92 protein-coding genes and 1 pseudogene are annotated in these 102,639 nt (G+C 69.8%); 42 read left to right on the forward strand and 51 right to left on the reverse strand.

Annotated elements, in window-relative coordinates:
- Positions 1-9: 9 nt before the first annotated feature.
- Both EAS64_RS19520 and EAS64_RS19525 read right to left on the reverse strand, forming a co-directional pair.
- On the reverse strand, positions 10-1,479 hold the full coding sequence (locus tag EAS64_RS19520; protein WP_246115751.1) for a pyridoxal phosphate-dependent decarboxylase family protein: 1,470 nt from the start codon (positions 1,477-1,479) through the stop codon (positions 10-12).
- 22 nt (positions 1,480-1,501) lie between these two features.
- Positions 1,502-2,506: a zinc-dependent alcohol dehydrogenase gene (locus EAS64_RS19525; protein WP_145854608.1), complete on the reverse strand. Its 1,005-nt coding sequence runs from the start codon at positions 2,504-2,506 to the stop codon at positions 1,502-1,504.
- A 276-nt stretch (positions 2,507-2,782) separates the two neighbouring features.
- On the opposite strand from EAS64_RS19525, the gene EAS64_RS19530 reads away from it, so the two are divergent.
- A complete protein-coding gene (locus EAS64_RS19530) occupies positions 2,783-3,775 on the forward strand; it encodes an isocitrate lyase/phosphoenolpyruvate mutase family protein (RefSeq protein ID WP_145854610.1) in 993 nt (330 codons plus the stop codon).
- A gap of 37 nt (positions 3,776-3,812) precedes the next feature.
- Here EAS64_RS19530 and EAS64_RS19535 read toward each other — a convergent pair whose 3' ends face one another.
- Both EAS64_RS19535 and EAS64_RS19540 read right to left on the reverse strand, forming a co-directional pair.
- Positions 3,813-4,760, reverse strand: coding sequence for an MBL fold metallo-hydrolase (locus tag EAS64_RS19535; RefSeq protein ID WP_145854612.1), 948 nt, complete (start codon positions 4,758-4,760; stop codon positions 3,813-3,815).
- Positions 4,761-4,857: 97 nt separating this feature from the next.
- Entirely contained in the window at positions 4,858-8,304 is a 3,447-nt protein-coding gene (locus tag EAS64_RS19540) for a proline dehydrogenase family protein (protein ID WP_187366026.1), read from the reverse strand.
- Positions 8,305-8,419: 115 nt separating this feature from the next.
- Here EAS64_RS19540 and EAS64_RS19545 point away from each other — a divergent pair, with 115 nt between their 5' ends.
- A complete protein-coding gene (locus EAS64_RS19545; RefSeq protein WP_145854613.1) occupies positions 8,420-9,349 on the forward strand; it encodes a LysR family transcriptional regulator in 930 nt (309 codons plus the stop codon).
- 16 nt (positions 9,350-9,365) lie between these two features.
- Here the strand turns inward: EAS64_RS19545 and EAS64_RS19550 are convergent, their stop codons facing one another.
- The gene (locus EAS64_RS19550) at positions 9,366-9,596 is read right to left on the reverse strand and encodes a GntR family transcriptional regulator (protein ID WP_145854615.1); all 231 of its coding nucleotides are present in this window, start codon (positions 9,594-9,596) and stop codon (positions 9,366-9,368) included.
- A 178-nt stretch (positions 9,597-9,774) separates the two neighbouring features.
- Here EAS64_RS19550 and EAS64_RS19555 point away from each other — a divergent pair, with 178 nt between their 5' ends.
- Complete coding sequence (locus EAS64_RS19555) at positions 9,775-12,249, forward strand: lysylphosphatidylglycerol synthase transmembrane domain-containing protein (RefSeq protein ID WP_145854617.1); 2,475 nt, start codon at positions 9,775-9,777, stop codon at positions 12,247-12,249.
- A 19-nt stretch (positions 12,250-12,268) separates the two neighbouring features.
- Here EAS64_RS19555 and EAS64_RS19560 read toward each other — a convergent pair whose 3' ends face one another.
- The 3 genes from EAS64_RS19560 to EAS64_RS19570 are packed head-to-tail and all read right to left on the reverse strand — an operon-like array spanning position 12,269 to position 13,554.
- On the reverse strand, positions 12,269-12,520 hold the full coding sequence (locus tag EAS64_RS19560; protein ID WP_145854619.1) for a DUF6510 family protein: 252 nt from the start codon (positions 12,518-12,520) through the stop codon (positions 12,269-12,271).
- 1 nt (position 12,521) lies between these two features.
- Complete coding sequence (locus EAS64_RS19565; RefSeq protein WP_145854622.1) at positions 12,522-13,214, reverse strand: cytidylate kinase-like family protein; 693 nt, start codon at positions 13,212-13,214, stop codon at positions 12,522-12,524.
- A gap of 16 nt (positions 13,215-13,230) precedes the next feature.
- Complete coding sequence (locus EAS64_RS19570) at positions 13,231-13,554, reverse strand: MFS transporter (protein ID WP_145854624.1); 324 nt, start codon at positions 13,552-13,554, stop codon at positions 13,231-13,233.
- On the opposite strand from EAS64_RS19570, the gene EAS64_RS19575 reads away from it, so the two are divergent.
- Positions 13,535-13,846, forward strand: a complete 312-nt coding sequence (locus EAS64_RS19575) for a hypothetical protein (RefSeq protein ID WP_145854626.1) — start codon at positions 13,535-13,537, stop codon at positions 13,844-13,846. The two genes, EAS64_RS19570 and EAS64_RS19575, sit on opposite strands and share 20 nt — an antisense overlap.
- Before the next feature lie 12 nt (positions 13,847-13,858).
- Here the strand turns inward: EAS64_RS19575 and EAS64_RS19580 are convergent, their stop codons facing one another.
- Both EAS64_RS19580 and EAS64_RS19585 read right to left on the reverse strand, forming a co-directional pair.
- Positions 13,859-14,503 carry a DNA-3-methyladenine glycosylase family protein gene (locus tag EAS64_RS19580; RefSeq protein ID WP_145854628.1) on the reverse strand — a complete coding sequence of 215 codons (645 nt, stop codon included), beginning with the start codon at positions 14,501-14,503 and terminating at the stop codon, positions 13,859-13,861.
- A gap of 40 nt (positions 14,504-14,543) precedes the next feature.
- Entirely contained in the window at positions 14,544-14,990 is a 447-nt protein-coding gene (locus EAS64_RS19585; protein ID WP_145854629.1) for a MarR family winged helix-turn-helix transcriptional regulator, read from the reverse strand.
- An 85-nt stretch (positions 14,991-15,075) separates the two neighbouring features.
- Between EAS64_RS19585 and EAS64_RS19590 the strand changes: the two genes are divergently transcribed.
- Complete coding sequence (locus EAS64_RS19590) at positions 15,076-15,549, forward strand: peroxiredoxin (protein ID WP_145854631.1); 474 nt, start codon at positions 15,076-15,078, stop codon at positions 15,547-15,549.
- Between the two features lie 27 nt (positions 15,550-15,576).
- Here the strand turns inward: EAS64_RS19590 and EAS64_RS19595 are convergent, their stop codons facing one another.
- Positions 15,577-16,638 (reverse strand): LLM class flavin-dependent oxidoreductase, encoded by a 1,062-nt coding sequence (locus EAS64_RS19595; protein WP_222849414.1) that lies wholly within the window; start codon positions 16,636-16,638, stop codon positions 15,577-15,579.
- Between the two features lie 20 nt (positions 16,639-16,658).
- The gene (locus tag EAS64_RS19600; RefSeq protein WP_145854633.1) at positions 16,659-17,237 is read right to left on the reverse strand and encodes an NADPH-dependent FMN reductase; all 579 of its coding nucleotides are present in this window, start codon (positions 17,235-17,237) and stop codon (positions 16,659-16,661) included.
- A gap of 101 nt (positions 17,238-17,338) precedes the next feature.
- Here EAS64_RS19600 and EAS64_RS19605 point away from each other — a divergent pair, with 101 nt between their 5' ends.
- Positions 17,339-17,950, forward strand: coding sequence for a TetR/AcrR family transcriptional regulator (locus tag EAS64_RS19605; RefSeq protein WP_145854635.1), 612 nt, complete (start codon positions 17,339-17,341; stop codon positions 17,948-17,950).
- A gap of 337 nt (positions 17,951-18,287) precedes the next feature.
- Positions 18,288-19,076, forward strand: coding sequence for an SDR family NAD(P)-dependent oxidoreductase (locus EAS64_RS19610; RefSeq protein ID WP_145854637.1), 789 nt, complete (start codon positions 18,288-18,290; stop codon positions 19,074-19,076).
- A gap of 48 nt (positions 19,077-19,124) precedes the next feature.
- Here EAS64_RS19610 and EAS64_RS19615 read toward each other — a convergent pair whose 3' ends face one another.
- Positions 19,125-19,382: a DUF7218 family protein gene (locus tag EAS64_RS19615; protein ID WP_145854639.1), complete on the reverse strand. Its 258-nt coding sequence runs from the start codon at positions 19,380-19,382 to the stop codon at positions 19,125-19,127.
- 172 nt (positions 19,383-19,554) lie between these two features.
- On the opposite strand from EAS64_RS19615, the gene EAS64_RS19620 reads away from it, so the two are divergent.
- Positions 19,555-21,093: an FAD-dependent monooxygenase gene (locus EAS64_RS19620; protein WP_187366027.1), complete on the forward strand. Its 1,539-nt coding sequence runs from the start codon at positions 19,555-19,557 to the stop codon at positions 21,091-21,093.
- A gap of 42 nt (positions 21,094-21,135) precedes the next feature.
- A complete protein-coding gene (locus EAS64_RS19625) occupies positions 21,136-22,419 on the forward strand; it encodes a SidA/IucD/PvdA family monooxygenase (RefSeq protein WP_145854642.1) in 1,284 nt (427 codons plus the stop codon).
- 33 nt (positions 22,420-22,452) lie between these two features.
- Here EAS64_RS19625 and nrfD read toward each other — a convergent pair whose 3' ends face one another.
- The 5 genes and pseudogenes from nrfD to EAS64_RS19655 form a co-directional block, all read right to left on the reverse strand.
- Positions 22,453-23,544 carry an NrfD/PsrC family molybdoenzyme membrane anchor subunit gene (gene nrfD / locus EAS64_RS19630; protein WP_145854644.1) on the reverse strand — a complete coding sequence of 364 codons (1,092 nt, stop codon included), beginning with the start codon at positions 23,542-23,544 and terminating at the stop codon, positions 22,453-22,455.
- The gene (locus tag EAS64_RS19635; protein ID WP_145854646.1) at positions 23,541-24,536 is read right to left on the reverse strand and encodes a 4Fe-4S dicluster domain-containing protein; all 996 of its coding nucleotides are present in this window, start codon (positions 24,534-24,536) and stop codon (positions 23,541-23,543) included. The genes nrfD and EAS64_RS19635 overlap by 4 nt, the downstream gene beginning before the upstream one ends.
- A pseudogene (gene fdnG / locus EAS64_RS19640) lies at positions 24,536-27,761 on the reverse strand (formate dehydrogenase-N subunit alpha). The gene EAS64_RS19635 and the pseudogene fdnG overlap by 1 nt, the downstream one beginning before the upstream one ends.
- Before the next feature lie 130 nt (positions 27,762-27,891).
- Positions 27,892-29,097, reverse strand: a complete 1,206-nt coding sequence (locus EAS64_RS19650; RefSeq protein WP_222849417.1) for a cytochrome d ubiquinol oxidase subunit II — start codon at positions 29,095-29,097, stop codon at positions 27,892-27,894.
- Complete coding sequence (locus EAS64_RS19655) at positions 29,097-30,491, reverse strand: cytochrome ubiquinol oxidase subunit I (RefSeq protein WP_145854651.1); 1,395 nt, start codon at positions 30,489-30,491, stop codon at positions 29,097-29,099. The genes EAS64_RS19650 and EAS64_RS19655 overlap by 1 nt, the downstream gene beginning before the upstream one ends.
- A 443-nt stretch (positions 30,492-30,934) precedes the next feature.
- On the opposite strand from EAS64_RS19655, the gene EAS64_RS19660 reads away from it, so the two are divergent.
- The gene (locus tag EAS64_RS19660; RefSeq protein WP_145854653.1) at positions 30,935-31,669 is read left to right on the forward strand and encodes a DNA-3-methyladenine glycosylase family protein; all 735 of its coding nucleotides are present in this window, start codon (positions 30,935-30,937) and stop codon (positions 31,667-31,669) included.
- Positions 31,666-32,676 carry an oxidoreductase gene (locus tag EAS64_RS19665; protein WP_222849418.1) on the forward strand — a complete coding sequence of 337 codons (1,011 nt, stop codon included), beginning with the start codon at positions 31,666-31,668 and terminating at the stop codon, positions 32,674-32,676. Before EAS64_RS19660 ends, EAS64_RS19665 begins: the two co-directional genes overlap by 4 nt.
- Here EAS64_RS19665 and EAS64_RS19670 read toward each other — a convergent pair.
- Positions 32,651-33,646 carry an AraC family transcriptional regulator gene (locus EAS64_RS19670; protein ID WP_145854655.1) on the reverse strand — a complete coding sequence of 332 codons (996 nt, stop codon included), beginning with the start codon at positions 33,644-33,646 and terminating at the stop codon, positions 32,651-32,653. The two genes, EAS64_RS19665 and EAS64_RS19670, sit on opposite strands and share 26 nt — an antisense overlap.
- Before the next feature lie 101 nt (positions 33,647-33,747).
- Here EAS64_RS19670 and EAS64_RS19675 point away from each other — a divergent pair, with 101 nt between their 5' ends.
- From EAS64_RS19675 to EAS64_RS19690, 4 genes are read left to right on the forward strand one after another with little or no spacing between them, the layout of a single operon-like run.
- Positions 33,748-34,665 (forward strand): carbohydrate ABC transporter permease, encoded by a 918-nt coding sequence (locus tag EAS64_RS19675; RefSeq protein WP_145854657.1) that lies wholly within the window; start codon positions 33,748-33,750, stop codon positions 34,663-34,665.
- A 52-nt stretch (positions 34,666-34,717) separates the two neighbouring features.
- The gene (locus EAS64_RS19680; RefSeq protein WP_145854659.1) at positions 34,718-36,253 is read left to right on the forward strand and encodes an ABC transporter substrate-binding protein; all 1,536 of its coding nucleotides are present in this window, start codon (positions 34,718-34,720) and stop codon (positions 36,251-36,253) included.
- A 17-nt stretch (positions 36,254-36,270) separates the two neighbouring features.
- Positions 36,271-37,176 carry a carbohydrate ABC transporter permease gene (locus tag EAS64_RS19685; protein ID WP_145854661.1) on the forward strand — a complete coding sequence of 302 codons (906 nt, stop codon included), beginning with the start codon at positions 36,271-36,273 and terminating at the stop codon, positions 37,174-37,176.
- Positions 37,173-39,941, forward strand: a complete 2,769-nt coding sequence (locus tag EAS64_RS19690; RefSeq protein ID WP_145854663.1) for an alpha-L-rhamnosidase — start codon at positions 37,173-37,175, stop codon at positions 39,939-39,941. The genes EAS64_RS19685 and EAS64_RS19690 overlap by 4 nt, the downstream gene beginning before the upstream one ends.
- Positions 39,942-40,280: 339 nt before the next feature.
- Here EAS64_RS19690 and EAS64_RS19695 read toward each other — a convergent pair whose 3' ends face one another.
- Positions 40,281-42,272 carry a primary-amine oxidase gene (locus EAS64_RS19695; protein ID WP_145854665.1) on the reverse strand — a complete coding sequence of 664 codons (1,992 nt, stop codon included), beginning with the start codon at positions 42,270-42,272 and terminating at the stop codon, positions 40,281-40,283.
- 168 nt (positions 42,273-42,440) lie between these two features.
- On the opposite strand from EAS64_RS19695, the gene EAS64_RS19700 reads away from it, so the two are divergent.
- Positions 42,441-43,166 (forward strand): dienelactone hydrolase family protein, encoded by a 726-nt coding sequence (locus EAS64_RS19700; RefSeq protein ID WP_145854667.1) that lies wholly within the window; start codon positions 42,441-42,443, stop codon positions 43,164-43,166.
- Between the two features lie 42 nt (positions 43,167-43,208).
- Here EAS64_RS19700 and EAS64_RS19705 read toward each other — a convergent pair whose 3' ends face one another.
- Positions 43,209-46,496 carry an ATP-binding protein gene (locus EAS64_RS19705; RefSeq protein WP_145854668.1) on the reverse strand — a complete coding sequence of 1,096 codons (3,288 nt, stop codon included), beginning with the start codon at positions 46,494-46,496 and terminating at the stop codon, positions 43,209-43,211.
- Between the two features lie 173 nt (positions 46,497-46,669).
- Here EAS64_RS19705 and EAS64_RS19710 point away from each other — a divergent pair, with 173 nt between their 5' ends.
- The 4 genes from EAS64_RS19710 (at position 46,670) to EAS64_RS19725 (ending at position 52,998) form a co-directional block, all read left to right on the forward strand.
- Positions 46,670-47,725: a class I SAM-dependent methyltransferase gene (locus tag EAS64_RS19710; protein WP_145854670.1), complete on the forward strand. Its 1,056-nt coding sequence runs from the start codon at positions 46,670-46,672 to the stop codon at positions 47,723-47,725.
- Positions 47,726-47,845: 120 nt separating this feature from the next.
- Positions 47,846-49,069, forward strand: coding sequence for a class I SAM-dependent methyltransferase (locus EAS64_RS19715; RefSeq protein ID WP_145854672.1), 1,224 nt, complete (start codon positions 47,846-47,848; stop codon positions 49,067-49,069).
- Positions 48,970-52,023, forward strand: a complete 3,054-nt coding sequence (locus tag EAS64_RS19720) for an ATP-binding protein (RefSeq protein WP_187366028.1) — start codon at positions 48,970-48,972, stop codon at positions 52,021-52,023. The genes EAS64_RS19715 and EAS64_RS19720 overlap by 100 nt, the downstream gene beginning before the upstream one ends.
- Positions 52,024-52,167: 144 nt before the next feature.
- Entirely contained in the window at positions 52,168-52,998 is an 831-nt protein-coding gene (locus tag EAS64_RS19725) for an SAM-dependent methyltransferase (protein WP_145854676.1), read from the forward strand.
- 29 nt (positions 52,999-53,027) lie between these two features.
- On the opposite strand, the gene EAS64_RS19730 is transcribed toward EAS64_RS19725, so the two are convergent.
- A complete protein-coding gene (locus EAS64_RS19730) occupies positions 53,028-54,440 on the reverse strand; it encodes a SpoIIE family protein phosphatase (RefSeq protein WP_145854678.1) in 1,413 nt (470 codons plus the stop codon).
- Between the two features lie 173 nt (positions 54,441-54,613).
- Between EAS64_RS19730 and EAS64_RS19735 the strand changes: the two genes are divergently transcribed.
- Positions 54,614-54,808 (forward strand): hypothetical protein, encoded by a 195-nt coding sequence (locus EAS64_RS19735; RefSeq protein ID WP_145854680.1) that lies wholly within the window; start codon positions 54,614-54,616, stop codon positions 54,806-54,808.
- A 123-nt stretch (positions 54,809-54,931) separates the two neighbouring features.
- On the opposite strand, the gene EAS64_RS19740 is transcribed toward EAS64_RS19735, so the two are convergent.
- From EAS64_RS19740 to EAS64_RS19760, 5 genes are all read right to left on the reverse strand, one after another.
- A complete protein-coding gene (locus EAS64_RS19740; RefSeq protein ID WP_145854682.1) occupies positions 54,932-55,636 on the reverse strand; it encodes a glycosyltransferase family 2 protein in 705 nt (234 codons plus the stop codon).
- Positions 55,633-56,241, reverse strand: coding sequence for an SAM-dependent methyltransferase (locus EAS64_RS19745; RefSeq protein WP_145854684.1), 609 nt, complete (start codon positions 56,239-56,241; stop codon positions 55,633-55,635). The genes EAS64_RS19740 and EAS64_RS19745 overlap by 4 nt, the downstream gene beginning before the upstream one ends.
- Before the next feature lie 37 nt (positions 56,242-56,278).
- On the reverse strand, positions 56,279-56,980 hold the full coding sequence (locus EAS64_RS19750; protein WP_246115752.1) for a PIG-L deacetylase family protein: 702 nt from the start codon (positions 56,978-56,980) through the stop codon (positions 56,279-56,281).
- Positions 56,974-57,966: an acyl-CoA dehydrogenase family protein gene (locus EAS64_RS19755; protein WP_222849419.1), complete on the reverse strand. Its 993-nt coding sequence runs from the start codon at positions 57,964-57,966 to the stop codon at positions 56,974-56,976. The genes EAS64_RS19750 and EAS64_RS19755 overlap by 7 nt, the downstream gene beginning before the upstream one ends.
- 314 nt (positions 57,967-58,280) lie before the next feature.
- Positions 58,281-59,180, reverse strand: a complete 900-nt coding sequence (locus tag EAS64_RS19760) for an AraC family transcriptional regulator (RefSeq protein WP_187366029.1) — start codon at positions 59,178-59,180, stop codon at positions 58,281-58,283.
- Between the two features lie 445 nt (positions 59,181-59,625).
- On the opposite strand from EAS64_RS19760, the gene EAS64_RS19765 reads away from it, so the two are divergent.
- Genes EAS64_RS19765 through EAS64_RS19775 form a run of 3 tightly spaced genes read left to right on the forward strand, consistent with a single transcriptional unit; the run spans position 59,626 to position 61,327 of the window.
- Positions 59,626-60,045: a phage holin family protein gene (locus EAS64_RS19765; RefSeq protein WP_145854688.1), complete on the forward strand. Its 420-nt coding sequence runs from the start codon at positions 59,626-59,628 to the stop codon at positions 60,043-60,045.
- Complete coding sequence (locus EAS64_RS19770) at positions 60,045-60,335, forward strand: DUF3618 domain-containing protein (protein ID WP_145854690.1); 291 nt, start codon at positions 60,045-60,047, stop codon at positions 60,333-60,335. The genes EAS64_RS19765 and EAS64_RS19770 overlap by 1 nt, the downstream gene beginning before the upstream one ends.
- Positions 60,332-61,327 (forward strand): YihY/virulence factor BrkB family protein, encoded by a 996-nt coding sequence (locus EAS64_RS19775; protein ID WP_145854692.1) that lies wholly within the window; start codon positions 60,332-60,334, stop codon positions 61,325-61,327. Before EAS64_RS19770 ends, EAS64_RS19775 begins: the two co-directional genes overlap by 4 nt.
- Before the next feature lie 129 nt (positions 61,328-61,456).
- On the opposite strand, the gene EAS64_RS19780 is transcribed toward EAS64_RS19775, so the two are convergent.
- Positions 61,457-63,886 (reverse strand): glycoside hydrolase family 2 TIM barrel-domain containing protein, encoded by a 2,430-nt coding sequence (locus EAS64_RS19780; protein ID WP_145854694.1) that lies wholly within the window; start codon positions 63,884-63,886, stop codon positions 61,457-61,459.
- Positions 63,887-63,986: 100 nt separating this feature from the next.
- Here EAS64_RS19780 and EAS64_RS19785 point away from each other — a divergent pair, with 100 nt between their 5' ends.
- Complete coding sequence (locus EAS64_RS19785; protein WP_145854696.1) at positions 63,987-64,961, forward strand: LacI family DNA-binding transcriptional regulator; 975 nt, start codon at positions 63,987-63,989, stop codon at positions 64,959-64,961.
- A gap of 58 nt (positions 64,962-65,019) precedes the next feature.
- Here EAS64_RS19785 and EAS64_RS19790 read toward each other — a convergent pair whose 3' ends face one another.
- Positions 65,020-65,376: a hypothetical protein gene (locus EAS64_RS19790; protein WP_145854698.1), complete on the reverse strand. Its 357-nt coding sequence runs from the start codon at positions 65,374-65,376 to the stop codon at positions 65,020-65,022.
- Positions 65,377-66,073: 697 nt separating this feature from the next.
- Here EAS64_RS19790 and EAS64_RS19795 point away from each other — a divergent pair.
- The gene (locus EAS64_RS19795; protein WP_187366030.1) at positions 66,074-67,510 is read left to right on the forward strand and encodes an ABC transporter substrate-binding protein; all 1,437 of its coding nucleotides are present in this window, start codon (positions 66,074-66,076) and stop codon (positions 67,508-67,510) included.
- 177 nt (positions 67,511-67,687) lie between these two features.
- Here EAS64_RS19795 and EAS64_RS19800 read toward each other — a convergent pair whose 3' ends face one another.
- The gene (locus tag EAS64_RS19800) at positions 67,688-68,212 is read right to left on the reverse strand and encodes a protease pro-enzyme activation domain-containing protein (RefSeq protein WP_145854702.1); all 525 of its coding nucleotides are present in this window, start codon (positions 68,210-68,212) and stop codon (positions 67,688-67,690) included.
- A gap of 309 nt (positions 68,213-68,521) precedes the next feature.
- Here EAS64_RS19800 and EAS64_RS19810 point away from each other — a divergent pair, with 309 nt between their 5' ends.
- Genes EAS64_RS19810 through EAS64_RS19820 form a run of 3 tightly spaced genes read left to right on the forward strand, consistent with a single transcriptional unit; the run spans position 68,522 to position 71,169 of the window.
- On the forward strand, positions 68,522-68,905 hold the full coding sequence (locus EAS64_RS19810; RefSeq protein ID WP_145854705.1) for a cupin domain-containing protein: 384 nt from the start codon (positions 68,522-68,524) through the stop codon (positions 68,903-68,905).
- Positions 68,902-69,327 carry a hypothetical protein gene (locus tag EAS64_RS19815; protein ID WP_145854707.1) on the forward strand — a complete coding sequence of 142 codons (426 nt, stop codon included), beginning with the start codon at positions 68,902-68,904 and terminating at the stop codon, positions 69,325-69,327. The genes EAS64_RS19810 and EAS64_RS19815 overlap by 4 nt, the downstream gene beginning before the upstream one ends.
- Positions 69,328-69,366: 39 nt before the next feature.
- Positions 69,367-71,169 (forward strand): hypothetical protein, encoded by a 1,803-nt coding sequence (locus EAS64_RS19820; protein WP_145854709.1) that lies wholly within the window; start codon positions 69,367-69,369, stop codon positions 71,167-71,169.
- Positions 71,170-71,188: 19 nt separating this feature from the next.
- Here EAS64_RS19820 and EAS64_RS19825 read toward each other — a convergent pair whose 3' ends face one another.
- Positions 71,189-71,653 carry a group II truncated hemoglobin gene (locus EAS64_RS19825; protein WP_145854711.1) on the reverse strand — a complete coding sequence of 155 codons (465 nt, stop codon included), beginning with the start codon at positions 71,651-71,653 and terminating at the stop codon, positions 71,189-71,191.
- A 149-nt stretch (positions 71,654-71,802) separates the two neighbouring features.
- Between EAS64_RS19825 and EAS64_RS19830 the strand changes: the two genes are divergently transcribed.
- Positions 71,803-72,597: a sulfite exporter TauE/SafE family protein gene (locus EAS64_RS19830; RefSeq protein ID WP_246115753.1), complete on the forward strand. Its 795-nt coding sequence runs from the start codon at positions 71,803-71,805 to the stop codon at positions 72,595-72,597.
- Positions 72,598-72,629: 32 nt separating this feature from the next.
- Here the strand turns inward: EAS64_RS19830 and EAS64_RS19835 are convergent, their stop codons facing one another.
- The gene (locus EAS64_RS19835) at positions 72,630-73,088 is read right to left on the reverse strand and encodes a HipA domain-containing protein (protein WP_145854713.1); all 459 of its coding nucleotides are present in this window, start codon (positions 73,086-73,088) and stop codon (positions 72,630-72,632) included.
- Positions 73,089-73,262: 174 nt separating this feature from the next.
- Here EAS64_RS19835 and EAS64_RS19840 point away from each other — a divergent pair, with 174 nt between their 5' ends.
- From EAS64_RS19840 to EAS64_RS19865, 6 genes are all read left to right on the forward strand, one after another.
- Positions 73,263-73,673, forward strand: coding sequence for a hypothetical protein (locus EAS64_RS19840; protein WP_187366031.1), 411 nt, complete (start codon positions 73,263-73,265; stop codon positions 73,671-73,673).
- Complete coding sequence (locus EAS64_RS19845) at positions 73,666-73,947, forward strand: hypothetical protein (protein WP_145854715.1); 282 nt, start codon at positions 73,666-73,668, stop codon at positions 73,945-73,947. The genes EAS64_RS19840 and EAS64_RS19845 overlap by 8 nt, the downstream gene beginning before the upstream one ends.
- Before the next feature lie 10 nt (positions 73,948-73,957).
- Complete coding sequence (locus EAS64_RS19850; RefSeq protein ID WP_222849420.1) at positions 73,958-74,611, forward strand: RNA polymerase sigma factor; 654 nt, start codon at positions 73,958-73,960, stop codon at positions 74,609-74,611.
- Positions 74,604-74,819: a hypothetical protein gene (locus EAS64_RS19855; RefSeq protein WP_145854716.1), complete on the forward strand. Its 216-nt coding sequence runs from the start codon at positions 74,604-74,606 to the stop codon at positions 74,817-74,819. The genes EAS64_RS19850 and EAS64_RS19855 overlap by 8 nt, the downstream gene beginning before the upstream one ends.
- Before the next feature lie 195 nt (positions 74,820-75,014).
- The gene (locus tag EAS64_RS19860; protein ID WP_145854718.1) at positions 75,015-75,506 is read left to right on the forward strand and encodes a peroxiredoxin family protein; all 492 of its coding nucleotides are present in this window, start codon (positions 75,015-75,017) and stop codon (positions 75,504-75,506) included.
- Positions 75,507-75,525: 19 nt separating this feature from the next.
- Positions 75,526-76,248 (forward strand): DsbA family protein, encoded by a 723-nt coding sequence (locus EAS64_RS19865; RefSeq protein ID WP_145854720.1) that lies wholly within the window; start codon positions 75,526-75,528, stop codon positions 76,246-76,248.
- 201 nt (positions 76,249-76,449) lie between these two features.
- On the opposite strand, the gene EAS64_RS19870 is transcribed toward EAS64_RS19865, so the two are convergent.
- Both EAS64_RS19870 and EAS64_RS19875 read right to left on the reverse strand, forming a co-directional pair.
- Entirely contained in the window at positions 76,450-77,454 is a 1,005-nt protein-coding gene (locus tag EAS64_RS19870) for an SGNH/GDSL hydrolase family protein (RefSeq protein WP_222849421.1), read from the reverse strand.
- Positions 77,455-77,568: 114 nt separating this feature from the next.
- Complete coding sequence (locus EAS64_RS19875) at positions 77,569-79,869, reverse strand: MMPL family transporter (protein WP_145854721.1); 2,301 nt, start codon at positions 79,867-79,869, stop codon at positions 77,569-77,571.
- 178 nt (positions 79,870-80,047) lie between these two features.
- Between EAS64_RS19875 and EAS64_RS19880 the strand changes: the two genes are divergently transcribed.
- Genes EAS64_RS19880 through EAS64_RS45960 form a run of 3 tightly spaced genes read left to right on the forward strand, consistent with a single transcriptional unit; the run spans position 80,048 to position 82,433 of the window.
- Entirely contained in the window at positions 80,048-81,235 is a 1,188-nt protein-coding gene (locus EAS64_RS19880; RefSeq protein WP_246115754.1) for a sensor histidine kinase, read from the forward strand.
- Positions 81,223-81,915 (forward strand): response regulator transcription factor, encoded by a 693-nt coding sequence (locus tag EAS64_RS19885; RefSeq protein ID WP_145854724.1) that lies wholly within the window; start codon positions 81,223-81,225, stop codon positions 81,913-81,915. Before EAS64_RS19880 ends, EAS64_RS19885 begins: the two co-directional genes overlap by 13 nt.
- Positions 81,912-82,433 (forward strand): TetR/AcrR family transcriptional regulator, encoded by a 522-nt coding sequence (locus EAS64_RS45960; protein WP_246115776.1) that lies wholly within the window; start codon positions 81,912-81,914, stop codon positions 82,431-82,433. The genes EAS64_RS19885 and EAS64_RS45960 overlap by 4 nt, the downstream gene beginning before the upstream one ends.
- A 649-nt stretch (positions 82,434-83,082) precedes the next feature.
- Here EAS64_RS45960 and EAS64_RS19895 read toward each other — a convergent pair.
- From EAS64_RS19895 to EAS64_RS19905, 3 genes are all read right to left on the reverse strand, one after another.
- The gene (locus EAS64_RS19895; protein WP_145854728.1) at positions 83,083-83,622 is read right to left on the reverse strand and encodes a type 1 periplasmic-binding domain-containing protein; all 540 of its coding nucleotides are present in this window, start codon (positions 83,620-83,622) and stop codon (positions 83,083-83,085) included.
- Between the two features lie 369 nt (positions 83,623-83,991).
- Entirely contained in the window at positions 83,992-86,778 is a 2,787-nt protein-coding gene (locus EAS64_RS19900; protein WP_145854729.1) for an AAA family ATPase, read from the reverse strand.
- On the reverse strand, positions 86,775-87,380 hold the full coding sequence (locus EAS64_RS19905; RefSeq protein ID WP_145854731.1) for a TetR/AcrR family transcriptional regulator: 606 nt from the start codon (positions 87,378-87,380) through the stop codon (positions 86,775-86,777). The genes EAS64_RS19900 and EAS64_RS19905 overlap by 4 nt, the downstream gene beginning before the upstream one ends.
- A 114-nt stretch (positions 87,381-87,494) precedes the next feature.
- On the opposite strand from EAS64_RS19905, the gene EAS64_RS19910 reads away from it, so the two are divergent.
- Positions 87,495-88,340, forward strand: coding sequence for an alpha/beta fold hydrolase (locus EAS64_RS19910; RefSeq protein ID WP_145854733.1), 846 nt, complete (start codon positions 87,495-87,497; stop codon positions 88,338-88,340).
- Between the two features lie 47 nt (positions 88,341-88,387).
- Here the strand turns inward: EAS64_RS19910 and EAS64_RS46765 are convergent, their stop codons facing one another.
- From EAS64_RS46765 to EAS64_RS19955, 10 genes are all read right to left on the reverse strand, one after another.
- Positions 88,388-88,519, reverse strand: coding sequence for a hypothetical protein (locus tag EAS64_RS46765; RefSeq protein ID WP_281283283.1), 132 nt, complete (start codon positions 88,517-88,519; stop codon positions 88,388-88,390).
- 77 nt (positions 88,520-88,596) lie between these two features.
- Positions 88,597-89,466, reverse strand: a complete 870-nt coding sequence (locus tag EAS64_RS19915; protein ID WP_145854734.1) for an alpha/beta fold hydrolase — start codon at positions 89,464-89,466, stop codon at positions 88,597-88,599.
- 210 nt (positions 89,467-89,676) lie between these two features.
- Positions 89,677-90,507: a DUF6064 family protein gene (locus EAS64_RS19925; RefSeq protein ID WP_145854736.1), complete on the reverse strand. Its 831-nt coding sequence runs from the start codon at positions 90,505-90,507 to the stop codon at positions 89,677-89,679.
- A 48-nt stretch (positions 90,508-90,555) separates the two neighbouring features.
- On the reverse strand, positions 90,556-90,942 hold the full coding sequence (locus tag EAS64_RS19930; protein ID WP_246115777.1) for a 2TM domain-containing protein: 387 nt from the start codon (positions 90,940-90,942) through the stop codon (positions 90,556-90,558).
- Positions 90,943-91,472: 530 nt separating this feature from the next.
- Entirely contained in the window at positions 91,473-92,345 is an 873-nt protein-coding gene (locus EAS64_RS19935) for an NAD(P)-dependent oxidoreductase (RefSeq protein WP_187366032.1), read from the reverse strand.
- 47 nt (positions 92,346-92,392) lie between these two features.
- Positions 92,393-93,040 (reverse strand): HD domain-containing protein, encoded by a 648-nt coding sequence (locus EAS64_RS19940; RefSeq protein ID WP_145854741.1) that lies wholly within the window; start codon positions 93,038-93,040, stop codon positions 92,393-92,395.
- A 70-nt stretch (positions 93,041-93,110) separates the two neighbouring features.
- The gene (locus tag EAS64_RS19945) at positions 93,111-94,568 is read right to left on the reverse strand and encodes a catalase (RefSeq protein ID WP_145854743.1); all 1,458 of its coding nucleotides are present in this window, start codon (positions 94,566-94,568) and stop codon (positions 93,111-93,113) included.
- A gap of 378 nt (positions 94,569-94,946) precedes the next feature.
- Positions 94,947-95,261, reverse strand: coding sequence for an NAD(P)-binding domain-containing protein (locus tag EAS64_RS44855; RefSeq protein WP_222849422.1), 315 nt, complete (start codon positions 95,259-95,261; stop codon positions 94,947-94,949).
- The gene (locus EAS64_RS44860) at positions 95,258-95,782 is read right to left on the reverse strand and encodes an NAD(P)-dependent oxidoreductase (RefSeq protein ID WP_222849423.1); all 525 of its coding nucleotides are present in this window, start codon (positions 95,780-95,782) and stop codon (positions 95,258-95,260) included. The genes EAS64_RS44855 and EAS64_RS44860 overlap by 4 nt, the downstream gene beginning before the upstream one ends.
- Positions 95,783-95,833: 51 nt before the next feature.
- On the reverse strand, positions 95,834-96,754 hold the full coding sequence (locus tag EAS64_RS19955; protein WP_145854745.1) for an SDR family NAD(P)-dependent oxidoreductase: 921 nt from the start codon (positions 96,752-96,754) through the stop codon (positions 95,834-95,836).
- 139 nt (positions 96,755-96,893) lie between these two features.
- On the opposite strand from EAS64_RS19955, the gene EAS64_RS19960 reads away from it, so the two are divergent.
- Positions 96,894-97,775, forward strand: coding sequence for a helix-turn-helix domain-containing protein (locus EAS64_RS19960; RefSeq protein WP_145854746.1), 882 nt, complete (start codon positions 96,894-96,896; stop codon positions 97,773-97,775).
- A gap of 657 nt (positions 97,776-98,432) precedes the next feature.
- Here the strand turns inward: EAS64_RS19960 and EAS64_RS19970 are convergent.
- A complete protein-coding gene (locus tag EAS64_RS19970; RefSeq protein WP_222849424.1) occupies positions 98,433-99,611 on the reverse strand; it encodes an ROK family transcriptional regulator in 1,179 nt (392 codons plus the stop codon).
- A 91-nt stretch (positions 99,612-99,702) separates the two neighbouring features.
- On the opposite strand from EAS64_RS19970, the gene EAS64_RS19975 reads away from it, so the two are divergent.
- Entirely contained in the window at positions 99,703-101,001 is a 1,299-nt protein-coding gene (locus tag EAS64_RS19975; protein ID WP_145854748.1) for a DUF1479 domain-containing protein, read from the forward strand.
- A gap of 213 nt (positions 101,002-101,214) precedes the next feature.
- Here the strand turns inward: EAS64_RS19975 and EAS64_RS19980 are convergent, their stop codons facing one another.
- The 3 genes from EAS64_RS19980 to EAS64_RS19990 are packed head-to-tail and all read right to left on the reverse strand — an operon-like array spanning position 101,215 to position 102,293.
- The gene (locus EAS64_RS19980) at positions 101,215-101,451 is read right to left on the reverse strand and encodes a HigA family addiction module antitoxin (protein ID WP_145854750.1); all 237 of its coding nucleotides are present in this window, start codon (positions 101,449-101,451) and stop codon (positions 101,215-101,217) included.
- The gene (locus EAS64_RS19985) at positions 101,448-101,816 is read right to left on the reverse strand and encodes a hypothetical protein (protein ID WP_222849426.1); all 369 of its coding nucleotides are present in this window, start codon (positions 101,814-101,816) and stop codon (positions 101,448-101,450) included. Before EAS64_RS19985 ends, EAS64_RS19980 begins: the two co-directional genes overlap by 4 nt.
- A gap of 60 nt (positions 101,817-101,876) precedes the next feature.
- Positions 101,877-102,293, reverse strand: a complete 417-nt coding sequence (locus EAS64_RS19990; RefSeq protein WP_222849427.1) for a hypothetical protein — start codon at positions 102,291-102,293, stop codon at positions 101,877-101,879.
- Between the last annotated feature and the right edge of the window lie 346 nt (positions 102,294-102,639).

The following is a 102,639-nucleotide window of genomic DNA, read 5'->3' on the forward strand; positions in this document are numbered from 1 at the left end:
GCAAGCCGTTCAGGTGCCGGCGAGCAAGTCAAGGACCTGCTGGTGCAGTGCGGGTACGTGCTCTTCGGTTTCTGGCTTCATCGCCACACTGCGCAGGATGCGCCCACTCGGCACGTCGGCCGTCACCCGATGCCCGCGGGCGGCCAGGCTGGCGCCGTCCACGGTGTAGGTGGCGACGAACAGCGACTGCGCGTCGGGCAGTCGCATGCCGGCGTTGAGTACGTGCGCGCTGGCGCGGTCGACCTCCGACAGGCTCCGCCGGGCGGGGAAGTAGCTCAGGATGTCCAGCTGCGGGCGCTGGAAGAGAGCGAGTTCATCGCTGGCGTCGATGAGGCCGGCCCACGCCAGGGCCGCGCGCCGGCCGGGGCGCAGCACGGCGCCAAGGCCATCGGGGGTCAGCGGCAGCAGCTGCAGGGTGAGCCACAGCGCGGCGGCCGCCGCGCCGGCGCGGGAGCATTCCAGGGATATCTCGCCCAGGTGCAGCTCATCGGACGTGAAGTAGGTGTAGGGCGAGTCATGCAGGTAGTGCCGGGCCACGCCGGGATCGCGGAAGAGCACCGCGCCGCAGCCGTAGGGCTGCAGGCCATGCTTGTGCGGGTCGATGACAACCGAGTCGCAGTCGGCGATCGCGGCGAACGGTTCCGCTGCCACCCCCGCAGGCGTGCCGTCTGCGATGAGCAGGAAGAAGCCGCCGTAGGCCGCGTCCACATGCACCCGGGCGCCGTAGCGGCGGCAGAGCACGACAATCTCGTGCACCGGGTCGACCGCGCCAAGCCCGGTGGTGCCGGCAGTGGCCACCACCGTGCCGATGCGCCCGGCGCGCAGCGTCTCTTCCAGCGCCTGCAGGTCCATGGTGCCGTCGGCGGCGGCGGGCACGGCCACTGACTCGACGCCAAGCACATGACACATGCGCCCGTGCGTGTAGTGCGCATCGGCACTGTGCGCGACCGCCTTGCCCGGGTGCAGCTCGCGGGCGACGAAGAGCGCTTCCAGGTTGGCGATGGTGCCGCTGCTCGTCAGGTGCCCCAGGTGCTCCGGGTAACCGAACATCGCGGCCAGTTGCGCCACGACCTCTTTCTCCATCCGGCCGGTGGCGGGCCCGCCGTCCAGCGCGTGGTTGTTGGGGTTGATCAGCATGGCGCTGACATAGCCGATCACCGCGGCAGGGTGCGGCGGCTTGAGCATCTGCCCGGCATAGCGGGGATGGAAGAACGGGTAGTTTTCCCGCAGCCGCTCGTGCAACGCGCCTGTGGCCCGCCGCAGCTGCTCAAGCGGCACGTCAAGGGATGGGTGCGGGGTGAAATCGCCGTACCCGGCCATCCAGCCGCCCATCGCCTCGACCGCCTGGTGCAGCTGCTCGGCGAGCTCGCCGTACCCTGCCGGGCCGGCGTGCAGCAGGCCGGCCCGCGCCGCGGCGCTTGCTGTCGCGTTGCCCTCGGCATCGGTGGTCCCGCCGGGGATGGCGGAGTCGCTGGCCACGTAGGCGCTCCCTTCAGGTCGGTTACAGCTGGGGCTCGATGATCACCTTAAGACCGGAGCGGCTCGCCGCCACGGCGAAGGCGTCCGCGGTGCCGGCGAGCGGCGCGCGCAGCGAGACCAGCCCGTCGAGGTCGACCGCGCCCCGGGCGGCCAGTGAGATCGCCCGCGGGTAGACCTCGTTCATCCGCCTGGTCATCGCGATGGAAAGGCCTTTGCGGCGGGCCAGGGACGCGCTGAAGGTGGTGGTGTCGTCATCCGGTATGCCCGCCAGGACCACTCGGCCGCCCGGCCGCACCGATTCCAGGGCGATCCGCACGCCGTCGTCGTTGCCTGCCACCTCGAAGGCGACGTCCACCCCGAGCCCGGACACCGGCTCGTCCGGGCTGAGCACGAGGTCCGCGCCGTAGCGGGCCGCTGCCTCGCGCCGGTGCGCGAGCGGTTCCACCGCGATCACCCTGGACGCCCCAGCGGCTCGCAGCAGCTGGATAAGCAGCAGCCCGATCGGCCCGCAGCCGGCCACCGACGCGGCCGCGCCCAGGTGGAAATGCCCCAGGTCCAGCGACCAGAGGGCCACCCCGAGCGGTTCAAGCAGGGCGCCCGCCGCGTCCGACACCGCATCAGGCAGCGGGTGCAGCAGCTGCGACGGCCAGGCCATGAACTGGCGCAGCATCCCGTCGGTGTCGCCGTGTCCGGCGAACCTGATGCGGTAGCAGAGGTTCCGGTAGCCGTCCCGGCAGGCACGGCAGGCCTCGCAGGCTATCGCGGGGTCGATAGCTACCCGCTGCCCGGCCCGCGGCCCGGACTCGATCACGCCGGCCCCCTCGTGCCCAAGCACGAGCGGGCCGGCCAGCCGGGCGTCGCCGATCGCTCCCTCGGTCCACCAGTGCAGGTCCGAGCCGCAGATCCCGACGGCCGTCACCCGGACGAGAGCCACCGGCTCTCCCGGTGCCTCATCCTTCCGCGCCGCGGGCGGCGCTTCCGCTCCGACCCGGATATCGCCCGTGCCGTGCAGGCGTGCGACAAGCACCGCTACCTCCACCCTCGGGCCTGGACAGCCCTACAGCCGAGGATAGGACCATCGTCGGCTCTCGCGGGCAGTGGCCTAGACCTTTGATCTAAACCAATTTTCACGAGTTTTCACTTCTAAAGAATGAAATCAGTCGTCGATCTGGAAAAAATGAAAGAAATTTACACGGCATGACCACGCCGAATCGCGCGCTCGCACCGCAGCATGGGTTCACGGCCAGCCGGGCAGGACGCCCGGCGTAACCAGGCCCGGCGTAACCAGGAAGGCGTGATCAGCATGAGTGCGATTGGCGAGCAGGCGGCGCTCTTGCAGCACGAATGGCAGACCGACCCCCGCTGGGCGGGGATCACGCGCGACTACAGCGCGCAGGACGTGATCCGGCTGCGCGGCTGCGTGGCCGGGGAGCACAGCGTTGCCCGGCGCGCCGCCAGCCGGCTCTGGGGCCTCCTGCACACCCAGGACACGGTGCGGGCGCTCGGCGCGGCAACCGGCAGCCATGCGGTGCAGCTGGCCAGGGCCGGGTCGCAGGCCATCTACCTGCCGGGCCAAGCCGGCAGACCAGGCGACGGCATCGTGCCCGCCGGGCGGCCGATGGTCCCGGTCGTGGCCGACGCCGAGACCGGCATCGGCGGCGCCCCGGACGCGTTCGAGCTGATGAAGGCGATGATCGAGGCAGGCGTGGCAGGCGTGCGCTTCGAGGACCACCTCGGCGGGACGGTCCTCGTCCCGACCGGGCAGCACATCGACACGCTGACCGCGGCCCGGCTCGCCGCCGACGTGCTCGGCGTCCCCTCGCTGGTGATCGCGCGGACCGGCGCTCGCACGGCGTCCCTGCTGACGTCAGACATCGACGAGCGTGACCATGAATTCCTGACCGGCGAGCGGACCGCGGAAGGGTTCTACCGGGTGGAGCCGGGCCTGTACGCGTGCGGCACGCGCGCGCTCGCGTTCGCGCCCTACGCCGACGTGCTGTGGCTGGAGACCCCGGAGCCGGACCTCGCGGCCGCCCGCGCGTTCGCCTGCGTCATCCACTCGCAGTACCCGGACAAGCTGCTCGCCTACAGCTGCTCGCCGTCGTTCAACTGGCGTGCGCAGCTGGACGACGCGTCGGCCGTAAGCTTCAGAAAGGAACTGGCCGCGCTGGGATACCGCTTCCAGGTCACCACCCCGGCCGGCTTCCGGGCCTCGGACGACGTGCGGGCCTACGGTCAGCCGTACGAGGCGGAGCTCGCCCTGGAGCCGTCCGGCTTCACCGCCACCCGGCCCTAGCCAGCTACGGGCATTCGCCGGCACACGCCGAGCCTGGTCATGCCAGGCACGTGAGTGGCTTGCCGCCGTTGTAGGTCACCATGTCCGCTAGCGCGTCCGGCACGTTGACCGGGCCGCCACGCGTGGTTCCGTCGAGTTCGGCGTAAGCACGGTGGAGGTTGCCGACGATGCGTTCCGCGTCCGGCCATCCGGCGAACCGGCCGAGGTCAGTGCCGCGTGCCGCCTCCAGCGGAGACGCGCCGGCCGCGCGGCCCCGGGCGGCGAGGTCAAGCACGAACCTCAGGTAGTCAAGCGTCGCCTCGATCGGGGCGGTGCCCTCGAACACGGGGCCGTGGCCCGGCACGACGGTGCGCGCCGCGAGTGGCAGGACCGCCTGCTCGAGCGCGTCAATGGCACCGGCCACCGACCCCATCAGCTGGAACGGCGTGCCGCCGTTGAACACCAGGTCGCCGCAGAACAGAACCGACTGTTCGGGGAGCCAGGCAAGCACGTCGTTGGTCGTGTGAGCCGCCGTGCCGACGTACCGCACGGTGATCCTCGTGTCCCCGGCGTGCAGTGCGATCTCGTCGGTGAACGTCAGAAAGGGCGGTTCGAGCGGCAGTTGTCCCCAGTCAGGGTTGTCCCAGAACGGAAGATCCCTGGCCGGGCCGAACGCGATCACCTCGGCGCGGGCCCGCTCATGCGCCACGATCGTGGCAGCGGGGAACAGCGCGTTGCCGAACGTGTGGTCGCCATGGTGATGGGTGTTCAGCACGGTACGCACGGGTGCCGTCGTTACCTGCCTGATCGCACCCAGGTACGCGAGTGTGCGCCGCTGCGTTGCGCAGGCGTCGATGCTGAAGACCCCCTGAGGCCCGGTCACGAACCCGGTGTTGTTGATCCACCATGTCCCGTCTGGCTGTACGTATGCGTACACGCCGCGGGCTACTTCAATGGTTTCCGGACGTCCTGGCGAGGTGATCTCGTGCCCGTGGCCGCTGCTCATCGGCCTTCCTCCTCGTGTTCAAGCCGAGTCCCTGATGGACATCGGTGCAATAAGGCATACACGGGCGATGCCGCCGAACGGCAGCTGTCAGGTGAGCTCAGTTATCTTGCGAACTTCCCCAGGGAAGGGCCTCGGCTAGGGGCGTTGGCGAGCCGAAGCGGTGGGCGGTGACAGCGACCGCCTGCTCGTGCAGGAAGGTCAGCATCTCGATGCGGCCCGCCTCGACCACGGGCTGCGGGTAGAGGGCGATGCCGGGGCGGCCACTGCTGGCCGCGGCGAACCCGGTGCGGTCGCCGCCGATGAGCCGGACCCGGGCGGGAGCGCCGACGCTGGTCAGGGTGGCCGCCCAGGCGGCCGCGTCCTGCGTCGCGTACGTTGCCCCGGCGTGGGTGACCAGGGCGACGACGGCAGGGGCGAGCGGGCTGGCCGAGGAGACCGTGACCTGGGCGCCGGCGGCGATGCCCGCGGCCAGGACGCGCAGCAGGGCCGCGGTGTCGTCGTTCTCGATGCGGATCGTCACAGGGACGGGCAGGTAGCGCAGCACGTTCTTCTCCGCCAGCAGGCCGCTGACGTCGCGGGCGACGCCGAACTCCGCGCGCCAGGCGACGGCGTCCGAGCCGGCGCCGCGGGCGACCAGGTCGGCGTTCTCGAGGCCGAGCGCATGGGCGCCATCGACGATCTCCTGCGCGGCCGTGGACGGGGTGCCGAGCCTGGCCGCCGGGGCGGGGGTCCAGTCGGAGAGGCCGATGAGGTAGTTCGGCCCCCCGGCCTTGGTGCCGGCGCCAACCGCGGACCTCTTCCAGCCGCCGAATGGCTGACGGCGCACGACCGCGCCGACGGTGCTGCGGTTCACGTACGCGTTGCCGGCCTCGACGGCGCCGAGCCACCTCTCCAGCTCGTCCCGCGCGAGTGAGTGCAGGCCCGCGGTGAGGCCGTATTCCGTCTCGTTCTGGATCTGGATGGCCTCCTCCAGGCTGCCGGCGGCGATCAGGCCGAGCACGGGGCCGAAGTACTCGGTGCGGTGGAATTCCGAGCCGCGCCTGACGCCGGTCTTGACACCCGGGGACCAAAGGCGGCCGCTGTCGTCGAGCGGCCTGGGTTTGACCAGCCAGGACTCACCGGGGGCGAGCTCGGTGAGTGCGCGCAGCAGCTTGCCGGAGGCAGGCTCGATGATCGGCCCGACCTGCACGGTGCTGTCGCTGGGGTAGCCGACCCGCAGCGAGGTGACCGCGTCGATGAGCTGGTCACGGAAGCGCCTTGACGAGGCGACCGAGCCAACCAGGATGCCGAGCGAGGCGGCCGAGCACTTCTGGCCGGCGTGGCCGAATGCGGAGTAGACAAGATCCTTCACCGCCAGGTCGAGGTCGGCGCTCGGGGTGATGACGATGGAGTTCTTGCCGGACGTCTCGGCGAGCAGCGGGAGGTCGGGGCGGAAGCCGCGGAACAGCTCGGCGGTTTCGAACGCGCCGGTGAGGATGAGACGGTCGATCCGCGGGCTGGCGATGAGCGCCCGGCCGACCTCATTCTCCGGGACGTGCACCAGGCGCAGTACGTCCTTCGGGACGCCCGCGGCCCAAAGCGACTCGACGAGCAGCGCGCCGCAGCGCCTGGCCTGCGGTGCGGGTTTGATCACGACGGCGGAGCCGGCGGCCAGGGCCGCGGCGACACCGCCGGCCGGGATGGCGACAGGGAAGTTCCACGGCGGGGTGACCAGGGTGAGCCCGACCGGGACGTGGACGGCACCGTCGACCGTGTCCAGGTCCTCTGCCAGATCGGCGTAGTAGTTCAGGAAGTCGATCGCCTCGGAGACCTCGGGGTCGGCCTGGTCGATCGTCTTGCCGGTCTCACTGGCCGCGACCTCGATAAAGCCGGCTCGGTGCCGCTCGAATTCCACGGCGGCGGCCCGCAGGACCGCGGCCCGCTCGGTGCCGGTCTTGCGAGCCCAGGCGGCGCCCGCGGCGGCGGTGTCCGCCAGCATCGGGTCTACCGCCGACGGGTCGGTCATCGTGTGATCGGCGACTAGCTGATCGCCGAGCGCTGATTTTTCCATGCGGGCGGTTATCTGGCGGGCCCAGTCGCGGTTGGCGGGCATCGACGGGTCGGTGTCCTGGGCGTTGCTGAAGCGCGCCGCGGGCGCCGCGGTCACCGGCTGCCGGCGATCCTGGGTTCGGTTGGGGACGGGGACGGCGTCGTCGACGTTTGCCAGGGCCTTGCGGAAGCGTTCGCTCTCACGGCGGTAGAGCGCGGCGTCCCGGTGGATGTCGAAGACCGCGGACATGAAGTTGTCCTGGCTCGCGCCCTCCTCAAGGCGCCGCACCAGGTAGGCGATGGCGGCATCGAAGTCCTCGGGGCGGACGACCGGGACGTAGAGCAGCAGCCCGCCGACGGTCTCCCGGACTGCTTCCGCCTGGCCCTCGGCCATGCCGAGCAGCATCTCGAACTCGACGCCGTCACGGACACCGCGGCGGCCGGCCAGCTCCCAGGCGTAGGCGATGTCGAAGAGGTTGTGGCCGGCGATGCCGAGCCGGATGTTGCCGGTCCGCTCTGGCGTGAGGGCGTAGCCGAGCACCCGCTTGTAGTTGGTGTCGGTGTCCTGCTTGCTGCTCCAGGTGGCCAGCGGCCAGCCGGACAGCGAGGACTGGACGCGCTCCATCGGCAGGTTGGCGCCCTTGACCAGGCGGACCTTGACGGGGGCGCCGCCGCGCGCGCGGCGGGCAGCGGCCCAGTCCTGCAGCCGCATCATCGCGCCGAGCGCATCGGGGAGGTATGCCTGCAGCACGATGCCGGCCTCGAGGCCTAGCAGCTCCTCGCGGTTGAGGATTTGGGTGAACACGTCGATGGTGATGTCGAGGTCGTGGTACTCCTCCATGTCCAGGTTGATGAACTTGCGCACGCCTGCCGCGCCCTGAGCGGCCGCGTACTGGTAGAGCGGGAGAAGCCGGCCGATGACGTCTCCGACGGCCTGGTCGTGTGCCCAGGGCGAGAATGGCCCGGCCACCGAGGAGACCTTGACCGACACGTAGTCCACGTCGTCGCGGGCCAGCAGCGTCCTGGTGCCCGCCAGGCGGCGGTCCGCCTCGGCCTCGCCGAGGACTGCCTCGCCGAGCAGGTTGACGTTGAGCCGCACACCGCGTTCGCGGATGCGGGCGATCGAGGCGCCCAGCCTGGCGTCGGTGGCGTCGATGAGCAGGTGGCCGACCATCCTGCGCAGCACCGCGCGAGCGACAGGGATGACCAGCCCGGGCACGAAACGGGAGAGCGCGGCGCCGCCCCGGAGCGCGAGCTTCTGGTACCAGGGCAGGAACTTCGGGGTGACGGGCACCAGTTCCCGCAGCGTCCGCGCGGCGACGCGCGCGTCCTCGGGCCGGATGACGCCGTCGACGAACCCGACGGTGAACGCCAGGCCATCGGGATCCTTGAGCACGCCGGCCAGGCGCGCGGCCGACGGCTGGACAGGCTTGGCGGCCGCGGCGGCGAGCCAGGCCGCGACCTGGGACTCCACGCTGGCGATGAAGGCGGGATCATGCGCAGACTGATCGGTCACTCAGGTTCCTTGTGAGACGTCTGACTGGTGCGTCCAGTGTCGGCCGTGCTTCGCTTCAAGAAAAGTGAATGTTTCCGATCAACATTCGTAAGCAAAGCCGATGTATCATCGCGTCATGCTCGATGTGCGACGCCTGCGGCTGCTCTATGAGCTCAGCCTGCGCGGCACGCTGGCCGAGGTTGCCGAGGCGCTGCATCAGAGCCCGTCCTCAGTCAGCCAGCAACTGACCCAGCTTGAGCGGGAGGCGGGGGTGACACTGCTGCGCAAGGTGGGCCGCCGCGTGCAGCTGACCCCGGCCGCCGAACGGCTGGCCGAGCATACGGGGATGATCCTGGATCGGCTCGAGCGAGCCGAGTGGGACCTGGCCGAGGCGGGCGAGGCCGCCGCGGGCACTGTTCGGGTCGCGGTGTTCCAGTCTGCCGCGCTCGCCTTCATGCCGCAGATGCTGGCCGACCTTGCCCAGCGTCACCCCCGGCTGCGGGTGACGATGTCGCAGCGCGAGCCGGAGGAGGCGCTCTACGAGACCTGGGTGCGCGAGTTCGACCTGGTGGTCGCCGAGCAATACCCGGGCCATGCCGCGCCCTGGTTGCACGATCTCGACCGCGACCTGCTGACGACGGATGCCTTGCGCCTGGCGGTGCCGCCCGAGGGCGCGATCTGGGACGGGATCCGCACGATCACGGACGCTGCGCACGTGCCCTGGGTGATGGAGCCGAAGGGAGCGGCGAGCCGGCACTGGGCCGAGCAGGTGTGCCGGTCGGCCGGCTTCGAGCCCGACGTCCGCTTCGAGACCGCCGACCTCGAGGCCCACGTCGCCCTCATCGAAGCCGGCAACGCGGTCGCCATCCTGCCCGGCCTGATGAGCGTACGCCGGCGGCCGAGGGTCCGAGTGGTCGACCTGCCCGGATCGCCGCGCCGGACCGTGTTCACGGCCACCCGCACGGCCCTCGTCGCCACACCGCGAATCCTCGCCTGCCGCGAGGCGCTCGCCGCGGCGGCGCACCCGGAGTCCGGTCTCCCGCACGAGGCAGACTACGACAATTGACCAGTCGATAGGTGTATCAAGTCCGGGGGTGGCGTACGACGTGCCCCTCGCCGGGAACGTTCTCGATCATGCCCTCGCCTTGCAGGATCTCCAAAGCCCGGGCCGCGACGCGGTGGGAGACCTGGTGGTGTTCCGCCACGTCATGGGCCGAGGGGACACGGCCGGTCAGGGTTCCCTGGGCGATCTCGTCTCGCAGCATCTTGGCTACTTGCTCATACGGCGGCATCGCCGAGTCTGGGTCGATCACAGGGGTCAGCTTTCACGTTGCGCGGACCATTGGCAAGTTAGTCGGGCTTCTCGCTGCCAGCCTCGGCACGGCGTCATCCGGGCGGAGCGCGACTGTCATAATTCCAGCGTAACGACCTGTGTTTTCATCACCCTGCGCGGGTGATCAGGGTAGTGCGTCTCCCGCGCATCATCGGGAGGTGAGCACTCCAGGCGTCCCCCAGGCCGCCGCCCCAGCGGCGCGGCTGAAGAGTCAATCCCGCCCGGGCCTGCTGCGCAGCTGGCGTTCGGCGGTGTTCGCCACGGCGGGCGACGGACAGCGGCGACGGCGCGGGACAGATGGGGTACGCCTGGCCTGCGCTGTGCTGGCACTGGTGTGCTGCCTGCTGATCATCCGCTTTGACTCCCGCGTTGACCGGGCCATCGTCCAGGTCATCCATCCACCGCCGTGGAGCATCACTTGGCTGGTGACGGTGGTCTACCAGGCTGGTTCGCTGGGCGTGGTCATCGTGCTTGTCGCACTGGCGCTGATTGCGCGCCGCTGGCTGATCGCGCGGGATATCGCGCTGAGCGCGGCGGTCGCGGCGGCGGTGAGCGGGATCTTGGTCGCGGTGCTTGGAAGTCGCGGCGGGCGGCCCGCCGGGGTCGTAATCGGCGGGTATGACCTGAGTTTTCCGGTGCTGCGGATCGCCTTGTTCATGGCGGTAGCAACGGCGGCCCTGCCGTACCTGGCGCGGGGCATGCAGCGGCTCGTCGAGATCTTCATCGCCTTGACCGCCCTGGCCACGGCTGTCGGAGGCCATGGGCTGCCGCTCAACGTCGGCGGCAGCCTGGTCATCGGCTGGGGGGCGGCGGTGGCGGTCCGGCTCGTCTTCGGCTCACCGCTCGGCCTGCCATCGGTCGACGATGTGCGGCTGCTGCTGCGCGAGATAGGCGTCAGTGCCAGCAACGTGCGTCCGGTGCCCCGGCAAGTCTGGGGAGTGGCGAGGTATCAGGCAACCGAGACACGCCCCGACGGTTCGCCCGGCGGGCGGCTCGGGATCGACGTCTATGGCCGGGATGCGGCGGACGCCAAGCTGCTCACCAAGGCGGGCCGGTTCCTGCTGTACCGGGATTCCGGGCCGACCTTCACGATTACCCGGCTGCAGCAGGTCGAACGCGAGGCCTACCTCACGCTGCGGGCCGGCCAGGCTGGTGCCGCCGTTCCCGAGCTGGTCGAGGCGGGAACCGCGGGACCGGCCAAGGACGCGCTGCTGGTCTACCGGCTGCCAGCGGGCCCGAGCCTGGCCGAGGCCGAGGCCGAGGCCACCAAGATCAGCGACGCCGGCCTCGATGACCTCTACCGGCAGCTGCTGATCCTGCGCCGGGCGCGGATCGCCCACGGTGCCGTCAGCGGCGACACGCTGCGGGCTCAACCAGCGGCTAACAGCATGATCCTGACTCAGTTCCGCAACGCCTCGTCGAGCGCGTCGCCGGATCAGCTCGACCGGGACGCGGCCAGCGTGATGGCCGCGACGGCACTGCTCGTCGGTGCCGAACGAGCCGCCGCCGCCGCGGCCCGGGGCCTGCCGCCGCAGATCCTCCAAGGCGCCCTTCGCCAGTTGCACGCGCCGGCGCTCGATCCCGCGCTCCGCCGGAACCTGCGGCGCAAGCGCGACCTGCTGCCAGACCTCAGGCAGCGCGCCGCCGAGGCCGCCTCGATCGAGCTGCCGACGCTGGTGGAGCCCCGCCGGGTTAGCTGGGCGACGCTGCTCATGGTCATCGGCACGCTCGTCGGCGGCTGGGTCCTGATCGGCGTGCTCCTCGACGTCTCGAAGTCGTTCGACACGGTGATCGGGGCCAGCTGGCTCTGGGTCATCATGGCGTTCCTCCTCGCGCAGCTCGCCTACGTCGCCTCGGCCGTGGAAAGCATCGGCAGCGTGGCCGGGCCACTGCCGTTCGGACGGGTGCTCGGCACCGAGATCGCCAACACGTTCAGCGCGCTGGCAGGCGGGACCGCGGCGGTCTTCGCGACCCGGGTTCGCTTCTACCAAAAGCAGGGCTACGACACGTCGACGGCGTTGAGCTCGGGCGCCATCATGACCACCGTCTCCTGGGTTACGACCCTGGTGCTCCTCCTGATCTCGCTGCCGTTTGCCTGGGGATCCATCCACCTCGACGCCGGCTCGCACCTGAGTGGAGACTCCAAGCTGGTATGGGTCATCCTGGCCGTCGTGGTGCTGGTCGCGCTGGCCGCCGGGCTGCTGCTCGCGGTGCCCAGGCTGCGGAGACTGGCCGCCGACAAGGCGCGCCCGAAACTGCACAGCATCCTGGGCAATTTCAGGGAGATAGCCCGGTCCCCTGGCAAGCTGACGCTCCTGGTTGGCGGCGCGGTCGCGCGGGAACTGCTGATAGCCATGTCGCTGTCTGTCTCGCTGCGCGCCTTCGATGACCATCTCCGGCTTCCTGTCGTGATCGTGGTCATCAGGCTTTCCGCGATGATCGGCGGCGCCTCTCCCTCCCCCGGCGGTATGGGCGTCGTAGAAGCGGGCCTGATCCTCGGCCTCACCGCGGCCGGCGTCGCCGAGGCCGATGCCACCGCCGCGGTCTTCATCCAGCGCCTGTTCACCGCCTACCTGCCGCCAATCTGGGGCTGGGTCACCCTCGTCTGGATGCGCAAACGCGACTATCTGTGAAAACCCTGGCGACGGCCTCCTATGCAGGTTGCCTGGTGTCAAATCCAAGGGTGTCGACGCAGTAGATGCCGCGGACCTGGGTGATGGCGATCAGTATCGCCGTGCAGCTGCGGCAGCGGGCTACCGCGCCGGGCAGGCGCGGGTAGACCACTGTCTCCGCGATTGCCGCCGACGCCTGGCAGGCCCGGCAGGTAATGATGACGCCTGTCATGTCCTCGCCGAAGATCTCCTCGAGCAGCCCGGCTAGGGCATTGCCGTCTAGCGTTTCCATGTCAGCGGGTTCCCTCCTGAAGCGCTTTGGCTTCTCCAGCTTGCTGAAGTACGGCGGGGAACGCCGCCAGCGACCGGAGGATGACCTCGACGACGGCGTCCAGGGGTATCGCGGTGGAGTCGATCACCAGGTGGTAGTGCCGAGGGTCGGCCGGATCGGCCCGGTAGAGGCGGCGGACGTAGGCGACGCGGGCCCGGTCGGCGGCGGCCATGCGCCTGCGCGCCTCATCGACCCCGATCGCCTCGATCGCGGCGACCTGCACGACCCGCAGCGACGCCGGCCCGTCGAGCCGGACGTGAAAGCCGCGCGACTTGCCGAGCGCCACCGCCGCGCCCCGGCCCAGGATCACCCCGGCGCCGTCGGCGGCCGCGCGGCGGATTCCTTCCTCGCAGTACCGGCGCAGGTGCTCTTCCTGATACCGGGAAGCCGGGGGTGACTGGGTGGGGCCCGCAGGCATCGCCTGGGTGAGCGAGGCGAGCAGCCGGTGCGCCGGCGTGAGGTCCGTCTCGGCCGCCGACAGCCGCTCGGTGCACGGGTCGGGTCCCGCCTTGGGGTGCGCGGTGCCGCCGGTGCTCGTCGTCGCCCGCTGCAGGAAGGGCACACCGAGCCGCTCCGCGAGCGCCGGGCCGACCACACTGCCGCCCGCGCCGTACGACGCCGACACGGTGACCAGCCGGGTCCGATCGGAACTCATCGTCACTCGTCTCCTTTCACGCCGCCGCGAACACCGCGGTCTCCGAGTCCGGCTGCTCAAGCACGCCGGGGCGTAGCACGAGCCCGCAGACGACCGCGGCGCCGGCGAAGATCCCGGCGGACACCCAGAACGTCACCGCGTAGCTGTGCACTGCCCTGCCGATGATCAGCATCCGTTTGCGGCCCACCAGGTCCGACATCCGCCCGCCGACGAGCAGCAGCCCGCCGAAGGCCAGCGAGTAGGCCGTCACCACCCACTGCCGGTTCGCGTTCGAGAACGCCAGGTCGCGCTGGGCCGTCGGCAGCGCGATATTCACCACGGTGGCGTCGAGCACCACCATCAGCTGCCCCCAGGCAGACGACGCTAAGGATCAGCCAGCGACGAGCGTCCGCGTCGCCCTCTCCGCGCGCGGGCGCCGCCGCTGCGACGGCGTCTCGGTCAGCGCGGACAAGATCAGCATTATCCCGAACGGGTGCGTGCTCCGCGTCCTGTGCCATGTGATAACCCCCCGTGACGGGAGGTACCCGGAAAACCACCATCTGATCACCGTGACGTGCAATCACCTCTGGCTGCGCGCCGCGGCGGTCACTCTGCGCAAAGTCCGCGAGCGCGTCATCCGCACCCTCGGGTAGCGCGATGGTGAATCAGCGGCCGCCCCTCAGTGAGGCCCACAGGTATACGCAACCGCGGGTGCGGTACGGCCGCCACGGTGCGGCGATCTCCTCCAGGGCCTTCGGTCGCGGCAGCTCGTCCAGCCGGTAAGCGAGCTGGGCTGCCTTGCGGATGCCGAGATCGCCGGCCAGCAGGACGTCGGGCCGGCCGAGGGAGAACATCAGGAACGCTCCGGCCGTCCATTCGCCGATTCCCGTCACGGACGTCAGCGACCGGAGCACCTCCTCGTCCTGCTGGGACGGCAGTTGGTCAAGATCGAGGTCGCCGCTCATGACCTGCTGAGCGAGTGCCCGCACCGCGCGATCCTTCGCGTGCGACAGTCCCACCGTGGTCCGCAGCTCAGGGCCCGCGCTCAGCAGCGCGTCGGGGGTCGGCACACGGTCACCGAAGTACCGGAGCAGCCGGCCGTAGATCGCGGCCGCGGCGGCAGTCGCCAACTGCTGGCGGACTATCGCCATGATCAGCGCGCCGAACATGTCTGGCGGTGTCTCGACCTCAGGCAGTGCGACCGGCCCGAGTCGCTGTACCAGTTCCGCCATCACCGCATCCGACCGGGCCAGGTGCGCATCCGCCCTGTCGTACGCCGCCCCGTCCCGGTAAGTCGCCTGCGCAGCCATCGGCACCCCCTCAGCGAGCCTACTTACCCCGATGAGGGAATCAGGCGCTTGCCTCGAGGGACGCGGTGAGGGCGGTCAGCCGCTCGTGCAACGCGATGCCCTCCGCCGGGTCCAAGCCGAGGCAGGACGCGATTGACCTGGGCACGGCGGCGAGCTGGTCGCGGAGTGCGAGTCCTTCCGCGGTCAGGGCCACCAGGACCCGCCGCTCGTCGCTGGCATCGCGGGAACGCGTTACGTATCCCCTGGAGACCAGCCGCTTCAACAGCGGGGTGAGCGTGCCGCTGTCCAAGTGCAGCCGTTCGCCGAGTTCACCCACGGAGCTCGGCTGGTCCGGATCCGTCCAGAGGGCAAGCATGGTGATGTACTGCGGGTAGGTCAGGCCGCAGTCCGCGAGGAACGGGCCGTACGCCCGGGTCATCGCGCGGCTGGCAGCGTACAGGGCGAAGCAGAGCTGACGGTCCAGCTCGAACTGTGGATAACCGGCCATGGCTAAGAGTATGCCTTGCACACTTATATTGTGCACAATAGGATCGTATTCAATCTTATTGTTGATACTTGAAGGAAGGCCCAGCATGGCGCACAGTGTCAAGGCCGGCGACAAAGCTCCCGACTTCACCCTGCCATCGCAGGCCGGCGAGCCGGTGCGGCTCAGTGACCGGCTCGGCGAGCGGGTGGTGATCTTGTACTTCTACCCCAAGGACGAGACCCCGGGCTGCACCAAGGAGGCGTGCGCCTTCCGGGACAGCTATGAGGTGTTCACCGACGCTGGCGCCGAGGTGATCGGGGTCAGCTCCGATTCGGTCGCCAGCCACCTCGCCTTCGCGGGTCACCACAAGCTGCCATTCACCTTGCTCAGCGACGAGGACGGAAGTGTCCGCAAGAGCTACGGGGTCCCCTCGACCCTTGGCCTGCTGCCCGGCCGGGTCACCTACGTGATCGACCGCGCTGGCGTGGTCCGGCACGTCGTCAATTCTCAGCTCAATATCGGCAAGCACATCGACTCCGCGCTGGAGATCATCAGGGAACTGCAGGCCGAGCGCGCCTAGCGCACCGTGACGGAGCCGTCGTGTGCCCTACGCGGCGGCCGTCGCGAGCAGTTCCCGCACACGCGGGATCACCGTGCCGCCGTACAGCCCGATGCCGGTCATGAGCTGTTCGTGAGTCATGCCTGGCACGCCGTATTTCAGGTCGAAACGGGTGGCGCCGAGGGTGCGCAGGTTCGCGGCGATCTTGCGGGCGACGGTCTCGGGCGAGCCGACGTACAGCGCGCCTCGCGGCCCGGTTTCCGCCTCGAAGGACTGTTCGGTCGGAACCGGGAACCCGCGTTCCGCGGCGACCAGGCTGATGACCTCCCGCCAGCGCGGCCAGAACTCAGCCTTGGCCTGCGCGTCGGTGGCCGCGACGTGGCCAGGCGAGTGCACCATGACCGGCAGCGGCGGTCGGCCGAACTTCTCAAGCGCCTCATGGAAGAGCTGCGAGTAGGGCGCGAACCGGGCAGGCGGGCCGCCGATGATGGCGAGGGCGAGCCCGAACCCGAGGCGGGCCGCGCGGACCACAGATCCCGGATTGCCGCCGACGCCGATCCAGGCAGGGAACGGGCCGGACTCGGTGTGCGGCACCACGTCCTGGTCCGTCAGCGCCGCGCGTGTCTTGCCTGACCAGGTGACCGGTTTGCCGTTGAGCAGTTCGGCGAACAGGGCGGCCTTCTCCTCGAAGAGTTCCTCGTAGTCAGCGAGGTCGTAGCCGAAGAGGGGGAACGACTCGACGCTCGAGCCGCGGCCGAGGATGACCTCGGCGCGGCCGTGGGAGATCGCGTTGAGCGTGGAGTACCGCTGAAACACCCGGACCGGATCGTCGGAGCTCAGCACGGTCACCGCCGAGCCGAGGCGGATCCGCTCCGTCCTCGCCGCGATCGCGGCGAGGACGACGTCCCCGGCGGGCATCGGGAAGTAGTCGGTGTGATGCTCGCCGATCCCGAAGAAGTCCACGCCGGCCTGCTCGGCGAACACTCCTTCCTCGGCCACGTTGCGGATCGTCTGCGCGTGCGAGAGCGGTCGCCCGCCGGCGTCGGCGTTGCGGTCGCCGAAGGTGTCGAGCCCGAAGGAATAGGCGGTGCCCGGCGTAGTCATGTCCATGAGCGTGTCCTTGTTGCGGATTACTGAGCTGGGGTCACCGCTGGCTGGCGCAGCGGCGTCAGTGCGGTGCTCCAGGCGATGACCTGGTCCAGGAGGGTGCTGAGCGAGGCCAGGCTGTAGTCGCTTGGCTTGAGCACGCTGAAGTTCTCGAACTCGGTGAGCAGGGAGAGCGCCACCTGCTGGCGCACGTCGGCCAGCTGGAGTTCGCCGGCGACCAGGCGCAGGTGCTCGACGGCCCTGGCGCCGCCGACCGATCCGTAGGACACGAAGCCGACCGCCTTGTTGTTCCACTCGGCGTACAGGTAGTCGATGGCGTTCTTCAGTACCCCGGAGGTGGAGTGGTTGTACTCGGGAGTGACGATGACGAACCCGTCGAACGAGGCGATCTTGTCGGCCCACTGCCTGGTGTGCTCGTTCTGGTACTGCCCCATCGCGGGCGGCAGCGGCTCGTCCAGGTGCGGCAGCGGGTAGTCGCGCAGGTCGACGAGTTCGAACTCGGCGTCGCTGCGGCGGGCGGCGACGTCGTACACCCACTTGGCGACCTGCTCGCCGTTGCGATTGGGGCGGGTGCTGCCGATGATGATGCCGATCCGGACCATGAGAGTTCCTCCTGAACTGCGTCGGAAGCGTGCTGCGCTGGAAGCGTGCTCAGCTAAACGGACTTTACCCCGCTTAATATTCCGGCCGTAGAGTGAGTCCCGTGAACGAGTTCGTGGTGACCTGGGGCGCGCCGCGCGCCGAGCGTGCCGATGCCGCGCGCAACCGGCGGCACCTGCTCGCCACCGCTCGCCAGATGCTCGCGGAGCAGGGCCCGAACACGCTGACCATGGACGGGCTCGCCGAACGGGCGGGCCTGGGAAAGGGAACGGTGTTCCGCCGGTTCGGCACCCGGGCCGGGATCTTCGCCGCGCTCCTCGACGACGACGAGCAGGCCTTCCAGCAGCAGGTCCTGTCCGGGTCACCGCCGCTGGGCCCGGGTGCGCCGCCGCTGGAGCGGCTGATCGCCTACGGCCGGGCCCGGACCGGCTTCCTGATCGCGCACGGCGACATCGCCCGCGCCGCACTCGACGGCCACCAGCCGATACCGGCCGGATCGCAATCACCGATTTCCCAGGTGCACATTCGGATGCTCCTCGGACAGCTCGACCTGAGCGGCGCCGACCTGGACATGCTGGCCACCCAGCTCACTGCTGCCCTGGACGGTCCGTTCCTGCTCTACCTGGCCGCGTCCGGCACCACCGCGACCCCCGGGACGGCCGAACGGATCGCGGACAGCTGGCAGTACCTAATCCAGCGCGTCTGCCGGGCGTGACCGCTTCTCGTTGTCTTGCTGCTGGCGGGTTGCCGCTCAGCTGGCCGCTAATCCGCACCGGCAGCGCCCCGGCCGAGACGCCGGTGACACACCTGCTCATCCCGAACGGTTGCGGCAGACTCTTCCAGGCCAGCCGACTCCGCACGGCTTCGGCGGCCAGCCAGCGACCGGAGACTACGGTGCGACCGGGCCAGCGCGTGCGGACCCCTGCAGGGCCGGCGCATCGCTGAGTGGGTCACGCCCCTTGACAGCACCGCCGGGCACCGCGAGATGCTGGCCCCCGCTGAGCCGGCGTTAGGCCCTCAGTCATGACAGCGGCCGAAGGGTGACGATGACCATGACAGGCAAGTACGGTCCGTGGGGCGTCGTGGCCGGCGGGTCCGACGGCGTCGGCGCGGCGTTCGCCAGGGGGATGGCCGCCCGTGGCATCAACGTGGTGCTGGTGGCGCGCCGGGTGCCGGTGCTTGAGGCGTCCGCTGACGAGATCCGGGCGCGGTACGGCGTCGACGTCCGAACGGTGCCGCTCGACCTCAGCGCCCCCGGCGCCCTGGCGGAGCTCGCGGACGCGACCTCCGATCTGGAGGTCGGTCTTTTCGTCTACAACGCCGGCGGCGATGACCGCAGCGTCGCGTTCCTCGACAAGGACCTCGCCGACCACCTGGAGCTAGTCCGCCGTAACTGCGCGGGCGTGCTCGAAGCGGCCTACCGTTTCGGTGCCCCGATGGTGGCCAGGGGGCGCGGGGCCGTGGTCCTCGTGACGTCGGGCGCGGCCTGGGCCGGCGGCGCGACGCTTGCCACCTACGGCGCCACGAAGGCCTTCGACCTGGTCCTGGCGGAAAGCCTGTGGGCGGAGTGGCGGGACAGCGGGGGGGACGTCCTCGGGCTCGTGCTCGGCAGGACCGATACCCCGTCCCTGCGCCGGGTGCTCGACGCCAAGGGCGAGCCGTACGGTGCGCTCGCCGACCCCGCCGATGTCGCGGAAGCGGCGCTCGAGCACCTCGCCGACGGACCTACCTGGATTTACGGCAGCGACAACCCGACGGGCGGCTCGCCGTTCGGCGGGCTGAACCGCCGTGACGCGGTGCTCGCGATGAGCCGGGGCTACTCCGCGAGCAGCCGGGACTGATCGAATCGTCGGTAACACGGCGCTGCCATCGCTGGCCTGCCGGGCCGGTCAGTGGTCGCGCAGCGCGGTGACGAGCTGCGCCTTGCTCATCGAGGAGCGGCCCTTGATCCCGATCTCGCGGGCGCGCTGGAGCAGATCGATCTTGCTCCAGTCCTCATAAGGGCCGCTGTGCCCGCCCCGGCTGGCGACCGACTTGCGCGAACTGCCGGCCGCCGCGTTGGCGATCCTGGCCGACTTCTCCTTGCTGTTCCCCTCCCGCCGCAGTGCCTGGTACGTCCGCTCATCTTTGATCTGTGCCCTGGGCATCGTCATCCCTCCCGATACACAGCCGGCCGGGCGGCAGCCCGGCTCGCGGAACATTGCTACCCGCGTCTAGGGCGGGAAACGGGAAACGCTGGAAGCGGGGCGCGGCCACAATTTCTGGCCGGTGACGACGCTTGCTGGATTCCAAAACAGGGCAATGCGAGGATGCTTCCTGATGAGCGCGGAATTGGGTTCGCATGATGTGGTCGTGGTAGGCGCCGGCCCGGTCGGCATGTGGCTGGCCGCTGAGCTGCACCGGGGCGGTGTCCGGCCGGTCGTCATGGAAAGGCGGGCGGAGCGCCCGCCCCATTCCAAGGCGCTGACCATCTACCCGCGAACGCTTGAGCAGTTCGCGATGCGCGGGATAGCCGGCCGCTGGACCGCGGAAGGCATGCCGGTGCCGTCCTCGCATTACGCGATCCTGACTAACCGGCTCGACCTGTCCTTTCTCGACACGCGGTTCCCTTACACGCTCTTCCTCCCGCAGCGCCGCACCGAGGAGCTGCTGGCGGCCCATCTCGCCGAACTCGGCGTTCCTGTCTTGCGTGAGCACACCGTGACGGAGCTGCGCCAGGACGCGGACGCCGTGGACCTCGACGTGACAACACCTGACGGCACCAGGAGACTGCGAGCGCCCTACGTCGTGGGCTGCGATGGCGCGGGCAGCGCGGTGCGGAAGGCGGCCGGCCTCGACTGGGCGGGTGAGCCAACTGCCTGGACCACCATCCTCGGTGACACCGAGCTGACCGATCCGCCGCAGGGACGGGCGCTGACGCTGAACCGCCCAGGCGGCTCGATCTACATGGTGGACCTGGGCGGCGGCAGGTGGCGTATCGCGCCGATCGACCACGCGACGCTCGCGGACCCGGTCAGCAAGCCGGTGACCTTCGCTGACCTGCGGGCGAGCACGCTGCGCCTGGCCGGCACTGACTTCGGCATGCGCGAGACCCCGGACACCTGGCTGAGCCGGGTGGGCGACGAGGCCAGGCACGCCCCCGCCTATCAGGCTGGCCGGGTGCTGCTCGCGGGTGACGCGGCGCACGTCCACTTTCCCGCTGGCGGCCAGGGCCTGAACCTGGGCCTGCAGGATGCCGCCAACCTCGGCTGGAAACTAGCCGCCGCGATCCGCGGCCTGGCCCCGGCCGGGGTTCTCAACACCTATTCCGCGGAACGGGTTCCTGTTGCCCTGGACGTCATCGCAGATTCTCGTGCGCAGTGTGCCCTGTTCGCGAACCCGACCCAAGCCGGCATCGCGCTGCGCGACCGGTTCAACGATCTGCTCGGCGCGCATGAATCGCTGCGCAAGGATCTCGCGCTGCGGCTGTCCGGCCTGGCCATCAGGTACGACGGCCAGGCCGGCGACGGCAGTCCCGGCGAAGGCTGGCGGGTGCCCGACCTGGACCTGCGCGGGGCGCCGGCGCCAAGCGTCTTCGGCCTGCTGCGGTCCGCGAGGTTCGTTCTCCTGGTGATCTCCTCCCCGGAAGACACAGCCACGGCGGTGCAGGAGCCGATCAGCGCGGAACTGGCCGCCGGCTACCGCGACCGCCTTGACGTGGTCACCGCAGCACTCGCCAGCGACCACTCAGACTGGGCAGGCTTCCGTGCGCTCCTGATCCGCCCCGACGGCTACGTCGCCTGGTCGCACCACCGCGACATGCGGGCCCCGGTCGCGCCGCCACTGGCTGAGTGGCTTGGCGACCCCGGGTGCGGGTGATGGCAGACCAGTGTCAGAAGACGAGGCGGTAGCGTGTCTGAAGTGGGTAGATTGCTGGTAGCCGGGGCCGGGCCTAAGGGGATCGCGATCGCCGCCAAGGCGGCCGCGCTGACCGCCGCCGGGCTCCCGGCGCCTGAGGTGACCGTGGTGGACCCGCTCGGCGTTGCCGGGTACTGGCACGGCAAGAGTGGTTACACCGACGGCCGTCGCCAGCTCGGCACCCGGCCCGAGAAGGACCTTGGCTTTCCGTACCTGCCAGCCTGGGGCGAGCGGTCCGCCGAGGTCAGTGCCCGCATGCAGGCGCTCTCCTGGCACGGGTACTTGATGGCCACCCAGCAGCTGGGCGAGTGGGTGGACCGCGGCTGCCCCAGGCCGGCCCACGGGCGCTGGGCGGAGTACATCACCTGGGTCGCCGAGACGGCGGGGATCACGGTGCGCCGCACGGCGATCGGCACAGTAGACCGTGCGGGGCGAAGCTGGCTGGTAGAAGCGGGCGGCGAAGTGATCGAGGCAGAGAGCCTGGTCTTCACCGGACCCGGCGATGCACTGCGCCTGCCTGGCCAGCCCGCCGGGCACCCGCGAGTACTGGACGGGCGGACCGTCTGGCAGCATATGGCGGCCTTGCCCGAGAAGGAGATCAGGACCGCGTGCGTGATCGGCGGCGGCGAGACAGCCGGCGCCATCACCACTGCGCTACTCGAGGTGCTCGACCCGTCCGCCCAGATCGAGCTGATCAGTACCGAGGGTGCGCTGTTCACCAGGGGCGAGAGCTTCACGGAAAGCCACATGTACACCGACCCGTCGGTGTGGCTCCGGCTGCCGGAGCGGCAGCGCCGCGCATTCATCCGCCGGACCGACCGGGGCGTGTTCTCTGTCAGTGTGCAGTCGGTCCTTGACCAGGCCGACCGGGTGCATACAGTTCTCGGCCGGGTCCGCCGGCTGCATCCGTCCGACGATGCCGTCGACATCGAGATCGAGGACGGGCAGGAGACGAATCGCGTCAAGTACGACCTGGTAGTGACCGCGATCGGCTTCGACGCCCTGTGGTGGCTGCCGCTGTTCACCGAGGCCGCGCACGCCGCTCTGGCCAAGGCAGTTGGATCGTCCGGGCGCGTGGAGGCACGTGACGTGGAACGGTCCATCGGCTTCAGCCTGGCAGTGGACAACCTCACTCCCGCGTTGCACCTGCCAGTGCTGGCGGGCCTGGCTCAAGGCCCTGGTTTCCCGAACCTGTCCTGCCTTGGCCTGCTAGCCGACCGCGTACTGCAGCCATCCGTCATCCGTGCATCCCAGCCGCGGACCGCTCAGGCCCGGGGTCAGCGCTGAGTAACTGTCACGACCAGTCGTGTCCGACGGAGTTCAGCCTGCCGTGGTGATCGAATCGCCGGTGACGCCTGCGGCGCGGCGAGCGGCGAGCCGCCGCCTTTGCGGCTCGATCGTGTAGCGCGGATCATTGGCGGAACGCATGCCCGCCTCGTATATCCCGAAGCGGGTGAGCGCCGACGCAGCCATCAGCGCCAGCCCGGCCGTGGCGGCGACCGGGCGGCGACGGCCGCCGAGCAGGACCCCAATCCCGCCCGCGACGGCGAGTCCCTCGCTCCACGTCAGCAGCGTGCCTGGCCTGCCCTCGTGCAGTGGTTCGGCCGCGACTGGGTCCATTCGCCGGTGCATCACCCTAGTCGCCGCCAGATCGCCGATGACGCCGAGCACGGCCAGCTTGCGTGCCGGGGCCGCCTCCGCCACCGGGGTCGTGATCATCGCCAGACCGGCCGAGGCCAGGCTGGCGGAGCTGACGAACACGAAGGGCAGTTCATCGTGTGCATGATTCCAGGTCGGAGTGGACGTGTCGGCGAGCAGGACCGCGGTGTACACGGCAAGTTCGGGACCGAGGGCCGCGGCTTCCAGCCCTGCCGGTCCCTCGGCGACGCGCAGCACACGGCGCAGCAGGCCAAGCGGCAGCCGTTCCCCGGTGATCCGGTCGACCTCGGCGGCGGCCGCCACCGCCGCGCCGGCGCTGAAGGCACTGAGGATCCACGAGCCGAGGCTCATCGGCGAGGTTAGCTTGATCACGCGCAGCATATTCACGAAGCGTTCCGGCCTGCCGAGGTCGCGCACCAGGGCGACGGCACCCAGGCTGACCGAGGCCAGCGCGGCCAGCCGGCAGTTGCGGCACAGCGTGGCCCGCCCGGTGAGCTGCGCGCCGGCGACGAGCACGGCCGAGCCGCCCGCGAGCCCGCCGAGGAAGAGGTACGCCGCGACGTCCCAGCCCCATGGTGCCGGCTTGACTACTGGACGGTCGTAGTAGGACGTGAAGCCTGCCTCGGGGACCACCGGCATCTCGCGCGCGCCGTCACCGCCAGGGGGATGCGCCCGCCGGCGTCGCTTGCCGGTCCGCTTAGCCCGGCCGGTCGGCTCCGGCGGGCGCAGGCTGTCGTATTCCGAGGTCGTCACGGGCGTCCTCCGAGGAACGAGAGCAGGGCCGCGGCGGCCATGCCGGCCGCGGCAAGCCCCGCCCGCCGGAACATCCGCGGCAGGTCGGCCGTGGGGACGCGCGGATCCGGCGGGAGCCCGTACACCTCCGGCTCGTCGAGGAGCAGGAAGACCGACCCGGTGCCCCCGACACCGTCCAGTTCGTTAGCACCGTACAGGCGCGCTTCAGTCCTACCCTGCGCGTGCAGTTCGGCGACCCGCTCCTTAGCCAGGGCCACCATGTCCGCCCGGTCCCCGAACTTGATGGATGTCGTCGGGCAGGTCTTCGCGCACGCCGGGGTCTGGTCGTCGATTAGCCGGTCGTAGCACAGCGTGCACTTCTGGGCGACGCCGAGATTCGGCACATCGGGCTGTTCGCCTTTCCGCTCGCCGCGCTTGGTCTTCGGGGCGGCGGTGCCGTCGGCGCGGCGCTCGACGACGCCGAACGGGCAGCCCGCCACGCACGTGCCGCACCCGTTGCATACGTCGGCCTGCACCACGACGGTGCCGAATTCGGTACGGAACAGCGCGCCGGTGGGGCACACGTCGAGGCATCCGGCGTGCGTGCAGTGCTTGCACACGTCGGACGAGATGAGCCAGCGGAATTCAGGCGTGTCGGGCGGCGTCGTCTCGGCTGATGCTGAGTCTGCGGGCGCCGGGGCACCCATGCCGGGCATGCCGAGATCGATCAGGGCGCGGCCGGTCGCCCGCGCCTCTTGGATGCGCTCGCTTTTCTGCTCGACGAAGGCGACGTGCCGCCAGGTGCTGGCGCCAAGCGCGCCGGTGTTGTCGTAGGAGGACCCGAGTAGTTCCAGGTCGCCGTCCCGCGGGTTGTGGTTCCACTCTTTGCAGGCCACCTCGCAGGCCTTGCAGCCGATGCAGATCGAGGTATCCGTGAAGAAGCCTTTGCGCGGCTTGACATCTGGCCACCGCGCGTCGGCCGCGGGGTCGGTCGGTCCGGCCAGTTGCGGCATTACTTTCCCTTCCTCGACGGCGGATCGACGACCTCGCGGGCTGGGTCGGTGATCCGTGCGTTGTCGGTGGCCACCGTGGCCCCGGAGCGCTCCTGGTAGTCCGCGACCAGGTGGAGCAGGTCCGCGCCGCGCGGCCGGCGTCCCGCGCGGACGTCGCAGCACGCGGCCTTGGACTCCTGGATCTGCACGTTGGGGTCGAGCGTGACGCCGAGCAGGTCGTTGGCCCCGTCGCCGCTGACGATGGCGTCTTTCCCCACGCCCCAGTGGTACGGCAGCCCGATCTGGTGCACGGTGCGGCCGGCGATGACCAGCGGGGTCATCCGGTCGGTGACGAGCACCCGCGCCTCGATCGCCGAGCGCGGCGAGATGATGGTGGCCCAGCCGTAGGGCTCAAGGCCGCGCTCCGCGGCCAGCTCAGGCGACACCTCGCAGAACATTTCCGGCTGCAGCTCAGCGAGGTACGGCAGCCAGCGACTCATCCCGCCCGCGGTGTGATGCTCGGTCAGCCTGTAGGTGGTGAACACGTACGGGTACACGTCCGAGCCAGGCGCGCCGGCGCTCGGCGCGCTCAGGTTGTCCGTCCGCGGGAACGTAACCCGGGCGGGATTCTGCTGCTGCGGGTAGAGCAGGTTGGCGACGGGTGACTCCTGCGGCTCGTAGTGTGTGGGAAGCGGTCCGTCGACCATGCCTCTCGGGGAGAACAGCCAACCCTTCCCGTCGGACTGCATGATGAACGGGTCATCGCCCGCGAGCCCGTCCGGACCACCAACATCCGGGTCGGGACGGCTGCCCGGGGCGCGGTCGAGGACGATGTCGGGTACGTCGTCACCAACCCATTGGCGCCGCTCTTCGTCCCACCAGACACACTTTTTCCGTTCGCTCCACGGTTTGCCGTCCGGGTCGGCTGAGGCCCGGTTATAGAGGATCCGCCGGTTGGCCGGCCAGGCCCAGCCCCACTCCGACTGGTTCGGCCCCGGGCCGCCGCGCGGTACCCGGTCCGCCGCGTGGTTGATGCCGTCGGCGTACACCCCGGTGTAGATCCAGCAGCCAGCGGTCGTCGAACCGTCGGCGCGCAGCTCGGTGTACGACGAGAGCGGCTCGCGGGCGCCCGAATCGCTGCGGCGGTAACCGTTGATCTCCGCCAGCACGGCCTCGGGGCCGGGATTGCCGTGCTCATCGGTGGGATAATCCCAGGTCAGATCGAGCAGCGGCCGATCCCGTTCGTCGGTCGAGTCGGCCAGTTTCTCCCTGATCCGCTGGCCGAGCAGGTAGAAGAAGTCCAGATCGCTCTGGCAGTCACCCGGCGGGTCGATTGCCTTATGCCGCCACTGCAGCAGCCGTTGCGTCTGGGTGAACGTGCCGGCCTTCTCCGCGTGGCTGGCGGCGGGCAGGAAGAACACCTCGGTCGCGATGTCTCCGGTACGCAGCTCACCCGAGGCGATCTCCGGGCCGTCCTTCCACCAGGTCGCCGACTCGATCAGGTTGAGGTCTCGCACCACCAGCCACTTCAGGTGGGCCATGCCCAGCCGCTGCTGCCGGCCGTTCGCTGACCCGACGGCCGGGTTCTGGCCGAGCAGGAAGTAGCCCTCCACCTGATCGGCGAGCATGGCGGTCACCGTCTGGTAGGTGCCGTGGGCTCCCGTCAGCCGGGGCTGGTAGTCGTAGGCCCAGTCGTTGTCGGCCCGGGCGGCGTCGCCCCACCATGCCTTGAGCAGGCTGATCACATAGGCGTCGGCATCGGCCCAGAACCCCTTCTGCGCCTTGCTGCCGACCGCGTGCAGGTAGGCGGCGAGGGTGTCGTGGCTGCCCGCGCTGGGCATCGGCAGGTACCCGGGAAGCAGGTTGAACAGCGTGGGGATGTCGGTCGACCCCTGGATGCTGGCGTGCCCGCGCAGCGCCATGATGCCGCTGCCGGGGCGGCCCACGTTGCCAAGCAGCAACTGCAGGATCGCGGCGCCCCGGATGAACTGCGCGCCCAAGGAGTGCTGCGTCCAGCCGAGGGCGTAGGCGAAGCAGGTAGTCCGGTCCCGCCCGGAGTTCTCCGTGATCGTGCGGGCCAGGTAGGCGAAATCGTCCGCGCTGATGCCGCAGACGTCGCGGACCATCTCGGGAGTGCAGCAGCGGCGGGCCCCCGGCGCCGTACCCGTCGCCGGCCGCGCGGGCAGACGCAACGGCGCCGTGCTCAGGCGTCTCCGCCGCAGGCGCGCCCGCGAGCTGGGCGTAAGCCCAGGGCGACGGGTCGTAGTGCCCGGTCTCCGGATCGATGCCGGAGAAAATACCGCCGAGTTCCTCGGTGTCACGGAAGTGCTCGTTTACCAAGGTCGCCGCGTTGGTGTAGGCGACGACGTACTCCTTGAACCACAGGTCGTTAGTGAGCACGTAGTTGATCAGCGCGCCGAGGAGCACCACGTCCGAGCCTGCCCGGATGGCGATGTGCCGGTCCGCGACCGCCGAGGTACGGGTGAACCGCGGGTCGACATGGACGACTTTAGCCCCGCGGGCCCTTGCCTCCTCCACCCACTGGAAGCCAACCGGATGGCACTCCGCCATGTTGGATCCCTGGATGACGATGCAGTCGGCGTTGGCCATGTCCTGCAGGCTTTGCGTGGCGCCGCCGCGCCCGAACGAGGCTCCCAGACCGGGAACTGTGGCGGAGTGTCAAATGCGCGCCTGGTTCTCGATCTGGACCGCGCCGGCGGCGGTAAAGAGTTTCTTGATGAGGTAGTTCTCTTCGTTGTCCAGGGTCGCGCCGCCGAGCGCGGCGATGCCCATCGTGCGGCGCAGCAGGCGCCCTTCGTCATCCTGCTGCTGCCAGGTGCGGCGGCGCGATTCGATGAAGCGGTCGGCCACCATGTCGATGGCGGCGTCCTTGTCCAGGCTCTGCCATTCGCTGGCATAGGGCGCGCGGTAGAGCGCCTTGACCTGGCGGCCCGGCGAGTTCACCAGTTGCTCGCTGGCCGACCCCTTGGGGCACAGCCGGCCGCGCGAGATCGGGGAATCGGGGTCGCCCTCGATCTGGACGACCTTCTCGTCCTTGACGTAGATCCGCTGCCCGCAGCCGACCGCGCAGTACGGGCACACGCTCTGCACAACGCGATCAGCGGTCGACGTGCGCGGTGCCAGTGCCCGGGTGAGCGCTGACGTTACCGCCGGCCCGCGGCCAAGCAGGTCGCCCGAGCGTACCTGGCGGACGACCGGCCACTCCAGGGGACTCAATCGCACCATGAGCCAACCGTAACGACGCGAAATTCGGGGAGCCAGGCGGGGGATACGCACAGTGATGGTTCGGTCACGCGACGCTGCTGGGCGGCCTGCCGGCGTAGGTGGCGTGGGCGCCACGTCGTCGTTGTCGTGGTCATCGCTGCCTCAGCCGCCTGATGACCGCGGCGATGGTCACGGCGCCGACCGCGGCCGTCCGGATGGCCCGGCCAGCCTGCTGCCGTTCCGGTACCTGCTGGCGTGCCGGCGCCTGCCGGAGTGCCGGTACCTGCTGCCGGGGGCGCCCGGCGGCCGCCTGCCCCGGGTTGCCGGCCGGGGCGGCGGCAGGCAGCGCCCCGTGCTCGCCCCCGCCAAGCAGATGGCGGCCCTGCAGCATGTACAGGAGGGCGAAGGAGGGCGCGACCAGCACCAGGGCGGCGATGAACACCGCGATGACCGCGACCATGGTGGACTGCGGCGCGCCCGCGTTGCTCAAGGTCACCGAGGTGCCGGGCAAGAGCACCGGGTACTGGGCAACGCCCCAGCCCCAGACCACGGCGGCGACGCCGAGCGCCGCGATGACCCGGGTGCCCTTGGGCCGGCCGACGGCCAGCAGGGCGAAGACCGCCAGCCCGCAAACCCCGGCCACCACGACCAGTGGCAGGGCCCGGCCGGTGAGTCGGTCGAACAGGAGCCGATTGGAGTTCTGCAGTTCGAACAGGGCCGCCAGCGACAGGGCCCCGGCCACGATGGCGGCGGCTTGGGCGCGGCGCGCGAAGTAGGCCTGCATGCCGCGGTCGCCGCGGCTTGCTGCCTCACCCACAAGGTAGACGGCCGCGAGGTAGCCGCAGGCGGCGACGAACAAGAACCCGGCCAGCAGCGCCGTCGGGCTGGTCCAGGCCGCCAGGCTGGCCTGGCTTGCGTCAGCCGGGACGGCGCCGGCGGCGATGGCGCCGACCACGGTGCCCATGAAGAACGGCGTCACCAGCGAGGAAAAGGCGAAGGTGGCGCCGGCCGCCCGCTGCAGGCTCACCCGGGACAGCTCCTTGCGGTAGGCGAACCCGGCGCCGCGCAGCACAATCCCGGCCAGCGCCAGCCACAGCGGCAGCGCAAGCGCACTCATTACCGAGGCGAACGCGTGCGGGAAGGCGGTCCAGAAGATCACCAGGTCGAAGACGAGCCAGACATGGTTGCCCTCCCATACCGGGGTGATCGACTCATCGATCAGCGCCCGGGGCCTCCTGCCGTGCGCGGTGGGGCCGGCAAGCAGGTCCCACAGGCCGCCGCCGAAATCCGCCCCGCCAAGCACCGCGTACAGGGTGATGCCGGCGAGCAGGATGCCGCCTACCGCGTCGTAGGCCACTACCGCTCCGCCTTGCCGGCGTCCGCGTCCTGTGGCGCAGGGGAGGGGCCGTACGGGACGGCCTGCACGGCATCGCCGCGACGCCATCGCCGGGACAGCAGGCGCAAGATCGCGATCGTTGCCACCCCGAGTACCGCGTACACGACGACGACCAGGGTCAGGCTGGTCAGCACGCCGCCGTTGCTGGTGGCGGCGTCAGCAGTGGGCAGGAGCCGGTAAACCACCCACGGCTGCCGGCCGACCTCAGTGACGATCCAGCCGCACTCCATCGCCACGATCGCGGCCAGCCCGCTGACCGCGCCGGCCCACCAGAACAGCCGCTGTGGCGGCAGCCGTCGCCGTCGCCACCACTCGTAGGCGGCCCACAGGCCGTAGAGCAGCAGCAGCGTCCCGATCCCCACCATGATGTCGAAGGCGAGGTGGATGAGCCACACCACTGGCGGCCTGTCAGCGGGCGCGACACTGTCCCAGCCGATCACCCGCGTCCCCGGCCCGAACCCGACGAGCAGCGAATCCAGGAACGGGATCTTGATCCCCGCGTAGATGTTCCCGTTGACGTAGACGCCGCCAATCCACTCGGGCACCTGCCGCGACGTCTGCGCGACGTACTCCATGGCCGCGAACTTCACCGGCTGGTCAGCGGCGATCGAGCGGGCCGCGGTATCGCCGACGAAGATCTGGAACGGGGTCAGGATCGCGGCCGGCACAAACCCGATAGCGAAGCCGGCGTGGTGGTAGCGGTCGCGGCGGCCGCGCAGGATGCCCGCCGCGTACACGCCAGCGACGAGGAACCCGACGACCATGTATGCGGCCAGGACCATGTGCGGCATCTCGTAGAGGGCGGCGTGGTTGAAGAACACCTGCCAGGGGCTTATCGAGGTGATCCGACCGTCGCTTTCCGTGAAGCCGCCCGGGGTGTTCATCCACGAGTTCACGGCGATCACCGACATCGCGCCAAAGATCCCCGACACCGCGATCGGCACGCCGGACCACCAGTGCGCCCACCCCGGCAGCCGCTGCCAGCCCCACAGGTATACCCCGGCAAAGATCGCCTCAAGGAAGAAGAAGAGCCCTTCGATCGCGAAAGGGAACCCAAGCACCGACCCGTACTGACGCATCAGGCCCGGCCACAGCAGGCCCAGCTCGAATGACAGCACGGTCCCGGTGACCGCACCGACCGCGATGAGCACGCCCATCGCCTGCGACCAGCGGCGCGCTAGCAGCAGCGCGGTCTCGTCGTGGCGCCGCAGGCCGATGAACTCGGCGAGCAGCACGATCGTCGGAAAGGCGATGCCCAGGCACGCCAGGATGATGTGAAACCCCAGCGTGGCCGCCATCTGCGCGCGGGCGGGCACGACCTGCCCGCTCACCTGTGCGGCAAGGTGCAGCATCATCCCGGGTCCTTGCGCTCCGGAGTTACCACGACTGCCAGTTGCCTGCATGCCGACATGATCAGCCCTCCGTGCACGGCAGGCTTGCACCCCCGTGCGATGCGTGTCCTATCCGGCCGTGGCCGTCTTAACCATCGCGCCTGCGGATGAACGGCACCCGGCGGCCCAAGCTCGCCTACGGGCAGATCAAGGGCTTCACCCTTTACCAGGACCATCCTGGCCGGAGAAGGATCAGAACTCATCGAGCTCACCCGCACCACCCTGCGGGAACTAGAAACCGAGTAACCCCTCGGCGGACCGCGCCGACCCGGCCGTGTGCGAGGCCCGTGGTATGAGTGGTCGATCGAGGCTCGGCTCCCTGCAATTCACCAGGATCAGGTGACAGTCGCTCACCGCGATGGCCGCTATGTTCGGGTGGAGTCGAACCTAGCGATGAGAAGGTTCCAATGATCAATGCCGACGCGAGGTGGCTACGGCAAGCGCGTTCACGCCTGCGCGACGCCGACCCTGTGCTGGCACGGCTCATCGACGACCGGCCGGACTTCGATCCCCGGGCGTGGATGGCCCAGCTGCCGCCCATGGACCTTTTCGGCGCCCTGCTCTTCCAGGTCGCCGGCCAGCAGCTGTCGGTCCCTGCGACCCGCCGCACCCTGGCCCGCATCGAGGAGCTGTTTGACGGCCGTCTTCCCTCCGCGGCCGAACTGCTGAACGTGGAAGCCGGCCAGCTCCGTGCTGCCGGGCTGTCGTGGCGGAAGGTCGGCACACTGCGAGAGCTCGCCGAGCGCATAGCGGACGGACGGATCGACCCGGACGGGCTGAGCCGCCTACCGGACGACGAGGTGATAGCCGAGCTCACCGCAATCCCGGGGATCGGCCCGTGGACCGTGCAGGGCGCGCTCCTTATCGCACTGCGGCGAGAAGACGTCGTGCTGCCCGGCGACCTCGCACTGCGCAAGGCGGTCAAGGCGGCCTATCAGCTCGACCACCTCCCCGCCGAGCCGGAGGTGCTCGCCATCGCGGAAAAATGGCGGCCCTACCGGAGCCTCGCCACCAGCTACCTTTTCTCCGCCGCCATCGAATTCTCCGCCGCCATCGAACCAGCCGGCGCGCCGACGGACGCCCCGCTGCGGGAGCGATCGACCATGGCCGCGACCCGGGCCGGAAAAGGTAGGCCACGATGATGTCCGCGTTCCGGCTTGGCCGGATGCAGGTCAGGCGGTCGGGGTACGGTGCGATGCAGCTCGCCGGTCCATTCGTCTTCGGTCCGCCGGCTGACCGGGCAGCGGCGATCGCCGTGCTCCGGGCCGCGGCGGCCGCCGGAGTCAACCACATCGACACGGCCCAGTACTACGGTCCAGATGTCGTCAACGACCTGATCCGCGACGCGCTCTACCCATACCCGGCCGAGCTGGCGATCGTCAGCAAGGTCGGGGTCCGGCGAGACGACACCGGGGCCGTCCTCCCGTTCGACGATCCGGACCAGCTGCGTGCAGGCATCGAGGGCAACCTGCGGAGCTTGCGGGTCGGCCGGCTGGCCGCGGTCAACCTCCGCCTGCCGGGCGACGGGCGCGTCGACGCGCGTTTCGATGACCAGCTGGCCGCGATGGTGGCGGCCCGCGACGAGGGCCTGATCGCCGGGGTTGGCCTGAGCAATATCAGCCTCGAGCAGTTGCGGCATGCGGTGGCGGGGACCGACATTGTCTGCGTGCAGAACCTGTTCCACCTCGCCGACCGGCGGGCAGCCCCGCTGCTTGCTGAGTGTCTCAGCCGGGGAATCGCGTTCGTGCCGTTCGGCCCGCTCGGCTGGCCGCGCGGCCAGCAGAACCCCGTACTCAACAGCCCTGTGGTCGCCCAGGCAGCCGCGCGCCTCGGCGTCACGCCGGTGCAGGTCGCACTCAAGTGGCTGCTGCAACTGGCCCCGAACGTGCTGCTCATCCCGGGGACCGGCTCGGTGTCTCACCTGCGGGAGAACCTGGCAGCAGAAGACGTGACGCTCGACGAAGAGGCACTGCGCCAACTGGACGCGGTCGCACCATGGCCAGACGACGCCCCCTCAAGCGAGATGAGATCATTACCCCACGGGATTCCGCCCGGGCAAGGATCGCCGTTGTCACCGGGGGAGCGGGCGCGATCGGAACCGCGATCACCAAAGCATTGCGAAGTCAGCTCCGCGACCCGCGCGCGGTGACGTCATCGGGGTCATCGAGCGGGAGCCGGTCGCGCCCCTTAACCGGTGACATCGATGCGCCGGAGTCATCGAGGTGGGCGGCTTCGGTGGCGAATCGCTTACGGTAGGTGGTCGCGCTGAGCCCGTAGTGCGCCTTGAACCGGCGGGCGAAATAGTTCTGGTCCGGCCACCCGACGGAGCGCCCGATCCCGGTGACCGGCTCGTCGGAGTGCAGCAGCAGCAGCGCGGCGTGCTCGGCGCGGATCTGCGCCAGGTACGCCATGGGCGGCAGCCCCGTCGCCGTGTTGAACAGTCGCACCAGGTGACGCGGGGTAAGGTGCAGTTCGTTTGCCAGGTCGAGCAGGGTCCATGGCCGTGCGAGGTCGGCCTCGAGCAGGCGCATCGCCCGCCCGACCGCCGGATGGGCCGACCCGTGACCTTCGGCGACCCCCGGCTCGGCCGGCATGACCGACTGGCCGAGCTGGCTGAACAGCAGGGACAGCCGGCCGATGACGTCGCCCCGATGACGCTGCTGTGGCTGGTGACGGAGGGCGGCCAGCGCATCGAGGTGCGACAGGCATTCGTCGAAAACGGGCGGATCGAGGGTGGTCATCAGCATTCCGCGGGCGGAGGACGAGTACGGGCCCGCCCACAGCAGATACCCGAGCAGCGGATCCTCCCTGGTCCAGGACAGCTCACGGCGGAGCAGCTCACTGCTGAAGCAGCAGTTATAGACGCTCAAGTCACTGCAGTTGGCGTATCCATGCCAGACGCCCGGCCGGAGCAGGATGACATCGCCAGGCCGGACCAGATTCCGGCCATTGAGGCAGTTGTGCACGCCTTCCCCGCTGACCACGAAGGCGATCTCGACAAAGCTGTGCGTATGCACGGGGCTGTCGTGGTCGTGCAGGTACGGGCCCGCGTAGGCGAGCGCCCCGTCGGTGAAGTGGAACAACCCCTGAGCGGTGCCGACCGGAGGATCTTCGTCCATGCGCGGAGAATACTCCCCGACGACACCGATGCGAATTTTGTGCTAATAGTTGCGAACCGCATCCTAGCGCTGACCAGCAGGTATGGCGAAAGATCGCAGCCATGGACGAAGCGTTCATGGGTGCGAAACACGGGATTAACGGGAGCTTGCGCCTCTCCCGGCGCCGCTATCAGCCGGTCCTCGCGGTGCTGTTGCTGCCGAGCCTGCTGCTGATCGGCGTCTTCAGCTACTACCCCGCGGTGCGCAGCCTGATCGGCGGCTTCTACCAGTGGAACGGCTTCACCCCGCCCACATACGCGGGCATCTCGCAGTTCAAGCAGTATGTACAGTCGCCGACCTTCGGCATTGAGGCGAAGAACATCGCGGTCCTGGTGGGCGGCAGCATCCTGATCACGCTCGTGGCGCAGTTCACCGCCGCGGAGGTGGTCACCCACATGCCGCGGCGGGCCGCCGCCATAGCAAGGTACGTCCTGGTCCTGCCGATCGTGCTGCCGCCCCTGGTGCTGATCGAGGTCTGGGCCTACCTGCTGCAGCCGTCAAGCGGCCTGATCGATCACATCCTCGGGGCGGTCGGCCTGCCCGAGCCTTCCTGGCTGAGTGATCCGAGCCTCGCGCTGGTCTCGATCCTGCTTGTCGGCTTTCCATGGATCTCCAACCTGGGCTTCCTGATCTTCCTCGGCGGACTGCAGAACCTTCCGAAGGACGTCCTGGACGCCGCCAAGCTCGACGGAGTCAGCGCCTTCCGGCGCGTGTTCACCGTCGACATTCCGTTGCTGATGCCGCAGTTCCGGATCGTGGTCATCCTGTCCGGCATTTTCGCGGTGCAGAACTTCATCCCGATCCTGCTGCTCACCAACGGCGGCCCGGGCACCGCCACGCTCGTGCCCGGCCTGGACATGTACCAGTCCGCCTTCTCCAACGACCAGTACGGCTACGGCATGGCCATCGGCACCTTGCTCTTTGTCGCGATGCTCATCTTCACGGTCGTCATGATGCGCACTCTTCGCCCAAGGACCTGACAAAGACATCTCGAAGATAGATATCAATTTCTCGCCAGGAGGTGGGAGTTTCATGTCTCGAAGAACCCGCAAAGCCACGCTCGTCCCGACGGGCGCGGCCCTGCTCGCCGTGGGCCTGCTCGCGGCGGCCTGCACGTCGGGCGGCTCAAGCTCGCCAAGTTCAAGCGGAGGCTCAACAGGAAGCAGCAGCGCCCCGGTCACGATCAAGGCGGTGCTGCCGCCCAACACCGGCCCGATCACGGCGGCGGACAACGCCGGTCTCAAACAGCTCAGCGACCAGTACCAAACCGCGCACAAGAACGTCACGATCGACTGGCTGCCGAACAACACCACGGGCATCACCCAGGCCAACGCCGCCATGGAAAGCCAGGCCTCCGGCGGTGCCGCGCCCGATGTGGTGTGGGAGCAGTACGGTCCCGTTACTTCCGGCGCGCTGCCGAACGGCCTGCTGCAGAACATCAAGCCCTACCTGGGAAAGCCCAATCCGTACGTGCCGGGCAACACCAGCTGGCTGTCGCTGTTCACGTCCTCGACCGTGCCCTACATGACCTCGCCGAACGGCGACATCGACATCCTCCTCGGCTCCAACGTCGAGACGGGGATGTTCTACAGCAAGGCCGCGTTCGCCAAGGCGGGGATCACCGCCACGCCCACGACGTGGGCGGACCTCGTAACCGACCTCGGCAAGCTGAAGTCCGCGGGCGTCACCCCGTTCCTCTTCACCACCGGCGCCCCCTGCAACCCCTCGTGGTTCGAGCGGCTCGCCACCTCCTCGCTGCTCGCCAGCCAGGTCAGCCAGTTCAATGTCAACCATGCCCAGGTGACGACCGGCCTTGATGTCGCGGTCGGCATCAAGAAGGGCATCATCGGCATGAACAACCCGCGCTATGCCGAGGTGTGGAAGCTTCTCGGCCAGCTGATCCCCTACTCAGGCAACGGGGAGAGCACCTACGACGCGTGCTCGAACCCGAACACCACTTCTCCGCCGCTGAGCCCGCAGTCCCAGCTCATCCAGGGGAAGGTGGGAATCCTGTGGGGCGGCAGCTGGTGGATTCCGCAGCTTGACTCCGCCGGCTTCTCCGGCAAGTACGGCGTCTTCCCCGAGCCGGCCATCACCACGGCGTCGTCGCCCCTCGCGCTCGGCACCTCGACCGTCGGCGTGATCGGCGGCCCGAACGGCAACGGCGAGTGGAGCATCACCTCGCAGAAGGCGGACAGCTCGATGACCCCCGCCAAGACGGCCACCGTCATGGACTTCATGGCCTGGCTGTTCACCCCGCAGCACCTGGGTGACTGGCTCAAGATCAGCGGCAGCGGCTCCTACATCCCCACCGAGACCGGTGCGCCGACCGTCAACCTGCCGGGCCTGCCCGGCCTGGTGCCCACCGGCAAGGTGCCCGTTGTGGTCGACGTCGCGCTCGACGACGTGCTGTCCACCGCTTCCACCAACTCGGGGATGCGGATTGTCCAGGCGTACGTCGACGGGCAGCTGTCCTACTCCGCGTTCGCCAGCCAGTGGCAGTCGCTGCTGACCAGCTCGGCGCAGCAGTGGGCGTCGGCCAACCACGTCGACCTGAGCAAGTACTAGGAGTCAGGGAACGCCCCATGCGTTCGGTATCAATAGAAACCCCGGCCGACCGCCTGCCCGCACCCGCGGGACGGCGGCCGGCCGCGGCCTGGCGATGGCGGCGCCGGTACCGCTGGATCGCGGTGGCGGCCGGCGCGGTCATCGTCGCGATGACCTACTTCCCGATCGTGTTCGTGCTGTCCAACTCGCTGAAGAGCGGCCAGAACATCTTCAGCAGCGGCGTGTTCTCCCTGTTCACGCAGTTCGAGTTCCAGAACTACTCGACGGCGTGGACGGGAATCGCGCGGCCGCTTGGCAACACCCTGATCGTCGCCGCCCTGTCGATCGTCCTCGGTGTGTCTGCCGCCGCGTTCGGGGCCTATGCGTTCTCCCAGCTGCGCTTCCGCGGCAAGGACATGCTGTTCCTCGCCTACGTCGCGCTGCTGCTCGTCCCGTCCACGCTTACCCTCATCCCGCTGTTCCTGACGGTCCAGAAGCTGCACCTGTTCAACACCTGGTGGGCCCTGGTGCTGCCGTACGCGGCGAGCGCCCAGCCGCTACTGGTGCTGATCTTCCGCGGCTTCTTCGACCAGATCCCCGCCGACCTCCTCGAGAGCGCCCGGGTGGACGGCTGCACGGAGTGGCAGGTGCTGGCGCGCATCGTGGCGCCGCTGACCAGGCCGGTACTGCTGACCGGCGCGATCCTGGTCACCATCAACGTCTGGGGCGACTACCTGTGGCCCACCATCGTCATCCAGGATCCCAGCCGCACCACGATTTCGGCCGGCGTGCAGCAGTTCGTCGGCAGCTTCGGACTGAACCTGACCGGCGGTGGCGCGGTGTTCGCCGCGTTCGTCATGGCCACCCTCCCGATGTTCGTCCTCGTCGGCTTCACCATGCGCTATTTCGTCTCTGGTCTGACTGAAGGAGCAGTAAAACTGTGACCACGCCCTCAACGCTGAGCCTGACCGGGCTCCGCTGCGCGCACCTGGTCAACCCGCTCGGCATCGCCCCCGGCAGGGTGCGGTTCGGCTGGCAGTTGCAGGGCACGGGAGGTGATCGCGTTCAGGCGGCCTTCCACATTCAAGTCTTCCTGAACGGGTTGTCGCGACTGTCGCAGGACACGCTGTGCTGGGACACCGGGCAGGTCGCGTCCGCGGACTGTCTCGACATTCCCTACGGCGGCGCCGCCCTGGAACCGGGCAGGCGCTACTGGTGGCGGGTCAGGGCACGGGACGCGGCCGGCGCCCTGTCGGAGTGGAGCGACCCGGCATTCTTCGAGGTCGAGCTCGATCAGGCGAACGGCTGGCATGCCTGCTGGATCAGCCAGGGGCAGGCGCACGAGAAAGTCACCCCGCCAGCCGGGGACGGTCCCTTCGACCCGGTGAGCCGCGCGCTGCGCCCGGCACCCTACTTGCGCCGTGCCTTCGCAGTCGATGGGCAGGTGGCATCGGCCCGCCTGTACGTGACCGCACTCGGACTCTACGAGGTCCGGCTGAACGGGCAGCGGATCGGTGACGCGTTTCTCGCGCCCGGCTGGACCGACTACGACCAGCGCGTCCTCTACCAGACGTACGACGTGACAGGCCTGGTCCGAGCGGGAGAGAACGTCCTTGGCGCGATAATCGCGGATGGATGGTACGCGGGCTTCGTCGGCTTCGACCCGAAGCGCGCCGGCGCGCACTATGGCACAGTGCCCGAACTCCTGGCCCAGCTGGTCATCACGTTCGCGGACGGCACTCGCCAGCTGGTCGTCACCGACGGGCAGTGGGAGGAGCAAACCGCCGCGATCAGGTACGCGGACCTGCTCATGGGGGAGAAGCACGACCTGCGACTCGAGTCGCCCGGCTGGGATGCCGCGGGCTTCGACGCCTCCGGCTGGCGGGCCGTCCACACCAGAGACCGTGATTCCCGCCCGCTGGTCGCCGATCCGGGTCCGCCCGTCAGGGTCACCGAGGAAATCGTGCCGGTTGGCATCTCACGAGATCCCGCGGGGCGTCACGTGGTCGATTTCGGCCAGAACCTGCCTGGCTGGGTAAGGGTGCGCGCCGACCTGCCGGCCGGCACGGAAATCCGCGTCCGCCACGCCGAGGTGCTCAACCCCGACGGCAGCCTTTACACGGCGAACCTACGGACGGCCAGGCAGACCGACGAGTACATAGCCGCCGGCGGGCCCGGAATCTTCGAGCCGCGCTTCACCATGCACGGATTCCGTTACGCCGAGATCACCGGATATCCGGGTGACCTGGATCCCGGCGATCTCGTCGCCGTGGTGGCGCACTCCGACACTCCGGCGACCGGCACGCTCAGCACTTCGGCGGACTGGCTTGACCGCCTGTTCGCCGCGATCGACTGGGGGCAGCGCGGCAACTTCATCAGCGTCCCGACCGACTGCCCGCAGCGCGACGAGCGCCTCGGCTGGCTCGGCGACGCGCAGATCTTCGCGCGGACCGCCTGCTACAACCGGGATGTCGCGTCGTTCTTCGACAAATGGCTCGATGACGTCGCGGACGCCCAGCTGCCGTCGGGCGCCTACACCGATGTCGCACCGCGGCTCACCTTCGGCGGATCGGCGGCGCCGGCCTGGGGGGACGCCGGGGTCATCATTCCGTGGACGCTGTGGAAGATGTACGGGGCCACGGGGGTGCTGGACCGGCACTTCGGCGCCATGACCAGGTGGATGGACTTCCTTGAGCGCGCCAACCCGGACTACCTGCGCGCCAGCCAGCTCGGCAACAGCTATAACGACTGGCTTGCGCCAGGCGCGGACGACACGCCGCACGAACTGCTCGCCACCGCCTACTGGGCGCACGACGCGTACCTGATGGCCGAGATTGCCGAGGCGACAGGCAGGGCCGAAGACGCCGCCGGATACCGCGCCCTGCACGCCAAGATCCGCGCGGGGTTCGCCGGGGCGTTCACCGACACCGACGGGCGGGTTGTCTCTGGTACTCAGACTGCCTATGTCCTCGCCCTGCATATGGGCCTCATCCCCGACGACCTGCGCACTGCAACGGCCGGCCATCTCGTGGCGGCGATCGAGGCGGCGGACTGGCGCCTGACCACCGGGTTCGCCGGCGTCGGTTACCTGCTGCCTGTCCTTAGCAGCTTCGGGCATACCGACGTCGCGTACCGTCTGCTGGCCCAGCAGACCCAGCCCTCCTGGCGGTACATGATCGACAATGGCGCCACCACCATCTGGGAGCGCTGGGATGGCTGGACAGCGGAACACGGGTTTCAGTCTCCGCAGATGAACTCGTTCAACCACTATTCCCTCGGCTCCATCGGCGAGTGGCTCTATCGCTTCGTGCTTGGCATCGACCAGGCTCCGGGCACCGCGGGCTTTGCCCGCCCGCTGCTGCGCCCCCATCGCGGACAAGCGCTGACCTCGGTTAGCGGTTCCTACCAGTCAGTCCGCGGGACTATCAGCGCCAGCTGGGAAGTACATGGTGACCAGTTCAGTTACCGGGTGGAGCTTCCCGCGAACGTGACCGCCAGCGTGCACGTCCCGAGCGGCGATCCCGGCGCTGTTCGCGACGCCGCAGGCAACTGGCCTGAGTCGATCGCCAGATACCCGGGAGCCCGTGATGCCCGGGAGGCGGTGTTCGTCGTCGGACCCGGCAGGCACCGGTTCACCGGTCCCGCTCTCCCGGGTAGCGGTGCGGCGTCTTGTTCCGGTGCAGCGGATCGCGCGTCCCGCCAGGCCTGACCGGAGGGGTCCCACCGGTCTAGCCGGATGTCCGCGCTCAGCCCCTGCTCGGCTAGGACCTGCCGCGCCACGAGTTCCGCCTCTGTGGCGGCGTCTGCCCGCTCGGTGTACAGGAAGATGCGCTTCTTCTCAGCGGACATCACAATGTCGTCGCCGAAGCGGCCGCGCAGCACTTCGCGTGCCTGCCGGTCGCCGCTGAACCGCCGTCCTGTGCCGGGATGGCCGGTGAAGTCGATACTCAGCCGCCACTCTTCCGCCATAACAGGAGGGTACGTCGCCGGGTGACGCGAGTCACCCGGCGGAGCGGACCGGCCGTACCCCTGCGCAGCGACCCGTGGGTCAGTGACCGTGCTGCTCGTGGTGACCGCAATGGTCGCTGGCTGCCGTTGACGGCGGCAGGTCGAGTGCCGGGTTGCCGTCGAAGAACCCGGCCGGCTTGAGGTGGAAGCCGATGTAGGCGCACGGCATAACCGGCCAGTCCTCCGGCCGCGGTATGTGGTGCGTGCCGACCGTGTACCAGAGGACCACGTCGGTGTTCTCCAGGTCCGCGTCGTCCTCCAGGTACACCGGCAGGCCCTGCACATCCGGTGACTGTGCCATGTAGTCGCCGGCGGCGTACTTCTCCCTCGGGTCGTACCTGGTCACCCAGACCGGCTTCTGCACGAACCGCGCACGGTCGTAGATGTAGGACCCCTGCTGGACGAAGGGCTTGACCACGCCGCGCGGCTCAAGCTTGTAGGCGGTCTTCTCCCCGAGCTCGTTGGTCTTGTCCGAGGCGATCGTCCAGTACCGGTTGGTGTCCCAGTTCCAGGCGCGGGCGCCCTCGGACTCCGATTTGACCAGCGTGGCCCGGGTGTACCAGGCGTTGCGGTACGGGTTGCGCTCGTCGTCCTCGACTATTGAGTCGACCTCGTAGACGGAATTGTTCGGGCCGTCGACCGCCATGTCCATCCGCACATTGAAGAAGTGCTGGTGGTTCGGGCCGTAGATGCCCGGTGCGACCGCGACGCCGTACTTGGGCGGTACGGACGCGAACGCGCCGGTGGTGAGCACGCCGGTCAGCTTGACCTCGAACTCAATCGACCCGTCGGTGTACAGGTACCAGAAGAAGCCGTACTCGTAGTTGCCGACCGTGCAGATCATCGACATCACCAGCCGCCGCGACCGGCGCACCTCGACCTCCTGGGTGCGGAAGTCGGTGTGCTTCCAGGCGATCCCGTAGTCCTCCTCGTGCATGCAGACCGCGTTCGGGATGACCACGGCGTTGCCGAGGCTGTCGTTGACGATGCCGTCGAAGTAGAAGATCTCCCCCAGGCAGTCGCAGCCGAGGGTGAGCGGGTTCGCGGACACCCCCATGCCAAGCTCGCCCATGTCGAAGACGTTCTTGTTCCAGTGGGTCGGGGCGGTGTCACCGTAGGGCACCACCATCTCCGAGAGGGCGGCACGGTACATGACCGGGCGCTCGACGCCCTTGTCGTTATAGGAGATGGTGTGCAGCACCAGGCCCTCCCGCGGGTTGAACCCGACGCGGAAGGCCCACTTCTGCCAGGCCACCGCGTAGCCGTCGACAGTGAAGCTGGGACCGTCGGGCTGGGTGATGACGATGTTCTTGACGTCGTCACGAAGCCCGGTGAAGGCGGGCCGGTTATCAGGGCTGAACATGTCGTACTTGGCGGAGTAGTTGCCCGCCTGCGGCGGCAGCGGCACCACGCCGTGATCCTCGACGTCGATGACCCGCATGCCGTCGAGGTCGAAGGTGACGATCAGGCCCTCGACCGGGCGCGCGTACCCGTGCTCGCCCGGTGCCGATCGCACGAAGGTCAGCGGCCGGCACACCGTCGGGCTGTTGTCGTAGTGCTCCTGCGGCCCGACGTAGCCCGCGGGCCACGGGTCGATCATGCACAGTTCCAAGTCGGTGACGCCGCGCTTGCGCATCCCCTCGCGCCAGCGCGGATCCTTCCTGACGATCTCCCCGACCTCTGTCAGCGTGTCGGACAGGAAGGCGGGAAAGCGGCCGGGAACCGGGGTCCACGACTCCACCTCGGCCGTGTCGAGGTTGACGACCGCCTCGCAGATGAGCTTGCGCGCCGGGTCGTAGCTGACAGCGAACGCCTTGCGCGCCGGGACCGCCAGCGGGTCGAAGGCCAGCGTGGCGGGCTTGGGCGGCTCCTCAAGCGAGATCACCACGAAGCGCAGCGTCTCGGTGGCGTGCCCGCTCGCCTTGATGATCGCGGCGGCCCGCTCGACCTCGCTGCCGCTGAGCGGGTCGAGCGGGTGGGCGGCGGCGGCGTGACCGCCCAACTGTTCGCCCATCGCGATGTCCACTGCCATGATGCTGCTCCCTGTCGTCGCGGGAAGTCCCATGCAGAGTCAATTCATCAACGGGCAGAAAAATAAACAGATCATCCCGAACGGATCCTTGTTTCACGTCTCCCCGCCCGCAGCCAGCTGACGCCAGGGTGGCGATTAGGCCGCGGCGTTTTCTGCTATGAAATAGACATGCCTGATACGACCATCCCCGCCGCGGGCGGCACCCCGCTGAAGGCCTACCTCGCCGTCCCGGCCGAGGCCGGTCCCCACCCTGGCGTCGTCGTGATCCAGGACGCGATCGGCCTGACCAAAGCCATCCGTGAGCACGCCGACCGGCTGGCATCGTACGGGTACCTGGCGGTGGCGCCGGATCTTTACACGCGCGGAGGGATGCTGAGGTGCGTGCAGGCCACCATGCGCTCCCTTGGCAGCGGGCAGGGACAGGCCTACGACGACATCGAAAGGTCTCGCCGCTGGCTGGTCGGCCGTGACGACTGCTCGGGCCGGGTCGGGGTCATCGGGTTCTGCATGGGCGGCGGGTTCGCCCTCATGACCGCCAGCCGGGGCTTCGACGCCGCGGCTCCCAACTACGGCCCGCTGCCGAAGAACCTCGATGCCGCGCTGAGCGGCGCCTGCCCCGTGGTCGGCAGCTACGGCGGCCGGGACCGCACGCTCAAGGGCGCAACCGCCAAGTTGGACGCAGCCCTGACGGAAAAGGGCATCCCCCACGACGTCAAGGAGTATCCCCAGGCCGGCCACAGCTTCCTCGAGCGGTACCGGGTCGGGCCCCTCGCACCGGTCTTGCGAGTGGGCGGGATGGGCTACGAAGCGGCCAGCGCCGACGACGCCTGGCGCCGGATCCGCGCCTTCTTCGACGAGCACCTGGCCGCCGGCGAGCCCCCTGAGGCCGGCTGACGAACCCGCGCACCTCCCGGGTCCAGCCCGCGGGCGGGTGCGTTACGGCAGGTAGTACGAGCAGCGCGTGCCAGTGCGGACGGTCTGGTCGAGGTGGGCGGCGGCGTCCGGTGCGCGGTCGCGGATGCGGGCGATCGCGGAGCGGATGGCCCGGGTGACGTTGATCCGGGCGCGTTCTGATTCCGAGCCGAGGCGGCGGGATCGGCCGCCGAGACCGGTCGCGGCGGTGAGCTCGCGGACCAGGAATTCCCGTTCAGCGCGGAGTCGGCTGGCCCGTTCTATGTCGTTCCAGTGTTCGGCTTGCGCCAGCTCCTCGCCGAGTTCGTTGAGGCGCTGCCGGTACGCGTTCCTCGCTTGCTGATCCAGGACATCGTCGGCGTCCGCGCCGGACACCTCATGCAGGTCGTCGGCGCGCACCCCGGTGCCAGCCGCACCGGTGGCGCCGGCGAGCTGGACCAGCTCCAGAGCGGCAAGTTCACGGCCGGGGTCACGGACGAGCAGGTCCAGGTACCGCAGGCCCAGGCTGTCGGGCAGTCGGGTGCGCGCGCCCGCGTAGCCGATGATCCAGAAGTCGTCTTCCCTGTTCAGGGTCAGGGCGGCCGGCGCGGGCTGGTCGGGCTGATCAAGGACGGGGAGCAGCTTGGTCATGCCGCAGCTGGTGGCGACGGCCCTGGCCTCGGCCAGCGCGGCCGATGCGGCGGCCAGCTCTTCTGGTCCGCCACGGCGCCGCAGCAGCAGCGCGTGTTCGTGCAAGGTGTGCGCGAGCATGGGCTGGGCCCCGAGCCGCCGGTGGCAGCTGACGGCCGTCCGGTAGTGCCGGTGTGCCGCCGTGGTGTCTCCGCTGAGGGCGGCCAGTCCCGCCAGGTAGTAGTCGGTGGAGCCGGAGCACATGACTGCCCCAGCGGCGACGGCGGCGCGCCCGGCATAGGGAGCAAGGGCCTGGTAGACGCGCGGCGCGTACCGCACCGCGCCGAGAATCGTGCAGTCGCGCGCGAGCAGGGTCAGGGCCCACAGGTAGACCATGTCGGGCCGCAGGGTGTCCATGCCGGTGCTGATGAGCTCGTCGAGAAGTCCGCGCGCTTGCTCGACAGAGCCGCGGGCGGCGTCGATCTGGACCAGCGCCGCGGCGTGCGCCACCGACAGGTGCGAACGTGCCACCAGCTCACGGAGCAACTGCTCCATCCGCTGCTCATCGTCGGCTGGCAGGCCCGTGTGCAGCCAGATCGCGAACATCTGACCCCAGTAGACGGCACCGGCATCGGGCAGGGCAGCGGCCTGCCCGGCCTGGTAAGCCCGCCTGGCAAAGTCGGCCGCGGCGCCGAAGTCGCCGGTAAGCGCGGCCACGGTCGAGCGCCGGGACAGCGCGGCCAGCCTGGCGGCGGGCTGGTTCAGTGCGTCCGCCAGCTGGTCGAGTTCGGGCAGGACCCGCTGCGCGGACGGTCCGTCCCCGAGTTCGAGCAGATGGGTCAGCCGCAGGACGTGTCCGTCGAGTTGGGTCTCTGGGTCAATTGCCCGCTGAGCCGCCGCGACGATCTCGCTGGCGTCGGCAAGAGCATCCCGCGGGTCCTGGGTACCCCACAGGACGTGATGCTGCGCGGCGAGCGCGGTGGCGAGCGCGGTGGCGGCTGCCCGCCCGTCCGGCTCCCGGGACATCGCTTCGCGCGCGCTGATCACGGCCTCCTGCGCGGCGGCTCTGGCGGCAGCCGGCTCCGGGGTGAGCGTGATCGCCAGGCGGGCCAGCGTGCGAGCCCGCAGCGCGGCATCCGCCGGGTCGAGTGCGTCGGCGGCCGATCTGAGCAGTGCGGTGGCGGCGCCGGTGGGGGCGTTGAAGTCGACGTGCTGAGCGCGCAGCAGCGCCGCGGCGGCCAGCATCCGCGGCTCGTTGGCATGCCGGGCAAGCCGCACGGCTTCGTCGAGGACGTGGGCCGCGGCGGGATCCGGGCCCGGCTTGGTGAGTGCCTCGGCCAGGCTGAGCAGCAGTGCGCACCGGCCGGCCGGCGTGGCCTGCGCCGCCCGCCCCTGGACGTCAAGGGCGTGCCGGAAATGACGGGCAGCCTCTTCGTAGGCCAGCGCCTTCAGCGCGTCCTGCCCGGCCCGATCGGAGTAGGTGACGGCCTTGGCGGCGGCCTCGGCGCTGACCGGTGCGGCCTGCAGGAAGTGATAGGCGAGCTCGGAATGACTCTGTCCTGCCCTGTCCTCAAGCGCCGCGGCGATCCTGTAGTGAGCGTGCGCCCGGGACTGGGGCGGCAGCTCGGCATAGAGAGTCTCCCGAACGAGTGCGTGCTTGAACCGGTACAGCTCACTGGCATCCCGGCCGGGGCTGAGCAGTCCGATTTCGGTGGCGTCATCGCACAGCCGGGCCACGAGTTCCGCGGGAACGCCGAGCACCGACGCGACAAGGGCGGGGTCGATGCCCGGGCCGAGCGCCGCCGCCATGGCCAGGGTTTCCCGTGCGGTCACGCGGGCGTCGCCGGCGCTGGTCTCGGCGAGCGCGGCGACCTGGCGCCGGACCGCTTGCCTGATGCCGGCCGGGACCGGCACCTCCTCGACGGTGGCCGCCCCGTGTCCGAGCAGGCGCGCCACTTGCGCGACGAACAGGGGATTACCGTCGCCGCGGCGCTCGACAAGAGCGAGCACGTCGGCCTTCGCGCCGGGCAGCAGGAGCCGTATCTCATCGGAGGACAGGGCGCCGAGCGGCAGTAGCGCACCGGCTGATTCCAGCGCGCCGATCACGTCGCTGACGTCCGGGTCGTTCCTGGCCTCCGCGCTGCGGTAGGTGGCGGCGAACAGGACGCGGGAAAGGCGCGCGGCCGCCGCGAACCGGAGCAGCAGGACCGACGGGCGTCCCGCGGCATGCAGGTCGTCGAGGATCACGACGACCGGCGCGCCTCGCGAAGCCCGGTGGAGCACCGTGCAGACGGCCTCGAAGAGCGTGAACCGCGCCCAGGATCCCGATCCGGCCCGCTCATCCGGGGCACCGAGTTCGGGGAGAAGCTGCCCGAGCACGGCGGCCTGCTGTCCGGCTGCTTCGGCGAGCGCCTCCGGCCCGGCCTGCCGGCCGTAGCCCCGCAGGATCTGCACCCAGGGCCAGTAGGGCGGTGCGCCGCCCTCTTCCCATCCGGCGCCCCACAGCACAAGCGCACCGTCGTCGCCCGCTTCCCTGGCGAAAACGCGGGCGAGCTCGGTCTTGCCGATACCCGGCTCTCCGGCGAGCAGCACAAGCCGGGCATCGCCTGCCGCCGCTTCACGGTAGGCCGCGCGCAGCACGGCGAGCTCGTGGGACCGCCCCACGAACCTGTCCGACGCCTGCGGCTGAACCGGCTGCGGCATGCGCGCTCACCTTCCAGAACCGGGCACACCAGCTGCTTCAACCTTAACCATTCCTGAAGGACGCGGATCCGTTCACGGCCGGGTGAACGATTCGTTCACTCGGGCCGCACGCCTCTTGAGGTAACCGGACCCGCCGCCCTGCGGCGGTATCGCAAAACCACAAGGAGGAATCGATGGACGAGAACCGCGCCGCGGAGTTCACTGGCCGGGTGCTGGCGGACACCGCCGCCGCCGCGACGGTCGTGCTGGCCGCCCTCGGCGACCGGGCAGGGCTGTTCAAGAACCTGGCCGATCACGGCCCGGGGACCAGCGGGGAACTGGCCAGCAGGACCGGGCTGTCCGAGCGGTACGTGCGGGAATGGCTGGCAGGCATGTTCGCTGCCGGGTACCTGACCTACGACGACGCCCAGGGCAGCTACGCCCTGCCCGCCGAGCACGTGCCGGCCCTGGCCGCCGAGCCGGGGCCGGCGTTCTTCGGCGGCGTCCACCAGGAGCTGATCGGCGCGATCCAGCGCTACGACGACGTGGCCCAGGCGTTCCGCTGCGGCGGCGGGGTCAGGCCGGCCGATCTGCACCCCGACGTCTGGGCCGGGACAAGCCGGTTCACCGCGCAGTGGCACCAGAACATGCTCGTACAGCAGTGGCTGCCGCTGGTGCCGGACACCGAGGCCAGGCTGCGGGCCGGCGCCCATGTCGCCGACGTGGGCTGCGGCACCGGGCAGGCACTGATCGCCCTGGCCCGCGTCTTCCCCGCCATCACCGCCACCGGGTTCGACGTCCACCCGCCGTCCGTGGAGCAGGCGCAGCGCGCCGCCGCCGAGGCAGGGGTGGCCGACCGGATCAGCTTCCAGGTGCTCGACGCGGGGGCCGGCCTGCCCGAATCCTTCGACGTGATTACCACGTTCGACGTCGTGCACGACGCGGTCGACCCGCTGGGACTGCTCCGTTCGATCCGTGACGCTCTGCGGCCCGGCGGGTCGTACCTGTGCCTGGAGATCAACTGCTCGGACCAGGCCGCGGACAACACCGGTCCCATCGCCGCGCTGCTGTACGGCTTCTCGATCCTGTACTGCATGACCACGTCACTCGCCGAAGGCGGAGAAGGCCTTGGCACCCTCGGCCTCCCCGAACCGGTCCTGCGTCAGCTGGCCGGCAAGGCCGGCTTCACGCAGGTGCGGCACGTCGAGATGGACAATCCGTTCAACCGCCTCTATGAGCTCTCGCGGTAAGACCCGCGCCAAGCACTGGTTGCTGCGTCCTTCCTGCCTGCCTGTCCGGCGCCAGATCCCGTGTGGCGGCCGCTACATCAGATCTGGCGCCTTACGGGTAAGCGACGAAAGGAGCAATCGATGAACACAGAAACAGCACCCGCCACTGGGCCGACAGCCGACCCGGCCGCGGTGGGGCAGGTGATGGGCCAGCTCATGGCCGACCTGGCGGCGACCTCCGGGATGCTGCTGACCGTGATCGGGGTACGGACCGGATTGTGGGACTCGCTGGCCGCGGAGCCGGCCACCCCCAGCGAGCTGGCCGCCCGGGCTTCGGCGGCGGAACCCTACGTCCGCGAGTGGCTGCGCTCCCAGGCAGCGGCCGGCTACGTGCGGTACGAGCCCGCCACCGGCCGCTACAGCCTGCCGGCCGCGGTGGCGGCGCTCATGACCGGTGAGCCGCTGCGCGGCCTGGTCGAGGGGGCAGGACTGCAGGCGGCGGCGCAGTGGGCCGAGGTTGCCCGCTATGAGGAGGCGTTCCGTACCGGGCGCGGGATCGGCTGGGACGAGCACGGCCCGGCCCACTCCCACGGCATGGACCTGATCAGCCGGGCGGTCGTGGTGCCCGCGCTGGCCGGCTGGCTGGCCGCCCTCGACGGGGTGGCGCCCACGCTGGAGGCGGGCGGGACGGTGGCAGACGTCGGCTGCGGCTACGGCTCGCCGACGATCGCCATGGCCCGGGCGTTCCCGCGCTCGCGCTTCCTGGGCATCGACGCCGACGACGCCTCGGTCGCCCGGGCGCGCAAGGCGGCCGCCGCGGCTGGGCTAGGCACCCGGGTCACGTTCGAGGTGGCCGACGCGGCCGGGCTGCCCAGCGAGGGAGGCGAGGGGTTTGACCTGGTCACCTTCGTCGACTGCCTGCACGACCTCGGCGACCCGGTCGCCGCGCTGCGCGGCGCACGGAAAGCGCTGGCTCCCGGCGGCAGCGTGCTGCTTGTCGAGCACGCGGGATCGCAGCACACCGAGGAGAACCTGAACCCGGCGGGAAGGTTCTTCTACGCCGCGTCGGCGCTGGTGTGCACGCCAAACGCCCTCGCCCACGGCGGCGCCGGGCTCGGTACCATCCCCGGCGAGCAGGCGTTGCGCGCAGTGGCCGCCGAATCCGGGTTCTCCCAGGTCAGCCGGGTAGGTGTCGATGCACCGCTGAACATCTTGCTGCAGCTACGGCCCTTACCGTCCGGTGCCCGCCGGTGGACAATGGGCAGGTGGATACGACCGGGGGGCTCATCGGCCGGGACGAGGTGCTTGCGGTGCTGCGCGCCTCGTTCGACCAGGCGGCCGCCGGGCGGGGCCAGCTGCTGCTGATCGGCGGGGAGGCCGGGATCGGCAAGACGGCCGTGGCCGGGGCGGCCGCCGACTTGGCGGCCGCCCAGGGCGCCCTGGTGCTGTGGGGGCGCTGCTCGGAGACCGAGGGCGTGCCGGCGTTCTGGCCATGGGCTCAGGTTGTCCGGGCTGCCGCGGAGGCGGGAACCCGGCCGCCTGCTGCGGTTGCGGCGCTGGGCTGGGCCGGCACTGCCGAGCCCGCCGACGCCTCGGGCGCCGCGGTCAGCACTGCCCGGTTCCGGCTCTTCGACGCCACGGCGGGGTTCCTTGCCGCGCTGGGTGACTCCCGGCCGGTGGTTGTCGTTGTCGAGGACCTGCACTTGGCCGACCCGGATTCGCTTGCTCTCGCCGAGTTCGCCGCCCGCCAGCTGCCTGGCGGGCGGGTGCTGCTCATCGGCACCTATCGAGGTGAGGAGGCCACCGGCCAGCTGCGTCACCTGGCCGGATCGGCGAGCCTGATATCCCTTGCCGGGCTCCGCCCGGCCGAGGTTTCCCGGCTGATGACCAGGCACCTGGGCCGGGAGCCGGATGACGACGAAGCCCGGCGGATGTGGGACCGCACCGCGGGCAACCCGCTTTTCGTCACGGAACTGTCTCGCCTGGCGGGCGTCCGTGGCGTGACGGACGCGAGCGGGCTAGCCGTGCCGGGTGCGGATTCGGTCCGTGACGTCATCGAGCGGCGCCTGGCCCGGCTCCCGCAGGACTGCGTGCACACGTTGGCCGCGGCCTCGCTCGACACTCAGGCACTGCGGCCCGGCCTCTTGCAGCAGGCCCTGGCCGTCGACGTGGAGACTCATCTGGAGCTGGCCGCTGCCGCAGGGGTGCTGGTCCGCACCGGGAACGGACTCCGGTTCGCGCACGACCTGTTCCGGGAGGTGCTGGCAGCCGGGCTCACTGGTGACGCCCAAGCCACCCTGCATCTGTCCCTGGCCCGCGCCCTTGAGGAACAAGCCGCCGCGGGCGGGCTGGCCTACCCTGCCGAGCTTGCCGCCCACTACTGCGCCGTCAGCCTCACCAGACCCGACCCTGCGGTGCGGTCCGCGGCCGTCCGCCACAGCCGGGCGGCCGCGGCGGCTGCCGCCGCCCGCCTGGCGTTCGCCGACGCCGTCGGCCACCTCGAGCGCGTCCTTCCCCTGCTCGACACCGACGTCGCGACCCGGCTCGACGTCCTGCTCGAACTGGGCGAGGCGCGGCGGAAGGCGGGACGGCTGGCGCTGGCCAGGGTCACCTACCTCGACGGCGCCGCCCTAGCGCGCGCCAGCGCCGATCACCCGAGGCTGGCCAGGGCCGCCCTCGGGCTGCACGCCGTGGGGGCGAAGACCGGGCCGTCGACCGAGCGGGAACAGACCATCGGGCTGCTCCAGCAGGCTGCCGGAACCACCGGCCTGACGCCGCAGCTGGCGGCACTTGTCAACGCGGCCCTCGCCAGGGACCTGTTCCACTCGCTCGACGCTGCGAGAACCACCAGGGCGCGGCAGCTGGCTCAGCACGCCGTCACCCTGGCCCGCGGGTCCCGCGACCGGTGGACGCTCGCCCATTGCCTGATCGCCGCCCACGATGTCTGCTGGCGGCCCGGGTCGGCACGCGAGCGCCTGACCATTCTCGATGAGCTGCTCGCCCTCGCCCGCCAGCTGCACAGCGCCGACCTGATCGCCCAGGCCCGGCTGCTGCGCGCCACCGCCCTGCTCGAGCTCGGCGACCCCCTCGCCCACGCCGAGCTGGACCTTTTCTGCCGGGAATCCGAGCAGCTGGGTGACGCCGCTGCGCGATGGGACGCGCAGTCCCGGCGCGCCGCCGCCGCACTCCTTGCGGGCCAGCTCGAAGAAGCCGGCGCACTGATCGGCGCGGCCGGGCGGGCAGCGCAGGACATGGGAAGCGCGGATGCCGTCCTGATCCACGACATCCAGCGCTGGGAGCTGGCCCGCTTCCAAGCCGATCGCGGCAGCTACCGGCGCCTCCGCCCCGATGCCGAACCCCCGGTGGAGACCTGGCCGCCCTGGCGGGCGCTGCTAGCCGCCGACGGCGGTGAGCCGGAGCGCGCCGCCGCCGTCATGGCGGGCTTCCCCGTGGAGCAGTCCGACGGCCCGGGAGCCACCGTCGGCTATGACCTGTGGTTCCCGTCCATCGCCGCCGAGGCGGCGGCGCGGTGCGGCAGCAGCGCGCTGCGCCGCCAGCTCTACGAGCGCCTACTGCCGCTGGCCGGTACCCACGTCGTGTGCGGAGCGACGGTCGCCTACTCCGGAGCCGTGGACCACTACCTCGGGCTCCTGGCTGCCTCCCTTGGCGAGCACAGTGCCGCGGCGGACCACCTCGCAGCCGCGGTCGCCCAGCACCACCAGCTCGGCGCCAGCGCCTGGGCGCAGCTGAGCGCGCTGGAACGGACACGTGTCGGCCGGGCCGCCCCTGCCGCGGCACCCAACCGATTCCGGCGCGAAGGCGCGGTCTGGCACATCACCTACCGTGGCAAGACCATCCGCATGCCCGACGCCAAAGGCCTCCACGACATCGCCGCGCTCCTCGCGCAGCCACGGGAACCAGTCCCCGCCACGCAGCTCGCCGGGCTGGTCGCCCCGGCCGGCGCCGCCCCCGTCCTCGACGACCAGGCCCGCGCCGCCTACAAGGCCAGGCTGACCGAGCTCGACCAGGAGATCGACGACGCCACCGCCGACAGCGACCTCGAACGGGCCTCCCGGGCCGCCGCCGAACGCGACGCGCTCATCGGGGAGCTGAGCCGCGCTTTCGGCCTGGGCGGCCGCCGCCGCCGGCTCGGCGACGACAGCGAGCGCGCCCGCAAGGCGGTTACCGCCCGCATCCAGCACGCGATCGACCACCTCCAGCGCTACCACCCAGACCTGGCCGCCCATCTCCGGGCAGCCATCCGCACCGGAACAGCCTGCAGTTATCAGCCCGCCGAACCCGTCGGCTGGAACCAGTAACTTCCCGGCAGCCGGCCTCGTGCTACTGGTTGGGGCGACCTGGGCCAAGATGTGTCACCGGGCGATCGCGGACAGCTATCGTGGCGAAGGGAAAAATTCCATGCGCGGCGGGGGCGGGGAAGCCGTGGTGGGAGGGGGAGTGAGATGTCAGGCGGCTCCTGGGACGACATGGCACGCTGGGAACGGGCCGGGATGGTCGATGCCGCCTCGCCAAGCGTCGTGCGGGCCGCCGATTACCTCGATGGCGGCGGTGACAATTTCGATGCCGACCGGAAGGCGGTGCGGGCGATGATCTCGGTCGCACCCGTCATCGCCATGGTCGTACCCGCGCTGCGCGCCTTCCATCGCCGCGTGGTTCGGTACCTGGTTGCTGAGGCTGGCATCACGCAGTTCCTCGACATTGGCGCGGGCTTGCCCGCATCTGGCCTGACGCATAAGGCGGCGCAGTCGCTCGACCCGGCATGCCGCATCGTCTACGTAACCGGCGACCCGATGGTGCTCGCCCACGCCCGGGCGCTGGCGAAGTCCACGCCAGGCGGGATCGTCGACTACGTGGACGCGCACTTCGGGGACCTTGACGCTATCTACGCAGGTGCCGGGGCCGTGTTCGACTTGCGCAGGCCCGTCGCGCTCATGTTCCTGTCCACGTCCGTGTTTGGTCGCATCGCCGACACCAAGGAGGCCACCGCCGCGCTGTCCGGGCTGCTGGCTGGCCTGCCGTCCGGCAGCTACGTCGCCCTCTACCACCAGGCCAGCGACATGGACCCCAGCGTCCGCGTGGCCAACCGCCGGTGGAACCGGCAGGCGTCGCAGAAGATCACCCTGCGCTCCCGGGAGGAGGTCGCCAGCCTCGTGGCGGGCCTTGAGCTGGTCCCGCCGGGCCTGGTGCACGCCTGCGACTGGCGTCCTGCGCCGGACGACCCGGTTTTCGACGCCGTGATCCCTCTCTACGGCGTCGTCGCGCGTAAGCCGTAGCGGGAGTTCTGCAAGGCGGTAGCCGGCCGCTACTCGCGCCGGTCGGGGGTCAGCGGGTAGCGGCCCTCGGTGTAGCCGAGTGGCGGAGGCAGACGCGGTGTCTGCGGGGGAGGTAATTCCCGGCCGGGAAGGCGCAGGGCAAGCAGAGCCGTGTCGTCACTGGCCCAGCCGCCATGCCAGTAGGCGAGGGCATCGGCGATATGACTAGTGGTGGCGGCGGCCTCTAGGTTGCGCGTGCTCGCGAGGGCTTTGACGAGGGCATCCTCATCGAACATCGCCTGCCGCGGTTCGGCGCTGCCCGGGGCGGGGCGCGCTTCGATGGCGCCGTCCGTGTAGAGAAGCAGCAGGTCGCCTGGTGCCAGGCGGAACCGGACATCGGTCAGCTGCACCTGCTCGGTGTAACCGAGCAGCGAGCCGGCAACCCCCACCTGCTGTACCCGGCCGTCAGCCCGGCGGATCAGCGCAGGCGGGTGTCCGGCCAGGCACAGACGCCCGGTCAGCCCGCCCGGGGTGAGGCGGAACGTCGCCTGGACCGCGGTGAGGAACAACGGGGCGCCCTGCGCGAGCATCGAGGCGTTCAGCCGCTGCAGGACCTCCGCCGGAGACAGGTGGTCGCCCGCATCGGCACGCAGGGTATAGCGGGCCAGCGCCGTCACCTTTGCTGCTTCCGTCCCCTTGCCGCACACGTCGCCCATCACCGCGGTCCACCACGGCCCGCGGGCCTGGAACAAGTCGTAGAAGTCCCCGGTCACCGACTCGCCGCCGTCGGTGGCGGGAACGTACCGCGCGGCGGCGTCCAGCCCTGGCGCCGGCCGGAGCACCGGCGGCAGCAGGCTGTCTTGCAAGCTGCGAGCAAGGTCACGCGCCCTGGCCAGCGCGGCCTGGCTGGTCTGCAGCGCGCTGCGGGCGGTCTGCAGCGTGACCCGCAGGTTGACCTCGTTGGACACCGCCCGCGCCAGCGTCGCGAGTGTTTCCAGCTCAGCGGGCTTCCAGACCCGCGGGCGCGCATCGATGACACACATAGTCCCGATCGGCTGCCCGTCGGCCGACACGATCGGATAGCCCGCCCAGGCACCTACTCTCCAAGGCCCGATCGCCGGGTGACCTGTCGTACGCGGGTCGCGCTCGGCGTCCTCGACGATGAACGGCCCGTTCATTCCGACGGGGACGTAACAGAAGTCGTCGCCCACTGGATTCTGCCAGGCCTCCGGGCCCCCGTACGGCAGGTGCGGCACCGACTTCCAGTAGGTGCGACACTCCCCGACGAACGTGATCGCGGCGATGCCGCAGCCGGTCACCGACGCCGCCAGCCGGGCCAGGTCGTCGAACACAGGCTCCGGGGCACTGCCCGCCAGGCCGGTGGCCTCCAGCGCCGCTAGGCGGTCCGGGGCCGACAGCACCGCCGGCAGGCCGTCCGCCCGCGCCCCCTCCGGGTACTCCACTGATGACCCCGCAATCCCCACGACCGCACGCAGCCTACCCAATACGCCAGGCTAGGTCGTCAGGCCGAGCGGCCCAGGTTGACTGTTATTACCGACCCGGCAAGGATGGCAGGTAACAACGAACAGCCAGCATCCCTCCGGCCCGGACCCCGCCTGAGGCAGGAGGAGATGGCATGCCCTGTGACGAGCGCCTGCCCGCCCGGCGGCACGACGAGCAAGTCGTGATCACGCTGCCCGACCCGCGGCTCGTAATCAGCCATCCCGGCGCCCGACGGGTATCCGAACTTAGCGTCGCCGGCACCATCATCAGCACCTCCCCGGACCCGCGGCACTGCCCGGTTAGCAGCACCGCCCCTGATCACCGTTAGAAAGTAGTCAGCCGCTGGAGCGATTGTGCTCTTGGCGGCGGGCATGATGTCGTGCCAGCCGGGTTCGGTCAGGTGCGGGACGGGTTCGGCGCAGACCCCCGCCCGGTGATCAGGGTTGCCCGGTCATGCCGAGGCGGCGTCCTGCCCGGCATCCAGTTCCGCGAGGTAGCTGCTGAACCCGTGCGGGGCGCGGGCCGTGCGCCGGGCTGAGGTGATCACGGTGAGCGTGCGGGTGCGGTGGACACGGCTGCCGCTGGCGGCCAGCGCGGCGACCAGGGCGTGGTCTTCCGCCGTAGGCTTGTCGGTGAACCCGCCGGCGCGCAGGTACGCAGCGGCCCGGAAGCCGAGGTTGGCGCCGTGTACGTGAGAGTGCGGGCCTGTCCCCGCGGCGTACCGCTTCTGGTACAGCGCACGGGTGGCGGGCTGGTAGCCGGACCAGTCGGTTATCCGGATGGTCCCCGCCACCGCGTCCCATCCCCGGTTCGCGTAGCGGACCTGCCGGCGGAGCCAGCAGGCTGGAACGAGGGTGTCAGCGTCCGTGTTAGCCAGCCAGACGTCTGCCGGGTCCAGGTGCCGGGTGCGGCGCAGCACCTCCCGGACGCCGGCCGCCCGCGCCGCGCCTGCGCTGCGGGCGGCGATCGTGACCACGGTCGCCCCACTGCGCTGCGCGACCTGGACGGTTCTGTCGCGGCACGCGTCGGCGACCACGACCAGGTGAACCGGCGTGCCGTGCAGCGCCCGCGCCGCGCGCCGCAGGCTGGCCAGGCAGAAGGGCAGCTGGTCCTGCTCGTTGTGCGCCGGGACGATCACGCCGACGGAGCGGATCACGCGATCCCGCCCGTCTGGGCGACGGACCGCAGGTCGCCGTCGGCATGGGTGTATACCTCGGCGGTGAAGTCAGGATCGCGGTAGCGCGCCAGCCGCGCCAGCCCGGCGCGTCCGGCAAGGACCTCGTGTACCTCATCGCCGGTGCGCGGGTGGTCGGGCGCGGGGTGCCGCCAGTGCACCGCGAGCAGGTGCCCGCCGGGGCGCAGCGTGCCGATGCCGAGTCGGAGCACCTCGTTCAGGTCGGCGTCGCCGAAGTAATAGAGAAGCTCGGAGAAGACGATCAGGTCGAACGACTGCTGCGGCCACTCATGGGGAATCACCCGCCTCTCGACTTGGACGCCCGCCAGGCCGGCGGTGTTTGCCCGTGCGGAAGCGACGGCTTCGGGAACCGCGTCGCAGGCAAGCAGCCGGCCGCACCGTGCCGCGAGCTGCGCGCTGAGTATCCCGATCGAGCAGCCAGGCTCGAAGGCGGCGGCGTACCGTTCCGCGGGCAGCAGGGCGAGGCTGAGGGCGTACTTGCGTGCTTCGTACCAGCGTTCCGCCAGCCCCCAGGGATCGGCCGAGGCCGCGTAGCAGTCGCGGAAGTAGCCCGTATCGAGAGTCACGGCAGCAGGACCTCCATGGCGCGGGTGAAGTGAGCGATCATGCCCGGGGCAAGCACGGGCCCGAGGCCGTGGCCTCTGTCTTCTGTCTGGCTGGCGAAGCGGCTGATGGCCGCGCGTTTCTTTGCCGCGGTCTGCGGCGGCAGCGGGATCCGCAGCGCGCGGTCCCAGGGCACCCGGGGATCACCGGGGAGGCCCAGTGCCACATCCACACGGGGAAGCAGTGGAAGGCTCCTGTCGCGGCCAGGCGCGCGGCCCGGCTGGCTGCCGCGTGATCGGGGTGCATGTCGCCGTCCCACGGGGCCAGGCACAGGTCGAAGCCCTCGGCGAGCGGGGCGAGCGCCGCCGCGAGATCGTCCTCGCGGCGGGCGACGCGGCTGTCCGGCAGGCCGAGCCGGATCACCTCGGTCGCCCGTGCGCCGAGGGCACGCAGCGCCGCGGTCGTTTCCGCGGTCCGCCGCTTGGCGAGCACCGCGGGGGATGAATATCCCTGATGGGAACGTTCGCCGTCGGTCACCGCCACCAGCCGCAGCCGCGCCCGCGACGCCGCCAGCATCGAGATGAGCCCGCCGGCGCCGAGCACCTCGTCATCCGGGTGCGCGGCCACGATCACGGCACTCGTCACGCCCGCCAGCGCCTGGAGTCCGGAAGCAGGAAGGGTGCTCAGCCATGGCCAGGCACGCCAGGACCGCTCGTCGGTGCCAGGCGCGTCAATCGGGTGCGGGCCGGTGCGCCTCACCACCCGGCACCGCATTCAGCGATCAGTTCGCCCAGCCGCGCCAGGTCGCGTTCCGCGTGGTGCTGGCGCAAGTAGACCGTGAGGTCGGCGACCGCGCGCGAGTGAGCCTCGTCGTGGCCGAGCGGCGCGGCGCCGAGCGCTCTGCCCGTTCTGGCCAGCACGTCGGTGGCGACCGCCTCGGTCAGCGCCCGTACCCGCAGGGCGCGCAGCGGTCCGTCGCCGCGCAGGTCCTCGGGATCGGCGTCTATCTCGCGGGCCGCGGTCGCGAGCGCGGCCCATGCCGTCCGCAGCCCGATATCGACGGCCCCCAAGTGGGCCAGGGCATGCGGGCCAACATCGCGTTTGGTGGCGGCACCCAGCAGCGCCCGTGCCACGCCGCGTGCCCCGCCGTACCAGCAGGCCGCCACTCCGACGCCGCCATGGCTGAACCCGGGCCTTTCCGTGTAGCAATCTGGCGGGCCGACCGGATCCGCGACCACCCAGGGGAAGCCCACGTCGAGCGTGTCGCTGCCCGCCATCCCCGTCGCGGGCCAGGTACCATCGCGGGGCTGAAGTTCCGCCACGCGCACGGCAAACAGCCGCTGCCCATCGGCGGCGGCCGCGGTGACCAGTGCATGCGTGCAAATCCGCGCCCCCGAGCAGTACTGCTTCGTGCCGCGCAGCACCCAGGTGCCGCCCCCGCACGGCTCGGCCGTCACATTCGGACCCGGCGGGTTCGCCGCCCACACGCCCCACCGGCTGCCCGGCTGGGGGGACGGTCCGCCGAGTTCAGCCAGGATCGCGATCGCATCGGCGTGCCCCTCTCCGAGCCTTGCCAGCGACAGGTCCTCCCCGGCGAGGTCGGCGAGCGCGGACAGGCGTTCCAGGGTGGCGCCGGAGCCGGGAAGCGGAAGGTCGACCCTGCCCGACTCGACGGCCGTGCTGAACGCCCGGGCCGTTTCTTGCCACGGCGACAGGTCTCTGCTGCCATGTCCCCGGTGGTCTTTCATGAGCCGAGCGGTCCTTTCTTCACCTTCTGCCGGACCCTCGCGCGGATCGCCGCGATGTCAGTGGTGAAGGTGCCTTCAGGCATGTCTTGTCCCCCAAGGTCGGACCCATAACGGTTGACCACGGCTACCCCACAGCGGCGTGATTAATGCCAGCCGCAGTGAACCGCAGTGACTGATCCGGGGACTGCAGTCGCTGCAGCCAGCGCACAACGAGCCATTCGGCCTCACCCTGCGCCCGCTAACGGAGCCGTTGGTCCGGTCGACGACGGCCCGTCTCCTGGGTTGATCCAGTCACCCTGGTCTTTGCGGTCTTTTCAATTGCCAAGGGTGAGGCTGGGCGGCACGCCGAACCGCCGCTGGTAGGCGACGGTGAACTGCCCGATGGTGGTCCACCCCCAGCGGCGTGCCACGCCTTCCACTGTGATGCCGCTGGACGGGTCGGCCTGGGCGAGGTCGTGGTGCGCGCGTTCCAGCCGGATTCGCCGGAGGTATCCCTCGGCCGTGGTGCCGAAATGCCGCTGGAATGCGTACTCTAGCGCGAAGACGGACACGTCAGCCGCCGCGGCGATCTCCTGGACCGTAACAGGCTCGCCGGCCCGGGCAGCGATGAACGCCGCTGCCCGGTTGACGGCGGCCGCCGCTACCCACCCCGGGCCGGGCAGATAACCGGCGGTCATGGTGGTGTTAGGAAAAACCTTCAGCATCGCGCCGGCCGCCAGCCGGGTTAGCTCCTGAACGACCAGCGGATGGATTTCGGTGATCGCTGAGGCGGCGACCTGATCGCAGATGAAATCCACGGTTGTGCCGAATCTCTGCCCGAGGGACGCGGAAAGCGGTGTCATCGCTTCGAACCGCAGGCCCGCCGCCGGCAGCCCGGTCATCTCCTCGGCCAGCGCCCCGGCGGCCGCCAGCGGGACCTGCAGGAGGGAATACTCGCTATCGTGCGACTCGAAAGTGAACGGCGCCTGCGGCGGGTGCAGGAACGCGTCCCCGGGCGCAGTCAGCGCCTCGGCACCGCTGGACATCAGCGCGCCGGTCCCGGCCACCGTGATACCCGCCAGCAATCGGTCGAGCGGATCAACCAGCGCCCGGTATTCGAAGCCGCGGTACCTCGCCTGCCCCGCACCCAGGCCGCCGGCGATGGCAATCCGGACGCCGGCATCGACCGTGCCCGGATCCGCGCAACGGAACCACGGCTGGTGCTGAACAAACATCTGACTGATCTCAGCCATTACATCCATGTGCCCGGTCGCTAGCTCAACCCGCTGCACTGGCACCCGGCCGGCTGGATTCCCTTCCGGCATTCGTACACCCCCCAGAAGCGCGGCCTGTTCGCGAATCACCATGCGTCACAGGGATATTACGCCGCTAAGTCGGGAGACTGGGCATTTCGCACCCTACGGCCGCCAAGCGAGCTGGATCGCAGAGCCTAGTTTGCCCTTGTCATGGGCATCACAAAAGTTCCCAAATGCATATCGGAGCCGTAATACCGGCGAAAGACGCTAAACCTACAAAGAGGCTAAATGCCCCTATAGGGTTCCTGCTGCCCCGCCGATGTCGGCTTCGCGAGCCAGGTGAAACACGCACCCGTTCTGCGTGCGTTAGAAGGCCACCTGCCGGGGTACCCGGTTGTTTCATGCGAGCGGGAGGAGGGGCGTGATGAGTCAAGCGGATGGCGTCGGCCAGGCGGCTACCGGCGAGCGGTCGACTGGCGAGCTGGTCGAGCAGGTTGCCGAGCAAGTCTCCATGCTGGTGCGGGATGAGCTTCAGCTGGCCCGGCTGGAGGTGACCCGCAAGGGCAAGCAGGCGGGCACGGGCATCGGCATGATCGGCGGCGGCGGACTAGTCGCGGCCTACGGCGTGGGCTGCCTGATTGCTTGCGCGATCATCGGCATCAGTCACGTCCTGGCGGCGTGGCTGGCGGCGCTGATAGTCGGCGCTGCGTTGCTCGCCATCGCAGGTCTGGCGGCTATGGCCGGCAGGGGCCGGCTGCGGACTGCCACGCCGCCGGTGCCCAGCGAGGCAGTCGACAGCGTCAAGGCGGATATCGAGGAAGTCAGGGAAAAGGTGCGACGGTAATGGGCGACGAAGCTCAGCAGCTCAAGGAAGAGATAGTGCGCACTCGGGAGCACCTAGGGGAAACGGTCGACCAGCTGGTCGCCAAGGCGGACCTGAAAAGCAGGGCGCAGGCACAGGCCGCCGAGCTGACCGGGCGGGCCAGGAACGCCGGCGCGGACGCCGCGGCGAAGGTGCGCGAGCAGGTCACGGCTACGCGGGCCAAGACCGGCACCGCTCCGTGGATGATGGCCGCTGGGGCGGTGGTGCTCGCCGTTGCTGCCCTGGTCGTCTGGCAACGGAGAACGCGATGAGGAAACCCGCGTTCAAGACCGTGACGGGCGATGAGCCGGCCATCCCGCCGCAGTCCCAGGTGGAAGGCGGTCCGGAAACTCCGCTCGAGCTCGGCGAAACGGGCTGGCGGCACGTCTCGCGTCGGGCATTCAAGCAGTTCAAGACCGACCGGTGCACCACCACGGCGGGGAGCCTGGCCTACCACTGGTTCCTGGCCCTGTTCCCGGCCGTGATCGCGTTGCTCGGCCTGACCAGCGTGCTGCACCTGGGCGGCGGTACCGTGACCCGGCTGATCAACGGCGTCGACAAGGCCCTGCCACCGGGCGCCTCCACTGTCTTCAGCCAGGCCGTCCAGTCAGCGACCACCCGGACGTCCGGTGGTTCGCTCACGGCCCTGGTCATCGGCATCGTCATCGCTCTGTGGAGCTCGTCGGCGGCCATGACCGCGCTGCAGACCGGTCTGGACATCGCCTACGACGTGCCGGCAGACCGCAAGTTCTTGGGCAAGCGGCTTTTCGCCCTTCCGCTGATGCTGGCCACGGTGCTGCTGGGCGGAGCCGCCGCCGCGTTGCTGGTGTTCGGCGCGCCGATCGGGGCCAGCATCCAGTCGCTCGCCCCGATCGCCGGAACGGCATTCGTCATCGCGTGGACCGCGATCCGCTGGGTAGTCACGATCATCGCGATCACGATGCTGTTCTCCGTCTACTACTACATAGGCCCGAACCGGGCCATCCCCCGCTGGCGATGGGTCAGCCCCGGCGGCCTGGTCGGCACAGTTATCTTCCTGGCCGCGTCGCTGGGCTTCTCGTTCTACGTGTCGAAGTTCGGGAGCTACGGCAAGACCTACGGCGCCTTCGCCGGCGTCGCCATCTTGATCTTCTGGCTGTACCTGACCGGAATCGCGATCCTGCTCGGCGCCGAGATCAATGCCGAAGCCGAACGTGAGGCGGGTGTCCAGGCGGGGAACCGGGAAGCAATCGCGGGTGCGAATAAGCTGGACAGTGGCACCTGAAACACTTGCCGGGCTTGTCTGCCGTGTAGAGCAGGTTGCCGCCGCCCCAGAAGGTCGGGGAATGGCTGCTCCACCCGGACGGCGGCAACCAGGGCTGCATCGGCGCCATCGGCTCGCGGACGTCGGCCGTCATTCGGCGGTGACGATGCTCTCGGCTGGCTCGCACTCGGCCGCGGTGGCGGTCAGCCGGATCTTGCCGGCGCCGGTGGCGCGCAGCACGGCGAGGGCCCTGCCGTCGTAGGTGCGGTGCTCGGTCGCGTCGAATCGCTCCTCCGTGGAGGGGTTGGCACTGCCGAAGCCGAGCAGGACCCCCGGCCCGGTGACCTCGATCCCCACCGGCCGGTCGGCAATGGTGTAGCGGGTGCCGGCTGCGTCGGTGAGGATGAGGGCGACGTACGCGAGGTCGCCGGCGCTGATGACCTGCCGGTCGGTCTCGGCGCGGAGCCGCACCGGACCGGTGGCTGACCGCACGGTGTGGCGGCCGGTTTCGGTGCCGCCGGTGTAGGCGACGGCGAAGAGCTCGCCCGGCTGGTAGACCGTCTCGAACTCGGCGCGGAACCGGTGGCTGTCCCCGGCCGGCTTGCGGCCCAGCGACCGGCCGTTGAGGAAGAGTTCCACCTCGTCGGCGTCGCTGTAGACCTCGACGGTGACCGGCGCTCCTTCCGATCCCGGCCAGGTCCAGCTGGCGATGGAGTCGCTCCACGCCCATGGTGTCCCGGTCCAGGTCTTGCCGTGGTGCTCGGGTCGCCGGACGGCCAGGTAGGGCTGGTCGCGCAGGCCGAAGACGATCTGCCGGTAGTAGGAAGCCGGCCGGCGGTGCCCGGTGATGTCGATGTCGCCGCAGCCCGCGAGCAGCCACGGGTACGGAGCCGCGAAGCCGGGCTGCGTGCCGTCGGCGGTCGCGTACTGCGGGCGGCCGATGCCGGCTTCGCCGAGGTAGTCCCAGCCGGTCCAGGTGAAGTCGCCGATGACGTTGGGATACTGCTTGACCAGCCGCCAGTTGCCGTCGATGCGGGTGGGGAAGGTCTCGCTGCCGACGATGATCCGGTTGGGGAACAGGTCCCGGTCCAGGGCGTACCGCGCCTCGGCGTAGTTGATGCCGGCGATGTCGAGCACGCTGAACGACTCGGCCGTCCGCCGGGTCACCAGGTCGGAGGAGCTGACCGCGTTCATCATGTCGCCGGGGTCGGCCATGCGGGTGTTGATGCCGGCCTCATCGCTGGGCTGGGAGCGCAGCGCGGCCAGGTCGTCGAGCACGGCGAGCATGCCGTTGACCGCGTTGGTGACGTAGCGCGTGCCGTCAAGGCTGCGGACCTTCTCGGCGAGCCTGCGTCCCCAGGCCGCCCCAGCAGGCGTTCCAGTCTCCGGGATCTCGTTGCCGATCGAGTAGGCGATGACGCTGGGGTGGTTGACGTCCTTGGCGACCATCGCGTCGATGTCGCGTTCCCACCACTGCGGGAAGTTCAGGTGATAGTCGAAGTCGCTCTTGGCCGAGGTCCACACGTCGAACGCCTCGTCCATCACCAGCATCCCGAGGCGGTCGCAGGCATCAAGCATCGCGGTGCTCATCGGGTGGTGGGCCATCCGGATCGCGTTGAAGCCAGCGTCCTTGAGTATCTGCACGCGGCGCTCCTCGGCGCGGGCGAAGGTCGCCGCGCCGAGGACCCCGTTGTCGTGGTGGACGCAGGCGCCGCGCAGCTTGACCGTCTCGCCGTTGATCCGCAGGCCGTGGTCGGGGTCGAGCCGCAGCGAGCGGATGCCGAAGGTGACCGTCTCCGCGTCTGCCTCGCCGTCATCCTCAGTCAGGGTCACCCGGGCCGAGTAGAGGGCGGGCGAGTCGGGCCTCCATAGCGCCGGCGTGCGGACGTACAGGCGCTGCCGCGCGATGGCCGGCTCACCGGGCAGCACCGAGACCTGGCAGGCGTCAGTCGCGACGAGGTTCCCGGCGGCGTCACGGATCTCGGTGAGCAGGCGTGGCGTCCTGATCGCGATCGAGTCGTTCTCCACTGTGGTCGCGATCTCCACGACCGCCCGTTCCGTGTCGGTGTCTGGCGTGGTGACGCGGACCCCGCCGGGCCCGACCCGCACCAGGGGGCCGGTCAGCAGCCAGGTGTCACGGTAGATTCCGGCGCCGGTGTACCAGCGGCTGTCCCGGTGCGCCCGCGCCTCGACGCGGATATCGTTATCCGCGCCGAACCGCAGGAAACGGCCCGCGTCAACACGGAACAGCGAGTACCCGTAGGGGCGCTGCCCCGCGTAGTCCCCGTTGACGTAAACCATCGCGTCCCGGTACACGGCCTCGAACTCAACAAGCACCCGCCTGCACCGGTGCTCCTCCGGCACGAAGAACGTCTTGCGGTACTCCCAGGTGCCGCCAGGGAAGTAGGCGCTGGCGCCTCCCTCCAGGCTGCCGCCGTCCGGCGCGAAGCGCTGCTGCCCGATCATCGCGTCGTGCGGCAGCGTCACCAGCCGCCACGGCGCCCCGCCGCGGCCAAGCTCCGCGAAGGAGCTGACCTTGGGCCGGAACTCCCAGCCACCATTGAAAGACTCGCGGATCATCAAACCTCCGGCCAGGTAATGCGCTTTACCAATACGTACCATGCCAGGCACTACCCTGTGAAGGTCGGCAGAGTCGGCATTTCCCCGGGACGAGAGGGCCATGACGCGACCCGCGAAGCGCATCACCAGCGTAGACGTCGCGCGCGCGGCCGGCGTCTCGCAGACCACCGTGAGCTTCGTCCTCAACGACAAGCCCGGGCACTCGATCCCGGAAGCGACCCGGCTGCGGATCCTCGAGGTCGCCAGGCAGCTGGACTACCGGCCGCACGGCTCCGCCCGCGCCCTGGCCGCGGGACGCAGCGACATCGTCCTGCTGTCCGTTCCAGACCTGCCCATCGGCGGCGCCATCAGCCGCTTCATCGAGGAAATGGCCGCCGCGCTCGCTGACCAGGGCCTGGCGCTCGTCACCCACCTGGCCGGAGCGCACGGCCGTCCCCTGGCAGATGTCTGCGCGATGGTGAACGCCACGGTGGTGATCGGCTTTACGTCCTTCGACGAGGACACCGTGCAGGCGCTGTACCGGGCAGGCGCCGACGTCGTCCTCCCGTCTCACTTCAGTCATGATGAGGCGGGGCGTCCGGTCGGGCACCTGCAGGCCGAGTACCTGATCGGCCGCGGACACCGGCGCATCGGATACGCCATGCCCGCGCACCCCGGCCTGCGGGAGATGGCAGAAGACCGGCTCGCGGGCGTCACGGACGCGTGTGCCGGCGCAGGCATCGAGCCGCCGGTCGTGCTCAGCACAAGCCTCGAGATTGCGGCCGCAGCGGCAGCCGTGGGGGTGTGGACCAGCCAGTCCGTCACGGCGGTGTGCGCCTTCAATGACGAGACCGCGATCGCGCTGCTGGCCGGCCTGCGGGTGCAGGGTCTCGCCGCTCCCGCGCACCTCGCCGTCATCGGAGTCGATGACATCCCCACTGCGCGCCTGGCTGCTCCGCCGCTCACCACAATCGCTTTCGACCTGCGCGAGGCCGGCCGAGGGCGGGCGGAGATGATCATGGCCAGCCTGGCGGGCCGCGAACCCGATGGTGCCGGCCAGCAGCACTGGAAGCTCGTAGCGCGCGCATCCGCCTGAGCTGCAGGACGCGTGCAGGCCCGCGACCCAGATACGCGGGGGACCGGGCAGCGACGGCTCAGCTCGCTGACGCCAGGGTGGCGGCGACGGCTTCGGGATCCGCGCAGCCGACGATCCACTCATCCCACGGGGCATCCGCCAAGCGCACCCGCACGCCGCGCGGCGTATCGCCATGGACCGCGATGAACATCTTCTCGCCGTGGCCGCGGACAGTGGCCACCGTGGCCACGCCGGGGACGCGCATCCCGACCTTGAACCCGACCCCGATCCCGGTCCAGCCGTGGGTGTCATCGAGCACCTCGACACCCCGAACCGCCGACAGCGGCACGCGAAGGTCGCCGTGGACTGCCTCGGCCTTCTCCGCGCCCGAGAGGTGAAGCACCAGTTCGGCGCCTTCCAGTTGCAGTTCTGCCACGTCAGGCTCCTCGCGTCTGGTGGGTCAAGCGTAGGACTGAAACTTCCCCGTGCAACAGGGAGAAGCTGCCCGGAAGCTCACCGATCCGGTCGGCGCCTGACACGAGCATGCTCCGGCCCGGAACCGTTCACGGTTTGTGGCGAGACGCCTTGGACGCGGGGCCAGACCGGGTACTCGGCATCTTGGTATCGGACGCCGCAGAGGCCGCTACGAAGCGGCCAGCCCTGACGACGCCTGGCGCCGGATCAGCGCCTTCTTCGACGGGCATCTGGCCGCCGGCGAGCGCCCTGAGGCCGGTTGACGAACCCGAGAAGATGGATGACCAGTCGGTCCAAGATCTGATCGGCGTCCAGGCCTCGTGCAACAAGAAGCAGGCAACTGGCCCGGTAAGCGCCGAAGCCACGGGGCCTCTACCATCGACCTTCATGTAAAGTTTTACATCCTTAACCGTGCCCGCGGCAGTCGGTAACGTTTAGATTTCCCCTGCGTGTCGGGCATTTAAGCAGCCGCATCTCGGTGCTGCGAGGTCAACTGGCCTGCATGCGGACTGCGGCACAGCTGACGGGTCTTGTCGCGGTTCCGCTGGACAGCACGCTCTCTTTATTTTTACTGACCGCCCGGTATATCGTGCCTTCGGGCGTGGGCACGGTATACCGGGCCGAGCTCACAGGCAATGAAGTCCATGGAGGACACAACAGTGAGACCTGGTAACGAACAGTCGGCCCGTGGTGGCGTCGGACCTAGGACACGGAGGCGCGCTCGCCTCGCCGGGCTGATCGCGGTGACCGCGGCGGCCTTGCTCGCGGCGGGCTGCAGCTCTGCCAGCAGCACCAGCAGCGCACCGGCTTCGTCGTCGGCCCCCGCCTCAGCGTCCGCCCCGGCCTCGTCGTCGGCTGCGCCGACCGGGACGGTCCCGGCAAGCGACGTCGGGATCACCGGCACCACCATCAAGGTGGGCCTGATCGCCGACGTGAACAACCCGCTCGTCCCCGGGCTGTTCCAGCTGGCGGTGAACGCGGTGAACTCGTGGGCGAAGGATGTCAACGCCTCAGGCGGCCTGGACGGGCGACAGGTCGTGGTCGACTTCTGCGACTCCAAGCTCGACCCGAACGCAACGTCCAGCTGTGTCATCAAGGCCTGCCAGAACGACTTCGCGCTGGTCGGGACCTCCGCCAACGCGCTTGAGGACCTCTCCGACCTCGACGGCTGCAAGAATGCTGCGGGCAAGGCGGTCGGCCTGCCCGACCTGGCCGCGTTCGCGTTCCCGCCGCTGTCCTGCGACCCGGACACCTACATGATCGGGGGCCTCGGCAGCTACTGCTCCACCGCGAAGGACAACCCGCAGACGTACAAGGTGCCGGTCGGCGATGCCCGCTACCTGACGGCGCACAACCCGGGCCTGCACGGCATCTGGCTCTACGACAGCGACGACCCGACGTTCAAGATCACCCAGACGCCGGTGTTCCAGGGGGAGAGCAACCTCGGCATCAAGGCGGACGGCCAGAAGTTCTACGCGGTCAGCGGCGCGGTGCCGCAGAGCGCGCTCACCCCGTTCATCCAGCAGATCAAGGCCGCGGGATCCACGTTCGTTTACGACGACGTGACCAGCCAGAGCATGGTGCTGCTGCGCAAGGAGGCCGCGCTGCAGGGCGTCAGCTCGGTCAAGGTCTGGGAGTGCAACTCCGGCTGCTACGACCCGACCTTCGTCCAGCAGGGCGGAGCGGCCGTGAACGGCACCTACGCGAGCCTGCTCGACCTGCCGTACATGACCGACTACAAGGTCAACCCGCAGCTTGACAAGCTGGTCACCGACCTCGGCGGGCTCGACAAGGTGAGCAACAACGCGATCAACTCCTACGTCATGGCCATCCTGTTCCAGGACGCCGTGAACAAGGTGGTGGCCAGCGGCCAGACGCTGGACCGCGCGTCGCTGTTCGCCGCGCTCAAGGACGAGCACTCGTTCACCGCCGACGGCATCATCGGCACGACGGACGTCGGCAACCGCCTCCCGTCCGCCTGCTCGGTGCTCGTGCAACTGCAGAACGGGCAGTGGAACCGGGTGGACCCGACCACGCCGGGCACCTTCGACTGCAACAGCTCCAACGTCGCGACGATCAAGATGAACGTCTCGTAGCACTACCGGCATGAAACAGGCGCCGCCCGCGGGACCGCCGGAAGGCGTCCCGCGGGCGGCGTAAGCCAGTCGGCGCGGCGGGGATGCCCGTGGACCTGGGCATCCCGCCGCGACGGCATCCGGTGTGGTACCGGGGCAGGCAGGCCCGATGGTTGTGGCACGAGGTCGGCTTTCCTCCTATAGCCCTGTGCTATGCGGGCTGCCGGAGGCTGGAGAGCGCAGGAACTGCGGGCGGGCCGCCGGCCGGTCATCGAGCCCGAACACCCCGGTGATGATCTCGGACAGGCGCGATGGGACCGACAGCGAGCCGGTCCGGTAGCGGTGCTGCACCTGGCCGCTGCCGCCCGGGTCCGGCGAGGTGACCGCGCTTAGCGTGGTACCGAAGGCCGACTCCATCGCGGCGATGGTCCCGCTCACCGTAAGCCGGCGCGAGGGGAGATCGGATTTGGTCACGGTGAGCCCGTATTCGCCGAGCACCTCGGCGACGAGCTGCGCGTCGCCCGGGTCGGCGCCGTACCGGTCGCCGAGCTGGGCCGGGCTGAGCGTCTCCGGTCCCGCCGCCGGCGCCGCGGGGAGCGCGGCCTTGCGCCGCAGCATCACGTTCACGGTGATGACCTGGCTTTCGTCGAGCGGCGCCGCCGGCCGCGCGCCGGGCAGTGCGGAGCGGTCGCTTCCTGATAGCGGTACGAGTGGATCTGGCATGAAAGTCCTCCTCGGTACTCCACGGCTGGGTGGTCGATGCCCGTGGCGCTACGAAACGGCCTGGGTGTCGCGGGCATGCCCACGGGCGTACCTTCCCCGTGCGCGGCGGAACACCGCGTGGCGGCCCGGCGACCAGTTCATCGGGCGCGTCCGCGGCATCGGCCAGGTGGTGCCACGGTCCGCCACCACGGACCGGGGCGCTCCCTGCCGCATGAGCGCGCTCGCGAAGGCAGTCTCGCCTGACGTCACGGTGTGACGCGCGGCCTCACGCCTATCGGGTGACAGCACCTCGATGGAAGGAGAGGGCTCATGCCTCACACGAACAAGGCGTCCGCACCGGTCGGCGTCGACATTCCGGAATTCGAAGGACGGTACGTCGACCTCGACGGCTACACCGTCGGCTTCGAGACCTACAAGGCCGACGTGGACCCGGCCGGGTTCTTCCGCGGACTGCCGGACGACCGCTGCCAGTGTCCGCACTGGGGCGTGGTGCTGACAGGAAGCATTAGCTTCCGTTTCGCCGACCGCACCGAGACCTACGCGGCCGGCGTCGCCTACTACGCGCCCGCCGGGCACACGCCGGTCCTGACGGCGGGCACCGAGGTCGTCGAGTTCAGCCCGACGGAGGCACTCAACGCGACCATGACCGTTGTGGGGGCCAACCTCGCAGCCGAAGCAGGCGCCTCATCATGACCGCCACCACTCTCACGCAGAACGAGGTCCGCGCCCACGCGCTCGCCGAGAAGCTCATCAAGTTCCTGGAGACCGGTGAGGTGCCGGACGGCCTGTTCGCCGCCGACGTGTTCTGCGACTTCACAATGCCGACCTGGCGGTTGCAGGCCAGCGGTGTCGAGGATTGTGTCGCGCTGCGGCTGGCCGGCCACCCCGGGCAAGGGACGGTGCCGCGGTGGCGGTTCGATCCGACGCCGACCGGGTTCGTCCTGGAAGTCGAGGAGGCCTGGGATTCCGGCGGCGAGCACTGGACCTGCCGCGAACTGTTCCGTGCCGACATCGGCGACGGGGGCATCACCCTGATCGCGGTCTACTGCACCGGCGACTGGGACGCGGCGCGACGGGCCGAGCACGCCAGCGCGGTGACGCTGATCCGTCCCTGACCTCGACTGCGGCCACGTGTCTGCTCCTACGCTGTATGCATGGAGGCGGTGCAGGAGCAGGACGACTCGGCATGGGAGGCGGCACGCGCCGCGCACTACGGCGACTTCGTCGCGGCGCGTGCCGCTGACGACGTCGCCGCCATGGCCGCCGCGGCGCTCGGGCTAGCGTCACTGCAGCGCTTCGGCGGCCCCGGCGGCCGAACTCCCGCCCTGCTGCACGAGGCATACCTCGCCGCCGATTCCCCGGCCACGCGAGCAAGGCTCGCCGCTGCTCTTGCCCGCTCGTGGGTCTACGGCAACGACGCGGCACGCGGCGCGTCGTTCGCCTTGGAGGCGGTCGAACTCGCCGGGGAAACCCGCGATCCGACGGTGCTGGCCGACGCTCTGGACGCACAGCTTGCGACGAGCTGGGGTCCGGATGACCTGTCCGAACGCCTGGGCATCACCGCGCGCCTGCAGGACGTCGCCGCGCACGTGGACGACTTGCGCACCCGGATGGACGCGCACCTGTGGCGGCTGACCACGGCGCTGGAGACACTCGACGTCACCGGGATGCACCGCCAGCTGGCCGCGCTCGACCTGCTCGCCGACGAGACCGGCTCGCCGACGGTGCGCTACTTCGCGATGACGCGGCGGGCGATGCACGCCACGCTCATCGGCGACCTGGGCCGCGCCCGCGAGCTGGCGGATGCCGCGTACGCTCTCGGCACGGACACCGCGATCCCTGACGCGTTTGCCGTCTACCACGAGCAGCGTGCCGAGATCGCCCGGCACGCTGACGACATCGACTTCCTCGCCGACGAGGCCCCGCTTGCCGAGGATTACGCCGTGCGGCGCGGTATCGAGTCGCTCATCGCCGAAGCAGCCGTACTGGCCTTGCAAGCCGGCGACACCGGACGCGCATCGAGGCTCGTCCAGCAGGTCGGCGGCGGTGGGTTCGGCCAGGTGCCGGCCGATGTTGACTGGCTGCTCACCGTGGCGAAGACAACCGAGGCGGCGGCCGGGCTCGGCTACGCCGACATCGCGCGCGCGGGCATGACGCTGATGGCGCCGTACGCCGGCCGTTGCGTCCTCAACGCGGGCGCCGTTGTCTGCGTCGGCGTGGTCGAGGACTACCTCTGGCGCGCCGCGGTCGTCAGCGCAGACCCACGGGCGGATGACTGGCGCGCGGCAGCCGTCGCGGCGTACCGCCGACTGGACGCGCCGTGGTGGCTGCGCCGGATGTCGGCGCCGTACGACGTCAAGCGCGGCGCGCCCGTCGCAGCGTCGCGGCCGGCAGCCAGGCGCACGGTCGAGCTGCGGCGCCTGCCGGGGCAGGCGGTGTGGTCGGTCGGTCCGGCGGGCGAGGCACGGCTGCTGCCTGACATGAAGGGACTGCACTACCTGCGCGCGCTACTGCAGCGGCCGGACGCCGAGATCACCGCGCTAGAGATGTCTGCACTGGCCGCCGGTCACGGCACGGCCGTCGCGCAGCCGGACGCGGGGGAGCGGCTTGACCGCCAGGCGCTGACGGCATACCGCAACCGGCTGCGGGAGATCGACGAGGAGCTCGACGAGGCGAAGTCGTGGAACGACCCGGCACGGGCCGAGCGCATCGAGACCGAACGCGAGGCGCTGCTCCGCGAACTCGCCGGCGCGACCGGCCTGGGCGGCCGCGCGCGCAGCATGGGCGGGACTGCCGAGCGGGCCCGGGTCGCGGTACGCAAGGCGATCGCGGCCGCGCTTGACCGTATCGGCGCCGAGGACCCGGCAACGGCCAGGCTGCTGCGCCGGGCCGTGCATACCGGCAGCGTGTGCCGGTATGAACAGGACGCGGACACCCCGATCGACTGGCTGCTGTGACGCCAGCGTCCCTGCGGAGTCAGGGCTGGTAGGGCGGGGCGACTCCCCAGCCCCAGTGCGGCACCGGGGCCTGCTCGACGACTTCGGCGCCGGGCTGGGAGTTGTGCATGGCCAGCCGGGTGCCCCATTCCAGGTAGCCGACCAGGGCGGCCCGGAACTCGGGGTCTGCGGGCAGGTCCGCGTCATCGGCGGCCAGGCTCATCAGCGAGGCGAACCGGAACCGCTGGTCGGCCGTGATGGCCAGGTCTCGGTGATGGGCCAGCATGGCGGGGTAGCCGCCGAGCCGCTCGGTGTATGCGGCGGGACCGCCGAAGACCTCGCACCACCAGGTGGTGACGTGCTCGCGGTGCTCGGCGCTGACCCCGCCGGGGAACAGCGGGCTGAGCAGGTCATCGGTCTCCACCCGATCGTAGAAGCAGCTGATCATTCGCTCGATCGCAGCCCGGCCGCCCGCCCACTCGTACAGCGTCGGAACCTCTCCCATGGGGAGACTGTAACACTGTAATCATGCCGTCCGTTCCCCTGGACTCGAGAGATGGCAATCGCCCAAACAATCGGAAACCAGCGTTTGCGTGGAGCAAATGTACTTGTCATCGCTGCTTCACCATCCAGGAAGATCGTTTACTGTGACCTGTGCTAGGTGCTGGCTGGACCCAGGCCGTCGCGCTGGCGGCCGCGTTCGCCATCGCGGTACTGGCGACGCCCGCGGGGATCTCCGGGGCGGTGCTGCTGCTGCCGTTTCAGGTCAGCGTGCTGGGCACGCCGAGCCCCGCCGTCACGCCGACCAACCTGCTCTACAACGTGGTGGCGACTCCGGGCGCGCTGTACGGGTACTGGCGGCAGGGACAGACCGGCGGCAGGCTCGCCCTAGTCCTCATCGCCGGGACACTGCCCGGCGTGATCGCCGGATCGGTCATCCGGGTGGAAGTCCTGCCCGGCGCCCGCGTCTTCGATCTCGTCGTCGCGGCCGTGCTCCTGCCACTGGGCATATGGCTGGCGCTGACACTTCCGATCCGTGCAGACGGGGAGGCAAAGAAGGCGCGCGCCGTTCCGCTGCCCGTGCTGATCCTGCTCGCGGCGGCGGTGGGCTGCGTCGGCGGGATCTACGGGATCGGCGGCGGCTCGATCCTGGCACCCGTCCTCATCGGCACCGGAAGGCCGCCCAGGCAAGTCGCTCCGGCCGCGCTGGCGTCCACCTTCGTGACCTCGGTCGCAGGAGTGATCACCTTCCTTCTCCTCTCGGTCCATCACCACGGGCAAGTCGCACCCGACTGGCCGACCGGAATCGCGCTTGGCATCGGCGGCCTGGCAGGCGCATACACCGGCGCCCGGATCCAGCGGCACCTGCCAGACACAGTGATCCGCCGGGTGATGGGCATCCTGGTCGTCGCGATCGGCGCCCGCTATCTGTGGTCGGGCCTTGGCTGAAACTAACGCTGAGGCCGGCAGCAGATCAACGGCTAAGGCTGATGGCCGCCTGTTCCGATCGCTTGTCCGGCGAGCAGGTTAGCGGCGAATCCGGCGATGTCCTGCGCGAGCCCGGGATGGGCGCGTTCGTCGGGAACTTCCGCGCTCGCTAGCTGGAGGACCAGGCTAACCGTCTCCTCGGCGAGCTCGGCGGCCGCGGCGAGCCCCCACGCACGTGCCTCTGCCACGAGGTGGCTCATGGTCAGGGCGGCGTGACGGTACTCGCCGCCGATCGCGAGTGCGACTTCGCCGTCGTTGGGCTGATGTGCCTGCGGTACGACGTCATAGGCCGGACTGAGCGTCATGGATCCGTCCGGCTGGTGGAGCAGGGAGATGTTCTTCGCGTGCATATCGAGGTTTCCGACGGCCGCGGACAGCGCGACCAGCTTGAACAGGCGTTCCAGCGAATCGCGGTCTCCGGTTGTGGCCGGCGGGCGGGCTGATTGCCACAGTGCCGTAGCTCATGTTCGTATGCGGCGTGCGGACGGCGGATTCTTACCTCAGCCGCCGGTAAGACCTCGGCCGCTCCTGACGCTAACCGCAAGTGGATGCAACCCGCTGTCGGACCGCAGTGGCCGCCTGCCAGGCGGCGCGCGCATTGACCGGCTGCCATGAGGAGGCCAGCGATGGAGACCGTTAACGATGCGGGCGCCCCTGGTGCGCTCGCCCGGGGGCGGCTGCCCCTGTTCTGCGATACCGCCCTGGCTGGGCGCATCGAGGCCGCCTTCGCCGCCTGCGGTTCCCCCGTGCAGGTCGAGCTCGCCCACCTGGCCGACCCTGCGATCGGCGCCCAGCTCACCGCGCGAGGCTACCAGCTCGAATCGTTCGAGAACGTGCTCGGCCGTGACCTCACCGGCGGGTTCCAGCCAGTGATGCCAGCCGGAGTTGAGGCCCGGCACAGCGGCGCCGATGTGGCCGCAATCGTCACCCAACCCGGGTCAAAGTCGCAGCGTAACGCCCAACGCCAGGGCTTCGACCTGCTCTATACCCGTGCCGTCCTCGTCAAGCGGTCCATGGAAGGAAACAATCATGAGTGAGGTGACGCTCATCGCGGGCGAGGCCGACCCTAGCCTGCGAGAACGGCTTGATCAGGAGAACAACGCCGTCAACGCCGCCGCCACCGGCCACCCGGACGCCCGCCTGCTGCCCATCGCGGCCCGCGGAGACTCCGGGGACCTGGACGGAGGGCGGTACGGGTGGACCTGGGGCGGGTGCGGCCGCACGCCGGGCCATCCGAACGAGTGGCGGTTACCTCGTGTTGCGACAGCGAACGCGAGAGCAGAGCTGGGCTGCGGCTGCGGCTGCCGTTAGCCTGCCGAGCGTGGAAGGTGCCAAGGTGCCCGCAGACGACCTGGACGAGGAGTCGTCGGCCTGGCTGCGTCGGCTGGGCGCGGCGGGCGGGGAGCTGCGGGCGGCCGAGTGCGAGCTGCACGCCCGGCTGGTCCGCATCGCGCTGGCCGAGGTCCGCCGCCGGGCGCCCGGCACCCCGGTGGTCGGACAGGAACTGGATGACGTCGCGCACCAGGCGGCCGATGACGCCATGGTGGCCATCTTGGCCAAGCTCGCTGACTTCCGCGGCGAGAGCAGGTTCATCACCTGGGCGTACCGGTTTGTCGTCCTTGAGGTGTCGGCCAAGCTGGGCAGGCACTACTGGCGGCATGCGCCGGTCGCGCTCGACGCGGGGCAGTGGGAGCGGCTGCCTGACCGGTTCGGTATCGATCCGGCGCGGCAGGCGGAGGCCGCGGGCGTCCTCGCCGAGGTGCGCCGGGTGGTGGAGGAGGAACTGACCGCGCACCAGCGCCGGGTCTTCGTGGCGGTCGTGGTCGACCAGGTCCCGCGCGATGCGCTGGTCGCCGAGCTTGGCCTGCGGAAGAACGCGATTTACCAGGTGGTCTTCGACGCGCGGCGTAAGATCCGCCGCGCGCTGGTCGCTAAGGGCTACCTGGAAGAGCCGGGGAGGAGCGGCGATGAGTGAGCTTGACCGGCTGGAGCGGTTCTTGCGGACCGACCCGCGCGATGTCGGCTGCGACGAGGCGATGGCCGTACTGCACGTCTACGTCGATCTGGTGGCAGCAGGCGAGGACGCAGCCGGGCATTACCCCGGGATCGCCGCCCACCTGCTGGCCTGCGGCCCGTGCAATGACGACTACACCGGGCTCCTCGCGGCGGTTGTTAACGGCTAGCACGACAGGGCAGTGAGCCGCACCCGTTCGGCGGAGTGCTCTTGAACCTTCAGCTAGTCGATGGCGGCGCGCGGCTTCGGTCTCTTACCGAGAGGGCGCGGAATTCACCGGTAAGAACCCGGGCGTGGGTGACGCGTACGTACCGGGACAGCGCCGCCTCGGTACCGTCCCCGGCCACTGCGAAGGAGAAACGCGATGCCCCTGCTCAACCCCGGCGACCCGTTCCCGCGGCTGATGATCACCACCGCGGACGGGCAAGCGCTTACCATCCCGGACGCGTTCGCCGGCGACTTCGCCGTCGTGCTGTTCTACCGGGGTTCCTGGTGCCCGTACTGCAACGCCCAGCTGCGCGCCTTCGAACGGGCCAGCCAGACCCTGGCGGGCAACGGCATCCGCGTCGCCGCCCTTTCTGTCGACGACCAGGAGACTACCGCCGCGCTGGTCGCCAAGCACGGGCTGACCTTCCCGGTCGGCTACGGCGCCGACGCCCGCGCCGTCGCGGAGCTGACCGGCGCGTTCGTCAACCCGGACCCGGTGTACCTGCAGTCCGCCGGCTTCGTGCTCGACCCCGCGGGTAACGTCGTGGTCAGCGTGTACTCAAGCGGCGCCATCGGGCGGCTCGCCCCCGACGACGTCCTCGGGCTGGTCCGCTACCTGCGAGAGCACTCGGCACCGGCGACGGCGTGACGGGACGGGAGACGGCAGCATGACGGAACCGGATGTTCACTTCTACTTCGACCCGGTGTGCCCGTTCGCCTGGATGACGAGCAAGTGGGTGCGCATGGTGGCCGCGCAGCGGGACTACACGGTCGACTGGCGGTTCATCTCGCTGCGCCTGATCAACTCCGCGGTCGACTACGACAGCCACTTCCCGGCCGGCTACGAGGAAGGGCACACGTCGGGACTGCGGCTGCTGCGGGTCGCCGCGCGGGTTAGGGCCGAGCAAGGGCGGTCCGCCGTCGGCCCGTTCTATGAGGCCGTCAGCAGCGAGATCTTCGACGCTCCCGGTGCCGCCGAGCTGACCCCCGCCACCCGCGGCAGCCGCGCCTTCCTCGAGCCGCTGCTCGCCGCGGCGCGGCTGCCCGCGGGCCTGTCCGGCGCCCTTGACGACACGCGGTGGGATGAGGAGATCCGCGCCGAAGGGGATGAGGCGCGGTCGCTGACCGGCCGGGACGTCGGCACGCCGATCATCCATTTCAGCCCGCCGGGCGGCGCGGCGTTCTTCGGCCCGGTGATCAGCAGGCTCCCCGGCCCCGACGAAGCAGTCCGGCTCTGGGACCATGTCACGGCCCTGGCCGCCTTCCCTGGCTTCGCCGAGCTCAAGCGGAGCCTGCGCGAGCGGCCCCAGCTGCACAGCTTCGGCGTGGACCCCGGCATGGCCGGAGCGGAGGAAGACTGGCACGCCGGCAGCCGCAAGACGGCATCGTAGCCCGGTGGGTCACCGGGCGCCACGGCAGCCACCGCCATCCGCTCGGGAAAATCTAAACCACGGGGTGGGCCAGCCGTCGCCCGGGTCGTCGGCTAGCAGCTCGCCTTCCGGGGCCTCCCGGCTATCCGAACGGGGGAGCGCAGCGCGCTGCGCTCCCCCGTTCGGGAGCAGGGGCACTTCCTGTGGGCCGTCCTGCTGTGGTTATCCGTTGCCCGTGACGGCACGGGTGACCGCGTCTGCCATGCCCTGCTCGCCGGCTGCGTTGGGGTGCAGCGGGGCGGCGGGGGAGGCGGGCAGTAGCGGTTCGATCCAGCGGCTGGCCGGGTCGGAGCAGGCGTCGTGGCCTACCGAGGGGCCGTAGGTGTCGACGTAGGTTGTGCCTGCGGCCTGGGCGGCTTGTCGCAGCGCGCTGTTGAGCTGTAGTGCCTCGTCGTTGAGGAACGCGACGTCGCCCTGGGTGACGCCCAGGGTGTGCCCGCACGTGCCGCCGCCGGCGGGCAGCAGGTCGGGGTAGCCGACGAGGTAAACGCGGGCGTCTGGCGCCCGGTGCCTTACCTGGGTCAGCGCGCCGGCCAGCAGCCCTGCCGCCGCCTGGATCTTCTGCCGGATCCGGTCGGCGCCGCCGGAGGTGTAGTAATCCTGGCAGGGCGTGGAACCCGCCGCGGCTTCTCCCGGGATCAGGACGGGAACCAGGTCCAGTTCCGTGCAGCGGGTGATGATCGCGGACCAGCCGATGTCGTTGCCGCCGATGCCGAGGGTGACCAGCCTGGTGGCCGTCGACAGCGGGCTCAGCTGCGCGGGGTTGCTGCCGTCGCCGGTGAGCTGCGCGCCGGACAGGTCGGCGATGGTGGCGCCGCTGCAGCTCATGTCGGTCAGGTTCAGCCGCAGGCGCTGCGCGACCAGGTAGGGGTAGCTGCTGGTGGACTGGTCGCACCCGGCGGTCGCACCGGTCTGGGCGGGAATATCGGGGCCTGCGGTGTAGGAGTCGCCGAGCGCCACGTACGAGCCCTGCAGTACCACCGCACCGGCCCGCGACGTTACCGCACCAGCCGGCGCCGTCGCGGCACCAGCCGGCGACGTAGCGACACCCGCCGCCGGCATTGCGCCGCTTGCCGTGGAGCACGCCGCAGCCGACAGCGCGATCCCGGCTACCGCAAGCGCGGTATACGCCGTCCGGCGCGTCATGAGCGTTGCCATCCTGGTCATGATCGTCTCCATCTCGTCTGCCGCTCTGGGCCGGCAGGGCGGGCCGGGCCCGCAGCACGCTGGGTGCCTGGCCGCCTTGCTGTTGATGCCGGTTTGCTGTTGATGGCGTGCGCACTACTCATTCGGGTGCCGCTCGGGTAGCCAGAGGTTTGGCGCGGTCTGCCCGGGGCCTACCAGGTAGCTGGTTTCGCCGAGCGTGCCGGTGTAGACCGCGGCGGCCGGGGCCGGCTCGGCGGCCTCGATGGCCAGGCGGGGCAGGATGCGGCCGAGCCAGCGGGGGAGGGCCCAGTTGGCGGAGCCGATGAGGTGCATCAGGGCGGGGACGAGCAGGCCGCGGATGAGCAGGGCGTCGACGAGGACGGAGAAGCCGAGGCCGAAGCCGAACTCGGCCAGTTCCCTGGCGCCGAACATGAACGAGCCGAAGACCAGGATCATGATGCCGGCCGCGGCGGCGATGACTGGGCCGCTCTTGGCCTGGCCGGTGGTGACGGCCAGGTGATTGCGCCGGGCGGCCACGGCGTCAGTGCCGCGGTTCCACTCCTCCTGGATGCGGCTGACCAGGTAGACCTCGTAGTCCATGGACAGGCCGAAGAGCACGGAGAAGATGAGGACGGGCAGGAAGGCATCGACGGGCCCCGTGCCGGACAGGTGCAGGAGCTTGCTGCCCCAGCCCCAGTTGAAAACGGCGTTCATGGCGCCGAGGGCGGCGCCGACGGACAGCAGGTTCATGACCGAGGCGACCAGCGGGATGAGCAGGCTGCGGAAGACAGCCATGAGGAGCAGGAACGCGAGGAGCACGACGACGGCGATGAAGATCGGCAGCTTGTCGGTGAGCACGTGGGCGAAGTCGATGTTGGTGGCGGTCACCCCGCCGATGTGGATGGCCAGGCTGGTGCCGTGCGCGGCCTGCGGGATGAGGTGATCGCGCAGGTTGTTCACCAGGTCGACGGTCTGCTGCGCCTGGGGACTTGTCGTGGGGTAGACGGTGGCCAGCATCACCTTCCCGTTCGGTGAGGTCACCGCCGGTGTCACCGACGCCACCCCGTGCGTGTGCGCGGCGACGCCCAGCAGATGGTCGAACGCGGTGACGTCGCGGTGCGAGCCGACCTGGGCGGCCAGTTCAAGCGGCCCGTTGAAACCGGGGCCGAACCCGTCGGCAAGCGCGGTGTAGGCCTGGTGGGTCGTCCAGTTCGCCGGGTCGGTGCTGGCGTCGGAGGTGCCAAGGCGCAGGCCGAAGATCGGCAGCGCGATCGCGATGACGGCGGCGAGCGAGGCCAGCGCGACGATGACCTTGCGGGCTTCGATCAGACGGGCCCAGCCAAACCAGAAGCCGCGCCCTGCTGGGGTCGCGTCGCGCCCTGCTGGGCTAACGTGCCGTCTGCCGGATGCCTGGCGGGCTCGTTCCCGCCGCGACAGGGCACGGGGGCCGAGGAAGCCGAGCATGGCGGGCAGGAGCGTGATGGCGGTGGCCATGGTCAGCGCGACCGCGATGGCCGCGGAGACCGACACGCCGTAAAGGAAGCTGACGCCGAGCAGGAACTGGCCGAGCAGGGCGATGCAGACGGTCAGGCCCGCAAGCAGCACGGTGCGCCCTGATGTCGCCACGGCCAGGGCCGCGGCATCGGCGTAGGACAGTCCGTCCTTGACCGCAGTGCGGTACCGGCTGATGATGAACAGCCCGTAGTCCACGCCGACGCCAAGGCCTATCAGGACGGCCAGCTCGGTGGACACGCTTGAGATGCTCATCGCGTGGCTGAGCAGGCCGATGACCGAGTTGCCGAGGACCAGCGCAAGCCCCGCGCCCAAAAGGGGCAGCAGCGACGCGATCACCGCCCCGCCGAAGATGACAAGCAGGATGACCAGCGCCGCGATCACGCCGACGCCGACGGTGAACCCAGGGCTCGGCCGTTCTGAGTTGGTGATGGCCTGGCCGCTCAGGGAGATGTGCACGTTGGCGCTGTCGGCGGTTTCCGCCGCGTTGATCAGGTTCTTGGCATCGGCCGAGGTCACCTTGTCCCCCTGCTCGGCCCAGGTCACCCGGGCAAACGCGACGGTGCCGTCCTTGCTGACCTGCGCCGCGCCCGCCTTGGTGTAGGGGCTGACGATGGACACCACCCCAGGCACCTTGGCGACCCGCGCAAGCGCCGCGCTGACCTCGGTCCGCACCGTGGCCGACTTGATGGTGGCGCCCTTGGTGGCCTGGATGACGACCTGGTCGCCCTCGCCCGACGCGGACGGGAAGTTGTGCGTCAGCAGGTTGACAGCCGCCTGCGAGTCGGTGTTCGGCAGGCTGAAGCTTCCGCCGAAGGCGCTGCCCTCGTGCGTGCTCGCCCCGATTACCGCGATCGTGGCGAGCAGCCAAAGGCCCACCACCCATTTGCGGTGCTGAAAGCACCAGCGAGCTAGCTTAGACATGGGAAAACCTCCGTGTAACGCGATGCAGGAGCGTCTTTCGCTCCCGGCATCAACGCTGCCGCCACCAGCGCGCCGCAACGAGGGACTGCTCTCCCGAACGGGGGGTGTAGCGGACTACACCACGAGAGGGGAGACGGCTCTCCCGCGCGAGTCCCGCCGGTGCGCTTAGCCTGATCACGTGAGACAAACGGTGAGGCAAACGATGGGGCAGGCGGTGCGGCAGGCGGCGAAGGCCACGGTCCACCTGGCCCTGGGCGTCGGTCTTGCCATGTTCTCCATCGGGTTCATCACCGTCTTGCTGATCACGGCCATCGGGACGATCGCCGTCGTGGGTGCCGCGCTGCTGCCAGAGACCGTGCTGCTGATACGCCGGATGGCCGGGGCGAAAAGGAGCATGACCTCCGATTGGACGGGCCGGGAGATCCACGAGGCCTACCTGCCCATCACCGGCCCGCTCCGCGACCGGCTGCGCACGGCGATCCTCGATCCTGGCACGTTCACCGATGTGCGCTGGATGGTCGCGGACTACGCCTACGGCGGCCTTGGGTTCTTCGCGGTGCCGCTGTGGCCGGCCGGGCTCCTCATCGACGGGGTGTGGTGCGGGCTGCTTGGGCGCCGGCCGGTCGTCTTGCCGCTGATCACCAGGCTGGCGGACCTAGACGCCGCCTGGTCGGCCGCGCTCCTCAAGCCGTCGCCGAGGGCGCGGCTCACCGAACGTGTCGAGCAGCTGACCCAGACCAGGGCGGGCGCCATCGCCGCCCATAGCGCCGAGCTGCGCCGCATCGAGCGGGACTTGCACGACGGCGCGCAGGCGAGGCTTGTGTCGTTGTCCATGCGGATCGGGCTGGCGAAACGCGCTTACGACCGTGATCCGCAGGCCGCGTGGCGGCTCCTCGACGAAGCACAGGAACACGCCGAGGAGGCGCTGGCCGAGTTGCGGCACGTGGTGCGCGGTATTCATCCGCCGATCCTGACCGACCGAGGGCTGGCGGGTGCGGTCCGGGCTCTCGCCGCAAGCAGCGGGATTGAAGTCATAGTGCAGGCGGATGACTTCGACGAAGGGCCCCGCGCCCCGGCTGCGGTGGAAGCGGCCGCCTACTTCGTCGTGGCCGAGGCGCTGACCAACGCGGCCAGGCACAGCGGTTCCGGCAAGGCCGAGGTCTCACTAATCCGCACCGGCACCGGGGTGCGGGTGGTCGTACGCGACGACGGCAAGGGCGGGGCCGTGCTTTCCGGCGACGGCACGGGCGGTACCGGGTTGTCCGGCATGCGCCGCCGGGTTGCCGCGCTCGACGGGACTTTCGCGGTGACCAGCCCCGTCGGCGGCCCGACCGTGATCGAAGCGGAGTTGCCATGCGTGTGGTGATCGCAGAGGACAACGCCCTGCTGCGGGAGGGGCTCGTCTTGCTGCTGACCTCGGCAGGGCATGAGGTCGTGGCGGTGGCGGGCGCGGAGCCGGAGATCCTTCCTGCGCTGCTCGAGCACCGCCCGGACATCGCCGTGCTCGATGTCCGGATGCCGCCCCGTTTCCGCGACGAGGGCCTGCGTGCAGCGCTCGCGGCGCGCGAGAAGCTCCCCGGGCTGCCGGTGCTGGTGCTCTCCCAGTACGTCGAGGAGTCCTACGCCGCCGAGTTGCTCGGTGGCGGCGCAAGCGGGGTCGGCTACCTGCTCAAGGACCGGGTCGGCCGGGTCGAGGAGTTCCTTGAGGCACTCGACCGGGTCGCGGCCGGCGGCACCGCGCTCGACCCCGAGGTAGTGACCGAACTCCTTGCCCGCCGCCGCACGCCGCTTGACTCGCTCACCCCGCGCGAGCGCGAGGTCCTCAAGCTCATGGCCGAGGGCCGCGACAACACGACCATCGCAACCACCCTGGTCATCACAGAACGAGCGGTCAGTAAGCACATCGGCAACGTGTTCCTGAAGCTCGGGCTGCCTTCGGACGACATCGGACACCGCCGGGTCTTGGCGGTCCTGGCCTACCTGAACAACCCGCCATCAGGCACGTCGCCCGCAACGGCGGGCGGGGAACTTCCCTCGCCCAGATAGCTACCGAGGCGGGCGTGACGCAGCAGGGGCTGCTCTACTACTTCCCGTCCAAGGAAGAACTCCTGAACGCGGCCCTCGACATTCGCGACCAGCGCGACGTCGTTCCCCGCCCCATTCCCTGGGAGGGACTGGAATTCCTCGATGGAATCGTGGAGCGCATCTGCCGGTGGCGCCAGGAACCCGAGATGGTCGGCATGTTCACCCTGCTGCTCGTCGAGAACCTCGGCGACCACGCTCCCCTTCGCGACCGGCTGGAAACAAGGTATGACCTTGTCCACAAGGAGTACGCCGACGGCATTCGCGCCGCCCAGGCGAGCGGGACTGCCCGCGGCGACATCGACCCGGACCTGAAGGCAATCGAAATCATCGCATTTCTCAACGGGCTAGAGACCTCATGGCTGCTGAAGCCATCCCTCCCGGTCGAAGACGTAGCCGCGGCGTGGCGAGACTCACAGGTTGCGCAGATGACCGCCGGCCTCCGTAACCACAGGCCCGACCTTAGTTCGGCTCATGAATAGTCCAAGCGGGTAAACGCTCCACACCGGTCTCGGCGCCTCACCGGAGGCATCGCTGTTCATGTCGGTCTCAGTCCTCAGCACTCCTCGGACATCGGACACAGATACGGCAGCAGGCGATGACCTGTGGATATGCTGTGAACGAGGCAGTGGATAACCCCGCTCATACGTGGATAACCACCGTCATTCTGTGGATAACGAAAAAAATCGCAATTGCTCCGCTTGGACGCTTGCGCCGGCGTGGAACTGAGGAGTAGAAATACTCTCACGTCGGAAACGGACACCTCCCAGGGGAAACTCCGGGAACGCGGAAGGAGCCGGGAAACCGGAACCGGAAGCGGGTGACTGGCGCCGGCGGTCGGCCCGCCGGAGCCGGTGCTGCCAGGCAAACCGGCCAGCCTGGATCGGTAGGTCGAGCAAGGCCCCCTCCATCTCATACATGGAGGGGGCCTTGTCCTATTGTGCCCGACTCGCACACCCCCGCCTGCCAACGACACGCCAACAAATAGTGGCCAAAGGCCATCCGGACGCCTGCTGCGGCTGATCGCCGGCAACCCGGTCACCATGGGCGAGATAACCTGCCACGTGCCCGACGCTGGCTCCTATGCCCCCGTCACCGTATTCGGGGTCGCACTCGTCGCCGTCAGCGGTCTCACCCTGCCGGAGCTGTAGGCGTGGCGTCGCTTCCTCGCTTGGCGAGGCGGATGTTTCCGTCGCAGACGGTCCAGGTGCCGCCGTCGGCGGTGGCGCCCGCAAGGCCGTGCAGGTTGTGAGCGCCGACAAGCCCGATCGCGCGCTTGGTGCCGAGGGCGGCGAAGGCGAGAGTCCGGCCGGGCTGCCAGGGGGTCGACCACAGCAGCCGTCGGGTCATCTGCGCCCACCCGCGCGGGGGTCCTGCCATAATCCACAGGTCCGGGTCTGCTGCGGCTAGCCGGGTGGCCTGCCGTAGCCACGACGCGGCTTCCTCCGGCCAGGTAACGACGATGAGCACCGTCCCGCCGCCAGTCTCCCAGCGGCGGGCAAACTCCCTGACCGCCGCCTCAGCGGCAGCCGAGCGGCCGCGGCCGATAGCGATATTCCGGGCACCCCGGCGCAGCGCCAGTTCCGTCACCCGGCGCAGTTCGGCGCCGGTCGGTCCGGGCCCGGCCACGTCGCGGGGGAGGCCCGTCGGCAGCCGCGGCGACGACGTCATTTCTCCCTCCTTCCGGTCTGGGTGCCGCCGCGCTCCACTGGCCGACCACATAGTCGCCCTCGGCGATCCAGGGGCACGCCCCGCAGACGTCGGCTGACGCCGTTCCGTGAGGTTCCGGCGGGAAATCCCGCCCACGCAACAGCGTGCGCCAGTGCCTGGCAAGCCTGGGCAGCCAACTGGTTCACGCCCCGCGAGCCCAGCTGATTGGGCACCAACCTGGCGGGCCAGCTGCATGCGCTTGCTGGGTGTGGCCGCCCGGAGAAGTCGGTTGACGAGGCGGGGCACGCGATCTCTGCATCGCCGGCCGTCTTCAGGCGCATCGCCGCCGGGCTGTGCTGTTGGCATCCGAACGGGTGCGTGGCCTACCCGCTACCCGCCCGCTTTCCGCGTGCCCGCCGGATCTATCAGGCCGTGGAGCTGATGTCGTCCGGCGACGCCCAGCTTGGGGTAAGAGCGGTGCAGGTGCGAGGCGACCGTGCGAGGAGACAGGAACAGCCGGTCGGCGATCTCGTTGTTGGTGAGGCCGTGGCCGGCGAGGATCGCGATCTCGCGTTGCTGCGGGGTGAGCTCGTCAAGCGCATTAGTTCGGATCGGCTCAGCTTCGGCGGTCACGCCGCAGGCCCGCAGCTCCGAGTCGGTCCGCCTGGTCCAGGGAGCAGCACCAAGGCGGGTGAACGTGTCGAGCGCAGCTCCCAGGAGCGGCTTGGCGTCGTTGATCCGCCGCTGCCGCCGCAGCCACTCGCCATAGTCGAGCTTGAGCTGCGCTCGCTCGAAAGGCCATGTCTCGCCTGCCGGATCGGCCAGGCCCGCGGTGAAGTGCGCCTCGGCCTGGGCCGGGTCGGCCAGCAGCCCGCGGGCGCGGGCTGCGAGCTGCTCCAGCCGCGAGCCTGGTGCGGGCCCGGCCATGACCAGCGCGCGCTCCACCCGGTTCGCCGCCTCCAGGCGCCGTTCAGCGCGCGCGGCCGCGGCCGCGTAGTCGGCGATGGCGTAATAGGAGAACTGGTAGTGCAGCGGTGTGCCGTCGGCGGCGAACTCCCGGCTGAGCTGTGCGTAGGCGGCGACGTTCCGGCCCTCGGCGAGCGCGGCTAGCCCGGCCGCGTGCCTGACCCGGGCGGCGAACCCGCGGTACACAGCCTCATCGACGTCGGCGAGGACGCGGGCAAGCAGCGGTGTCACCTGTTCCTGCTCACCGCGCATGGCCGCGATCGTGGCGGTGACCAGATGGGAGTTGGCGGCGACGGCCTGCATCTTGTATGCGGCCGCGATGTCGGCCGCCTCCCGGGCGGCGGCAAGCGCCTCGTCCCAGCGTCCGCTGTCGGCACACGCCCATTGCAGGCACGAGAGGACGGCGCCACTGGCGCCCCGGAATCCGGGAGCTCGCAGCTTGGTGAGGGCCTGGCGCAGCACCTGAACCGCGAGTTCAGGTTCATCAAGGCTCCAGGCGGCGGCGCCGACCTTGCCCGGGTCAGACAGCGCGCGGCCGGCCATTCGCTTCACGCAGGACACGGTCTCCGTGCGGTCGTCGAATGGATCCGTGCAGGCCCGGATCCAGCTTCGGGCCTCCTCCATGTTGCTGGCCGGCCAGTCGTCGGTATCCGGCACCTGCGCGCCGGCCGCATCCAGGCCGCTCAGCGCGGCGCGCACCTTGGCCCGTACATCGGGAAGCCCGCTCTGGTGCACGAGGATGGCCGTCACCCCGACGGCGTCCCACGCGATCGTCGGATGGGTGAGGAGCGCGTCGGCGGCGACCGACAGCAGCGTGTCAAGAGCCTCCGCGTTCCGGTTCGACCACAGCAGCGACCAGCCGATCTCCAGCCGCGCAGCGAAGCGCAGGTCCTGGTCTGAGGTCACCGCCAGCGTGTTCCGCGCCAGCTCCAGCACCCAGTCGGCCTGCCCGGCCGCATGGGCGAGCTGGGCGGCGGCCAGCATCCGCCTGGCCTTGTTGCCGTCATCGGGGCTGAGTTCGGCGGCGCGTTCCATGGCGCGTGCGGACGCCGCGGCACCTCCGCGGCGCTTCGCCACTCCTGCGCTGTCCTCAAGCAGCGCGGCGACGTGCTCGTCTGGTCCCAGCGCGGCGGCGGCCAGGTGCCACGCGTGACGATCGGGCCTGTCGCGGACGGCGTCCGCGACCTTCAGGTGCGCGGCGGCGCGCTCGGCGAAGGGGGCGCTGTGGTAGACCGCCGATCGTGCGAGGGGATGGGTGAAGTGCGGGCCTGAGGCGTCGATCCGGATCAGCCCCGCCGCTTCCGCGTGGGCGAGCGTATCCATCGTCAGCCCGCCGGCGTGCGCCGTGACGTCGCCGCTGTCGGCAGCCGCCGCGAGCAGCAGCCCGGCCTTCGCACGTTCCGGGAGCGCGGTGTACCGCGCAGCCATGATGGCGGTGAGCCGGCTGGTCAGTGGCAGCAGTTCGGTTGCCAAATGCCGTCCGGCGCCGGGGTCGGTGGCGAGCATTTTCGACAGCTCGATCAGCGCCAGCGGGTTGCCGGCGGCCTGGGAGAGTACCTGTTCACGGGCCCGGCCCCGCGGCGGCGTGGGCTGGGAGTCCAGCAGGCGTCCGGCGTCCGCAACCGGCAGCGGTTCGAGCAGCAGCCGCGGGAAGTCCCGCTCGAAGTCGGGCGGCGGCATCGTCCCCCGGGCGCTGACCAGGAGCACGACGTGCTCGGCCGCCAGGCGCCGGGCCGCGAAGGCCAGCGCGAAGATCGAGGCGTGGTCCATCCACTGCACGTCATCGGCCGTGACGAGCAGCGGCGATTCTTCCGAGGCAAGTGACAGGAGCGTGAGGACGGCAATCCCGGTGAGCAGGGCATCGGGCGGGGAGGCTCCGCCTGATAGCGCGAAGGCCCCGCGCAGTGCGGCGGCCTGCCGGGCGGGCAGCCCCGCGATGTGCCTCAGCGCTGGCCGGAGCAGCTGATGCAGCCCGGAGAATGCAAGCTCCCGTTCCGATTCCCGGCCCGTGGCGCTTAGGTGCCACATCCCGCCGGACCTGGCCTGCACGGCTGCCTCGGTCAGCAGCGCCGTTTTTCCCAGACCGGGCTCGCCCAGGAGCAGCAGCGCCCGGGTCCCCTCATAGGGCGGGGATACCAGGTCGCTTAGGCAGGCCGTCTCTTTGTCCCGGCCTACGAGACTCGCGCGACTGTCCGCCGCTGGCCTGGTCATGGCGCTCCCGGCGTCCGTGTCGGACGCTCGTCACGTGTGAGCAGGGCACCGAAGATCAGCTCGAAGAAATCGTCAATCGGCTGACTGCTGCGGACGACCCGTGACCGCGTCAGCGCCCCTTCCCAGGCGTTGACGATGAAGCGGCCGACCGGAGCGGGATCGCCCAAGTGGCTGATCTCGCCGGCCCGTTGCGCCTGCGCGACTAGCTCGGTCACGATGGCCGACCAGGCGTCCAGGCCCTCGGCCAGTTCGCCGCGGATGGCGGCGCTGTGGTCGGCGACCTCGTTCGCGAGGTTCCCCCACATGCATCCCCGGCTGTAGGCGCGGTCGCGCGCGCCGTCCGCGAGTGCGGTGAAGCCGGCTCGCAGGCGGGCGACCGCCGACGTTGACTCGAATGACGCCGGCCAGCCAGCGATCTCGAAGTAGCGGCGGACGGCTTCGACGGCAAAGTCTTCCTTGCTCGCGAAGTGGTTGTAGAACGAGCCCTTGGGGGCGCCGGCCGCCTTGGTGATGTCGGCGACCGAGCAGGCGGCGTACCCCCGCGCGTGTAGCTCGGCGAGTCCGGCTTCAATGATCTGCTGCTTCATGCTGGGCCGGGCCATAGCCCCAATATGACCAGTCGCCTTAGAAAACGTCAAACTCAGCACCGTGCGCTCGCGGTTATGCAGTCAACATGTGGATACCCAGGACGTGCGGCCGGCCCGCATGCTGGGCTTATGTCTCAGACATACTCGGCGCTGCCGAATGACACAGTGCGGGCAGCCAACGATATCGACTACGCCTACCGTGACACCGGCGGGCATGACGGAGTTGCCCCGCTTGTCCTGCTGCAGCATTTCCGCGGCAACCTGGACTACTGGGATCCCGCGCTCGTTGATGCGCTGGCGGTTTCCCGGCGCGTCATCACGTTCGACAACGCGGGCGTCGGCAACTCGACCGGGCGCACGGCGGACACCGTTGAGCAGATGGCCAAGGACGCGCTTGCCTTTATCAGCGCGCTGGGCCTCAGTCAGGTTGACCTGCTCGGGTTCTCCATCGGCAGCTTCGTCGCGCAAGAGGTCGCCCTGCGGCGGCCAGGCCTCGTCCGGCGCCTGGTCCTGGCGTCTTCTGCGCCGAAGGGCGCGGCGGGCATGCACGGCTGGGCGCCAGCGGTGATCGGCGCGGTCGGCACGCCGCAGACCAGCCCGGAGCAGCACCTCGGAGTGTTCTTCGCGCCTTCGGCAGCCAGCCAGCAGGCAGGCAAGGAAGCACTCGGCCGCATGTACGCGCGCAGCGATGACCGGGACGCGATGACCGACTGGGCGACCCGCGAGGCGCAGTACGACGCCGTGTGCGCCTGGGGTATCCCGAATCATGCGGAACTCGAGCGGGTTTCCGCCCTGCAGATGCCGGTATTCGTCGCCAACGGCGACAGTGACCCGATGATCCTGCCGCGTTACTCCTACTTGCTGGCGGGCCTCATCCCCCAGGCACAGCTGAAGATCTACCAGGACGCGGCGCACGGATTCCTGTTCCAGCACCACGCCGCGTTCGCAGCGGATGTCGTCCAGTTCCTGAGCTAGCAGCCGCCCATCAGCCGAAGGAGTATCGCCGTGCCCATGATCGACGTCTACGCGACGGCCGGGACGTTCACCGACTGACCGCGATCGCCGCCGATGCCGCGGGCGAGCCCGGGCTCGCCGGCCGGGCCTGGGTACTGCTGACCGAGGCGCAGGACGGCGGCTGGGGGCTCGCCGGCCACGCCAACACCAACGAGGAGTTGGTCGCCGCTGCCCGCGCACAGCTGGCAAGCATCCCGGCCGGCAAGCAGTCCGACGGCTAGCCCGCTGCGACGCTCCGGTATCCGCCGCTGACCCAGTCGGCGACGAGCTTGCCGTATTCCCCGGCTGCTTGCTCCCACGCGAAGTGACCCGCGTCGAGCGAGTGGATCTCGCTGTTGGGGAGGAGGTCGTGGAGGTACTGGTTGTTCGACCACGGCACGAGGTCATCGTTGCGCCCGGCCAGGATCTGGGTCGGCGTACTTATGGTCGGCAGCAGGTCACGCAGCACCGGGTTCTGCTCGGGGTAGTGCCGCACGAACCGGGCCGACTCCGCGAAGCGCCCGAGATCGTAGGCACTGACATAGTCCTCGTGGACGTCGGGCTCGCTGTCGCTCGCGGCACCGGGCTCGACCGCGTAGCCGATGTTGGTCCTGGCGTCCTGCCCGCGCACGACGTCCAGATCCGGTGCCTCGATGATGTCCTTAAGCGCTCCGCCCGCTTCGATCGGAAAGCGGACCGCGCCGCCGCCGACGGTCAGGCTCGTCACACGCTGCGGCGCCTTGGCGGCTAGGAAGAGCGCCGCGGCCGTGCCCACGTCGGGGCCGACGATGTGCGGAGCTCCCAGCCCCCACTCGTCGATCAGGCGAGCAAGGAATGCTCCCGAGGCGTCCGGGGCGATCAGTTCCGTGCGGCCGTCGGAGTGGCCGAATCCTGGCATATCGATGGCAACCACCCGGCCGGCCGCGGAAACGCGGTCCCAGATGCGGCGGAAGGCCCAGAGGCTTTCTGGCCACGGCGCCAGCATCAGCGTGGTGATGTCTGAGTGTGCCTTGTTGTCGGCAAACCTCACTCGCACCCCGTCGCAGACCCGGAAGTAGGTGGTGATCGGCGCCGCTGTCGTGATGGTGTTGGCGTTCATCGTCGTCATGCCTTTCGCCTAGTGAAAAGCGATCCACTTCAGCTCCTGCTGCGTCCTTCCACCCGATCGTGCAGTGGGCTCTGCGCGAGGGGTATCCACAACTTGACTGCAGTCGGCGGCCAACACCTATGACCGGCGCGGCGGCGGTGCCTCCAGCCGCCCTGCCGCCGGGTATGACACGACACGCTTGCCGCCGACCTGAACGTGCTGCTGGAAGAGCTAGACCTGCAGGAGGCAGTGCTCGGCGGCTGCTGCTCCGGAACCGGGGAAGTAACCCGCCAAGGCGAACAGCAGCCCGGCGGTCACGGTGTGCCAGGCCGGCCCCGAGGCGCGGTCCCGCCAGATGATCCATCCTGCGGTTACTAGTGCCGCGGCGAGCATGCCGTAGTCCGCGGCGACACCTGTGGCCATATTGTGTGGTGCGGCGTTCAGCGCCCAGGCCAGCGGCATGAGCAGCAGGTACTTCGGCACCGGCGGGACGGCCCACAGCAGCAGGCCGAAGAAGAAGGTAACTGTCGCACACGGCGAGACCCCGAATAGCGGCACCACGCGCAGCGCGTGCCCGCCGAGCACCCCGACCAGCGGGTATCCGATCAGCGCGTAGCCGATGAAGACAGCGCCCAGCCCTGAGGACAGGTCCAACCGGGGCCGGATCACCAGGTCGCGGCGCGCGATGCCCGCGACCACCAGCAGCACCGCCTGCAACGTGAACACGCCGGCCCACACCCCGGACAGGCCGATGCCAGGGCTCAGCCAGGCGAAGTAGCCAATCCCGATCCAGGCGAAGTACGCCGCGGCAAGAGCACAGATCAGCTGGGAGGACCGGCGCGCCGGCCACAGCGCTAGCCAGACCATGGCCAAGGCGGCCAGATACCACACGATCTGCATCGGCCAGGCCGCCGTGTCGGCGCGGCCGAACGTGGCGAGGAATTGATCGAGCGGCGTGGACCCCTGCCACGGGTGAACGGCATAGATGCCGTAGGTGACGGCAACCGCCGCCGCCGCCGCAGCCACGGCGGCCCCCTCAGCCACGCCCTTGCGAGCGTGCATGACCACCACATCCTTGCGCATTCCCGATGCGCGCTGCACCGCCAGCGGTCAGCGCCGCTGGCCAGCCTGGCGCTCCATCTCCCGCTGGATCTCGGCTTCGGAGACCGGCTTGCGGCCGAAGACCCACCAGGCATCCCCCGCGGTCAGCAGCACCCACGCGATGGCCGGGTAGATGATCCAGTAGTTCCACACGTTCGCGATGCCCGAGCTCTGGCTGAACCCGCTGGTCGGCCAGCCGCCCGCGTTGTGGTACTCCGCGAAGGCCCAGATGACCGCCAGGATCAGCATGAACAGCGTGCCCATCGTGGCCCTCATCCAGAAATGCCGCCTGCGCTCGACCTGCTTCACCGCCTGGTCGCGGGCGAGCTGAACGCTCGCGTCAGGAGCCTTCGGCTCGGCGTCCGTGCCCTTGTCGTGGGAGATGTCATGAACCATCACAACCCCCTCCTCCAGTCCGGAGCCATCACAAGCTCACTTCGTCCTTTGCTGCCAGACTCGCGCTGCCGAGCGTGGCCGGCTAGGGACGCAGGTCACCCTGCCGCGCCGCGAAGGGCCCCTTTTGCCGTGGCTGGGTAGGGCCAAAGATCCCTTGTCGTCCTGCGAATGACCCGCTTCTACCTGATCTTGCCGGTCGCGGCACTAGCAACCTACAGGCAGCGGCGGGTCCGCGCCGCAGCGCTGGTGGCACCGCTGCCCGCCGTTCCTGCTCCGGTCTGCCGCCAACCCCGATGGGGCTGACCGGGGCGTCTACGACGACTTCCTGCCGAGCTCCACCGGGAACCGCCTGTCCGTCCTGCTCGCCGACGCCTGCCTTGCCGTATTACCAGACGGCCCGCATGCGATCACCTGGACACGCGTCCGAAGTCAACCGGGCGCTCGCCGACTTCGTGGGCGCCCTCTTAGCGGCGCGGCGCCAAGGCTAGTCGCAGCTATACCTACCGAGCTCACCGTCGCGCCGAGATCATCTATGCACCCGAATCGCTCAGGGCTAGGCGCACGGCGCTGACGTCCTCCCGGCCGTGGCCGGCCTCGACGGCTTGGCGCCACTGGCCGGAAAGAGCCTGGAGCATCGGCAGCCTGCTGCCGTTCGCGGCCTCGATCGCCAGGTCCACGTCCTTCAGCGCCCATTCCAGCGGGAACTCTGGCGTGAAGTCACCGCGCACGATCTTGTGCAGCTTGGCATCGGCGAGTGGAGCGTCCAGTGGGCCGCCCTCGATGGCCGCGTCAAGGTCGGCCGGGTCGATACCCAGTTGGCTGCCCAGCTCAAGTGCCTCGGCCACGCCTTCGATGAGGAACGACAGGTACGCGTTGACGACCAGTTTCATCTTGCTGCCCTGGCCGGCCGGGCCCAGCCATACGGTCTTGCGGCCGATTGCCGAGAAGACTGGCCGCACGATGTCCTCGGCGGCGGGTGGCCCTGACGCCAGGATGAGCAACTGGCCGGCTTCGGCCGGGCCCTTGCTGCCGGACACCGGGGCATCCACGAACATCACGTCGGGTCGGCGCCGTCCCACCATGGCCGCCAGCTCCGCGGTCGCCGTGACGCCGATCGTGCCCATTTGCGCCCACGCTGCCTCGCGGGCGAACGCGTTCAGGCCATGGTCGCCGATCACCGAGCTCACCACGTCGGCCGTCGGCAGCATCGTGATCACCACGCGGGCATCAGCGACCGCATCCTCTGGTGACGACGCCACCAAGGCGCCGACCGCGGCGAGCGGCGCCGTTGCCTGCGGCGACCTGTCCCACACCGTCGTGCGCAGCCCGGCCGCGGCCAGGTTACGGGCCATGGCCGCGCCCATGATGCCGGTCCCGAGCACCGCTACAGTATCTGCTGTCATTGATCTCTCCCATCGGGGCGCAAGCACCTCATGGCTCATGCCCGTGTCTAGTCCGGCCAGTCGGAGTTCAGGATGACGTCGACGAAGTTGCCTCGCTTGAAGCCGGGAACGTACCGCTCCAGAACATCGGCCTTGACGTTGCCGAATGTGGTGTCCGGCCTGGGCGCGATGCCGTCAGTGAACGCCTGCAGGATCTGGCGCTTGAAGTCCGGCCTTGGGTGCAGCGTAGAGATCGCGGCGCGGTCGGCATCGCTGATGTCGTGGTAGCCGATGCCGAGCACGTCGTATTCGACGCCAGCGGTGACCAGGGCGACCTCGGGTTCCATGAACTCGGGGATGCCCGGCGTGGTGTGCAGCGCGATGGCGGTCCACACCCGGCGGATGCTGTCCTCTGGGACGCCTCGGGCCTGCAGGAAGCGGCGGGCCTCATCGGCGCTGTCCACCTCGAACCGGCGGCCGCTGTGCCGGAACTCCTCGTTCAGGCCGACATCGTGGAACATCGCCCCGAAGTACAGCAATTCCGGATCGAAGCTGAGGCCGCGGTTGCGGCCCTGCAGGCTGCCCCACCAGTAGACGCGACGCGAGTGGTGGTACACGAGATCGCTGGTGCGCTCGCGGACCAGTTCTGTGGCCTCGCGGGCCAGCTTGGTATCGGGGACCGTCACGCCGGCCGCAGACTGTCCGTTGCCGGGCATTGCTTTTCTCCCTACGTCGAAAGGCCTGGCGATTGGGCCGAAACACGGGCCTTGGTTATCCGGCCGCCGGTCAGGCCTGACCGGCAGCGACGCCCTTCTCGACCCTCTCGCCGAGGCTCTTGTCCACGTTGCGCAGATACCAGAAGGCGCGCTGCAGGACGGGCTCGGTCACCCCGTTGAGCAGGTGGCCGACGATGTTGCTGACCAGCCTGTCCCGGGCGGCGTCGTCCATCACCTCACGGACTAGCGTGCCGGGCTGGCTCCAGTCATCGTCCTCGGGGTGGTGCTCGTAGGCGGTGCGCATGAGCTCGCCGTCGGTGTACCAACTCGCTGGCTGGTAATGCTCGCTGTCGGCCTTCGGGCCGCCCTTGGAGTTCGGGAAATACACCGGGTCGGCGACGTTGTGGATCCGCATCACCCCGTCCTTGCTGTAGGAGTGCACCGGCGCGACCGGGGCGTTCACCGGGATCTGCGTGTAGTTCACGCCGAGCCGGGCGCGGTGGGCGTCTGGATAGGAGAAAAGCCTGCCAAGCAGCATCCGGTCCGGGCTCGGCCCGATGCCCGGGACCAGGTTGCTTGGCGCGAAGGCGGCCTGCTCGATCTCGGTGTGGTAGTCGGCCGGGTTGCGGTCGAGGGTCATCCTGCCGACCTCGATCAGGGGGTAGTCGCCGTGCGGCCACACCTTGGTCATGTCGAACGGATTGAACCGGTAGGTCTTAGCGTCCTCATACGGCATGATCTGCATCTTCAGTGTCCAGGCGGGGAAGTCGCCGCGCTCGATCGCCTCATACAGATCCCGGGTGTGCAGGTCGGGATCGGTGCCGGCGAGCCGGTCGCCCTCTTCCTGGGTCCAGAAGTCGACGCCCTGGTGGCTGATGAAGTGGTATTTCACCCAGCACCGCTCGCCGTCCGCGTTGATCCACATGTAGGCGTGCGAGCTGTACCCGTTCATGTGCCGGAAGGTCTTCGGGAAGCCGCGGTCGCCCATCAGCCAGATCACCTGGTGCGCCGTCTCTGGCAGCAGTGTCCAGAAGTCCCACTGCATGTCGTTGGAGCGCAGGTTGACCTTGGCCAGCCGCTTCTGCGACCGGATGAAATTCTGGAAATGGATCGGGTCCTTGACGAAGAACACCGGGGTGTCATTGCCGACCAGATCGTAATTGCCCTCGGAGGTGTAGAACTTCAGCGCGAAGCCGCGCAGGTCCCGCCACATGTCGGGGCTGCCGCGCTCTCCAGCCACGGTGGAGAACCTGGCCATCATCCGGGTGGTGGTGCCCGGCTGGAACACCGCCGCCTTGGTGTAGGCGGACACGTCACTGGTGACCTCGAACCGGCCGAACGCGCCGCTGCCCTTGGCATGCGGCTGCCGCTCGGTGATCCGCTCCCGGTTGAAGTTGGCCATCTGCTCGATCAGGTAGCTGTCCTGCAGCAGGATCGGGCCGCCCGCGCCGACGGTCAGCGAATACGTATCGCTCTCGACCGGGATGCCAGCATCCGTCGTCTGCGGGGGAGGCTGTTCGGTGGTCATAGGTCTTTCTCCTTCGGTGGTTGGAACCTTGAGCCCACCCACCGTCTGGTATCCAACAGATGCACCCAAGCCTCGCCACGGGCCCAGTGAGGTCGCATCCCCTGATCCGGGTGATTCGTCGGCAGGACAGAACCGGTGCGTCAGCACTGTGCGGCGCTAGCGCCCGTGGAGGCCACACGGCAAGTGCGTGCGTGAAGCTGCCCGCATCGGCGACCGCCACGAAGTAGCGCAGATGCGGCAGTTCAAGGCCCTGCGGCGCCCCCGCGCCGTCCCGGGGCCGCGGTACTGGTTCTGGTTGTGTGTGCTTCATGTTGGTCACCTCCGTGAGTGTGTGTGGCTTCTCGTTCAGCCCGGGACGGCGGGCCGGACGGCTGGAGGTCAGCGCCTGGCGTCGGCCGCGAGCAGTCCCACGGCCTCGGCCAGGCCGCTGGCGCCGGCCAGGCCGCGGTCGTGCAGTGGCTGGGGGTCAAGGCCGTAGGCGCGGATGGCGTCCGCGAAGTGCTCGACGTCTTTGCGCATGAGGCCCTGGAGATGGGGGGCGATCTCAGGGGTCAGGTCGCTGCCGAGGGTCTGCAGGATGGCGCTGCCGCCGCTGCTGACGTCGATGACGTCGATGACCGCCTGCACGTCCATGCCGAGCCGGGATACCAGGCGGATGAGGTCGACCGCGTTGCCGAGGTTGGACATGGTCATGGCGTTGTTGAGGAGCTTGGTGACTGGCCGCTGCCCGAGGGCCCCATGTAGACGACGGTGCGGGAAAACGTGGCAAAGACAGGGCGGTCGCCGCCGGCCATCGTGGTCAGGGTGCGGGCCCGGGCCCCGGCGCCGCCGCCGCTGACCGGGGCATCGAGGTAGGCGACCTTCTTCCCGGCGAGGTGCTCCGCAATTTCACGGTTCTCTTCCGGGTCACCGGTCCCGTGGTTGACGACGATGCGGCCAGGGCGCAGGGCGCCTTCCACGCCCGGGGTCCCCAGAACCTCCCAGATGTCGCGGTCGTCGCGCAGGCAAAGCGCCAGGATGTCGACGGCTGCCGCCAGGCGGGCGGGGGAGTCGTGCACCGTGTGCGGGATGCCAGCCAGGGTTTCCAGGCTCTGCGGGCGGCGAGCCCACACGTGCAGCTCGAAGACGCTGTCGCCGATGGCCCGGGCCATCGGCGCTCCCTGGTCGCCCAGGCCGATGAACCCGACCCTCGCGGTGTGCTGGCTTGTGGTCATGACCTGGTTACCCTTCCGATTGGCGTGGCTAGACATGGAGGCCGGCACGGTTCATGCCGGCAGGAGGTCAAGTGCGGCGTCCCACAGCCGTTCGGCGTTCGCGGGGTCGACGGCGTACCAGGCGACGCCGGCGTAGTCGGCGGGGCGGCGGGTGACGACGGGTGCCTCGTTGCAGTCCTCGAAATAACGGCCGCCGACCTTCTCCAGCAGCGGGGACGCGGCCAGCAGCACGGAGGTGGCCGCGCCCTGCTGGACGGTCTTCTGCCGCTCTTTCGGGGTCTTCAGCCCGCCGGTGTGCTTCTGCAGGCCGGTGGCAATCGCGCCGGGGTTGAGGGCGTTGGCGTAGATCCCCTCGCCGGACCAGCGGTGCGTGGCCTCGACGGCCAGCAGCGCGTCGGCGGTCTTGGACTGGCCGTAGGCGACCAGCGGGTCGTAGGGGCGGAAGTCGAAGTGCAGGTCGTCGAAGACGACCGGGGAGAACAGGTTCCCGCTCGAGCTGACGGACACGATCCGCGCGCCGTGCGCGGCGGCGAGCGCGTCGTGCAGCCTCACGGTGAGGGCGAAGTGGCCCAGGAAGTTCGTCGCGAACTGCATCTCCCATCCCTCGGCGGTGTGCTCGAGCTCCGGTAGCGCCATGATGCCGGCGTTGTTGACCAGGATGTGCAGCGGCTGGTCCCAGGCCGCGGCGAAGCGGCGGACGGAGTCCTGGTCGGACAGGTCCAGGGTGCGTACCGAGGCCTTGGTGTTGCCGGTGGAGCCGATGATGCCGGCGGCGATCTGCTCGGCTGCCTGCGGACGCCGCACGGCCAGGACGACCTCTGCGCCGGCCGAGGCCAGGGCGCGTGCGGTTTCGGTGCCGATGCCGGAGCCGGCCCCGGTCACGATCGCCCGCTTGCCGGACAGGTCGACCCCGTCGATCACCTCGCTCGCGGTAGAGGTCCGGCTGAAGGGGGTCTGGAAAAGCTGTGACATGGATCGTCCTCGGTTGACTGGTGCGCGGCCGGCTGACCACGCACTGCTACTGTGCGTCATCGGCCGGAGACGAACCAGGACTGGTCAAGACTAGGAGTGCCAGGGTCACCCGGCCGGTGGCTGTGCTTAGGCTGGATGCATGGCAGCGACCGCAGATGCGAACGCCCTGGGCAGGTATCTGCGCGTCCGCAGAGCGCTCGCGCGCCCGGGCGCCGCCGGGGTGCCTGGCCAGGGCAACCGCCGGGTCCCGGGCCTGCGCCGCGAGGAGGTCGCCTTCCTCGCCGGGGTCAGCTCCGACTACTACGTCCGCCTGGAGCAAGGCCGCGACCGGCACCCCTCCGACCAGGTGCTGCTGGCCATCGCCCGGGCGCTGCAACTCGACGAGGACGCCACCGGCTACCTGCTCGAGCTCGCCAAGCCGCCCATCTCCCGCAGCAAGCGCACCCGCGCTCCGGAGAAGGTCAGCGACCGCATCCGTAGCCTCATCACCAGCTGGCCGCTCACACCCGCCTACGTCCACGGCAAGTACATGGACATCCTCGCCGCCAACGCCCTCGCCACCGCGCTCTGCCCGTTCATCACCCCTGGCCGCAACGCCATCCTCGACGCCTTCACCGAACCGGAGATGCGCGAGCTGCGCCCGGACTGGGACGCCATGACCGCCCGGGCCGTCCCGCACCTGCGCTCGATCGCCGGCGCCGACACCGACGACCCGCGCCTGGTCGAACTCGTCGGCGAGTTGTCCCTGCGCAGCGAACGCTTCCGTACGCTGTGGGCCAGGCAGGACGTCAAGCACAAGACCACCGGCACCAGCCTGTTCAACCACCCGCAGGCCGGGCCACTGGAGCTCAACTACGAAATGCTGCTCATCCCGGGCAGCGGCATGCAGTCCCTGGTCACCTACCACGCCGAGCCCGGCAGCGATTCTGAAGAACGCCTGCGCCTGCTCGACAGCATCACTACCTCCGCCCCCGCACCGCCACAACGAGCCAGCCCGCATACGCCAGCCACGGAGCGGTAATCGCAGCGGCCGGGAGAACGCTCTCACCGGGTTCCTGGGGTAGACCCGAGGCGGGCTGTCCCGGGGGAGACGCCACCACCCGTTTGGTAGATTTTCTAGATTTTTCCCGAACGGACGGTGGCGCCTCGTCTGGGGAGAGACGGACGTTATCACTTGGTATCGAGCGTGGTGAGGATCTCGCTGGGCCTCACCCGCGCTCGTCGAGCGTGCGCGGTTTGAGGAGGCGGTCAGCGCGCACCGGGACGCGGCGGCCATCTTCCGGGAGACCGGTGACCCCTACGGCGAGGGCATAGCGCTGGGCAACCTCGACATCGCACTGCGAATGGTGCGGCGGTTCGAGGTTGAGCAATGACCTGCCTCTAACGACCCCTCCCCCCGCTGCACGGCAAGCCGTTCGCGGCCAGCGGGTACGAGGCCTGGGGTGCCTGGCAGCTGGTGAGGGAGAACAAGGGAGCGCCGGGGGTGGACGGGCAGTCAATCGCAGCCTTCGAGGAGCGGCTGGAGGACAACCTCTACAAGGTCTGGAACCGGATGTCGGCGGGAACGTGGTTCCCGCCGCCGGTGCGGCCGGTGGAGATCCCCAAGCTGGGTGGCGGCACCAGGATGCTCGGGGTGCCACTAGTACGGCCGGTTCCGCCATTCGGTGCTGGACCCTGCTTAGCGGGCATCGCGCGCCGCAGCGGCCATGGTCCCGGTGCGTTCCCTGGCGTCACGCAGGATGGCTGAGCGCAGGAGGCTGAGGGCATAGGCGCGGGCGCCGGCCAGCGACGGCTCGCTGGTCACTGCGGCGGGCCTGATGGCGACCGGGCGGGGCAGCCGGGCGGCTCGCGCGGTGATGGCGTCGAGGATGGCGGGCTGGCTCCCCCAGGGGCCGCCGACGACAACGAACTCCGGGTCGGCCAGCGCGGTCAGGGCGGCGAGCACCCCGCTCACGGCCTCGGCGATGGACTCACGCACGGCAGCGCCGCTGCCCGGCCCAGCGGTCACCGCCAGCACGCGGGGGACGTCGATCGCAGTCGACCCCGGCTGCTGCAGCCCAAGAACGCCGAACACGTCGATGAACCGCGCCGCACCCGGACCGGGGACGATGATGTGGGCGACCTCGCCAGCCAGGCCGGCGTGCCCGCGCACGACCTCCCCGCTGCTGATGACCGCCGCGCCGAGCCCTTCGCCGAGGAAAAGGTAGGCGAAGTCACCGTCCGGCCCGCGGCCCGCGGCGTCGCGCTCGGCCCGCGCCGCCCAGTTCACGTCGTTGTCGACGATGACCGGCCCGCTGACCAGCGGGCGGAGGATCGCGGCAGGGTCGAACTCGCCGAGCCGGAACGGCTCGTCTGGCAGCCTGACCAGCCGCCCAGTCGCCCGGTCGACCGGGCCAGCCGCACTGACCACGGCGGCCCGGATTGCCGGGCCGCCGCCCGCGGCGCGTTCTGTGGTCATGCGGAATGCGGCCGTGACCTGCTGGGGCCCGGCCGGGCGGCCGAGCGCTGCCTGCGCCCGCATCAAGGTGTCCCCATAGGCGTCCACGCACTCGGCCGTGATGCCCTCGGGGTCGACGTTAATGGCGAGCACGGCGCCGGCCTCTGCGGCGAGGGCGTAGTAGGTGCCGACCCGGCCGCGTCCGCGTCCGCCCGGTGTCCGCTCGCCGGTGTCCGCGACCAGTCCGGCAAGGGCGAGCCTGCGCACGCTTTCCCCAACCGACGGCTTGGAGATGCCTGTCTCCTCGGCCAGCGCGGCCCGCGTCAGCCGCCGCTGGTGCATCAGGGCGCGGAGCACGTGCTCATCGGTCAGCGACCGCAGCAGGTCGAGCGACGGCCTCGCCGTGTCCGTGGAAATCACCCCCTCATTCTAGTAAGGAGTCTTGCCTTGGAAGGTGCGGTTACCTATGATGGCTTTCAAGTTAAGAGTCCTTCTTAGAAGCGGCAAAGTTATGCCAGGCCAGTCCGCACCCGCTGCCGTCTCCCTGCCTGTGCTGCCGCACTGGCCGCAGCCGCCGTCCGACCTTCCGGCCGCCATCAGGTCGGTCAAGTCAGCGATCCGGGCCCGTATCGAGGCCTCCGGCCGGACGGTCGAGGAGGTCTTCGCAGTCGTCGAGCGGGGGATCCGGGCCGAGGTCCAGGCCATTGCCTCAGCCCGCGCCCGCGGCGATGAGGTCTGGCCGGTCATCGACTACGCCGATATCGCGGGCGGCACCGTCACGCCCGCAGCACTCGCGCTGCTGCGCCGCCGCGGCTGCCTGGTAGTGCGCGGCCACTTCCCCCGCGAGCAGGCCCGCGCCTGGGACGCCGGCATCGTCGACTACGTAGAAGGGAACGGGTTCTTCGAGAGCTATCGCGGCCCCGGCGACGACTTCTTCTCCAGCGTCGGCTCCCGCCCGGAGATCTATCCCGTCTACTGGTCCCCGGCCCAGATGCAGGCCAGGCAGAGCGACCGGATGGCCAGTGTCCAGGCGTTCCTGAACAGCCAGTGGAAGCACGAGTCGGACGGCGCCCAGTGGTTCGACCCTGACCGCGACTCCCTCTACCCCGACCGCATCCGCCGCCGCCCGCCAGGCACCGACTCCGGCGGCCTGGGCACCCATCTCGATCCCGGCACCCTCGACCTGTGGATGACACAGGAGTACCAGCAGGCCTTCCGCCACCTGTTCGACGGCACCGTGGAGCAGTACGACCCCTGGGACGCCGCCTACCGCACCACCGGGCCGCAGTACCCCGGTACCACCATGTGCTCGGCGTTCCGCACCTTCCAGGGCTGGACCGCCCTGTCCGACATGAACCACGACCAGGGCGTCCTGCACACCGTCCCGATCCCCGGAGCCATGGCCTACCTCATGCTCCGCCCGCTGCTGTCCGACGTCCCCGACGACGACATGTGCGGCGTCACGGTTAGCAAGGTCTTCCCAGCCAGCGAAAAGTGGCACCCGTTGCTCATGCAAGCACTCAGCGGCATCCCTGACGTCAGCGCCGGGGACTCCGTCTGGTGGCACTGCGACATGATCCACTCCGTCGCCCCGGTCACCGGCCAGCAGGGCTGGGGCAACGTCATGTACATCCCGGCCGCCCCCTGGTGCCCGCGCAACGAGCGCTACGCCGCCAGCGTCCGCGACGCCTTCCGCACCGGCTCAAGCCCCGGCGACTTCCCAGCCGAGCACTACGAGCGCACCTGGCCCGACCGCTTCCAGGAACGCGATCTCAACACCACCGGACGCCGCGGGCTCGGCCTCAGCTAGGCCTGCAGGTGGGCAGAAAAGCAAGCGGCGCCATTGGAAATGGCGAGAACCTGACAGGCCCATTCTGAGCGGTACTACCACTGCTCCGGCCGCGAGATCTTCAGCGGCCTGGTCCAAGTCCAAGTTAGCGAGGATGATGGCGGCCTGCTCGGCGCCCCGGTGTCCGACCAGTCGCCGGATGAGGATTGCCTATGGACTGGCGGCCCGGCCGCTCTAGCCAGCGGCCGCAATGGGCTGGATGCTGTCGAGAACCGGCCCGAGTCGGTCCTTCTCGATCTCAAGGTCGCAGCGCGACTGCAGGTTCATCCAGAACGGCTCGGAGGTTCCGAAGAAGCGAGCAAGGCGCAGTGCGGTGTCCGCGCTGATCCTGCGCTGCCCGTGCACGATCTCGTTGATTGGCCGACGACTCAAAGGGACGGCACGGCCGAGCTCTATTGAGAAACCTTTCAGTCGTGCATTGAGTCGAGGATTTCCGTGAGGAGGAACCTCACCTTCGGCGGGATCGGGCGGCCGGGGTAGGCCTGCTCGACGAGATCCAGGCCTTCTTCCACGGTGGTGAAGCCGAGTTGCCGGTAGAGCAGGATGATGTCGTCGGCGTCGATTTCGGCGCGTGCGGCGAACAGCTTCATCGCCAGCAGGTATCGAGGGGATGCGACATCGACTATGAGCGAGTCGCTGGAGTAGAACCGCTGCGCGTTGGGGTCTGGGCCGGGCAGGAATCCCTTGACCGCGTCGTTGAGCCAGTCCTCTGTCAGCCCTTCCCGTTCGGCGACGGCTCTGGCCGCCTGCCTGACCACGTCAGTGGGGACGAACACTTAGTTCGGCGGACAGTTCGTCGAGGAGCGCGCGGATGTCCTCTCGCCCGAGGCCGGTGCTCATGCGCGGTCGAGAGCCCCGCTGGTGATGAAGACGCCCCGTCGGCGGAACGAGGACGGCGATTCGACCAGTGCCTGCGCATGCAGCCCGCGCAGGTCAGTGACGAACCACCATGGCCATGCCTCCCGCTGGGACAGCCTCGCCCATGACGGCGGGGTCCATCCGTCCCTGCGGGCCAGGTACTCGGCCATCGCCGCGAACGTGGCGTCCACCCGGCTATCCCCGGTGCCGCGGGGCTCTTCCGTCCACATCTGCGCGGCCGCGGAAATCCCCGCGTGGTGCAGGACGCTGGTGTAGTCGTCGAGCATCTGGGCGAAGACGTAACGCCAGAGCCGACTCAGACGCTCGCCGTCGGCGAGCATGGCGGCAGCGCTGGCAGCGGCCTGGTCGGCCGTCTCGAATGCCCGCGTCTTCACTCCTCAATCGTAGCGACCGCGGGCTTTGGGTGTCCGCATCGCGACACAGGTCAGGCAGATGTGCGCATGAGGCTCGCCTCCTTGTGCAGGCTTGCTTTGGCTCCCAGTTTGGCTGTGTGCGTCGAGACGAGGAGGTTGCCTTGTAGCTAGGTGATCTTCTTGTCGTGCTGTGCGGATGATGAGGGTTGTGTGGCCCCTCGGGATCGCCCTTCGGGGGGCGGTCTCAAGCCGCCCCGTGCTGCGTTAGCTGAAGACTGTCGTGGTGAGCGACCGGGGAAAAGGCGCCCGTTGAGGTGTCAGGCGGGGACCAGGAAGGCGTTGCGCTGAAAGCGCCCGGGCCGGGTTT

It is taken from the genome of Trebonia kvetii, assembly GCF_007827045.1.
In the GTDB taxonomy this organism is placed as follows: domain Bacteria; phylum Actinomycetota; class Actinomycetes; order Streptosporangiales; family Streptosporangiaceae; genus Trebonia; species Trebonia kvetii.

What these genes read in the sequence shown, in the direction of transcription:
- EAS64_RS19815 (WP_145854707.1), top strand. Translation starts at nt 68,902, where the DNA reads ATGACCGCCACCACTCTCACGCAGAACGAGGTCCGCGCCCACGCGCTC.
- EAS64_RS44860 (WP_222849423.1), bottom strand. Translation starts at nt 95,782, where the DNA reads ATGACCACAAGCCAGCACACCGCGAGGGTCGGGTTCATCGGCCTGGGC.
- EAS64_RS19870 (WP_222849421.1), bottom strand. Translation starts at nt 77,454, where the DNA reads ATGACCAGGATGGCAACGCTCATGACGCGCCGGACGGCGTATACCGCG.
- EAS64_RS19955 (WP_145854745.1), bottom strand. Translation starts at nt 96,754, where the DNA reads ATGTCACAGCTTTTCCAGACCCCCTTCAGCCGGACCTCTACCGCGAGC.
- EAS64_RS19715 (WP_145854672.1), top strand. Translation starts at nt 47,846, where the DNA reads ATGAACACAGAAACAGCACCCGCCACTGGGCCGACAGCCGACCCGGCC.
- EAS64_RS19925 (WP_145854736.1), bottom strand. Translation starts at nt 90,507, where the DNA reads ATGCACGCTCGCAAGGGCGTGGCTGAGGGGGCCGCCGTGGCTGCGGCG.
- EAS64_RS19775 (WP_145854692.1), top strand. Translation starts at nt 60,332, where the DNA reads ATGAGGAAACCCGCGTTCAAGACCGTGACGGGCGATGAGCCGGCCATC.
- EAS64_RS19915 (WP_145854734.1), bottom strand. Translation starts at nt 89,466, where the DNA reads ATGACGACGATGAACGCCAACACCATCACGACAGCGGCGCCGATCACC.
- EAS64_RS19710 (WP_145854670.1), top strand. Translation starts at nt 46,670, where the DNA reads ATGGACGAGAACCGCGCCGCGGAGTTCACTGGCCGGGTGCTGGCGGAC.
- EAS64_RS19800 (WP_145854702.1), bottom strand. Translation starts at nt 68,212, where the DNA reads ATGCCAGATCCACTCGTACCGCTATCAGGAAGCGACCGCTCCGCACTG.
- EAS64_RS19570 (WP_145854624.1), bottom strand. Translation starts at nt 13,554, where the DNA reads ATGGTGGTGCTCGACGCCACCGTGGTGAATATCGCGCTGCCGACGGCC.
- EAS64_RS19765 (WP_145854688.1), top strand. Translation starts at nt 59,626, where the DNA reads ATGAGTCAAGCGGATGGCGTCGGCCAGGCGGCTACCGGCGAGCGGTCG.
- EAS64_RS44855 (WP_222849422.1), bottom strand. Translation starts at nt 95,261, where the DNA reads ATGACCATGTCCAACCTCGGCAACGCGGTCGACCTCATCCGCCTGGTA.
- EAS64_RS19900 (WP_145854729.1), bottom strand. Translation starts at nt 86,778, where the DNA reads ATGACCAGGCCAGCGGCGGACAGTCGCGCGAGTCTCGTAGGCCGGGAC.
- EAS64_RS19660 (WP_145854653.1), top strand. Translation starts at nt 30,935, where the DNA reads ATGATCAATGCCGACGCGAGGTGGCTACGGCAAGCGCGTTCACGCCTG.
- EAS64_RS19545 (WP_145854613.1), top strand. Translation starts at nt 8,420, where the DNA reads ATGCTCGATGTGCGACGCCTGCGGCTGCTCTATGAGCTCAGCCTGCGC.
- EAS64_RS19770 (WP_145854690.1), top strand. Translation starts at nt 60,045, where the DNA reads ATGGGCGACGAAGCTCAGCAGCTCAAGGAAGAGATAGTGCGCACTCGG.
- EAS64_RS19615 (WP_145854639.1), bottom strand. Translation starts at nt 19,382, where the DNA reads ATGCCCAGGGCACAGATCAAAGATGAGCGGACGTACCAGGCACTGCGG.
- EAS64_RS19910 (WP_145854733.1), top strand. Translation starts at nt 87,495, where the DNA reads ATGTCTCAGACATACTCGGCGCTGCCGAATGACACAGTGCGGGCAGCC.
- EAS64_RS19930 (WP_246115777.1), bottom strand. Translation starts at nt 90,942, where the DNA reads ATGGTTCATGACATCTCCCACGACAAGGGCACGGACGCCGAGCCGAAG.
- EAS64_RS19600 (WP_145854633.1), bottom strand. Translation starts at nt 17,237, where the DNA reads ATGGTCCGGATCGGCATCATCATCGGCAGCACCCGCCCCAATCGCAAC.
- EAS64_RS19755 (WP_222849419.1), bottom strand. Translation starts at nt 57,966, where the DNA reads ATGAAAGACCACCGGGGACATGGCAGCAGAGACCTGTCGCCGTGGCAA.
- EAS64_RS19785 (WP_145854696.1), top strand. Translation starts at nt 63,987, where the DNA reads ATGACGCGACCCGCGAAGCGCATCACCAGCGTAGACGTCGCGCGCGCG.
- EAS64_RS19680 (WP_145854659.1), top strand. Translation starts at nt 34,718, where the DNA reads ATGTCTCGAAGAACCCGCAAAGCCACGCTCGTCCCGACGGGCGCGGCC.
- EAS64_RS19840 (WP_187366031.1), top strand. Translation starts at nt 73,263, where the DNA reads ATGGAGACCGTTAACGATGCGGGCGCCCCTGGTGCGCTCGCCCGGGGG.
- EAS64_RS19780 (WP_145854694.1), bottom strand. Translation starts at nt 63,886, where the DNA reads ATGATCCGCGAGTCTTTCAATGGTGGCTGGGAGTTCCGGCCCAAGGTC.
- EAS64_RS19585 (WP_145854629.1), bottom strand. Translation starts at nt 14,990, where the DNA reads ATGGCCGGTTATCCACAGTTCGAGCTGGACCGTCAGCTCTGCTTCGCC.
- EAS64_RS19865 (WP_145854720.1), top strand. Translation starts at nt 75,526, where the DNA reads ATGACGGAACCGGATGTTCACTTCTACTTCGACCCGGTGTGCCCGTTC.
- EAS64_RS19560 (WP_145854619.1), bottom strand. Translation starts at nt 12,520, where the DNA reads ATGGAAACGCTAGACGGCAATGCCCTAGCCGGGCTGCTCGAGGAGATC.
- EAS64_RS19530 (WP_145854610.1), top strand. Translation starts at nt 2,783, where the DNA reads ATGAGTGCGATTGGCGAGCAGGCGGCGCTCTTGCAGCACGAATGGCAG.
- EAS64_RS19725 (WP_145854676.1), top strand. Translation starts at nt 52,168, where the DNA reads ATGTCAGGCGGCTCCTGGGACGACATGGCACGCTGGGAACGGGCCGGG.
- EAS64_RS19935 (WP_187366032.1), bottom strand. Translation starts at nt 92,345, where the DNA reads ATGACAGCAGATACTGTAGCGGTGCTCGGGACCGGCATCATGGGCGCG.
- EAS64_RS19655 (WP_145854651.1), bottom strand. Translation starts at nt 30,491, where the DNA reads ATGATGCTGCACCTTGCCGCACAGGTGAGCGGGCAGGTCGTGCCCGCC.
- EAS64_RS19885 (WP_145854724.1), top strand. Translation starts at nt 81,223, where the DNA reads ATGCGTGTGGTGATCGCAGAGGACAACGCCCTGCTGCGGGAGGGGCTC.
- EAS64_RS19610 (WP_145854637.1), top strand. Translation starts at nt 18,288, where the DNA reads ATGACAGGCAAGTACGGTCCGTGGGGCGTCGTGGCCGGCGGGTCCGAC.
- EAS64_RS19855 (WP_145854716.1), top strand. Translation starts at nt 74,604, where the DNA reads ATGAGTGAGCTTGACCGGCTGGAGCGGTTCTTGCGGACCGACCCGCGC.
- EAS64_RS19700 (WP_145854667.1), top strand. Translation starts at nt 42,441, where the DNA reads ATGCCTGATACGACCATCCCCGCCGCGGGCGGCACCCCGCTGAAGGCC.
- EAS64_RS19535 (WP_145854612.1), bottom strand. Translation starts at nt 4,760, where the DNA reads ATGAGCAGCGGCCACGGGCACGAGATCACCTCGCCAGGACGTCCGGAA.
- EAS64_RS19580 (WP_145854628.1), bottom strand. Translation starts at nt 14,503, where the DNA reads ATGGCTGCGCAGGCGACTTACCGGGACGGGGCGGCGTACGACAGGGCG.
- EAS64_RS19820 (WP_145854709.1), top strand. Translation starts at nt 69,367, where the DNA reads ATGGAGGCGGTGCAGGAGCAGGACGACTCGGCATGGGAGGCGGCACGC.
- EAS64_RS19670 (WP_145854655.1), bottom strand. Translation starts at nt 33,646, where the DNA reads ATGGACGAAGATCCTCCGGTCGGCACCGCTCAGGGGTTGTTCCACTTC.
- EAS64_RS19945 (WP_145854743.1), bottom strand. Translation starts at nt 94,568, where the DNA reads ATGACCACCGAACAGCCTCCCCCGCAGACGACGGATGCTGGCATCCCG.
- EAS64_RS19860 (WP_145854718.1), top strand. Translation starts at nt 75,015, where the DNA reads ATGCCCCTGCTCAACCCCGGCGACCCGTTCCCGCGGCTGATGATCACC.
- EAS64_RS19960 (WP_145854746.1), top strand. Translation starts at nt 96,894, where the DNA reads ATGGCAGCGACCGCAGATGCGAACGCCCTGGGCAGGTATCTGCGCGTC.
- EAS64_RS19695 (WP_145854665.1), bottom strand. Translation starts at nt 42,272, where the DNA reads ATGGCAGTGGACATCGCGATGGGCGAACAGTTGGGCGGTCACGCCGCC.
- EAS64_RS19975 (WP_145854748.1), top strand. Translation starts at nt 99,703, where the DNA reads ATGCCAGGCCAGTCCGCACCCGCTGCCGTCTCCCTGCCTGTGCTGCCG.
- EAS64_RS19665 (WP_222849418.1), top strand. Translation starts at nt 31,666, where the DNA reads ATGATGTCCGCGTTCCGGCTTGGCCGGATGCAGGTCAGGCGGTCGGGG.
- EAS64_RS19735 (WP_145854680.1), top strand. Translation starts at nt 54,614, where the DNA reads ATGCCCTGTGACGAGCGCCTGCCCGCCCGGCGGCACGACGAGCAAGTC.
- EAS64_RS19565 (WP_145854622.1), bottom strand. Translation starts at nt 13,214, where the DNA reads ATGAGTTCCGATCGGACCCGGCTGGTCACCGTGTCGGCGTCGTACGGC.
- EAS64_RS19875 (WP_145854721.1), bottom strand. Translation starts at nt 79,869, where the DNA reads ATGTCTAAGCTAGCTCGCTGGTGCTTTCAGCACCGCAAATGGGTGGTG.
- EAS64_RS19825 (WP_145854711.1), bottom strand. Translation starts at nt 71,653, where the DNA reads ATGGGAGAGGTTCCGACGCTGTACGAGTGGGCGGGCGGCCGGGCTGCG.
- EAS64_RS19685 (WP_145854661.1), top strand. Translation starts at nt 36,271, where the DNA reads ATGCGTTCGGTATCAATAGAAACCCCGGCCGACCGCCTGCCCGCACCC.
- EAS64_RS19845 (WP_145854715.1), top strand. Translation starts at nt 73,666, where the DNA reads ATGAGTGAGGTGACGCTCATCGCGGGCGAGGCCGACCCTAGCCTGCGA.
- EAS64_RS19620 (WP_187366027.1), top strand. Translation starts at nt 19,555, where the DNA reads ATGAGCGCGGAATTGGGTTCGCATGATGTGGTCGTGGTAGGCGCCGGC.
- EAS64_RS19895 (WP_145854728.1), bottom strand. Translation starts at nt 83,622, where the DNA reads ATGACGTCGTCGCCGCGGCTGCCGACGGGCCTCCCCCGCGACGTGGCC.
- EAS64_RS19905 (WP_145854731.1), bottom strand. Translation starts at nt 87,380, where the DNA reads ATGGCCCGGCCCAGCATGAAGCAGCAGATCATTGAAGCCGGACTCGCC.
- EAS64_RS19635 (WP_145854646.1), bottom strand. Translation starts at nt 24,536, where the DNA reads ATGCCGCAACTGGCCGGACCGACCGACCCCGCGGCCGACGCGCGGTGG.
- EAS64_RS19940 (WP_145854741.1), bottom strand. Translation starts at nt 93,040, where the DNA reads ATGCCCGGCAACGGACAGTCTGCGGCCGGCGTGACGGTCCCCGATACC.
- EAS64_RS19675 (WP_145854657.1), top strand. Translation starts at nt 33,748, where the DNA reads ATGGACGAAGCGTTCATGGGTGCGAAACACGGGATTAACGGGAGCTTG.
- EAS64_RS19705 (WP_145854668.1), bottom strand. Translation starts at nt 46,496, where the DNA reads ATGCCGCAGCCGGTTCAGCCGCAGGCGTCGGACAGGTTCGTGGGGCGG.
- EAS64_RS19810 (WP_145854705.1), top strand. Translation starts at nt 68,522, where the DNA reads ATGCCTCACACGAACAAGGCGTCCGCACCGGTCGGCGTCGACATTCCG.
- EAS64_RS19590 (WP_145854631.1), top strand. Translation starts at nt 15,076, where the DNA reads ATGGCGCACAGTGTCAAGGCCGGCGACAAAGCTCCCGACTTCACCCTG.
- EAS64_RS19595 (WP_222849414.1), bottom strand. Translation starts at nt 16,638, where the DNA reads ATGGACATGACTACGCCGGGCACCGCCTATTCCTTCGGGCTCGACACC.
- EAS64_RS19760 (WP_187366029.1), bottom strand. Translation starts at nt 59,180, where the DNA reads ATGTTTGTTCAGCACCAGCCGTGGTTCCGTTGCGCGGATCCGGGCACG.